The organism is Helicobacter himalayensis, from assembly GCF_001602095.1.
GTDB classification, from domain to species: domain Bacteria; phylum Campylobacterota; class Campylobacteria; order Campylobacterales; family Helicobacteraceae; genus Helicobacter_F; species Helicobacter_F himalayensis.
In genome coordinates, this window is sequence record NZ_CP014991.1 from 1,323,193 (window position 1) to 1,438,535 (window position 115,343).

The window sequence follows — 115,343 nt, forward strand, 5'->3', positions numbered from 1 at the left end:
ATCTTTTAGCACAAGGGCTATTTTTTCTTGCGCACCCAAAACTTGAGTAATAATAGAAAGATTATGTCTAAAAGCACGAGAATCTAAGAGAATTTCTGCCATAAAAGCTAAGCCTTGATTCTAAGATTTAGCTTGCGCTAAAACGCACAAGCTGTGGTATTTCAAAAGTTATTTTGGTAACCCTGAAATGTAAGTTGCAAGCTCATCGATTTCCTCATCTGTAAGCTTTGCGGCATTTGGTTTCATAAGGTTTGCTTTACCATGGCGATTAAGCGTTCCAGCACGATAAGCTTTCAAGTCTTCTACAATTTCTGCTTTACCAAGTCCAGCAATTTCAGCATTACCAAAACTTGTTTTCTTTCCATCAGCTCCATGGCAACTAACGCATTTTTTGAAAGTAGCAGGCGCATCAGCTAGCGCAAAACTTGCAAACCCAACAAACGCTAAAAGTAACAACTTTTTCATACTATACTCCTTATAAGCTGTCTTAAACAGCACCCTTATTTGTTTCCCGCAATTGAGAAACGCAGTATTCTAACACAATTTTTACTCAAAATCGCGCATACTTCAGGAATCCATAGGATTTTGTTATGTTTTGGTATTATAATTACGCGTTGCTAAGGTTTCGCAGATTTTAAGAGCTTATGTTTTTTAGTCAATTTAAGGAGTTTGTTATGAGCTACAAAAGATATGAGAGGGGTTATTTTATGCCTCCAGATTCTCATAAATATTTAGAATGGGCGCAGAAAGAATATGTCACAAAAGCGCCAATTTGGTGCAGTGTGGATTTGCGCGATGGGAATCAAGCACTCATCACACCTATGAGTTTGGAAGAAAAAATCGAGTTTTTCAAGCTTCTTGTAAAAATCGGCTTTAAGGAAATAGAAGTCGGATTCCCAGCAGCAAGCCAAACAGAATACGCCTTTTTACGCACGCTAATTGAGCAAGATTTAATCCCCCAAGATGTCTGTGTGCAGGTGCTTACCCAAGCGCGCGAACACATTATCAAAAAAACTTTTGAAAGCCTGCAAGGATGCAAAAATGCCATCGTGCATGTGTATAACTCCACTTCTTACGCCCAACGCGAGCAGGTATTTAGAAAATCGCGCGAAGAGGTGAAAAAAATCGCCATTGAAGGTGCAAAGCATTTGATGGAATATGCAAGCAAAACAGAAGGAGGCTTTAGGTTTGAATACTCACCTGAAAGCTTTAGCGGGACAGAGATGGAATACGCACTTGAAGTGTGCAATAGCGTGATTGAAGTTTTTCAACCCACAAAAGAAAAAAAACTTATTTTAAATCTCCCTGTCACCGTTGAAATGAGCCTACCACATATTTATGCCACACAAATAGCATATATCTCACAAAATGTAGATAAGCGTGAAAATGTGCTTATCTCATTGCATCCGCATAATGATAGAGGTTGTGCGATAGCAGATGCAGAACTAGGGCTTTTAGCTGGAGCAGATAGGATTGAGGGCACGCTATTTGGCAATGGTGAGCGCACAGGGAATGTCGATATTATCACCCTTGCGATGAATCTGCATACGCACGGTGTTGATTCTAAGCTTGATTTTAGCAATATTCCGCCAATTTGCGAGGTGTATGAACGCGTGACAAAAATGCGCGTGTATGAACGTCAGCCTTATTCTGGCAAGCTTGTGTTTGCGGCGTTTTCTGGCTCGCATCAAGATGCAATCGCAAAAGGTATGGCATATCACGCAGAGCACAAGCTTAACACTTGGAATGTGCCATATTTGCCAATCGACCCAAAAGATGTGGGGCGCGAGTATGAAAGCGATGTGATACGCATAAATTCCCAAAGCGGCAAAGGCGGGATTGCTTATGTGTTGCACACGCAGTTAGGCATCGATTTGCCCGCGCAGTTTAAAGAGGCGTTTTCCTACTATGTTAAGGATATTTCGGACAAGGCGCATAAGGAACTAAGTGTTGGGGAGATTTGCGAGATTTTTCAAAATGATTTTGTGAATCTAAAAACACCGCTAGAGCTTTGTGAATATCGCTTTGAAAAGCAGGAAAACGGCTTTAGCGTGGAGTTGGAATTGCATTTTAAAGGCAAAAGACATAAATACCACGCGCGCGGAAATGGGCGACTTGATAGCATAGCAAATGCTTTGCGGGAGAATCTAGGCTTAGAATTTGAAATCATCGATTACAGCGAGCATTCTTTGAAAGAGGGCTCAAGCTCGCAAGCCATCTCTTATGTGCAGATAAAAAGTGGCGGTGTGAGATACTTTGGCGCGGGGATTGACACAGATATTATCATCGCAAGTGTGCAAGGGCTTGTCAGCGCAATAAATCGCAGTTTGGTGGATTCTGAAAAATAAATAAAAATGATAGAAAGTCAGAAACTATTCCATTAATCGTATCACTTACAAGAGCAAAGCCCCTGACAAGCTCCGCTTCGCGCGCATACTTGACGCGTTTTGGCTGATTGGGTTTGTGGATTTTTTGGAGAATCTTAGATTCTTCGCCTAAAGACTCAGAATGACAAGCTTTGAGGATAAGCAAAACATCTTGGAATCTACGCCTTAAAATCCAACCAAAATACCAAACTTGCAAAAATCCCGCTCTTTACTAACATAACTTCTTAGTACTTATTACCCAAAAAGCCTCTTTTCATACACCCTGCGGATTTCTGGGATATAGGTTTTGATACCAGATTCTAAGCTAAAACGCGGTGTGTAGGAGAGAAACTCGCTTGTAAGACTGATGTCTGCCTGCGTGTGCGTTTGGAAAAAGCTATACGGATTTTTAATATATTCCACTTCAAAATCCCCAAGCTCAGCTTTCAGCGCATTTATAATGTCATTATAGCTTCGCGCCACGCCCGAACCCACATTATACACACCACTTTTTTGTGCCTCCATTGCCTTGACATTTGCCTGCACGACATCTTTGATATATACGAAATCCCTTTGTTGCTCACCAAACTCAAACAACCTCACCTTTTTATGCTCGAGTGCTTGCAAGCCAAGCTGCAAAACCATCGATGCCGTTTTGCCTTTAAAGGTCTCACGTTCACCAAAAACATTAAAATACCTTAGTCCAATAAGCGGTATTTGAGAATCTTTTGCCAACTCTTTGAGTGTGAAAATATCCATATTGAGCTTTGAATATCCATACACATTTTCTGGAATCTCATTTACCCCCACGATATTTGGCGCGGGCGTGTTGCCATAAGTGCCCGCAGATGAGGCATAGATGAGCATTGCATTTTGCTCTTTTGCAATCTCATACAATTCCACAAAGGCTTCGAAATTTGTGCGAATCATTAAGTTTTGATCCATTGCGGTGGTGTCAGAAATAGCCGCCTGATGGAAAATATAATCAAAATCACGCCCTTTAATTTTATACAAATCCTTCGTAATGTCGCCCACAATAATTTCACCCTTAAAATCAAGCAGATTCTTAAAATGCCCCAAGCTCGTAGGATTCCCACTAGGGAAGGTGCTACCATCGCGGAATTTATCAAACACGCAAACATTTGCCTGCGGGTGATGCTTTTGAAAATAAAGCGCGAGATTACTTCCTATAAAGCCCGCACCGCCTGTGATAAGAATATTTTTTTGCACTAAGTCATCATAAATATATTTCATCGCTCGCTCCTTTTATTGAGATTGCCTTGCGTGAGCAAAGGTGGGATTTCTTTAAGCGCGTGAATTATGTGGAGATTGTTTATAGCTTGTAGCTTAGAATCTCCACAATCCTCTTGTGTGATAAAAAATTTCTGCGCAATGTGAGAATCCTGCGCACACTGCACATCTGTGATTTTATCACCAATTAAAAGTGAGGCGGAAAGATTAATATCAAAATCTTTGAGTGCGGATTCTATCATACCGATTTTTGGCTTCCTACACGCACAATTTTGCGCTGGCGTATGCTCACAAAAATAGATTCTATCAAAGCAAAAACCAAGCTTTTTGCGCAATGTTTCTTGCATAAAGTTATGCAACTTCTCCATTTGCGCACGCGTGTAGAATCCGCGTGCGATACCGGATTGATTTGTCACCACAATCAGCAAAAAACCCTTATTTTTCAAGAATTCCAACAGCTCGAAAATACCCTCATTAAAGACAAAATCCTCTTTTTTATACACATAACCACTATCGATGTTTATCACGCCATCTCTATCAAAAAACGCGCAAGGTTGTGAATCTCGCATTTGTGGTTACTCGCTTTGTGGCAAAGGATTTTTTGTAACTTTGAGCTTTTGAATGCGCGTGTTATCCATTTCAATTACTTCAAACTCGCAAGAATGCGCACTGCAAGTATCACCAACTTCTGGCAAACGCCCCAAAAGTCCAAAAATATATCCGCCAATTGTGAGATGATCATTTGTCTCATCAATTTGCACACCTAGCATTTCTTCAAAGCTTTCAATATCAAGTTTTCCGCTTACTTCATAGGTGTTTTCGCTTAGCTGCTTATACTCGCTTACTTTTAAATCGTGCTCATCAGAAATATCACCCATCACTTCCTCGATAATATCCTCCATCGTCAAAAGCCCCGAAGTCCCGCCAAATTCATCAACCACAAGCGCAGTGTGAATTTGCTGACGTTTCATTGTGGTGAGGATTTCAGAGATATGTGCAGATTCTGGGACAATAATCATTTTACGCACAAGAGAAAGCATATCGCGCTCTTTTTTCTCCACAAGACTTTCAAGCAAGTCACGAATATGAATCATTCCTAAAATATTATCTTTAGAATCTGTATAGTAAGGATAGCGTGTGTGGTTGGTCTCTAGCACGATTTTTAGATTCTCCTCATAGCTATCTTTTGCGTTGAGACACACCATATCTTTGCGCGGTGTCATAATCTCTTTTGCCAAAATATCTGAAAAATCTACCGCATTTTTGATAATCTCACCTTCAATAGAATCTATGTATCCACCTTTTAGACTCTCCCCAACGATGATTTTAAGCTCTTCTTCAGAATGCGCGAGCTCGCCTTCTTTTGCCTGCGTGATACCAAGCCTTTTTAAGAAAAAAAGCGCAAGCAAATCAAAAAGATGAATAAAAGGATAAAACGCAATCCAAAAATAATGCAAAGGTTTTGCGATAAAAAGCACCATAGATTCCGTCTTTGCAATGGCGATAGACTTTGGCACAAGCTCGCCTAACACGACATGAAGCAATGTGATAAACACAAAAGAAATGGTAATTGAGATAATATGAATAATGGCATTTTCACCATCAAAAGCAAAAGCAAAAAAGTAAGTAATAAGCTTTCCAATACCATCTTGACTAACCCAGCCAAGCGCTAAGGAAGCAAGTGTAATACCAAGCTGTGTGGCACTTAAATAAGTATCAAGGCTTGAAGTGATTTTAAGTGCCAAAGAGACATTTTTCACGCCATTCTTTGCAAGCTCTTCAAGCTTTGACCTTCTTACTTTGACAATAGCAAACTCGCTGACAACAAAAAAAGCATTCACAAAAACTAAGATAAATGCCAAAAGGACTAAAAAACCCGAGTGATATGGATCCAAAAATACTCCTCACAATTTTAATAAAAGGCTAATTGTAACAAAGCTGTTTTAAAAAATGCTAAATTACAAAATCAATACTCATAGCAATATAGCACGCAACCCCGCCAAGCACCGCTGAAACAGGCACGGTTATAAGCCACGAAGCGACAATTTTATTTATCGCGCTACGTTTGACAAGCTCATGTTTGTAAGCCTTTTTGAGATTCTTTTTTTCCTTTTTGCTGAAGCTAAGCGCGTATTTGCTCTTATTAGTTTTCAAGGATTTGAGAATCTCACCTTTTTGTTTCACGCTTGCTTTATTAAAGTTTGTCAAAAAGCGCTCCACTTCTGCAGAATCTTTCCCTCTGTGTGCGTCTATAATGGTTTGCTGCATTTCATAATAGCGCTTTTTAAGATATTCTCTCAAAAATCCAACGCCAAAAATCGCGCCAATAGTTACATGCGTAGAACTCACCGGCAAGCCTAACTGCGAAGCAACTAGGACGGTTATCGCCGCACTCATCGCCACACAAAACGCGCGAATTTTATCAAGCTCGGTAATCTCATTTCCCACCGTGCGGATAAGACGCGGACCATAAAGCGCAAGCCCGATTGAAATCCCAAGCCCACCGATAAAAAGCACCCAGAGTGGCACGCCAGCCTTACTTCCTGAAAGCTCACCACCTAGAGAATCTAGCGCTTGATTAATCGCGGCAAGCGGTCCAATGGCATTTGAAACATCATTTGCGCCGTGTGCGAAGCTTAACATCGCCGCAGCAAAGATAAGCGGAATAGTAAAAAGCGTGCCAATATCCTCTTTTGTATTTGTCAAAGTTTGCACCTTTTTTGACACCAAAGGACGCGCGATAAAATACACAACAAGTGCAATTACAAACGACACAACAAGTGCTAAACTAAAGCTAATAGGTAGAATCTGCTTTAAGCCCTTCATCAACATATAAAGCACAAAAGCAAATGACATAAGAAAAATCAGTAGTGGCACGACAAGCTCTGCAGCGGCTTGCTTGTTTTCTTTGTAAGTAATAGTATTTTTAATCAACACCAAAAACAGCACTGCAATCACACCCCCCATAACAGGCGAAATAATCCAACTAGAAGCGATGCGTCCAAGCGCCGTCCAATTCACCACACTAAAGCCACCAGCCATAATGCCAGCGCCCAAAATCCCACCCACAAGGGAATGCGTCGTAGAAACAGGCGCGCCAATAAAAGTTGCCAAATGTAACCACAGCGCAGAAGAAAGTAGTGCACCAAGCATCACGCAAATAAAAATCCTAGAATCTTTCACAGATTCGGGGGCAATAATTCCAGATTTTATCGTATCGACCACATCAGCACCCGCCACAATCGCACCAAGTGCTTCAAAAATTGCTGCTATGGCAATCGCGCCAAGTAGTGTAATAGCTTTTGAACCCACAGCCGGACCGACATTGTTTGCCACATCATTTGCGCCGATATTCATCGCCATATACGCGCCAATAACCGCCGAAAACACCAGCACTAACACATTTGCACTCGCTCCAAACACAATAGCTATGAGCGAAACAACAATAAAAAACACCAACACAATGCTAATTTTAATGCTATCACTCAAGTTGTTTTGGTTTGCCTTTTCAATCTGTTTAACAACCTTAATATCCATAAGAAGATCCTAAGCCTTAAAAATGAAAGTAGCGTTTATACTACCTTAAAATCCCTTTGTACATAGCAATTTTTGCAAAATTTCAAATTTTGTGGCAAAAAATCAACAAAGTTTTATTTATTAAAGTTATAGAGCAGATAGAATCTTGCAATTTTGGCATTTGGCGATTAAAAAAGATTAGGATTCGTTTGGGTTAGAAAACATAAAATATGAAAGCAGTGCTAACATAAAGCGAGATTTACTCTCCCTGAAAAACCTTAAATCACAAGGAATAATTGCCTTTTATTCCTGCTTTCCGTCTTTTTTGCGCGTAAGTCCATATTTTTTGCGCTTTTCCCATAGGCTTTTGCGGCTCATTCCAAGCCTTTTTGCGAGCTCAATATCTGGATATCGACTTTCAAATTTTGCGATGATAATGCGCTCATATTCTTTCACGGAAAGAATCTTCCCTCCAAGCTCAAGGCTATTTGAATAACCAGAAATATCCACAACCTGTGGAAATGCCACCTTTTCATTTGAAATGATTGAAATAATGCAGCTAAATTTTAATGCCATATCTAAAAAGTCCTTCACTTCGGACTTTTTAAGCTCTTCTAAATTTGTGATATAAAAAATCTCATTTTTGCTAGGCTGATTTCTAAAAACCTGTTTCCAGCGGTCTTCTTTAAGCGTCAAAAATGAAAAAGTAACATTTTTTTCACGTGCATAACGCATAGCGTAAATATCTGCACTGCGTTGGGAATTTGTCTTAATCACAAAGGGTGGGTTATAGGCGATTGGGTCGGGCGTGGCGAGTTCTTTTTGGATAAATTTAAAATAATCACGATAAAAGCTTACTTCGTGTGTTAAATCTTGATAGGACTTGTAATGTTGGATTTTACGCACAAGCTCATCAATCATAAAAGGCTTCACAATATAATCTGCAATGCCGTTCTGCAGGGGCTTTGTAACCGTATCATCATTGATATAATTTATCATTAAAATAATAATCGCCTTACTAAAACGCTTCAAAAGCTCGAGGTAATTATTGTCAATGCTCTCAAGCGAGGCAAGCACGACATCAAAATGCTCTTTTTTATCCACATCGCTAAGCGACCCGATACTTACGCATTCAAATTGAAAATCATTCAGCCTATTCACAATTCCCTGCGCTAAATAGGTTTCGCTCTCAATAATCAAAATTTTCATTTCACACAACCCCTTTTAAGATAATTTTAAAAAAAATCTGCTAGATTCTACGCCAATCAATTGCGCGTAAAGTCACTAATGCACTCACTGCTACGCCCTCTTTCCGCCCGATAAAGCCCAGCCCTTCTGTCGTGCTTGCCTTAATGCTGACATTTGCAACCTCGATTTCCAAAAGCTTTGCGATACATTCTTTCATTGCTTGCTTGAAAGGCGCGATTTTCGGAGCTTGGGCTAAGATTGTCAAATCACAGCGCACGACTTCAAAGCCCACGCTACGCGCATAATAATACAGCTCCTGCAAAAGTTTTTTAGAATCTGCGCCCCTAAATTCTTCGCTCGTATCTGGAAACCACTGCCCAATATCACCGGCATTCATCGCGCCTAAAATCGCATCACTTAGCGCGTGAAGCGCGACATCGCCATCGCTATGGGCTTTGAAGCCAATAGGAGATTCTATATTCACGCCTCCTAGCACCATTTCTTTGCCCTCTTCAAAGCCATGCACATCAAAGCCACTACCAATGATATTTTCAGCACTTGCCACGCCAAGAGATTGCAATATTTCCAAATCCTCACCAAAAGTAAGCTTGTGTAATTGCCTGCTACCCGCGACAAACTTCACTTCTAAACCAGATTCAAAAAATGCGGAGCTTTCATCGCTAAACTTTGCATAATATTCAGAATCTAAAAGTTTTTTAAGAGTTTGCGTGTGGCTAAGTTGGGGTGTTTGGATAAGTTTTAAAGATTCTCTTTGCAAATAAGATTCTTTATAAAATGCCGTGTCTGCCACGTTTAGATAAGGCACAGCGCATATTTTAGATTCCACAGAATCAATACACGCCAAAAGTCGCTCAACCACACTAAAATCAACATTACATCGCGCCACATCACTCACTAGCACAAAATCGCTTTTCACCACTTCAAGCGCGTTTTTTAGACTTTGTGCGCGAGAATCTCCGCCCAACACAATAGTATGCTCACTTATATTTCGCATATAAAACAAATCTTGCTTTGAAGCCGTGATGACAACCTCGCTAAAGGCATAATGCGCGCAAAAATTCCGCGCTACTTCCTGCCACAACGCCCTTTCACCGATACGAAGCCACTGCTTTTTGATAAAGCGCGCTTTGGGATTGACAAAATTTGAAAGGTTAGATTCTTGATTAGAGTTTGCAAAACGCTCGCTATTTCCAGCCGCCATTAAGACTAAAGCGATTGTGCAAGGCAAAGGTCGAGGCGCGTTCAATAAAGACATATAAAAATTTCCTAATTCCCTAACTATTTTGTTAAATTAAAAAATTAATTTTAGCTTAGTTTAAATCACAAAATGCTTAAATTTTACACACTTTGAGTTTATTTGCGCACCCTTTTTACAAAAGCACCGCTAATTATGATTTGTCTGCTATGCTTGAAAGCCCTAAAATACAAGAAAAATTAAGGATTCTTAAATGACAGCAAGAGCAAAAAATATTCAAGATAAAGGCACATTGCAGGCAAATACGCAGCTTTTTCACGCAAAGCAAGGTGTGATTACAGAGCAAATGCAAAAAGTGGCACAAGATGAGAATCTTTCCCCAGAGCTTGTGCGCCAAGAAGTTGCGCGCGGAAGGCTTATAATCCCAGCAAATATAAACCACACAAACTTAAAACCCATAGGAATTGGCTTGGTTGCGCGCACTAAGATTAACGCAAATATCGGAAGCTCCTCGCTTGCAAGCGACATTAACGAAGAGATTGAAAAAACAAAAATCTCCATAAAATACGGCGCGGATACAATTATGGATTTAAGCACAGGTGGGGATTTGGATTCTATTAGGCAAGCTGTGATTGCAAACTCTAGCGCACCCATTGGCACCGTGCCGATGTATCAGATTCTCTATGATGTAAAAAATGATATTTTAAAGCTTGATATTGACACGATGCTAAAAGTCATTGAAAAGCAAGCAAAGCAAGGCGTGAGCTACTTTACAATCCATTGTGGCTTTTTGCTAGAACACTTACCTTTATTAAGCAAGCGCAAAATGGGGATTGTCTCGCGTGGAGGCAGTCTTATGGCGGCGTGGATGTTGCATTATCACAAGCAAAATCCTTTTTATGAATATTTTGATGAGATTCTCAAAATCTGCCAGCGCTATGATGTGAGTTTGTCGCTTGGAGATTCTCTGCGTCCGGGGTGCTTGGCTGATGCGAGTGATAAGGCGCAGTTTGGTGAGCTAGAGATTTTAGGCAAACTCACAAGGCGCGCGCGAGAGGCTTGTGTGCAGGTGATGGTGGAAGGTCCCGGGCATATCCCGCTCAATCAGATTGAGCGCAATATGGAGTTGCAAAAACGCTATTGTGATGAAGCGCCTTTTTATGTGCTAGGTCCGCTTGTTACAGATATTGCAGCGGGATATGACCATATCGCAAGTGCTATTGGCGCGAGTATGGCAGCGTGGCATGGTGCGAGTATGCTCTGCTATGTAACGCCAAAGGAGCATTTGGGTTTGCCAAATGCAAATGATGTGAGGGAGGGCATTATCGCGTATAAAATCGCCGCACACTCTGCGGACATCGCGCGTGGGCGCGTGAATGCGAGATTAAGAGATGATGCAATGAGTGATGCGCGCTATGGCTTTGATTGGAATAGGCAGTTTGAGCTAGCACTAGATTCTGAACGCGCGCGAGAATACCACGATGAATCCCTGCCTCAAGAGGTTTTCAAAGATGCGGAATTTTGCTCAATGTGCGGACCAAAATTTTGCAGTTATAAGATTTCACAGGAATTGCTAAAAGATAGAGAATAGAGAATCCACAAAGCGTTACAGAATCTACAAACCAAAAGCCCCAAAACGCGCCGAGTATGCGCGCGAAGCGGAGCTGAAGCGGGATTTATTTCCGCGAGGCGATACAATCTAAAGGAATGGAATCTAAATTCTAAAAACTAAGATATTAAGATATTTCATTCTGAGCCTTTAGGCGAAGAATCTATGTTTTTTTCTTAAGAATCTAAATACCCAAACAACATTGCAGAATCCATAAACCCAATCAGCCAAAACGCGTTGAGTATGCGCGCGAAGCGGAGCTGAAGCGGAATTTATTTCCGCGAGGCGATACAATCTAAAGGAATAGAGATTCTCAAACATAAAACTTTTTAAGGCTTTATGTTTGGATTTACCCAAAGCATAGTGATTTTTGTAACATTATTTGCCTTGCCCCATTCTTCTTGGATTTGAAACACAATTTCAAGCAGCACATTAAAAGGCTCTGCGCGCAAGTCAAGTGTGCGCGCCATTGTCGGAAGTATGTCATCATTATTTTTGTCGCTCATATCATTTGTGATAAGCGCGTATTTGAATCTTGGCAGAATACTTATAAATTCTTGTATCTTTGCATTTGGTAAATGTTGTAAAACATCTTTACAAAGGAGCAAATCCGCACTTGGGAGCGTTGTAAAATCGCCATTATATTGTGTGAAAATCACATTTGGCTTTTGGTATTTTGCGTTATTTGCTTTGATGACAAATGACGCGACATCAAAGCCTTGATACTCTATCCCGCTAAAATCAATATTTTTTGAAAACTGCCAATCGCCACAACCCACATCAACAACGCTTTTTATATTATGTTTTTTAAAAAAATCCTGCAAAAATACAACATAATCTTTGCATAAAATCTCATTTGACCCGCTGCCAGAGCCATTGCCCCACATATTTGTTTCATAAACAATATCAAAAAGTGCGCCTAGATTTTTTTCGTTTTGTTTTAGTAGGAGAGTTTTAATGAAGTGGATTTCGCTTGAAATGTGGGATAATCCCCCCCCCTAATAGACGATTTCTAAAATTTACAAGTTTTTGTTTTAGCCCCATATTTTTTCCCTACATATTTTTTGTACTGATGTGTGATTCAAAGCGGGGTTTATTTCACCCCGCAGAAATCTTTGATTGCCTCGATTTTGTCGGTTCTCTCCCAGCTAAATTCTGGTAGCTCGCGTCCAAAATGCCCATAAGCCGCAGTTTTTTGATAAATTGGGCGGAGTAAATCAAGCGATTCTATAATGCCTTTTGGCGTAAGGCGGAAAATGCTTTGCACACAATCAGTGAGTTTAGAATCTTCCACCTTACCCGTTCCGTGAGAATCCACCAAAATCGACACAGGCTCTACCACGCCGATAGCATAGGCGAGTTGCACGGTTGCTTTGTCGCACACGCCGCTTGCCACAAGGTTTTTCGCCACATATCTGGCTGCATAAGCTGCGCTTCTATCCACTTTGCTAGGGTCTTTCCCGCTAAATGCGCCCCCGCCGTGCGGACAACTTCCGCCATAAGTATCAACGATAATTTTGCGCCCTGTTAAGCCCGCATCGCCCTGTGGTCCGCCGATGACAAATTTCCCTGTGGGATTGACAAAATAGCGGATATTATCGTTTAGAAATTCTTTAGGTAGCACTTTTTGCACGACTTCCTCAATCACCGCATCGCGCAGGTGGCTTTGTTGCGTTTCTGGGCTGTGCTGTGTGGAGATAACGATTGTATCAATCGCCACTGGCACGCCATCTTCATAGCGCACGGTTACTTGACTTTTGCCATCAGGGCGCAAAAATGGCAGTTTCCCGCTTTTGCGCGCTTGTGCTAGCCCTTCAGTCAAGCGGTGAGAGAGCCAAATAGGCAATGGCATAAGTGAGGGCGTCTCGCGACACGCAAAGCCAAACATAAGCCCTTGGTCGCCAGCGCCGATTTCGCCATCTTCTCTATCCACGCCTTGATTGATATCCGGGCTTTGCTCACCGATACCATTTAGCACGGCTGCAGAGCGGTAATCAAAGCCATAGAGCGCGTCTGTGTAGCCGATTTCTTGCACGACTTTGCGCGCGATTTCTTGCATTGGTGCATATACGCTTGTTTTTAGCTCGCCAGCAATCACGCAAAAGCCATTACTTACAAGTGTTTCGCACGCCACACGCGCATTTTTATCACGCGAGATGATATAGTCAAGCACTGCGTCGCTGATTTGGTCAGCCATTTTGTCGGGATGCCCTTCGGTTACAGATTCTGAAGTGAAAAGAAATGATTTTTTCATAAACTCACCTTGTGTTTTGGATTTTTTACGGTGTAATAGTAGCACAAAAAATGGCAAATATGTATTGTGTTTTGAATTTTTATTCCATCAATTGTATCGCCTCTATTCCTTTAGATTGTATCACTTACAAGAGCAAAGCCCCTGACAAGCTTCGCTACGCGTGCATACTCGGCGCGTTATGGCTGATGAGATTCTAAGATTCTGCAACGCGGTTTTGAGAATCCTAGATTCTTCGCCTAAAGGCTCAGAATGACAAAGAGAGAGGTCATATGACAAGCCTTGTTTTTGTCATATTGAGCGAAGCGAAGAATCTAGCGCAACAAAGAATCCAACAAAAGCCTACTTTGTCAAACTGAACGCCCCTCTTGTCATTCTGAACTTTCCTCTTGTCAAACTAAACGCAGCGAAGAATCTAACAAAGAATCTCATAAAACCTCACTTTGTCATTCTGAGCGTAAGTGAAATATCTTAAGATCTTAGCTTTTAGAATTTAAGATTCTATTTCTTTAGATTGTATCGCCTGCGCGCATACTCGGCGCGTTTTGGCTGATGGGATTCTAAGATTCTGTAATGTTGTTTTAGAATCCTTAGATTCTTCGCCTAAAGGCTCAGAATGAAATATATTTTGTCATATTGAGCGCAAGCGAAGAATCTTAATATCTTAGCTTTTAGAATTAGAATCTAGCCTTACTTTTTTCTAAATTTTGTCAAAAAATAAAAGCTAATTTTTTGCAAGAGCGAGGGCTTTTTGCGTGAATGTTGGCGCAAAAGTTTAAGTATCTCATTGCGTTGAAAGATAATCGCGCAATTCATCGGACTTAGCGCGCCATCGCTATCCACATCTGCACCATACTCAATAAGCAACTTCGCCATTTCATAATAGCCCTTAAAACACACGCCAGCAAGCGGAGTTTGCCCTCTATCATTGCGCCTATCCACATCTGCCCCGCGTTCAAGGAGTGTGCGCGCGCACGTCAAGCTATTATTATACGCCGCAAGCATAAGGAGCGTATTTCCCTGCTCATTGGCGAGATTGACATTCAATCCAGAATCTAGCAGTATTTTTAGCGACTTTTCATCATCAGCACGGGCAAAGTCAAAACTCTGCGCGCATAGCCTTTCAAGCTTCTCACGCTCTTCTTTGCTTAAAGCAGAATCCTGCACACCTTGAGTACCTTGCGCTTTTTTAGAATCTTTTTGCACATTTTTCCTTTTTGCTGGCTTTTGTGCTTTTTAAGATTCTGCTACGACATTAAGCGTGAGTTGCGCGCTTATGCCATTGCCAATTTTTACACCAACCTTAAAAGTCCCTAGGTGCTTAATGGGCTCATTAAGCACAATCCATTTTTTATCAATACTCACTTTTGAATGCGCCTCTAACGCGTGCGCAATCTCATCTTTTGTAATCGAGCCAAAAAGCGCATTGTTTGCGCCAACCTTTTTACTCAAACTAAGCGTGAGAGAATCTAGTGTGCTTGCGAGCTGTTTTTGCTCAGCTAGCTCGAGTGCTTTTTTCTGTTCAAGCTGTTTTTGCTCGTGTTTATAGCGGTTTATAACCTCATTTGTCGCCAGCTTTGCCTTACCCTTTGCGATAAGAAAATTCTGTCCATAGCCATCTTTAACCTCACATATCTCGCCAGCTTTGCCAAGCCCTTGCACATTTTGTATCAATAACACTTTCATTCGCACGCTCCTTTTTATAAAAGCCTGTATAATGCCAAAAATTTATTACAAAGTCTAGCGATGTTTAAGGTAACCATCATAAAACGTATAAAACGCAGTGCGCGCTTAAGTGTGAAGGATTCTCAAAATGTCATTTTAAGCGTGCCAAAAAACTACACAAAAGCCCATTGCAAGCAAATAATCGAGCAAAACCGCGTATGGATAGAATCCCAAATTGAAAAATTCCAACAACAAGAAGCGCATTTTCATTCCTTGCGTCAAAATGCTCAGATTCTCTATTTTGGGCAATGGCGCAAAAAAGAGGAGTTTGCAAATCCTGCTAAAGAGCTAAAAAGCGCACTTGAAAATTTCTTACATAATGAATGTGAGAATCTTGCAAAGCTTATGGGTGTGGAGTTTGGGAAACTAAAAACAAAAAAAGCAAAAAGTTATTTTGGGCTTTGCACACATAAGAATGATTTGTCCTTTTCGCTTATGCTTTGCTTCGCGCCAAAAGAGTGCGTGCGCTATGTGGTAGTGCATGAGCTTGCGCATATCACGCATAAAAACCACTCAAAAGCTTTTTGGAATCTTGTTGGCACATTTTGCGCAGATTATAAACTTCTGCGCGCGAGTTTGCGCCAAAATGCCTCACTTTACAAGAATCTACTTCAGGAAATTTTTACTTAAAGAAATTTTGTGCGAATCTGCGCCCATCAAAACCAAAATGAAACTTTAAAAAATATTTTTTTGGGATTCAAAAGTTACATATTTACAACACTAGCTTAAATCTTTAAGTAAAATTACACATCAAGCTTGTTTTGTCGATTATCATTTTAAGATAAGTTTCAGACTTTGTCATAGAAAGTTGATAGGAAGTTGTATGAGAGGATTACAAGAAAATGCGAAGAGGCACGCACGAGGACAAAAAGCTACAAACCAAGCTACAAATAGAGACACAAAAGAAATTACAAAAGAATCTAGAGAGCAAGGAGATAAAGCGCACAAAGCAACTATTACCCCCCCCCCCCCGAGACCTAGCCAAGCCTTATCTTTTCATTACATTTCTATAAAATCTAATGATAAAGCAACGACAACTTCGCGATTAAACAATCTCAAACACTACAAACAAAATAAAAAATCACAAAACACAAAGCCTCACCACGCAAAGCACCTAAGCTCTAAACCTTATCTCTTTTTCCCTATATTCCTATTCTCTTCCTATACCCCAGCCTTAAGCCAAAGTAACGACCTCTCAATGTATTGCGATACAGCAACACGCACTCAAAATAGATGCGATATAAACCGAGCTTTCAATGTTAGGCAAACTTTCACCAATCAAATAGGAACAGCAGATACTTACCTCACCATAAATGCCAATATCAATGCCAGTGGCTGGAGCAGGGTTTCTTTTATCACAAACAATGACACTACCTCTGCATTCTATTTAACAGTGCAACAAGGAGCATCTTTAAATAACACAAATGTGAGAGGCACCACAGTGTTTGGTTCAGTGAGAAACACTACCTCAATCATAGAAAACCACGGCAAAATTGGCATGGGCAATTCAACTTCTACTACTTGGGATAGAGATGCTCAGCGCAGTATGGGGGCTAGTGGTAATCTTACTATGACAAATAGTGTTACAGGACAAGTCGCTCGTATAACTGTTTCTTATGGCAGTCACACTATTAGCAACCAAGGAATTTTCAACGAAATAGCTATACAAGCTGGTAGCACAGCAAATATAACTAACGCTGGCACTATCACTGCTCTCATCAGCTCTAGCACTATCGCTAACCTCACAAACCAAAACAATGGGCGCATAGCCACTTTAACAAACACTGGTGCTATCACTACCTTAAATAACCAAAACAACGCCACTATCACAACCCTTACAAACCAACAAGGTGCTGAGATAACAACATTAAACAATCAAGGCACTATAACCACCCTAAATAACAACAATAGCGCTACACTCGCAACATTAAACAATCAAGGCACTATAAATACTTTCAGCATCTCTGGTGGTAATCTTAGACAAGGCACAAACTCTGGAAACATAGGGACTTTTACTGTAGCAGACAATCAAAATCAAGGCATAAACGCCGTAGTAACTAGCTTCACAAACCAACAAGGTGGGAGAATAACAACCCTTACCAACCAACAAGGTGGTGAGATTCAAACCTTAACTAATGAAGGCACTATCACAACCCTTACCAAACAAATGGACGCATAGCCACTTTAACAAATAATGGCACAATCACAAATGGCATAACTAACCAAGGAGAAATGCAAAACCTACACAATAATTTTGACTTAAGCTCTATTACAAATACTGGGAGTATCAATGAGTTAAACAACGCTAGCAACATAACCATAACAACACTCACCAACCAAACAAATGGACGCATCACAACCTTAAATAACTCTGGCACATTCACCACTCTTAATAACCAAAGCACGATAGACACACTAACTAACCTTACCGACGCAACACTTACCACACTTAATAACACAGGCACTATCACCACACTAGATAATGAGGCTCAAGGCTCTATAACTAGCTTAAATAACCAAGCAAATGGAAATATCGCCACGTTGATAAATGCTGGCACAATAGGCACAGCTGGGGCTACCACTACCAATCAAGGCAGCATTACACAATTAGAAAACACTGGGACAATCTACCAACTCACCAATGCCAATGGTGGAAATATCGCCACGATACTCAATAATGGCACGCTCACAGGAGGACTCACAAACCAAGAGGGCGGGAGTATCGGCACTTTCACACATGCATCTACCACAGTTTTAGATTCTCTCACAAACATTGGCTCTATGGATACTATTAATAACCAAAATGCCCAAATCACAGCTATCACAAACCAAACAGGCACAACCACTCACGGAAGCATTAATAACCTAAACAACCAAAATGCCCAAATCACCACTCTTACAAACCAAGCAAATACACAAATTACTAACCTAAATAACTCTAACTCCACACTTACCACACTTAATAATACAGGCACTATCACTACACTTTCAAATGCGGACAACTCCATACTAACCGCACTTAATAACCAAGCAAACGCCTTAATTACTACACTAAATAACACTACAGGCTCTACGCTTACCACACTTACAAACAATGCAAATGCACAAATTACTAACCTAAATAACTCCGCTATATTAACCACACTCAATAACCAAGCAAATGCCACGATAGATACACTTAGCAACTTTGACACACTTACAACTCTGACAAACGCGGGCAATATAGCTACACTTAATAATACAAACAACGCTACACTCACAACCCTTACAAACTCTGGGAATATAAATCAACTCAACAACATAGCAAATGCCACACTTACCACATTAAACAACCAAACAAACGCGCAGATTCAAGAGCTTAATAACAATGCTGGGCTTCTAAATGCACTTACAAATGCTGGAACTATTGATAATCTAAATAATACAAACAACGCTACACTCACAACCCTTACAAACAATAGCGAAATCACAAACCTAAACAATGCCGCTAGAGTTATCACACTAGATAATGAAGCAAACGCGCAGATTCAAAGGCTTAATAACTCTGGCATTCTTACCACGCTTACTAATAAAACAAATGCACAAATTACTACACTCTCAAACTCTGGCACACTAAATACCCTTCACAATCAAACAGCCGCCACACTAGAGACACTTGAGAACACAAACAATATCACCACTCTTGAAAATCAAGCCGGAAGCACACTCACCACACTAAATAACAACACAGGGACTATCTCTACCCTAAACAATGCTGGCACACTCACCACACTTAACAACAACGCTAACATTACAACTCTCACCAACACAGGCACACTCACCACACTTAGCAATGGTGCATTTATCTCTAACCTAACACAGAATACAGCCAATGCACTCACCTACTCAACAAACCAAGATGGCTATGTCCATACTCTTGATTTACAAAGCGGAAGCATAACCATAAATGATGAGCTCTACATAGGTAGAAATAGACATAAACAAGGCACACTTGCCACAGGTGCAAGTATTATCAACGCACTAGGCAGACAAGGAAGCAACCAAGTAAAAGAAGGCGCACTCACCATAGCCACAAACTCCACTATCAACGCACAAGATAAAACAATAAGCGTGTATGGAACTCTCAATAATCAAGGCACGATACAAGTAGGCGAGCTTATCTTAACGCGAGGCATATCTAACCCACAAGCGCTTCTTGCCCAATATAGTGGCAGTCATATCAATGGCACTATCAACAATAGCAATAACAACGGCTCAAATATCACACTTCAAAATTGGGTGCTAGAACTCACACAAGTTGCCTCCGACTATAATGACAAAACCAAAGCCAAAGACGCAGACACCAAGGGACATATTATTATGGATAAGAATGTAACCATAGGTAATCTAAAAACAGGCACAAGGTTTGGTGCTGATGGAAGCAGTGTATTAGATAGAGAGGCAGGTATCTTAATCATCGCAGACACAGACAAATGGGAAGAAAAATACAACTATGAAGCCCTCTTTTTGAAAAACGACAATGGCGCGCTCACCACAGCTTTAAAAGAAATTAGAAACCTTGATGGCGAAATTGTGAATAAAACAGACCAATATGGCAAAGAGACACAAACTAAGGCTGAAAATTTAGGAGGAGAAGCGACTTTGAGTATCCAAGCCCTCCGCAATCTCTACACCCCACAAAGCACTGTGAAAATCATAGATTTGCAAGATGGCTTTGCTGTGGGCTTAGAGCCTAAGGGTTCTCCATCAGAAACACTCTCTACTATTTTGCTTAATGGTGCTATCGCTAACAACTTGCTTATAAGCAACCTCATAGATTCTATGAGTAGGAGAATGTTTCATAAAAGCCTAGAACACAGAAAAGGTCAAACATATAGTGTAATGTCAAAAAGCGTAGATGAACAAGGCAAAAGAGTGAAAGACAAAAACGATATACTCGTCCCCTTGGCATACAATAACATCGATATGCTCCAAGAAGCAGATATGATTTATTCCCCTCACGCTGCAAACTCTTCTTATCAAGCTTTCTTTCTACCCCTTAGTCGCTACACTACTTCTAAGCTAGAGGGAGGCTTTAGCGGTAATGAATTCATCGCTGGAGCTTTAATGGGAGGCTTTTTAAACCTTAAATCTCACGGAAGCTTGGGATTTTACGCAGGGTATGAGAGTGGGCATGGCACAATAGGACGAAGTGATGGTAATGCAAAAATCAAGCATAGCAATGTCCTAGCAGGACTGCACTACTACAAAACCTTTTATACAAAAGATATGCGAGAATACTACTTCAAAGCAATCTTTCACGCTCAAAACCAACGTCCAGACTTTGAAGTGTATCGCAGCATAGCTGGTGATAGTGCTGTTGATAAAATCTCTGCCTTTGGGATAGATGCAGAAATGCGCTTAGGAGCCACCCTCTATAATGTATTCAAAAATAGCGCGCTTAGTCCTGAAGTAGGTCTTGGCTATGGACTACTTCATATTGCTCCCTTTAGCCTTACCTATGAAAGCACAGTCTTGCAAAATGAAACTTTCCCAGCCCATAGCTTTCATATCCCATATGTGCATGCTAAAGTGCGCTACATTAAAGCATTTGCTAACAACAAACGATATAGCATTCTCCTAGGTGGGAGATATAACATCGATTCTGTGCATAGTGCTAGCGTGCAGATAGGAGATTTTAAGGCGAGTTCATCATTTAATGTCCCAGCACTCGTAGGGCTAGCAGGGGCGAGTTTCTCATATTCACTCGGCAAACGTTCTGAAATCGCTGCCCAGCTTGATGGTGCTTTCTCTGTTTGGCAGTTAAGTGGTTCTCTCTCTGTACGTTATAGCGTATGGTGGTAAGGTTTATGAAAGGTTTGAAAACAAGATTTATGCAAGCATTAGAATCTAAACGCACTCACACGCAACAAACCATACAATCCGCAAAAAAAAGCCTAAAAAACACAATGATTTATGCAAAATCCATCTTGCATATTGCTTTATTCTCAAACATTATGCTCTTTGCCTTGCTTTTCACCACAAGCTATACAAACGACTATGACCGCGCAATCGCCCAATCCCTCAAAAGCGGAGGTAAGCTCTATCAAAAGGCTTGTGCTTCTTGTCACGGTAGGAAAGGGAGGACCTTGCCTCCGGGTGCGCACTTTAGCATACCAATAATAGAGCGAAGTCAAGGAGAACTAGTTTCTCTACTTAATTCCTACCGCACAGGAGCAGTAGATACAGGTGGCGCAAAAGGAACTATGAGTGCAAATCTTATGCGTTATAAATTTAGCGATACAGATATAGAAAACATAGCCTACTATGTGGCAAGTCTAAACCCAACTCCCCCCGTGCTTCAAGGCTATTACTATCAAGTAGCAGCTTATCATAATGAAGTTCCAGAAGAGATTTTAGCGCGCATTGCAGAACGTGATTATGTAGTGCATACCACAGAATACAATGGAAAAGAACTCAAACGATATCTCATAGGTCCTTATGTGGATACCCAAAGTATGCAAGCAGACAAAGAATATATAGCAGAACTCACAGAACACACCCATGTGCAAAAAAAGATGAAACCACTTGTGCGCTATATGAGTAGCGATAATGAAATATTTTCCCTTGAAAAAGACTACGAGCTTAAAGATTCTCTAGGAGTGTCCTTGCAAACCCCACAATTATATAGAGCAGAAAACAACCTAACTACAAAAAACAAAGCAGACGATACACACGAGACGCAAAACCCAGAATCCAAAGAGAGTGAAACCAACACAACTAAAGAAGACCTAGAAGTTTCGCAAGATTCCCTAGATGAAGCAAAGGCACAATCCCAAGAGCAAGAAAAAGAGGAATATTCTATAACAGAGTCCCAAGATACGCAGAGCTTAGCATCACAAGATTCTACGCTTAAGGCACTCTTTAAGTTTGAAACAGACGCACTAGGGCTAGATGAAGAGCAAGAGGGAGAGGGAGAAATGTCGATTCCAAATGGGTATTACTACATACTTGCCACTTATGCTAAAACCATACCGCTAGACACATTAGAGAAACTCAAAGACGAGGATTACAAACTATTCACACGAGGGGATTATGTGCATATACTCATAGGTGGCTATGATACCAAAAGCACCCTTTTATCGCATAAAGCAAAGGCAAATGCCCTAACCAAAGCCTTGCATATCCACAAATATCAAGACCAAAAGCCTAGAGTCATATTTATAGAATCTGGCAAGATAAAAGAGTTGTATTTGAAAGAGAATAATAAAAAGTAGTAGAGAGCAGCACCTTTATAATGTATAAAAGTATAGAATCTCAAACATTACCCAAAAACATTTAGTGTTTGAGTAAAACTCCAAACTTATTTTTACTACTCTTGGACTCTTGAAAAATCTCTTAAGGATTCTTTGCTTGTGTTAGATTCTTCGCTTATGCTCAGAATGACAAGAGGAGTCAGAATGACGAGGCTTCTTTTTTGTCATTTTGAGGGAGTGAAATGACTGAAAAATCTCTTAAAGATTCTTTGCTAGATTCTTCGCTTATGCTCAGAATGACAAAAAAAAGGGGAGTATGATAAAAAAGGGGAGTATGATTAAAGGGAGTCAGAATCTTAAAGTGAGTCAATATGACAAAGGACTCGATACGACAAACCCTTACCTTGTCATTCTGAGCCTTCCCTTTTGTCATTACCCCCCTTGTCATTCTGAGCGGTAGCGAAGAATCTATGTTTTTTTCTTAGAAACTAAATACCCCAAACCGCGTTGCAGAATCCACAGAATCTTAACAATCAAAACACGCCGAGTATGCACGCGAAGCGGAGCTTGTCAGGGGGCTTTGTTCTTGTAAGTGATACATTTTAAGGAATAGATGCGGAGCTGAAGCGGGATTCATTTCCGCGAGGCGATACAATTATATGGACAGGCGATACAATCTAAAGGAATAGAATCTAAATTCTAAAAACTAAGATATTAAGATATTTCGCTTGCGCTCAATATGACAAAATATATTTCATTCTGAGCCTTTAGGCGAAGAATCTAAGGATTCTAAAACAACATTACAGAATCTTGGAATCCAATCAGCCAAAACGCGTTGAGTATGCGCGAATACAATCTAAAGGAATAGAATCTAAGATTTCTGTAATGCTGTCGGTGGCTTTAGAATCCATTCCTTTAAGTTATATCGCTTACGTTCGCACTCGGGCGCGGTTATTACTGATTGCAAGATTTTAGCAAAGCGATACGCTCTAAAAAGCAAGGGGCAGATTGCTTACAGGGGGTTTAGTTGCGAGAATATACCAAATGGAGATTTCGCATATTTGCCGTGGCATTGCAAAGCAATAAATCCGCGAGGATAAGTGCTAATTGCGCCTGCGCGACAATGCTCCCGCGCACCGCAATGCAAGGATCGTGTCGCCCTTTGAGCTGCATTTGCACAACTTCTGTGCTTGTGGTTTGTGTGCTTTGGGTAAGAAAAATACTAGGTGTGGGCTTGAAATACACGCGTACGATGATTTCCTCTCCATTGCTAATGCCACCAAGCATACCTCCGCTATGATTAGAACAAAAGCCCTGCGCGTTCATACAATCATTATTTTGACTTCCCTTCAATCTGCTTGCATTCGCGCCTTCGCCAATTTCCACCGCTTTCACACCATTAAGCCCAAGCATAAGCGCGCCGATTTGAGAATCTAACTTCCCAAAAAGTGGCTCTCCTAGTCCAACAGGCACGCCAAAAGCCTTTATAAGTGCCACGCCACCGATACTATCATTATTTGCGCGCGCATTTTTTATCGCCTCTTTTTGCGCTGACTCCTGTGTGCAATCAAGCGCAAAAATTTGAGAATCTCGCGCTTTTTGGCATTCAGATTCACTAAAATCAAAGTGCGCGGATTCTATCCCGCCAACGCCCAAAACACCCCCGCCAATGCGGATATTAAATTCTTTTAGTAAAAGTTTTGCGATTGCACCTGCTGCCACTCTTGCCGCGCTTTCCCTAGCCGAGCTTCTTCCACCACCGCGATAATCACGCACACCATATTTTTTAAAATAAGTAAAATCTGCGTGTCCGGGGCGAAAAACACTTTTAAGATTCTCATAATCCCCGCTTTTTTGCGCGGTATTTTTGATAAAAAGCGCAAGGGGCGCACCGGTGCTTTTCCCCTCAAACACACCACTTAGAATTTCCACAATATCTGGTTCTTTTCTTGACGTGGCAAAGACTGAACCGCCCTGTCTTAGGCGCATTTCCTCACTGATAAAATCCATATCAATACTAAGTCCTGCCGGTAGTCCATCTATCACACACCCCACACCAGCGCCGTGAGATTCCCCAAAAGTGCTTAATTTTAGACGCATACCAAAACTATTCATTTCTTTTTACCCTGCTTTTTCTTGCTAAATTTATTTGACTCTCCCCAAATATTTTGACAATTTTCTATAAAACCTTCCTGTGCAAAATTTTCTTTTACGCAATCTCGCACGCGCGCGCGAGAAAAATCTTGCTCATTTTTTTGTAACGCATTATAAGCGATATGCGCGCATTTTTGCTGCGCGACTTTTTTAGAGTTCCCAATGCAACGCGCATATTCCATTTCTCCAATAATCACTGCCACTTCAAAAATCTTTTGGTGATCAGGTCCGCTTTGTGAAATAAGCTCATATCTTGGAATCTCCCCAAAGCGCGATTGCGTAACCTCCTGCAACAATGTTTTATAATCGCTTGTCAAGCTTAAATCAATTCTTTCATAGCAAGATTCCAAAAGCCTGTATGTGATTTTTGCGGCACTTTGGATTCCAGATTCTAAATAAATCGCGCCGATGATTGCCTCAAACGCATTTGAAAGAATTGAAGGCTTTTTGCGCCCTGCGTTGTACTCCTCGCTTTGCGAGATAAAAAGATATTTTCCTAAATCAAGCTCTAGGGCTAACTTCATAAATCCCTGCTCATTAACAATGCTTGCTCTAAGTTTTGAAAGGTCGCCCTCCGTGGCATTTTCAAACTTTTTAAACAAATATTCCCCCACGAGCAAATCAAGCACTGCATCGCCCAAAAACTCCAAACGCTCATTATTAAGCCGACTTTTGCAACTCCTATGCGTGAGGGCTTGTATGAGTAAGTTTGGGTCTTTAAACTGATATTGTAATTTTTTTTCAAGCATATCTAAATGATTTTTCAAAATAACTCCAACATTTAGGGTTTTTACGAGGAACAGGAAGCGGGTATTGTAGCAGATTTGACTTAAAAATTCACAAAGTGAAATTAGTATAGAATCTGCGCATAAATCTTATAAAAAATTAAGGGATTGTATGCGGGTAGCAGAAGCTGTAAGTGCTCTTAATGGCGTGCTTTTAAATACGCCTAGCATTAGCGCATTTAATGGATTTAGCCTAAGATTAGAAAAAATACGAAATGGCTGGCTTTTTATCGCGCCACAAACGCTAGATTCTGCACAAATCACCCAAGCAATCAAAAATGGCGCATATGGAATCGCACTCACCAAGCAAATGGCGCAAAATTTCAAAGGACTTATAAACGCGCAAAATGAAATTGCGTGGATTGAAGTGCAGGATTTACCCTCTTGCATAGCGCGCTTAATCCGCTATAAAATACTTTTCTTTAGCACCAATGTCATTGCGTTAAATAGCGTGCAGTTCGCAATTGCAAAAGAAATCATCACAGATAAAAAAGCCTTTGTGGGAAATGATAAAGACGCACTTTTGGAATCTTTTAACAATGAAATCACCACTATTTTTACAGATTCTCAAAAAATCCTAGAGCTAAGCTTTGAAAATCTCACGCCCATAAAGCCCCTAAGCACGCCTTTTAACCTCATCTCTTATACGCTTTTTGATGTGAGATTTTTTTATGCTGTGCGCGAGTATTTATTGCATTTGCCTTATTTGTTTGTTGATGATTTGAGCGCTCTTGTGGCAGTGTGCGAGCAAGAGAGAGTGAGTTTTGAGCTTTCATATTTTAAGGAAATCGCGTTTTTAAAGCCAAATTTTGTGGATAGATTCTTAAATCTTTGCGACTACGGACAAAGCCAACAGGTGCTTATTACTTGCAAAGATTCTATACTTTTTACAAAATATATTGATTATTTTTTAGAATACGCGCGGTGGGGGAAGCTTGCCTGCCTTGTGCCAAAGTCATATAAGGCCGAAAACCCATCACAAAGCATTACTTGCTACAACAAAAAAAGCGAGATTATTTCACTGATTAAAAATAAAGAGTTTAACTTTATGCTTATTTTTGGCATTGATGATGGCGAGCTTTTTTCGCTTTTAGAAAAACACAAACCGCGTTTAGAACGTAGTCTTTTTGATGAGTTTTAATAGTGGAGTTTTAGAAAAAATGGAATCTACAAATCTTGCTAGGAAAAATATTGAGCGCGCACTAAGTGCGTTTAAAAAGTCGCATAAAAAGCAAATAGAGCAATTCTCCCGCGCGCTAGATTCTCTTAAATCTCTGCAAACACACTTTGTTTTGCAAGAATCCACAAACATACAAGGCGTGATTTTAAAAGCGCAAAGCCCACTAAGCGCGCAAGAAAAGGCTCTCATTTTAGAATCTGCAAAAATGTTAAAACCTTGGCGCAAAGGACCATTTTTTATCGAGGATTTGAAAATAGATTCTGAATGGCAGAGTTTTATCAAGTTTAATCTCCTCGCACCCTTTTTGGATTTGCAAGACAAAGAAGTGCTTGATATAGGTTGCAATAATGGCTACTATCTTTTTGAAATGCTGAAATTTAAGCCAAAAAATTTGTGTGGCTTTGACCCAAGCGCGCTATTTTTGATGCAGTTTGAGTTTATTAACTTTTTTGTAAAAAGTGCTATTTCTTACTATCCACTAGGGATTGAGTATGTGCGGGATTTCTGCACTGCATTTGGGAAAAAATTTGATTGTGCGTTTTTGCTCGGCGTGCTGTATCATCGAAGCGACCCTATTGCGAGTTTAAAAAATCTTAGCTTTTGTTTAAAAAGTGGTGGGGAAGCATATATTGATAGCCTGATTATAGAAAGCAATGAGGAAATTTGTTTATGCCCTAAACACTCTTATGCTAAAATGAGTAATGTGTATTTTATCCCAAGTATTCCTGCATTGCAAGGCTGGTGCGAGCGTGCGGGATTTAGAGATTTTGAGATTCTAAGTATTAAGCAAACCACCACACAAGAACAGCGCAAAAGTGAGTGGATTGATGGAATGAGTTTAGATTCATTCTTGCGAGCTGATGAAAATGCTACAATAGAGGGCTACGCACCACCTATTCGCGGGTATTTTAGAGTTAAGAAAAAATAAGGAAAAACTATGGATTCACAACAAGAACAAATTGATAGTGATGAATTACTCATTTGCACGAGGCTGCATTCTTGTGGCGATGTGATAGAGAACACAAAGGGAAGGGCGTATGTGCGTTTCGTGCCAGATGAAAAGATGATTGCAGATATTGATGGGAATAATAGGCTCATACATTCAGGCTATCTTTTTAGCGCAGCAAGCTATGCGGCAATGGTGGCGATAAATAAAAAGCATAGCATTATGATTGCCGCAGATGTGAAGTTTCTCTCCCCCATTGAGCTAGGACACGAGGTATTTTTCAAAGCTACCGCCTTGCAAAATGACACAAAAAAATGCGAGGTAAAAGTTGAGGGCTTTTTGCTAGATATTAAAATTTTTGATTCTATCTTTCATATCGCGGTGTTTGATAAAGCGCCTTTTAGCATAGCGCTTGACAAGCTTGAGAAGTAACAAGGCTTTTATCTTATATCAAGCTCGACTTTATCTTTATTAATCCCCACAATCACGCATTTAAGCTCCTGCCCTTGCGTGAAAAAATCCTGCGCCCTTTTTGTCTTATCATCGCTTATTTTGCTAATATGCACCAAGCCATCGCCCCCATTTGGCAGCTCCACAAACGCGCCAAAATCAAGCACGCGTTTAATTTTCCCCACAAATTCCGTGCCTATTTTATACGCGCTAAAATCCACTTCTTTGATGAGATTCAAAATAAACTCTTTTGCCTGCGCTATATTTTGAGTATTCGCGCCATTTATCCTAACTATGCCACTTTCGCGCTCCAAATCAATGCTCACCCCAAAACGTTCGATAATGCTTTTTATCATCTTGCCCCCAGAGCCAATGACTAGCACGATTTTTTGTGGCGCGATGGCAAAAGATTCTGATTTTGGCAAAATGTCGTAATTTGGCTTTATCTCTTTTAACGCCTCTTTCATAATGCCTAAAATATGCGCCCTTGCGCGCTTTGCTTGCAAAAGTGCTTGGTAGAGAATCTCACTTTGTATGCCACCGAGTTTAATATCCATTTGCAATGCACTAATGCCCCATTCATCGCCCGCGACTTTAAAATCCATATCGCCATCGTGGTCTTCTAATCCCGTAATATCGCTTAAAATCGCGTATTTTTCGCCTTCGCTTACTAGCCCCATTGCTACGCCCGCGATGAGATTATACATCTCCACTCCGCTTGCATAAAGTGCCAAAGAACCGCCGCACACGCTTGCCATTGAGCTTGAGCCATTAGATTCTAAGATTTCAGACACAAGCCTAATGGTGTTGTTTGTTGGCGCGATACTTGCACCCAAAGCTTTTCTGGCAAGATTTCCGTGTCCTAGCTCGCGCCTACCGGGTGAGCCTATCATATCAGTTTCGCCAACGCTAAAAGGCGGAAAATTGTAATGGAATAAAAACTTTTCTTTTAAAATATTTTGGGAAAGAGATTCTTTAATCTGCGCGTCATTTTCGCCCCCTAACGTGCAAACTACAAGCGCTTGCGTCTGTCCGCGCGTAAAAAGTGCGCTTCCGTGCGCGCAAGGCAAGAGATTTGTCTCAATACTAATCTCACGCACATTTTCAAGCCCTCTACCATCAGCGCGTCTTTTTTCTTGCAAAATCATCTCACGCACAAGCGCGCGCTTATACACGCCAAGACTGCGCTTAGAATCTTCTAGTTCAAAGCCATGCGCCACCAAAAACGCGATAATCTCATCAAACGCATCAGCGCGCTCACTTTTTGAAGCATTTTTAATCGCCTCTTTGACGCTCTCCTCACAATGTGCGCGCAAAAACTCTAGCGCGGTGCAAATTTCTTGCTTAAGCTCTAATTGCATTGAAGGTTTTTGAAAAGGCATAAAAGCAGATTCTAAACGCGCGCAAGTCTCTTTAATGCTTTGCTTTGCCAACTCTAGCGCTTGCAAGGTAAGCTCTTCGCTCAAAAGATTTGCGCTTTCATTTTGCGCGATAGAGTTCATCTCTATCATCAAAAGCTCATCGCCCTTGCCACTTACAAACAAATCTAATGTGCTTTTTTCGCGCTGGATTCTGTTTGGATTTATGATAAATTCCCCATCAACGCGCCCAATCCTTACAGCACTCACCAATTCTTTTTGCACGCCTTTAATGCCAATGTTTGAAACAAAAAGCGCGCTAGATGCTGCCCTAAGCGCGCAAAGTGCTAAATCACATTCCCCATCATAACTAAGTGTTTGCACCACAATATGCGTATTATAACCATAGCCCTTTGGAAATAATGGGCGCAAAGTCCTATCAATAAGCCTTGAAGTGAGAATCTCAAACTCACTAGGCTTGCCCTCGCGCTTGATAAATCCTGCTGGGAATTTTCCTGCCGCATAGGCTTTTTGGATATATTGCACGCTTAGTGGCACGAAATCACCATCCATTTGCTTAGAATCCACACATATCGTAGCCAAAAATGCGCTTTTCCCGCAGGTGTAAAATACTGCGCCATTGCTTGCGTGTGCGAGACTTTCAAAGTTATAGCCTTCATTTAGGTTTGTTGTTTGTATTTGCAGAATTTTCATTGCTCTAAGAATCCTTTGTGTTGAGTTTGGAGACTTGATTGCAAAATCTCTTCAATAAGCTTGGCGTCAATGGGTGGCAACTCCCTGTAATAATGCCCTACCTGCACGAAATGCTCGATGCTTTCTACATACAGCACATCATCACACACCTGCTTTAGCTCCTCGCAAACGCTTGTAGGCAAAATCGGAGTCGCCACGCGCACACTGCGCGCACCTAGATTAATGCAGGTTTTAATCGCACAAAGCGCGGTAAGCCCTGTGTGGATTCCTTGATCAATCAATAAAACATCTTTATCTTTTAGCGTTGTGAGTGGCTCACCCTTGCGGTATTTGTAGCGCGCTTGCAAAATGTTCTCCTCATACTGACGCTTCGCCTCACCATAGACATAATCAAGGCTAATTTCAAAGCTATTGATGAGATTTTCATTCATCACAATATCTAGCTCCTCGCTGACAATAGCGATTTGACATTCATTATTAAGCGGGGCGCAAATAGTTTGGGTGAAAAGATAATCAAGGCGCAATTTTAACTTTTTAGCCAAACTATCAGCAAAATACAATCCATCAAAACTAGTCGCTACAATCACGCTAGAATCTAGCCAAAGATTCTGCAAAGCTATCACATCTAAGAGCTTATCTAACGCTTCTTGTCTGTTTTCAAATAAAAGATGTGAAACCTCCAAAAATTCCTCCTACCAAAATTGTATAAATTACGACACACGCACTTACTGGCTTTGCAAGCGCTGGGTAAATCCAATCCCCGCAAGCGGGACAAAGCGAAATTCGATTTTTATATACTGATTTGAGATTGTGTTAATGGGATTATCCACATTTGTCGTAAGGATAGGGCGCACATCAGCTGCGATTTTTAGCGCGATACCAAAACAGCGAATATCACGCGAGAGAATCACATACCAATCGCGCAAATATTCATTTTGCACATCATAGCCCATATTCCCGCTAAATTGAAAATACCCAAAATTATAACGCAAACTCGCGCGCAAAAATGATGAGTTATTCGCGTTTGCATTATACACACCACTACGCAAAACATTAGAATCTAGCTTGAAAAAGTAATTCAAATTACCCGAGATTCCAAATTTATTAAAATTAAGCGTTACAGAGGCTTCCTCAAAAGCCTTAACATAATGGGAATAAAAAAGATTTGTTGTAAGCGTTAATCCATTAAAGAGGTTTGCGCCGATTTCCTGACGCAAGGATTGATTGAGCGTTAGGGCGTGATCTTGCGTGAAAATCCTTTGATACGCGCGATAGAATAATAATTCCTTGCCAGAGTTATTATAAAAATAAGTCGAAAATTTCAAATCCATTTTTGATTGTGTCGCGCTTAAATCTGTAATATCATTTGGATTCCAATACATTGCTAAAGCGCTAGAACTCATACTTTTAGCTAATGCGCTATACGCTTCATACGCGTTAGAATCTAGTGCCTTAGAAGCATAGCGATACATTGGCGCGTTATAAATCCCCTCAAAATGGATTGAATGAAAAAAGTTTTTATACGCTTTTGCGACATCAGAATTTAGCGCGATTTCATAGTTTGCATAGGCATAATCCATTTTGTTTTCAATCTGCGCCCTTGAAGTTGGCTCTAAGATTCCTTGTATATTATTAAGCCCGATTTGACTTGCAAATAAATCAAGCTTGCCATTTACACTTGCATAATCTTTCAATAAAGTTGTCGTAACCCCAACAGGCAAGGAAATAGAGTTTTGTAGATAAGTATAGCCTTCTTGTCTTGTAATATTTTTACTCTGCACATCAAGGCTATAATAGAGATTGCGCAAAAAAAACGTATCGATATAATGGTGATATTGCGCATTTGGCAGGGTTTGAAGCGTGCTAAAATTATCCGCTTGTGATAAATCTAAAAAATATTTAAAATACACTCCCACATAATTATTTCCATTTTGCCCAAAGTAATTTATGCGCGAAGTGTTAAGGCGCGTGTTATAAACGCCATTAAGCTTTTTTAAGCGCATATATTCTAAGTCATTCATATATATCACTGAAGCATAAAAATTGTCTTTATAATTTGTAAAAAGAGGCTCTAAAACTCCACTGCGCGAGTAATCAAACTCAAAGCCTGAAATATAGCGATTGTATAGCTTATAATCTTTCACATATTCTTTGTGTTGCTCAAAATACCCAATTTGCAAGCGCGCGATACTATTTTTTTCATCTGCGATTCTAAACTCATAATTCCCGCCATTCCCGCGCTCACTGCGATACTGCGGCGTGAGTGTCAAATCCCATTGCGCGTAAGGCGCGATATAAAGTGGCTGCATATAAATAAAGCCATCGCGACTTGTGCTACCAAGCTCTGGGATTAAAAGCCCACTACGACGCTTTGTAGAAGTAGGAAAGGTAAAATAAGGGAGATAAAAAATCGGTAGCGAGCCAATATAAAGCCTAGAATTCCAAGCGCTTGCAAACTCTTTTTGAGAATTGTAAATGCCAGAAGTGGCATTTAAATGCCAAATGGGAAATTGTATATCACAGCCTGAAATCATAGCTTTTTTGAATCTATACATTTTATCTTCACTTTTGAGTTCATCAGCTGAAACCCAAATTCCATTTTCACTTTGCAAATACGCAGGGCGTAAAATCGTAAGCTTTGTTTGCATATCCATTTCCACACGCGAGGCATCGACAAAGAGGCTTTTGCCACGATAGATTCTGACATTCCCTTCTAAAGTGGCAAATTTTGTTTCCCTATCATAGGTGATTTTATCCGCATACATATACAAATCTTCGCTTAAGATAAAGGCATTGCCTTGCGCGATTGCTAGAGAGCCTTCACTCGTAACATTGTTTGCAGAGAGTTCAAAAACCTTGTTTTTATCCTCTTGCGCGTCTTCAGCGAGAATCTGCGCACATTGCAAGAAGAGCAAAAAAAAGCAGAGAACCCTAAGCATGTGCGATGCTTATAACAATGGTTTTTGCAAGCCTATCGTGCAAAGTGCGCTTGAAAGTATCATCAAAGGCAAAAATATAGGTGATATAAAACAATTTACTTCCAATAAGCTTTAAAATCGCGCGCACAAAGGAGATAAGAAAACTTGGATTATCCACATAATCAACACTCACAACGCGCACCTTAAAAAGGATTTTTCCCAAAGTCGCACCATAAAAATGTATGAAAATCACCTCATAGGAAAGATTACAGAGAATATAAAGTGGGCTAAATTGCAAAAAAAATTGCGTAGATTTTGCAATATCCCCCTGCACACTTGCAACAAAATCCCAAACCAAAAATAAAAATAAAAAACTCACTAAAAAATAATCCAGCACATACGCCAAAAAACGCGCCTTTAGACTTGCCAACTCCAAGCCCTCGCGCTCTAATAGGCTTTGTATTTTGTTCTCCATTTTTTAGCTATCCATAAAATTTGTCTTAAAGCTTTAATGCGCTTTTTGTTTAGAATCTAAATACGCCAATCCGCGCGCTGCAATATCTTTGCGAAATTGCATTCCTTCAAAATGCACACTTTTTAGAATCTCATAGGCATTTTTTTGCGCTTGTTTTAAACTCTCCCCAATGCCAACGCTCACAAGCACACGCCCACCACTTGCAAAAAGTCGCTCGCCTTCTTTTTTCACACCCGCATAGACAATATGCCCAAGGTTTTTATCAAAATCTTTTATTGTGATTGCCTGCGGTGCGCTATTTTTATAAGGATAATCTTTTGAAGCCACCACAACGCCGACGCTATGAAGATTCTCAAACTCCACTTTTTGCAAATTCTCCGCTAGCAAAATATCAAGCAAAGGCGTTTTCAAACAAGGCAAAAGCACCTCACATTCAGGGTCGCCAAAGCGCACATTAAATTCAAGCAGATATGGCTTTAACGCACCATTTTCCTCCACCACCATAATGCCACCAAAAAGCACGCCCACAAAAGGATTCCCATCTTGTGCCATACCAGAGATTGCGGGATTTATAATCTCTGTTTTAATACACTCAAAAAGCGCGCTATCACACATCGGAGTTGGCGTGTAAGCGCCCATTCCACCGGTATTTGGACCTTTATCATTATCTTTTAATCGCTTGTGGTCTTGCGCAGGATTTAAAATAACGCAATCCTTGCCATTGCTTAGCGCAAAGACAGAGAGCTCAAATCCGTCTAAATATTCCTCCACCACCACACGCGCACCAGCTGCGCCAAAAGATTCTCCACTTAGCATATTTTGCGCTTCTTTGATTGCTTCTTGTGCGCTTTGTGCGATGATGACGCCTTTGCCTGCGCACAACCCATCAGCCTTCACTACAATTGGCGGGGTGAGAGAAGCAATAAAAAATTCAATTTCTTGTATATCACTGCTTTGCAAATAGCGCGCGGTTGGGATTTTATGCCGTGAGGCAAATTCCTTCATAAATGCCTTGCTACCCTCCAGACGTGCCGCACTTTTGCTTGGACCAAAACACGCAATACCATTTTCGCGCAAAAAGTCGCTTACGCCTTTTGTCAATGGCTCTTCAGGACCAATCACAACAAGCGTGATTCCTAGATTCTTGCAATGAGCTAAAAGCTCGTTATTGTCGCTATAAGTGATATTTGTGCCAAGCAAGCTACTTGCACCATTTCCGGGCGCAAAATACAGCGCGCTCACGCGAGAATCTTTACTCAAAGCCAAACCAAGCGCGTATTCACGCCCACCACTACCGATAATGAGGATTTTTTGCATGTAAATGTCCTTAAAAGCTAGATTTCATTTATATCATCGGATTTTTAGATTCTTTAAAGTTATAAAAATATCATTGAAAGCACCCAGATAGGCGTTACTCTAAAAGTTAGCAAAGCCTAAAAAAGAAAACAAACTAAGGAGAGGAGGTTTCACTTAGGCGGCAGATTCTCACTTTTATCAAGCTCAGACGAAAATACCGAACACACAGAAACTCTACGCTGTCCCAAAAAACTTTTTTAGTAACAGACTCGCGTTATTTTATGTGAGAAAAGCGCGCTATCTAGGCGGGGGAATTATAAGCACTTTAAGCTAAAATTCACATAAAGCTTTTAACCTCGCACTGCGCCAAGCGCGGTTATTTTATACTTGTAGCTTGTGAGAGAATCTAGCCCCATAGGTCCGCGCGCGTGCAGTTTGCTCGTAGAGATTCCCACTTCCGCGCCAAAGCCAAACTCCCCACCATCGCTAAAGCGCGTTGAAGCATTTGCATACACACACGCACTTTGCACACTTTCTAAAAACTGCTCTTGCGCGCGCACATCATTTGTGATGATACTATCGCTATGCCCCGAGCCAAAAGTATTGATATGCGTAATCGCCTCGTCTATGTTTTCTACGATTTTGATATTGAGCACATTCGCGCCCCACTCTGTCTCAAAACTAGGCGCGCCATCAATGGGAATAATTTCAGCCACTTCATCTTCAGCCAAAAGCTTTGTGCCAGATTCTCGCAAAGTGTGGGCTAATTTTGGCAAAAACTCTTTTTTTATCTCTCTATCGCATAAAAGCGTCTCAATAGCGTTGCACGCGGAAGGATAGCTTGTTTTAGAATCAAGGGCAATAGAAAGCGCAAAATCAAGCGAGTAATTTTTATTGATATACAAATGACACACGCCTTTATCGTGCTTGATAATAGGAATACGCGAATGCTCACTCACAAAACGTATCAGCCCCTCACCTCCACGCGGGATAAGCAAATCGATATAACAATCTTGGGCTAAAAACTCCTTGACTTCATCGTGGGTTGCAAGCATATTAATGCACTCTAAGGGCAGATTATGCGCGCGCAGGGCGTTATGAAGGGAATCTAAAATCGCCTTATTTGATTCTAACGCCTCTTTGCCACCTTTTAGCACGCAAACATTCCCACTTTTAAAGCACAGCGCGCTTACATCGCTTGTAACATTTGGGCGCGATTCATAAATCACGCCAATCACGCCAATAGGCACGCTCACCTTTTGTATGCGTATGCCACTAGGCATTTCCCAGCCTTCCAAGATTCTATGCAACGGATCTTTAAGACTTGCAATTTGCAATAAAGAATCTGCCATCGCGCGCAGTTTAGATTCGCTAAGTTTTAGGCGATTGCGTGCAGATTCGCTTAATTTTTGTGCGTGAGGGGATTGCAAATCCCTCTTGTTTGCTTGCAAGATTTTTGCGCTATCACGCAAGAGATTCTGTGCGCAAAGTTGTAAAAATGCGTTTCTTTGTGCGATGCTAAGCGTGTTTAAAATATCTTTTGCTTTTTGTGCCTTACGCAAAATCTGCTCCATCATTTCTCCCCTAAGAATATTTATGCCATTTTTTCGCGCTCTTTAGCGAGCTCCTGCACCTCTTTGATAAAAATATCTAAAATCTCAGATTCTTTATATTTCCCTATGACTTCGCCAGCTTTAATAATCATTCCTTCTTTGTTCCCAAAAGCAATGGCAATATCTGCGTGCTTTGCCTCTCCTAGCGCATTTACCACACAGCCCATCACGCTTACTTGCAGAGGCGTTTTGATATGCGAGATTTTTTGCTCCACTTCGCGCACCGCTTTTACCAAATCCGCTTCAATGCGCCCACAAGTAGGGCAGGAAATAAGCGTAATACCCTGCTTTTGCCTTCCGCTATATTTTAGAATCATTCTTGCAAGATTGACTTCTTCCTCCAGCTCGCCGGTTATTGAGCAGCGCATCGTATCGCCAATACCCTCCATCAATAAGCCCCCAAGTGCCATAGCAGACTTCACCGCAGAATGCACAAATAGCCCCGCCTCCGTTACGCCTAGATGAAAGGGATATTCTACCTTTTCTCTAAGCCCACGATATGCCTGCATTGTGCGGATAACATCACTTGCCTTGAGTGAAACCTTGATGTTATCAAAACCAAAATCCTCTAAAAGCTTGATGTTATACATCGCGGATTCTATCATACCTTGCGGTGTCGCGCCGTATTTGCGCTCAAAGCGCTTTTCCAAACTCCCACCATTTACGCCAATGCGAATAGGAATCCCGCGCGCATTGCACGCATCAGCCACAGCCTTGATTTTATCCTTGCTACCAATATTTCCGGGATTTATGCGGATACAATCCACAGATTCCGCAGCGATGAGCGCGAAGCGGTAGCGAAAGTGGATATCCGCCACCAAGGGAAGAGGAGAAACTTTTTTTAACTCTTTGAGCGCGTTTGCGTCATTTTCATCACTCACTGCCACACGCACAATATCCGCACCCGCAAGTGCTAATCTATCGATTTGGGCTTTTGTGTCGGGAATATCACAGGTTTTGCTAAAAGTCATACTTTGGATTGAAATAGGCGCATCGCCACCAACGGCGACATTTCCAACAAAAATTTGTTTGGTTTTATAACGTTGCATAACAAAGTCCTTAGGTGTGCTTGAAGAATCCGAAAAATCGCGCGCATTGTAACATAAAAAGAATGATGAAATAGCGGAATTGTTTTTGCTACAATCACCCAAAGTAAGCTTAAAGGAAGCGCAATGCAAAGCAAACAAGAACTTGACTCTCATATTTTTAAAGAATTTTTACAATATGATTTAGCAAGCGGGAGTTTGTGGGAGATTGTGGAGATTTTTGAACGTCATAGAGCAAATTTTAGAGAGCAAGTCGCGCAGTATGAAGAGGATATTTCAAAGGCAAAAGAAGAGCTTAAAAGCCTAAGAGAGCAGATTTCACAAAGTCAAAAGGAGCTATCTCAAAAGCTCTCCAACACGCAGAGTTCAACTAATGAAACAAAAAGCCAGATTCTTAAAAATGAAGCTTTAGAAAATAACATCTTGCAATCTCCTGTAGAGAATCCAGCCTCCGCAGAGAATCCACTTTCGCCAAATGCAATGCAACAAAAAATCCTTGAGTTAGAGTTAGAAAACAAGCGCCTAAGTATCGAGCTACGCGATTTGAAGCAAGAAATACAACTAGAAAAGCGTGAAAGTGAGCTTTCTAGCGCGCACCTAGATTCTCCAAACACCACCGCCAATCTCGCACAAAAAGCCAAAAAATCTAAAAAGGTGCTTTAAATGCGACTTTTCATAAGCGCGCTAGAGCCGAGTGCAAATATCCATTTACGCCCGCTTGCATTAGAGCTAGACAAGCTTGCAGGAGCTAGAATGACGCGCATTGAGATTGTTGGGATTTTTGAAAAAAGAGCTTTTGTCGCTTGTGAGAATCTAAGCGCAAATTCTTGCTATGAAATGAGCGATTTTGCCGCGATGGGCTTTGTAGATGTGCTAAAAAAGATATTTTTTTATAAGCGCGTCAATAAGGAAATGATAGAGCTTGCTAGCACTTGTGATAAGGTGCTTTTGCTTGATAGCTCAAGTTTTCATATCCCGCTAGCAAAGGGCTTAAAAAAGCTTAGAGTGCACGGGCAGGCTATTCCGCAAATTATTTATTACATTCTTCCGCAGGTGTGGGCGTGGAAAAGCTGGCGTGCAAGAGAGCTTGAAAAAATCTTTGATAGGCTTTGCGCGATTTTGCCTTTTGAAATTGCATTTTACCCAAATGCGTTTAAAGAAGGCAGGGCGCACTATGTGGGGAATCCGCTTTTAGATGAATTGCCTTTGGAACAAATTGCGCGCGAAAATGGACGTGTGCTTTTTATGCCCGGCAGTCGCAAGGGCGAGATAAAGCGCGTTTTTCCGCTATTTGTGGAGCTTGGGAAACACTTGAATGGGAAGCAAAAGATTCTCGCATTACCAAAACATTTTGAGAATCTCACACAAGAAGAGTTGCAAAATATCTATGGAGAGGGTATTTGGGATTTTGCTTTGAGTTTTGATTCTATAAATGAGCTTAGGATTTGCGAGTTTGCCTTTATTTGCTCAGGCACAGCGACTTTGCAGGCAAGCATTCTTGGTGCGCCTTTTGTGCTAGCCTATCGTATGCGCGCGCTAGAATTTCACCTCTTGCGCTTTTTTGTGCGCTTAAAAGTGATAGGGTTAGCAAATATCCTTTTTCAAGCATTGCAAGGTGAGCGCGCTGGCAATGGAAATACGCGTCTGCACAAAGAGCTTATTCAAAAAGATTTGAATGTAAAAAGTCTCTTAGAAACTTACAAAAATTTTGATTTCAAAGACTTCGCCACACATTGCACAAAACTTAGAGAATACCTAAAATGCGGTAGTTCAAGCTGTGTGGCAGAGATTTTGCTAAGCTGATTTTTGCTACAATGCACTTAGATTCTGTAAATAAACAAAAAAAGGAGCAAAAATGAGTGAATATTTTGAAGCAAGAGGCATAAGTGAAGAAACCTATGAAAATGCAGTCCTCGCACCATATTTTGAGGAGATTCTAAAGTCTTTGAAACCACAAGCTAGAATCTTAGATTTTGGCTGTGGGTTTGGGCAAACACTCCAAGCAATAAAAAATAAAAGCCTTACAGAAAATAGCAATTGGGGGGGGGGGATACTTTAAATCCTAAAGAAAACTACTCTCTTTTTGGGATTGATATCAACAAAAGGGCGATTGATTATGTGCGCTCACTTGGGATAGAATGCGCGCTTGTTGATGATATTTTTGATTTTAAACCGCAAGAAAAATTTGACCTTATCATCACCACACATGTTTTAGAGCATTTGCCAAAAGAGCTTGTAATCCCTACTCTAAAGCATTTTAGAGAGAATCTCCTCACCAAAGACGGCAAACTTTTTGTTGCAGTGCCAAACGCGCAGTCGCATACAGGTTGCTATTGGGCGTATGAGGACTGGACTCACAACACGCTTTTTACTTCTGGAAGCTTAATATATGTGCTAAAAATGGCAGGGTTTAAGAATGTAGAGATTATAGATAAAGACGCGCTTGCTGGAAGCAAGGGGTATAAACGCTTTATACGCAAAATATTTCTTAAAATATATGCTTTGCGCATGAAATTTTGGAATAAAATCACAAACTCTAGCTTTCATGCGCCAAGCCCGCAAGTTTTTAGCTACGAGCTTAAAGCCTTAGCCGCAGGCTAAAGCACACGAATTTTGCTAAAATGCCACACCACCACATATCTAAGAAAATATAAGAAAAAGTTATAAAACTAAACTATTTTAGTTTTTTAATCTCTACTAAATGCGACTTTTTAGATTCTATTCCTTTAGATTGTATTCGCGCATACTCAACGCGTTTTGGCTGATTGGATTCCAAGATTCTGTAATGTTGTTTTAGAATCCTTAGATTCTTCGCCTAAAGGCTCAGAATGAAATATATTTTGTCATATTGAGCGCAAGCGAAATATCTTAATATCTTAGTTTTTAGAATTTAGATTCTATTCCTTTAGATTGTATCGCCTGTCCATATAATTGTATCGCCTCGCGGAAATGAATCCCGCTTCAGCTCCGCATCTATTCCTTAAAATGTATCACTTACAAGAACAAAGCCCCCTGACAAGCTCCGCTTCGCGTGCATACTCGGCGTGTTTTGATTGTTAAGATTCTGTGGATTCTGCAACGCGGTTTGGGGTATTTAGTTTCTAAGAAAAAAACATAGATTCTTCGCTACCGCTCAGAATGACAAGGGGGGTAATGACAAAAGGGAAGGCTCAGAATGACAAGGTAAGGGTTTGTCGTATCGAGTCCTTTGTCATATTGACTCACTTTAAGATTCTGACTCCCTTTAATCATACTCCCCTTTTTTATCATACTCCCCTTTTTTTTGTCATTCTGAGCATAAGCGAAGAATCTAGCAAAGAATCTTTAAGAGATTTTTCAGTCATTTCACTCCCTCAAAATGACAAAAAAGAAGCCTCGTCATTCTGACTCCTCTTGTCATTCTGAGCATAAGCGAAGAATCTAACACAAGCAAAGAATCCTTAAGAGATTTTTCAAGAGTCCAAGAGTAGTAAAAATAAGTTTGGAGTTTTACTCAAACACTAAATGTTTTTGGGTAATGTTTGAGATTCTATACTTTTATACATTATAAAGGTGCTGCTCTCTACTACTTTTTATTATTCTCTTTCAAATACAACTCTTTTATCTTGCCAGATTCTATAAATATGACTCTAGGCTTTTGGTCTTGATATTTGTGGATATGCAAGGCTTTGGTTAGGGCATTTGCCTTTGCTTTATGCGATAAAAGGGTGCTTTTGGTATCATAGCCACCTATGAGTATATGCACATAATCCCCTCGTGTGAATAGTTTGTAATCCTCGTCTTTGAGTTTCTCTAATGTGTCTAGCGGTATGGTTTTAGCATAAGTGGCAAGTATGTAGTAATACCCATTTGGAATCGACATTTCTCCCTCTCCCTCTTGCTCTTCATCTAGCCCTAGTGCGTCTGTTTCAAACTTAAAGAGTGCCTTAAGCGTAGAATCTTGTGATGCTAAGCTCTGCGTATCTTGGGACTCTGTTATAGAATATTCCTCTTTTTCTTGCTCTTGGGATTGTGCCTTTGCTTCATCTAGGGAATCTTGCGAAACTTCTAGGTCTTCTTTAGTTGTGTTGGTTTCACTCTCTTTGGATTCTGGGTTTTGCGTCTCGTGTGTATCGTCTGCTTTGTTTTTTGTAGTTAGGTTGTTTTCTGCTCTATATAATTGTGGGGTTTGCAAGGACACTCCTAGAGAATCTTTAAGCTCGTAGTCTTTTTCAAGGGAAAATATTTCATTATCGCTACTCATATAGCGCACAAGTGGTTTCATCTTTTTTTGCACATGGGTGTGTTCTGTGAGTTCTGCTATATATTCTTTGTCTGCTTGCATACTTTGGGTATCCACATAAGGACCTATGAGATATCGTTTGAGTTCTTTTCCATTGTATTCTGTGGTATGCACTACATAATCACGTTCTGCAATGCGCGCTAAAATCTCTTCTGGAACTTCATTATGATAAGCTGCTACTTGATAGTAATAGCCTTGAAGCACGGGGGGAGTTGGGTTTAGACTTGCCACATAGTAGGCTATGTTTTCTATATCTGTATCGCTAAATTTATAACGCATAAGATTTGCACTCATAGTTCCTTTTGCGCCACCTGTATCTACTGCTCCTGTGCGGTAGGAATTAAGTAGAGAAACTAGTTCTCCTTGACTTCGCTCTATTATTGGTATGCTAAAGTGCGCACCCGGAGGCAAGGTCCTCCCTTTCCTACCGTGACAAGAAGCACAAGCCTTTTGATAGAGCTTACCTCCGCTTTTGAGGGATTGGGCGATTGCGCGGTCATAGTCGTTTGTATAGCTTGTGGTGAAAAGCAAGGCAAAGAGCATAATGTTTGAGAATAAAGCAATATGCAAGATGGATTTTGCATAAATCATTGTGTTTTTTAGGCTTTTTTTTGCGGATTGTATGGTTTGTTGCGTGTGAGTGCGTTTAGATTCTAATGCTTGCATAAATCTTGTTTTCAAACCTTTCATAAACCTTACCACCATACGCTATAACGTACAGAGAGAGAACCACTTAACTGCCAAACAGAGAAAGCACCATCAAGCTGGGCAGCGATTTCAGAACGTTTGCCGAGTGAATATGAGAAACTCGCCCCTGCTAGCCCTACGAGTGCTGGGACATTAAATGATGAACTCGCCTTAAAATCTCCTATCTGCACGCTAGCACTATGCACAGAATCGATGTTATATCTCCCACCTAGGAGAATGCTATATCGTTTGTTGTTAGCAAATGCTTTAATGTAGCGCACTTTAGCATGCACATATGGGATATGAAAGCTATGGGCTGGGAAAGTTTCATTTTGCAAGACTGTGCTTTCATAGGTAAGGCTAAAGGGAGCAATATGAAGTAGTCCATAGCCAAGACCTACTTCAGGACTAAGCGCGCTATTTTTGAATACATTATAGAGGGTGGCTCCTAAGCGCATTTCTGCATCTATCCCAAAGGCAGAGATTTTATCAACAGCACTATCACCAGCTATGCTGCGATACACTTCAAAGTCTGGACGTTGGTTTTGAGCGTGAAAGATTGCTTTGAAGTAGTATTCTCGCATATCTTTTGTATAAAAGGTTTTGTAGTAGTGCAGTCCTGCTAGGACATTGCTATGCTTGATTTTTGCATTACCATCACTTCGTCCTATTGTGCCATGCCCACTCTCATACCCTGCGTAAAATCCCAAGCTTCCGTGAGATTTAAGGTTTAAAAAGCCTCCCATTAAAGCTCCAGCGATGAATTCATTACCGCTAAAGCCTCCCTCTAGCTTAGAAGTAGTGTAGCGACTAAGGGGTAGAAAGAAAGCTTGATAAGAAGAGTTTGCAGCGTGAGGGGAATAAATCATATCTGCTTCTTGGAGCATATCGATGTTATTGTATGCCAAGGGGACGAGTATATCGTTTTTGTCTTTCACTCTTTTGCCTTGTTCATCTACGCTTTTTGACATTACACTATATGTTTGACCTTTTCTGTGTTCTAGGCTTTTATGAAACATTCTCCTACTCATAGAATCTATGAGGTTGCTTATAAGCAAGTTGTTAGCGATAGCACCATTAAGCAAAATAGTAGAGAGTGTTTCTGATGGAGAACCCTTAGGCTCTAAGCCCACAGCAAAGCCATCTTGCAAATCTATGATTTTCACAGTGCTTTGTGGGGTGTAGAGATTGCGGAGGGCTTGGATACTCAAAGTCGCTTCTCCTCCTAAATTTTCAGCCTTAGTTTGTGTCTCTTTGCCATATTGGTCTGTTTTATTCACAATTTCGCCATCAAGGTTTCTAATTTCTTTTAAAGCTGTGGTGAGCGCGCCATTGTCGTTTTTCAAAAAGAGGGCTTCATAGTTGTATTTTTCTTCCCATTTGTCTGTGTCTGCGATGATTAAGATACCTGCCTCTCTATCTAATACACTGCTTCCATCAGCACCAAACCTTGTGCCTGTTTTTAGATTACCTATGGTTACATTCTTATCCATAATAATATGTCCCTTGGTGTCTGCGTCTTTGGCTTTGGTTTTGTCATTATAGTCGGAGGCAACTTGTGTGAGTTCTAGCACCCAATTTTGAAGTGTGATATTTGAGCCGTTGTTATTGCTATTGTTGATAGTGCCATTGATATGACTGCCACTATATTGGGCAAGAAGCGCTTGTGGGTTAGATATGCCTCGCGTTAAGATAAGCTCGCCTACTTGTATCGTGCCTTGATTATTGAGAGTTCCATACACGCTTATTGTTTTATCTTGTGCGTTGATAGTGGAGTTTGTGGCTATGGTGAGTGCGCCTTCTTTTACTTGGTTGCTTCCTTGTCTGCCTAGTGCGTTGATAATACTTGCACCTGTGGCAAGTGTGCCTTGTTTATGTCTATTTCTACCTATGTAGAGCTCATCATTTATGGTTATGCTTCCGCTTTGTAAATCAAGAGTATGGACATAGCCATCTTGGTTTGTTGAGTAGGTGAGTGCATTGGCTGTATTCTGTGTTAGGTTAGAGATAAATGCACCATTGCTAAGTGTGGTGAGTGTGCCTGTGTTGGTGAGAGTTGTAATGTTAGCGTTGTTGTTAAGTGTGGTGAGTGTGCCAGCATTGTTTAGGGTAGAGATAGTCCCTGTGTTGTTATTTAGTGTGGTGAGTGTGCTTCCGGCTTGATTTTCAAGAGTGGTGATATTGTTTGTGTTCTCAAGTGTCTCTAGTGTGGCGGCTGTTTGATTGTGAAGGGTATTTAGTGTGCCAGAGTTTGAGAGTGTAGTAATTTGTGCATTTGTTTTATTAGTAAGCGTGGTAAGAATGCCAGAGTTATTAAGCCTTTGAATCTGCGCGTTTGCTTCATTATCTAGTGTGATAACTCTAGCGGCATTGTTTAGGTTTGTGATTTCGCTATTGTTTGTAAGGGTTGTGAGTGTAGCGTTGTTTGTATTATTTAGATTATCAATAGTTCCAGCATTTGTAAGTGCATTTAGAAGCCCAGCATTGTTATTAAGCTCTTGAATCTGCGCGTTTGTTTGGTTGTTTAATGTGGTAAGTGTGGCATTTGCTATGTTGTTGAGTTGATTTATATTCCCAGAGTTTGTAAGGGTTGTGAGTGTAGCGTTGTTTGTATTATTAAGTGTAGCTATATTGCCCGCGTTTGTCAGAGTTGTAAGTGTGTCAAAGTTGCTAAGTGTATCTATCGTGGCATTTGCTTGGTTATTGAGTGTGGTTAATATAGCGGAGTTATTTAGGTTAGTAATTTGTGCATTTGCATTGTTTGTAAGTGTGGTAAGCGTAGAGCCTGTAGTGTTATTTAGTGTAGTAATTAAGGCGTTTGCTTGGTTATTAAGTGCGGTTAGTATGGAGTTGTCCGCATTTGAAAGTGTAGTGATAGTGCCTGTATTATTAAGTGTGGTAAGTGTGGAGTTAGAGTTATTTAGGTTAGTAATTTGTGTATTTGCTTGGTTTGTAAGAGTGGTGATTTGGGCATTTTGGTTGTTTAGGTTATTAATGCTTCCGTGAGTGGTTGTGCCTGTTTGGTTTGTGATAGCTGTGATTTGGGCATTTTGGTTATTAATAGTATCCATAGAGCCAATGTTTGTGAGAGAATCTAAAACTGTGGTAGATGCATGTGTGAAAGTGCCGATACTCCCGCCCTCTTGGTTTGTGAGTCCTCCTGTGAGCGTGCCATTATTGAGTATCGTGGCGATATTTCCACCCATTGGCATTGGTGAGTTGGTAGATTGTCCCAGTGTTTTCTAATTGTGTAATGCTGCCTTGATTGGTAGTGGTAGCCCCAGCTGTGCCTATTGTGCCAGCATTTATCAACGTGGCGATATTTCCATTTGCTTGGTTATTTAAGCTAGTTATAGAGCCTTGAGCCTCATTATCTAGTGTGGTGATAGTGCCTGTGTTATTAAGTGTGGTAAGTGTTGCGTCGGTAAGGTTAGTTAGTGTGTCTATCGTGCTTTGGTTATTAAGAGTGGTGAATGTGCCAGAGTTATTTAAGGTTGTGATGCGTCCATTTGTTTGGTTGGTGAGTGTTGTTATGGTTATGTTGCTAGCGTTGTTTAACTCATTGATACTCCCAGTATTTGTAATAGAGCTTAAGTCAAAATTATTGTGTAGGTTTTGCATTTCTCCTTGGTTAGTTATGCCATTTGTGATTGTGCCATTATTTGTTAAAGTGGCTATGCGTCCATTTGTTTGGTTGGTTAAGCTTTGAATCTGTGCGTTAGCTTCATTGATTAAAGTGGTGATTGTGCCAGCGTTATTAAGAGATTGTGTTATGTTGCCGTGATTGTTAAGGGTGGTTAGTGTGGCGTTGTTTTGATTGGTTAAGGTTGTGATGTTACCTCCAGCCTTATTTTCTAGTGTGGTGATAGTGCCTCCAGTGTTGTTGAAATTGGTGATAGTGCCTTGAGAATTGTTGATTAAGCTTTGAATCTGTGCGTTGGCTTCATTGGTTAAGGTGGTGATAGTAGAGTTTGCTTGTGTGGTTAAAGTAGTGATAGTGCCACCTTGTTGGTTGGTTAAGCTTTGAATCTGTGCGTTAGCTTCATTGATTAAAGTGGTGATTGTGCCAGCGTTATTAAGAGATTGTGTTATGTTGCCGTGATTGTTAAGGGTGGTTAGTGTGCCGTTGTTTTGATTGGTTAAGGTTGTGATGTTACCTCCAGCCTTATTTTCTAGTGTGGTGATAGTGCCTCCAGCTTGATTTTCAAGAGTGGTGATATCGCCCACATTATCTAGCAAGGCTAATGTTCCTGTGTTGTTGAAATTAGCAATACTCCCAGCTCTGTCGTTAAAAAGTTCAGGGAGATTCCCAAAGTTATTAAGAGTGTTTATTTGTGCGTTGGTGTTATTGGCGATTCTAGTGATAGTAGAGCCTGCGGTGTTGTTTAGTGTAGTAATTAAGGCGTTGGCATTGTTTGTAAGGGTGGTTAGTGTGCCGTTGTTTTGATTGGTTAAGGTTGTGATAGTGCCAGAGTTGGTTACAGAACTTAGGTTTGCGTTGTTGTTTAAGGTGGTAATGGTGGCGGTGGCATTGGTTGGTTATGACCATTTGTGATTGTGCCATTATTTGTTAAAGTGGCTATTTGTCCATTTGTTTGGTTGGTAAGGGTTGTTATAGTGCCTTCCATTAGTTAAGGTTTGAATCTCACCACCTTGTTGGTTGGTAAGGGTTGTTATTCTCCCACCTTGTTGGTTTGTGAAGCTAGTTACTACGGCGTTTATGCCTTGATTTTGATTGTCTGCTACAGTAAAAGTCCCTATGTTTCCAGAGTTTGTGCCTTGTCTAAGATTACCACCAGAGATGCTGAAAGTATTTATAGTGCCTTGATTGTTTAATGTTGCGAGTGTAGCGCTATTGTTGTTATTTAGGGTGGTTATAGTGCCTTGATTGTTTAATGTTGTTATCTCAGCACCTTGTTGGTTTGTAAGGGTTGTGATAGTGGCGTTGTTTTGGTTATTTAAGGTAGTGATAGCACCAGTGTTTGTTAAAGTGGCTATGCGCCCATTGTTTTGGTTTGTGAGGTTAGCGATAGTGCTAGAGCTGATGAGAGCAGTGATAGTGCCAGCGTTAGTTATATTTGCTGTGCTACCAGCTTGTATAGCTATTTCGTTGAAAATTCCTTGGTTGCTAATAGTGTGACTGCCATAAGAAACAGTTATACGAGCGACTTGTCCTGTAACACTATTTGTCATAGTAAGATTACCACTAGCCCCCATACTGCGCTGAGCATCTCTATCCCAAGTAGTAGAAGTTGAATTGCCCATGCCAATTTTGCCGTGGTTTTCTATGATTGAGGTAGTGTTTCTCGCTGAACCAAACACTGTGGTGCCTCTCACATTTGTGTTATTTAAAGATGCTCCTTGTTGCACTGTTAAATAGAATGCAGAGGTAGTGTCATTGTTTGTGATAAAAGAACCCCTGCTCCAGCCACTGGCATTGATATTGGCATTTATGGTGAGGTAAGTATCTGCTGTTCCTATTTGATTGGTGAAAGTTTGCCTAACATTGAAAGCTCGGTTTATATCGCATCTATTTTGAGTGCGTGTTGCTGTATCGCAATACATTGAGAGGTCGTTACTTTGGCTTAAGGCTGGGGTATAGGAAGAGAATAGGAATATAGGGAAAAAGAGATAAGGTTTAGAGCTTAGGTGCTTTGCGTGGTGAGGCTTTGTGTTTTGTGATTTTTTATTTTGTTTGTAGTGTTTGAGATTGTTTAATCGCGAAGTTGTCGTTGCTTTATCATTAGATTTTATAGAAATGTAATGAAAAGATAAGGCTTGGCTAGGTCTCGGGGGGGGGGGGGGTAATAGTTGCTTTGTGCGCTTTATCTCCTTGCTCTCTAGATTCTTTTGTAATTTCTTTTGTGTCTCTATTTGTAGCTTTTTGTCCTCGTGCGTGTCTATTTGCATTTCCATTGCCCCCATTTATATAACTTCCTATCAAAGCTTGAAATATGGATATTATCTTAAAACGATTTACTAGAATGTATAATTTCACTTAAAAATTCACGCTAGTGGCGTAAATGTAGCTTTCATATCAAATTTTCTTGTTGGGTTAAAATAAAAAAATGATTTTTTTTGCTAAAATTTTACTAAAGTTTTACGATTTGGTTTTTTGATATCTTATTTTAAGATAAATGTATGAAAGGAGAGGGGAATGCGATGGGTAGCGCAACAAAAAACACAAGCACAACAAATAAAGGGTCTTACCCCCCCCCCGCACACGATAGCCAAACCTTGCCTTTGCCTAATTTGTCATACCGACCCCTCTTGTCAAACTGACTCCTCTTGTCATTCTGAGCAAAGCGAAGAATCCAACAAAGAATCCAACACAAGCAAAGAATCTCTAAGAGATTTTTCAGTTATTTCACTCCCTCAAAATGACAAAAAGAAACTTGCATTCTTTTTCCCTTTTATCCCTATCTTTCTTTTCACTCCTAACCTAGCACTAGCACAACATAATTTGAACAATTACTGCGCTATACCCATAGGTCCTTTTAATTGCAGGGTAATAAACAATGTGAATAATGCTACGACAGTATTCAACAACACCACAGGTAACCAAGACACTTACCTTACCATAGTTGCTAGTGTCACTTTCAACCTCTTCAATAGAGGCGGAAATGGTGCGCCAATCATCATAAACTCCGACACGCAAAGCAAATTCTATCTAACCTTAGAAGCAGGAGCTTCTACGATCAACACTAACCCCCTAAAAGGTACCTCTACGCTAAACACATCAAGTGGAGCACACACTATCATAGATAACGCAGGAAGAATAGGCACACCTGATGCAAACGGAAACTACAATGCAGGGCGAGACCGAGATATAACAGGTAGTGGTAGGCTCGAAGTAAGAAACCAAACTACCGGTGTTATCGGTAGGATAGGAGCCGGCGGGTTGCTAGATATAAACAATGCTGGCGTTATCAAGGAAATAGGAGTATCAGGTGGACAAAACACCCAAAGTATCACAAACTCTGGCACTATACGTAGAATCAATAACGATTTTTGGGGTCAAAACTTTGCTAATCTCACAAATCAACAAGTTGGCACCATAGATGCCCTTGATATTAATGGTGGTAATTTTGTTCAAGGCACAAATGCTGGCACTATACAAGGATTTTGGACTAATTCCCAAAGCAGACAAGGACAAAGATATAACCCTTCGATAGGAGACTTCACAAACCAAGCTGGAGGTAGAATCACTACCTTAACTCACCGAGCTGGCACATTCACCACTCTCACCAACCAACAAAATGCCACTATCACCACCCTTACAAACCAACAAGGTGCTGAGATAACAACATTAAACAATCAAGGCACTATAACCACCCTAAATAACAACAATAGCGCTACACTCGCAACATTAAACAATCAAGGCACTATAAATACTTTCAGCATCTCTGGTGGTAATCTTAGACAAGGCACAAACTCTGGAAACATAGGGACTTTTACTGTAGCAGACAATCAAAATCGAGGCATAAACGCCGTAGTAACTAGCTTCACAAACCAACAAGGTGGGAGAATAACAACCCTTACCAACCAACAAGGTGGTGAGATTCAAACCTTAACTAATGAAGGCACTATAACAACCCTTACCAACCAAACAAATGGACAAATAGCCACTTTAACAAATAATGGCACAATCACAAATGGTATAACCAACAATGCCACCGCCACCATTACCACCTTAAACAACAACGCAAACCTAAGTTCTGTAACCAACTCTGGCACTATCACAACCTTAACCAATCAAAACAACGGCACACTAACCACCCTTACAAACAATGCCAACGCCTTAATTACTACACTAAACAACACCGCAGGCTCTACTATCACTAGAATCGCCAATAACACCAACGCACAAATAAACACTCTTAATAACTTTGGGAATCTCCCTGAACTTTTTAACGACAGAGCTGGGAGTATTGCTAATTTCAACAACACAGGAACATTAGCCTTGCTAGATAATGTGGGCGATATCACCACTCTTGAAAATCAAGCTGGAGGCACTATCACCACACTAGAAAATAAGGCTGGAGGTAACATCACAACCTTAACCAATCAAAACAACGGCACACTAACCACCCTTAACAATCACGGCAACATAACACAATCTCTTAATAACGCTGGCACAATCACCACTTTAATCAATGAAGCTAACGCACAGATTCAAAGCTTAACCAACCAACAAGGTGGCACTATCACTACTTTAACCACACAAGCAAACTCTACTATCACCACCTTAACCAATGAAGCCAACGCACAGATTCAAAGCTTAATCAACAATTCTCAAGGCACTATCACCAATTTCAACAACACTGGAGGCACTATCACCACACTAGAAAATAAGGCTGGAGGTAACATCACAACCTTAACCAATCAAAACAACGCCACACTAACCACCCTTAACAATCACGGCAACATAACACAATCTCTTAATAACGCTGGCACAATCACCACTTTAATCAATGAAGCTAACGCACAGATTCAAAGCTTAACCAACCAAACAAATGGACGCATAGCCACTTTAACAAATAATGGCACAATCACAAATGGCATAACTAACCAAGGAGAAATGCAAAACCTACACAATAATTTTGACTTAAGCTCTATTACAAATACTGGGAGTATCAATGAGTTAAACAACGCTAGCAACATAACCATAACAACACTCACCAACCAAACAAATGGACGCATCACAACCTTAAATAACTCTGGCACATTCACCACTCTTAATAACCAAAGCACGATAGACACACTAACTAACCTTACCGACGCAACACTTACCACACTTAATAACACAGGCACTATCACCACACTAGATAATGAGGCTCAAGGCTCTATAACTAGCTTAAATAACCAAGCAAATGGAAATATCGCCACGTTGATAAATGCTGGCACAATAGGCACAGCTGGGGCTACCACTACCAATCAAGGCAGCATTACACAATTAGAAAACACTGGGACAATCTACCAACTCACCAATGCCAATGGTGGAAATATCGCCACGATACTCAATAATGGCACGCTCACAGGAGGACTCACAAACCAAGAGGGCGGGAGTATCGGCACTTTCACACATGCATCTACCACAGTTTTAGATTCTCTCACAAACATTGGCTCTATGGATACTATTAATAACCAAAATGCCCAAATCACAGCTATCACAAACCAAACAGGCACAACCACTCACGGAAGCATTAATAACCTAAACAACCAAAATGCCCAAATCACCACTCTTACAAACCAAGCAAATACACAAATTACTAACCTAAATAACTCTAACTCCACACTTACCACACTTAATAATACAGGCACTATCACTACACTTTCAAATGCGGACAACTCCATACTAACCGCACTTAATAACCAAGCAAACGCCTTAATTACTACACTAAATAACACTACAGGCTCTACGCTTACCACACTTACAAACAATGCAAATGCACAAATTACTAACCTAAATAACTCCGCTATATTAACCACACTCAATAACCAAGCAAATGCCACGATAGATACACTTAGCAACTTTGACACACTTACAACTCTGACAAACGCGGGCAATATAGCTACACTTAATAATACAAACAACGCTACACTCACAACCCTTACAAACTCTGGGAATATAAATCAACTCAACAACATAGCAAATGCCACACTTACCACATTAAACAACCAAACAAACGCGCAGATTCAAGAGCTTAATAACAATGCTGGGCTTCTAAATGCACTTACAAATGCTGGAACTATTGATAATCTAAATAATACAAACAACGCTACACTCACAACCCTTACAAACAATAGCGAAATCACAAACCTAAACAATGCCGCTAGAGTTATCACACTAGATAATGAAGCAAACGCGCAGATTCAAAGGCTTAATAACTCTGGCATTCTTACCACGCTTACTAATAAAACAAATGCACAAATTACTACACTCTCAAACTCTGGCACACTAAATACCCTTCACAATCAAACAGCCGCCACACTAGAGACACTTGAGAACACAAACAATATCACCACTCTTGAAAATCAAGCCGGAAGCACACTCACCACACTAAATAACAACACAGGGACTATCTCTACCCTAAACAATGCTGGCACACTCACCACACTTAACAACAACGCTAACATTACAACTCTCACCAACACAGGCACACTCACCACACTTAGCAATGGTGCATTTATCTCTAACCTAACACAGAATACAGCCAATGCACTCACCTACTCAACAAACCAAGATGGCTATGTCCATACTCTTGATTTACAAAGCGGAAGCATAACCATAAATGATGAGCTCTACATAGGTAGAAATAGACATAAACAAGGCACACTTGCCACAGGTGCAAGTATTATCAACGCACTAGGCAGACAAGGAAGCAACCAAGTAAAAGAAGGCGCACTCACCATAGCCACAAACTCCACTATCAACGCACAAGATAAAACAATAAGCGTGTATGGAACTCTCAATAATCAAGGCACGATACAAGTAGGCGAGCTTATCTTAACGCGAGGCATATCTAACCCACAAGCGCTTCTTGCCCAATATAGTGGCAGTCATATCAATGGCACTATCAACAATAGCAATAACAACGGCTCAAATATCACACTTCAAAATTGGGTGCTAGAACTCACACAAGTTGCCTCCGACTATAATGACAAAACCAAAGCCAAAGACGCAGACACCAAGGGACATATTATTATGGATAAGAATGTAACCATAGGTAATCTAAAAACAGGCACAAGGTTTGGTGCTGATGGAAGCAGTGTATTAGATAGAGAGGCAGGTATCTTAATCATCGCAGACACAGACAAATGGGAAGAAAAATACAACTATGAAGCCCTCTTTTTGAAAAACGACAATGGCGCGCTCACCACAGCTTTAAAAGAAATTAGAAACCTTGATGGCGAAATTGTGAATAAAACAGACCAATATGGCAAAGAGACACAAACTAAGGCTGAAAATTTAGGAGGAGAAGCGACTTTGAGTATCCAAGCCCTCCGCAATCTCTACACCCCACAAAGCACTGTGAAAATCATAGATTTGCAAGATGGCTTTGCTGTGGGCTTAGAGCCTAAGGGTTCTCCATCAGAAACACTCTCTACTATTTTGCTTAATGGTGCTATCGCTAACAACTTGCTTATAAGCAACCTCATAGATTCTATGAGTAGGAGAATGTTTCATAAAAGCCTAGAACACAGAAAAGGTCAAACATATAGTGTAATGTCAAAAAGCGTAGATGAACAAGGCAAAAGAGTGAAAGACAAAAACGATATACTCGTCCCCTTGGCATACAATAACATCGATATGCTCCAAGAAGCAGATATGATTTATTCCCCTCACGCTGCAAACTCTTCTTATCAAGCTTTCTTTCTACCCCTTAGTCGCTACACTACTTCTAAGCTAGAGGGAGGCTTTAGCGGTAATGAATTCATCGCTGGAGCTTTAATGGGAGGCTTTTTAAACCTTAAATCTCACGGAAGCTTGGGATTTTACGCAGGGTATGAGAGTGGGCATGGCACAATAGGACGAAGTGATGGTAATGCAAAAATCAAGCATAGCAATGTCCTAGCAGGACTGCACTACTACAAAACCTTTTATACAAAAGATATGCGAGAATACTACTTCAAAGCAATCTTTCACGCTCAAAACCAACGTCCAGACTTTGAAGTGTATCGCAGCATAGCTGGTGATAGTGCTGTTGATAAAATCTCTGCCTTTGGGATAGATGCAGAAATGCGCTTAGGAGCCACCCTCTATAATGTATTCAAAAATAGCGCGCTTAGTCCTGAAGTAGGTCTTGGCTATGGACTACTTCATATTGCTCCCTTTAGCCTTACCTATGAAAGCACAGTCTTGCAAAATGAAACTTTCCCAGCCCATAGCTTTCATATCCCATATGTGCATGCTAAAGTGCGCTACATTAAAGCATTTGCTAACAACAAACGATATAGCATTCTCCTAGGTGGGAGATATAACATCGATTCTGTGCATAGTGCTAGCGTGCAGATAGGAGATTTTAAGGCGAGTTCATCATTTAATGTCCCAGCACTCGTAGGGCTAGCAGGGGCGAGTTTCTCATATTCACTCGGCAAACGTTCTGAAATCGCTGCCCAGCTTGATGGTGCTTTCTCTGTTTGGCAGTTAAGTGGTTCTCTCTCTGTACGTTATAGCGTATGGTGGTAAGGTTTATGAAAGGTTTGAAAACAAGATTTATGCAAGCATTAGAATCTAAACGCACTCACACGCAACAAACCATACAATCCGCAAAAAAAAGCCTAAAAAACACAATGATTTATGCAAAATCCATCTTGCATATTGCTTTATTCTCAAACATTATGCTCTTTGCCTTGCTTTTCACCACAAGCTATACAAACGACTATGACCGCGCAATCGCCCAATCCCTCAAAAGCGGAGGTAAGCTCTATCAAAAGGCTTGTGCTTCTTGTCACGGTAGGAAAGGGAGGACCTTGCCTCCGGGTGCGCACTTTAGCATACCAATAATAGAGCGAAGTCAAGGAGAACTAGTTTCTCTACTTAATTCCTACCGCACAGGAGCAGTAGATACAGGTGGCGCAAAAGGAACTATGAGTGCAAATCTTATGCGTTATAAATTTAGCGATACAGATATAGAAAACATAGCCTACTATGTGGCAAGTCTAAACCCAACTCCCCCCGTGCTTCAAGGCTATTACTATCAAGTAGCAGCTTATCATAATGAAGTTCCAGAAGAGATTTTAGCGCGCATTGCAGAACGTGATTATGTAGTGCATACCACAGAATACAATGGAAAAGAACTCAAACGATATCTCATAGGTCCTTATGTGGATACCCAAAGTATGCAAGCAGACAAAGAATATATAGCAGAACTCACAGAACACACCCATGTGCAAAAAAAGATGAAACCACTTGTGCGCTATATGAGTAGCGATAATGAAATATTTTCCCTTGAAAAAGACTACGAGCTTAAAGATTCTCTAGGAGTGTCCTTGCAAACCCCACAATTATATAGAGCAGAAAACAACCTAACTACAAAAAACAAAGCAGACGATACACACGAGACGCAAAACCCAGAATCCAAAGAGAGTGAAACCAACACAACTAAAGAAGACCTAGAAGTTTCGCAAGATTCCCTAGATGAAGCAAAGGCACAATCCCAAGAGCAAGAAAAAGAGGAATATTCTATAACAGAGTCCCAAGATACGCAGAGCTTAGCATCACAAGATTCTACGCTTAAGGCACTCTTTAAGTTTGAAACAGACGCACTAGGGCTAGATGAAGAGCAAGAGGGAGAGGGAGAAATGTCGATTCCAAATGGGTATTACTACATACTTGCCACTTATGCTAAAACCATACCGCTAGACACATTAGAGAAACTCAAAGACGAGGATTACAAACTATTCACACGAGGGGATTATGTGCATATACTCATAGGTGGCTATGATACCAAAAGCACCCTTTTATCGCATAAAGCAAAGGCAAATGCCCTAACCAAAGCCTTGCATATCCACAAATATCAAGACCAAAAGCCTAGAGTCATATTTATAGAATCTGGCAAGATAAAAGAGTTGTATTTGAAAGAGAATAATAAAAAGTAGTAGAGAGCAGCACCTTTATAATGTATAAAAGTATAGAATCTCAAACATTACCCAAAAACATTTAGTGTTTGAGTAAAACTCCAAACTTATTTTTACTACTCTTGGACTCTTGAAAAATCTCTTAAGGATTCTTTGCTTGTGTTAGATTCTTCGCTTATGCTCAGAATGACAAGAGGAGTCAGAATGACGAGGCTTCTTTTTTGTCATTTTGAGGGAGTGAAATGACTGAAAAATCTCTTAAAGATTCTTTGCTAGTGCAAAGCGGAGAAAATACGCCCCTCGCTAATCTGTCTTTACTGCGATTCGCGCCTTTTAGTAATGCACCCCTTTTTCTACAATGCACAAGGGTGCAGAATCTTAAAATAACGAGATTCATAAATAGACTATTTATCATCTATTTTTTCAATAAGCCTAAGTAATCCCTTTGCATCGCAAAATTCATTAGGTTTAAGAGAAGCAGGATTTTCTCCCCATTTAGCGTGCAAATAAGGGATATTAGCATTTTTCGCAGCTCCTTCATCTTTTGCACCATTGCCTACAAAGATACTTTTTACAAAGGGGGCGGATTGCAAAATCATATCTATCATCATAGAGCTTGGTTTAGATTCTCTATTTGGGGCTGAACCTATGATTGTGTCAAAAAAGTGGGCGATTTTATGGCGACGTAAAATAGGCAATAACTCATCGTGCGGAGCATTAGAGGCAATGGCTAAGAAATAATTTCTTTTTTTGCATTCATCTAAAAGCCATAGCACACCATCAAAAACCTTGACATCTTGCTCATAGGCTTTATGGAAATATTTTTCAAACCCAACCTTATAGCTAGGGTAAGCAAAGTTGTCTAGTCCATAAAAAATCTTAGGACAATTAAGTGTAGGTGTGTGCAAAACTTGTTTAATATAATCATTCTCTAATCTTGGGATATTTCTATCTTTACGTATTGCATTAATTGCTACACAAATGGCATTTTCGCTATCAATTAGCGTCCCGTCCATATCAAAAATTATATTTAGCATAATAATCTCCAAAATATGTATTCTATAAGCGTGAATACTAGCATAAACACATTCTTCAAAGCTATAAAATAGGCTGAAATAATTACTCACATTATTCTTTTACAATGTATCTCAAAAAGCAGTGAAATTTTAATTGCTTTTTTTTGAAAGTAGATTCTCTTTAAATTTGAGAATCCACACTACGCAATCACGCGCACAAGGACATAGCCACCAATAATAAGCGCGATAAAAAGTATCAACGACAATCCAAAGGCTTGCACGCCAAAATTTGCGAATTTTTTAAAATCAATTTGCAAGCCTAACGCACTCATCGCCATACTCAAGCAGAGCACACAAAACGTGTTAAAAAACTCTACAACCTGCGCGGGCAAAGAAATAGCGGAGTTTAGCACCACCATTGCTAAAAATCCAAAGGCAAAATATGGGATATGCAATTTGCGCGATTTACCCGCATCTGTGCTTGAAAAAAACAGCGGGATAAGCAACAACACAGGGATAAGCAGTAGCACGCGTATCATTTTGATAATCACCGCAATAGCACTTCCCTCATCACTTAGCACACTCCCAGCACCCACAACATTTGCTACTTCGTGCAAACTCGCACCGATATATACGCCCCACTGATTTTCACTCAAACCCAAATCATTCAAAGAATGCACCAGCGGATAGGCAAACATTCCCACAAGTCCAAAAAGCACCACGCACGCAAGCGCGATAATGCTTTTGTGTGGGGCGGATTTGATAGCAGATTCCACAGCCAAAATTGCCGCAGCACCACAAATCGCACTTCCTGAACTTATCAAAAGCGCCAATTCCTTATCCATTTTCAGAATCTTAACGCCCACAAACACGCCAAGAGCCAAGATTCCAACAACGACAAGCACGCTTATTAGCACGCCATTTAGCCCCACACTCATAAGCCCTTCAACGCTCACACGCAACCCATAAAGCACAATGCCAAGACGCAACAATCTCTTCGCGCTAAAATTTATCCCAAACTCACACTGCGCACGCGCTCTTGCATACAATGGCGAAAAGACAATGCCAAGCAAAATACCAATAATGAGCGTTGAAATATGATATTGCGCCACTTGCGGGATTGTAGCAATATAGAGGCTCGCTAAGCTTAAAATAAGTGTCATTGTAACGCCCCAAAATGCACTTTTTACACCCTCTTTCATTGCGTGAAAAAATTTACAGAATCTACACATTTTCCTTACTTTCTCTGAAATTTCTTAAAGCTAGCATTGTAGCTAATCGCGCGCAAAATCTGCTATAATCTGCACATAAATCACTGCATTTTCACCCTCAAAATTTAAACCAAAAGGTATTAGCTATGCTACAAATAAGCGCTTGTATTTTAGTCAAAAATGCCCAAGAGACGTTAAGGGAATGTTTAGAGTCTCTGCGCGCGTTTGATGAAATTATTTTGCTTGATAATAAAAGTACGGATAGCACACTTGAGATTGCGCGCGCATTTGATGAAAGCTATGGGAATCTGCGCGTGTTTGAGAGTGAGTTTATCGGCTTTGGAGGGCTTAAAAATCTCTGTGCGAGTTTTGCGCGCAATGAGTGGATTTGCATTATAGATTCTGATGAAGTGATGGAATCTGGCGCATTGGCGGAGTTGGAGCGTATTTTTGGAGTGCAAAATACACCAAAAGAAACAATTTTAGCCTTTAGTCGCAAAAATCTCTACAATGGCGAGTGGATAAAGGCATGCGGGTGGTATCCGGACTTCGTGTGGCGCGTGTATAACAAAACCTACACACATTTTAATGAAAATCTCGTGCATGAAAGCCTTATAATCCCAAAAGACGCACACAAAATCAAGCTCCCACCGCAGGCGAGTTTAAAACATTATGCTTATAAGGATATTGCGCATTTACTTGACAAAATGCAGCACTATACAAGCCTTTATGTCAAACAAAATCCGCACAAAAAAAGCTCGATTTTCAAAGCATTGACGCATAGCATATGGAGCTTTGTAAAAAATTATTTTTTCAAAAAAGGCTTTTTGTTTGGATACAAAGGATTTGTGATTAGCACTTGCAACGCATTAGGCGCATTTTTCAAATATATGAAACTTTATGAATCTCACAACGCGCGCGCGCAAAGCTGTTCGCTCATCATCACAACTTATAACCAAAAAGAGCGCCTTTCGCTCGTGCTAGATTCTGTCCTAGCACTACAAACCTTGCCAAATGAAGTTCTCATCGCTGATGATGGTAGCAAGGAGGATACAAAGGAATTAATAGAATCTTATAAGCGCATTTTTCCTTGCGAGTTGCGTCATATTTGGCAGGAGGATAAGGGCTTTCGCCTTAGTAAAATCCGCAATCACGCCTTGTGCGAGGCGCGGGGGGAATACATCATTATCATTGATGGTGATATGGTGCTAGAATCTCATTTTATTGATGATCATTTGCATTTCGCGCGCAAGGGCGTGTTTGTGCAAGGCTCAAGGGTGATTTTAGATTCTGCAATCACGCAAGAGATTATGCAAACAAGCAAACAAGATTCTAAAAATTTTGCTGGGCTTGGTGTAGATTCTTATAAAAAAGCCTTTGGCGCGCGCTCTTTTAAAAGCCGTAGAATCGCCTTTTTAGCAAGATTTCTTTTTACATTTTCAAGCAAAAATGCCCGTTATTTTAAGCGCAAGGATTTTATCAAGGGGATTCGCGGTTGCAATATGGGATTTTTCAAAAGTGATTGCGTGGCGATAAATGGCTTTAATGAAGATTTTGTGGGCTGGGGACGTGAAGATTCTGAATTTGTGGCGAGATTTTTGTTTAATGGCGGAGAATTGCGCCCATTAAAATTTAACGCGATTGCCTATCATCTCTACCATAAGGAAAACGCGCGAGAAATGCTAGAAACCAACCATAACATTTATCTTGATACTATTACAAAAGCTCGCAGATTCTGTAAAAATGGCTTGTATAAAAAATCTTAAAACCTTATTTTTCCACAATCTCAAATGGTGCTTCGCGCAGGATTTTACCAAAGGAGAACACCATTCCAAGCATTACATTGCTCCCGCTTCTATCAAAATATTTTCCCCGCAAGGCATAGACCTTCACAAAAGGCGCGATATTGAGATTCTTATACAAGCTCAAATCATAACGCAACTCAAATTCTAGCGAGTATTTAGGGTCATACGCGCTTGAAGTGGCATTCAAAATATAATCGCGCGCATTAAGCATATAATACAGCTTTCCGCTATTTTTAAACTTCTTTTCATACTTCATTCCAAGCTCCATTCCTAAGCTTTGGGCTTGTATGTTGGGGTTAAAATCCTTTTCACCAAAAAGCGTGAGCGCGAAGTCCTTTAGCACAAATCCGCTAAAAAGCTTCACGCCGACATTTGCACGCACAATCTGCCTACGCCCAAGTGTGCTTGAAGCCACAAACTCCGTCTGATACGCAAGCTTACTATAAGGTCCTAGCTCAAAATACCAGTTTGAAATTCCCAAAAACGAGTCAAACTCCCAAAGACGTTGCGTATAATCCGAGCTTATCAAGATTCTATCAAGCGTCTTGTTATCCACGCTAGGCGCGTTTTTGGGGAGAATGATTGTGCGTCCATACTCTGCAAGAAGCGAGTTAAAAATCACAAAGTTTGGCGTGTAATAATCCATATTAAGATTCAAATATCCTTGCGCAACAATTTGAGAATCCCCCTGCAAGCGCGTATCCGCCGCGACACTATAAATATCTTGATTACGCAAAGTGGTGGAGGAAAAGTTAATTGAAATGCGCTTTAAATCAATCTGCCAGCCAATTTTTTGCTCTTTGAAAATCGCGTCATCATCTGCTAACGCGCAAGTTTTTGGGAGTAAAAAAATAAGCACAAAAAGAGTGTGAAAATATTTTACTAAGAATCCGCCGCGCGCGCTCATTCCTGCCCTTTTTTGCTCTTAATTTTTGCCAGCCATTCATTGAGTGTTTTTTCAAAGCCTTTTGTAGTGGATTCTACAAATTCCAAATCCTCTTGCAAATAGCGCTGCTCTACAAACCCCCCAAAATCGTGTGGATAGAGATATTCCTTTGAGTGTGTCAAAATATTTGGCATAACGGGGAGAACCTTGCCTTCTTTCACGCAGGAAATCGCCTTATTTATGGCTTTATAGGCAGTGTTGCTTTTTGGCGAGGAAGCAAGGTAAATCACACATTGTGAAAGAATAATGCGCGCTTCAGGATAGCCGATTTTTTCCACACTTAAAAGCGTGGAAGTGGCGAGATTGAGCGCATTTGGGTTGGCATTGCCAATATCTTCGCTTGCTAAAATTACCAGACGGCGCGCGATAAATTCTGGATTCTCTCCACCTTCAATCAAGCGCGCAAGATAATAAATCGCGGCATTTACATCGCTTCCGCGGATAGATTTAATAAGCGCGCTTGCGAGATTATAATGCGTGTCATCTTCACTCGCGCCATCGTGCAGGCTAAAAGGGCGCAGGGCTTTGAGGCTTTCAACATTGACAGATTCTAAATCTAGCGCGCAATCAAGCAAATTTAACATAGCCCTTGCATCGCCCCCGCTAGATTCTATCAAATATGCCTTCGCGTGAGAATCTATGGCTTTTGGATACATCGCGAGTGCTTTTTGCAATAAACGCTCTAAGTGTGCGCGACCAAGAGGCTTAAACTCAAACAAAAAGCACCGCGAGCGGATGGCATTTGTGAGCGTATAGAAAGGATTATTTGTGCTTGCGCCAAAAACAAGAGTCTCGCCCTCCTCCATAATAGGAAGTAAAAACTCCTGCTGTGGCTTTGAAAGGCGGTGGATTTCATCAATAAACACCGCACTTTTTAGCAAGCTCCCACTAAAGCGCGCAAGAAAAGTTTTCAACTCCTCAAGCTTAAACGCCGTAGCGTTAAAATAGCCAATCTCGCGCCCCAACTGCTTGCAAATGATTTGAGCTAAAGTCGTTTTTCCACAGCCGGGCGGTCCATAAAAAATGCAATGTGGCGGAGAAGCGAGATTTTTACGCAAGGGGGCATTCTCCCCGATAATATGCTCCTGCCCGATAAATTCATCAAGATTTTTTGGGCGCAAGAGCTTAGCGAGATTGCGCATAGCTATTTCTTAAACAAAATAATCTCATACGAGCTTTGCTTGACTTTGACGGAATTTTCCGCCTTGCCCTTAAACTCATCAAGCATAGAATCTAGCTCATCTAAACGCTCTTTAAGACGCAAAATAATATCCACGCCTGCGAGATTGACGCCCAAATCCCTTGTGAGGCGCAAAATCGTTTTAATCTTATCAATATCGCGTTGAGAATACAGACGCATTTTCCCATCAGTGCGCCCGGGCGCGATAAGCCCCTCTTTTTCGTATTGACGCAGGGTTTGGGGATGGATTTCTAAGATTCTCGCTACTACGCTAATGAGATAAACCGGCTCATCGTAGCTATTCATTTTCGCCTCCTAAGTTATTTCTTTTTAACACATCACCTCGCGGGAGTAAATCCCGCCTCTATTCCTTTAATTGTATCGCCTGCACGGGAGTAAATCCCGCTTCGGCTCCGCTTCGCGTGCATACTCAACGTGTTTTGAGGGCTTAGATTCTAAGATTCTGCAACGCTGTTTGGTGGTTTTAGAATCTATTCCTTAAAATTGTATCACCTCGCGCAGTCAAATCGCACTGCGCGCATATATGCTACTTTTCTTAAGTTGATAAGGTTGCAAGATACTATCCTACTCCTTAAGCCCCTCCTGCAACGCCGTTTTGAGACTTTCACTTAACTCCTCTAATTTTGGTAAAATCACATTCACGCGCAGATACAAATCACCAATTTTCTTGCTCTTGCGATTTTTGAGCCCAAGCTCTTTTATACGGAGCTTTTGCCCATTTTTGGTATTTTGCGGAATAGTGAGGGTGAATTCCTTTTGCAATGTTTGGACTTTGATTTTCCCACCAAAAAGCGCAATTTTTAGCGGAATATCAAGCGTTTTTGTCAAATCATCGCCATCTATTTCATACGAATCATTTGGCGCGACACGCACTTTAAGCAGCAAATCACCCACGCCAAATTGCGAGCTTTTGCCCTTGCCTTTTAGGCGGATAGTGTCATTATCGCGCGTGCCCTGCGGGATTTTGATATTAAAATCCCCACCTTTACCCCTGTAATGATAGCTACTACCCTCAATCAAGGTACTTTCAAAAGGAATGGTAATGCTATCGTGCAAGTCATTATCCACCATCTCTTCACCAAAGCCACCAAATCCGCCAAAACCCCCGCGCGAGGTAAAGTTAAAGTTCTGATTTCTGCCCGCACCAAAGCCCCCTTGCCCAAAAATCGAGGCTAAAATATCATCGATATTCATATTCCCCTGCGCGCGGGTGAAATCGTGGAAATTCTGCCCACCAAACATAGAATCCCCAAACTGGTCATACTGCGCCTTTTTCTGTGGATCGCTTAGCACCTCATACGCAGCGTTAATCTCCTTAAACTTCTCCTCCGCGCCCGGGTCCTTATTCACATCAGGGTGGTATTTGCGCGCAAGTTTGCGATAAGCTTTTTTAATCTCATCGCTACTTGCAGATTCTGAAATTTCGAGCGTTTGATACAAACTTTTTGCCATAATAACTCCTTTGGAAAATATGCAGAATTAAAAAAATATATGGAAATTAAGTGGCATTATATCATAAAACTTTAGCTTAGGTTAATCAAGTTTAACGTTTTTCTCTCTAAGTTTCACAACAAAATAAAGTCCTGTGTTATAATGGCGTCGCTTAAGAAAATCCACAACTTAGGAAATCCCGCAATGATACTTAGCATAGAATCTAGCTGCGATGACAGCTCGCTTGCACTTACTTCTTTAGAGACTTGTGAGCTTCTTTTTGCGCGCAAAATCTCACAGGACTTAGCCCACACGCGCTTTGGCGGTGTCGTGCCAGAGATTGCCTCACGTCTTCACGCACAGAATCTCCCGCTTTTATTAGAACAGCTCAAAAATTTTCTTATAGATTTTAGCGCGCAAAGGACATCAAATAATAAGGAAAATCCATTCGCGCCCATTAAAGCCATCGCAGTTACCAACCGCCCCGGTCTTAGTGTAACACTAAGTGAGGGCGTATGTATGGCAAACGCATTGGCGCTAAGTCTCAATATTCCGCTTTTGTATCTCAATCATCTCAAGGGACATATTTACTCGCTTTTCATCGGGCAAATGCAGGCAAAAATCGGCAAAGGACTTGGAATCTTACTTGTGAGTGGCGGGCATACGCAGCTACTTTTAATGCGCGATTTTTCACATATTGCGCTTATTTCTCAAAGCCTTGATGATAGCTTTGGCGAGAGTTTTGACAAAGTGGCAAAAATGCTTTCACTTGGCTATCCGGGCGGGGGAATTGTAGAATCTTTTGCGCGCAAATATGATGGCGCACTTCTCCCTTTGCCACTTCCACTCAAACACGATAAGGGACTAAATTTTAGCTTTTCAGGATTAAAAAATGCCGTGCGCTTAGAAATCCAAAAATACGCAAAAAGCGCAGATTCTACAAAATCCAAAAATGCGCAAAATGCTAAGTATGTGTGTAAAGCGGGATTTGACTGCGCGCAGACGATACCAACTAATGGAATAGAATCTTACCAACCAAACAACATTACAGAATCTTATAATCCAATCAACCAAAAAGCGCCGAGTATGTGCGCGAGCGTAAGCGAGACGAAGCGGGATTCACTCCCGCAAGGCGATACATTAAATGGGATAGAATCTCAAAACCCCCAAACGGCATTGCAGAATCCGCAAAATCTTAGCAATCAAAAAAATATCGAGTATGAATGCGAAGCGGAGACGAGCGGAATTCACTTCCGTGAAGGCGATACATTAAAATGGAATGAAAGCTTTATCGCTCAAATTTGTGCAAGCTTTCAAAGCGCTGCTTGCGCGCATTTGCTTGATAAAACAAGGAAATTTTTTGCGCGCTTTGGTGAAAAATTTGAATATTTTGGCGTAGTTGGCGGAGCGAGCGCAAATCTCACTTTACGCGCACATATAGAATCTCTTTGCAAAGAATTTGGCAAAACACCCCTTTACGCCCCGCTAGAGTTTTGCTCGGATAATGCCGCGATGATGGGACGCCTTGGGATAGAAGCCTATAAGCACGCACTCAAAAATGCACCAAAAAGCCCAGCAGAGCGCACAGCAGGCTTTTCACCACTTAGCGATGCGATTTATCCAAAAAGTTTGCCAGAGGATTTTATTAAAGGGGATTTTATTTCTTAAAAAGATTTAATTACCAAGAATCCTTAAAAATCAACTTTACAACAAAAAATTATAGCGCGTATAAAGATAAGTTTAAGTCAAAGATTATTATAATCCGCCCGCATTTTTTTCTACAAATAAGAGCCTAAAAGAGCCAAGGTTTGGCTAAATACAAGTTTAAATTAGGAGTTCTCTATGGATTCTTTCTCTCATATTTTTTCTCTTCGTAAATATCTTGTGAATTTTTGGAATATCGGCGTGGCGATGATTATACTAGGTGTGCTTTCAGCCGTATATTTCGGAATCTTCGGTGGCGTGTGGGCTGTAACAGGCGAAATGACGCGTTGGGGTGGCGAGTTTTTGGAGCTTTTTGGGGCGGATTTAAGCGGATTTTCTTATTACCAAAAGCAAAATCTTAATGGCACACCACTTACGCGCACTGATGGCATTATGCTTATTGGTATGTTTGTAGGCTGTCTTGTGGCGTCTTTGTGGGCAAATAAAGTAAAGTTCCGCCTGCCAGCTAGCAGAATCCGCGTTTTTCAAGCCATTGTTGGAGGCTTTTTAGCAGGTTTTGGCGCGCGTCTTGCGTTTGGTTGCAACTTGGCAAACTTCTTTACAGGACTTCCTTATTTTTCCTTACATACTTGGGTTTTCACGCTCTTTATGGTTATTGGGATTTATCTTGGTGTAAAAGTGTGTAATATGCCTTTTTTCAAGCCTCGCGCAAAGCTTGTTAGGACAAATGGCAGTGGTTGCGCTATCCCGGTAGATAAAACGCGTGCGAAGCGACATTTTAGCTATGGCATTGTTGTGTTTGCGCTTTTTATCGCGTGGGTGGCGTATCTCATCATTACAAATCCCGCTATTAACCCAAAAGACAAGCAAAGTCTGCTTGCTCTCGCACTTATCTTTGGCTTTACCTTTGGCTTTGTCATCGCAAAAGGGCAGGTATGCTTCACTTCGTGCTTTAGAGATTTGTTTTTATTTGGTAGAGATATTGCGACAAAAGGTGCGATTATTGGGATGATTGCCGCGAGTATCATCGCTTTTGGCTTTGTGCTTCAAGGTGGTGGGGCAAAGGTTATTGAGATAAGCCTTGCGATTGCAGCTGGTGGTTTCTTATTTGGCTTTGGGATTGTGTTTGCCGGAGGTTGCGAGTGCGGGTGGATGTATCGCGCGTGCGAAGGGCAGATGCACTTTGTCATCGCTGGGATTGCAAACATAGTCGGCACTATGGCACTGGCACTAGGTTATGATTATCTACCTAGCGCATTTGTTTCAGGTGTGAAAATCAACCTCCTAGAAGTGTTTGGCAAGCTAGGCGGACTTGGTGTAAATCTCTCTTTGCTCATTGGCACGCTATGCTTGGTGCTAATTTATCGTTACTTTTTCTTTAAAAGGGGTGCTTAAAATGGAGACGCAAATCACTTATTCTATCAATCTACAAGGTGAGGCTTGCCCATATCCTGCCATCGCAACACTTGATGTGTTGCCGGAGCTAAAAAGTGGCGAGGTGCTAGAAGTGCTATGCGACTGCCCGCAGAGCATAAATTCTATCCCACACGATGCCAAAGCGCGTGGATTTGAAGTGCTTCTAATCGAGCAAGATGGTCCAACACTGCGATTTGTCATCAAAAAACCTTAGATTCCATGAAAAAAGCCTTGCAATGACGCGTAGCTTTATTTGTCATTGCACGCGCCACAAAATAATCTCATAAAAATTTAGCTAGCGACAATTATTTGTGCCTTAAATGGTTTTGTGCTACAATCGCGCACATTTTAGATTCTACAAAATGACTAAAGGATATTTGTGAAACCTAACAAACCGCTCAAAATCCTCCAGCTTGGCAAATTCTATCCACCTGATATGGGCGGGATTGAACGCACGATGAGCGATATAGTCGAGGGTATGAATGAGCGCGGGGAGATTTGTGATGTGCTTTGCTCAAACTCTAAGGCTAAATTCTCCCTTGATATAACACCCTCGCATTCTAGAATCTACCGCACAAAAAGCTACGGCTTGCTTGCGCGCACTTCCATAACGCCGCAGATGATTTACTTTTTGCGCGCGTTTTTGAGCGGCTATGACATTATCCATGTGCATTTGCCAGACCCTATGGCAAATCTCGCCCTGCGCCTAAGCAATTTGAAAGATAAAATCATCATTTTGCATTGGCATTCTGACATTATCAAGCAAAAACATCTTTTAAAACTCTACAAACCCCTGCTATCTTGGCTTTTGGAGCGCGCAGATTCTATCATTGCGACAAGTCCAAACTACGTTAGAGAATCTGAATTTCTCAAACTCTACCCAAATAAATGCGCCATTATCCCATCTGGTATTAGCCCACATAGCGCGCTAAAAACGCCAACGCAAAAAGATACAAAACTGCTCTTTGCACTCGGGCGATTTGTAGAATACAAGGGCTTTGAATACGCCATTGGGGCATTAAAGTTTTTGCCCAAAGAATACTGCTTGCTTTTGGGCGGAAGTGGTCCTATGGAAAATGAATTAAAGAAACTTGTGAAAGAATTAGAGCTTGAAAAACGGGTGGAATTTTTGGGCTTCATTGCTGATGAGGAATTGCCTAGATTCTATGAAAAAGTAGGAGTTTTTGTATTATCTTCAATTACAAAAAACGAGGCTTTTGGTCTCGTCCAAATCGAAGCAATGGCGCATAGCGTGCCTGTCGTCTCTTGTGAGATTAAAGGCTCTGGCGTGTCTTTTGTGAATGAAAATGGAGTGAGCGGATTTGTAGTCCCGCCAAAAAATCCGCAAGCCATAGCCCAAGCCGTGCTTACAATCTCGCAAAACTACGATTTTTATGCGACAAACGCCCGCGCGCGTTTTGTGAAGCATTTCACAAAAGACAAAATGCTAGATTCTCTACAAGGGCTTTACTATGAGCTTGTAAAAGCTAAAATAGCCAAAGAGGGGGGGGGGCAGTATGAAGTAATCAAGCATTTCTCCACACACACTACCCTAACCACCACGCAAGGGCTTGCATATGCAGCATAGCCCATTTTTCTCTATCATTATCCCCACTTACAATGTCGAGTGCTACATTGCAAGATGTTTAGAATCTTGCATAAATCAAACCTTTAGTGATATTGAGATTCTCGTTGTTGATGATTGCGGGAGTGATGATTCTATAAAAATCGCGCAGAGTTTTGCAGACAAAGATTCCAGAATCCGCATAATCCATAATCCTCGCAATCTCGGACTCTTTGGCGCACGACTAAGCGGAGAGAAAGAAGCAAGGGGGGAATATATCCTTCCGCTAGATTCTGATGATTATATCGAGCTATGTACCTGCAAAGTCCTCTACCGCGCGATTACACACACCAAAAAAGCACTCAATAATGTAAATTTTATCCCTAATCCTAACCTTGAAAATGTAATTGGGGGGGGGGGCAATATGAGTAAAATCTCTATTGTTATCCCCACTTACAATGTCGAGCACTACATTGCAAGGTGTTTAGAATCTTGCATAAATCAAACCTTTAGTGATATTGAGATTCTCATTGTTGATGACTGCGGGAGTGATGATTCTATAAAAATCGCGCAGAGTTTTGCAGACAAAGATTCCAGAATCCGCATAATCCACAACGCGCAAAATCTAGGAACATTCAACGCTAGATTGGAGGGCATAAAGCACGCTTTAGGGGAATATCTACTATTTTTAGATGCTGATGATTATTTAGAGTTAAACGCGTGCGAGATGGCGTGGGGGAAAGTGGCTGGTCTTGCGAAAAAGGAATTGAGGCAAAATACAGAATCTAGCCAAAGTATGATGGCTGATATTATCCATTTTAAGGCGCATTATTTAGGAGACAAAAACGCGGGTTTTGTGGAAAACTGCAAACATAAGCTTCGCTATCTTTTGCCCACATGCTTTTCGCGCGCTCCACTTCAAAATGAACAAATCGCGTATAATTTTTTCCTTAAAAGCAAGCAGTTTCCCAAATTCACCCTTTGGGATAAATGCTACAAGACAAGCTTGCTTAGGCAAAGTGCGATGTATATTGAGCATATCACAAATCCGCTGACGATGGCAGAAGATATGCTGAAGTTTTTTGTCATCGCAAACCTTGCAAAAAGCTATGTGAGCGTTAATAAGCGACTTTATTTCTACGCACTAAATTCCACTTCTGCTACGCAAAATACGCGTAATACGCACAAAAAAATCGATGATATGTGTTTCATAGCGCAATATTTGCGGGATTTAAGCAAAGGTAGGCTAGCAATTACACTTAGCACAACATCAAATTTTTTAGAACCTATCGCAACGCGTATGAGTTACAATCTTTGCGCGCTTATCGTGCTAGAGCTTAGAATCTGCCAAAAAGATGAAATCGCAAATGTTTTAGACGCGCTAGATTTTAACGCGTTTCAAACCTCCACTCAAACTCTTGCGTCCCCACAAGGCAGTGAAATGCCAATAAGGGGGGGGGGCAATGCAATGTTTAGAGAAGCAATACGCCAAACATATTGCGCTATTGCGTCTCAATGCGCACGCACTCCTTTATCGCAATCCGCGCACCCACGCCTCACGCGCACATTCTCACACTGCGCACGCTGGGCTTACCAACGCCTACAATCCGCGCGCAAAAATCTTTCTCAAGCTCGCGCGCTTCTTTGGCAAATCGCCTTATGTCGCATCGTGCATACTTTCGCTTATGTATTGGAATCGCGCTTTAACCTATATGCGCTTGCTTGGATTTATCCTCACATTTGGCAAGGTGAAATTCTAAAATCTCGATTTTGCACCTCGATACCAGAGGTGCGCTGTGCGTAAAATCTCTATTATCACAGCGACTTTTAACTCTGCAAAAACTCTATGCGCAACGTTAGATTCTGTGTTGAAGCAGGATTATACAAATATAGAGCATATTATCATTGATGGCAAAAGTAGCGATAATACGCTTGCTATCGCACAAAGTTATAAAAAGCTTTATGCAAACAAGGGTTTTGAGTTTAAGATTTTTAGTGAGCGCGATAATGGCATTTATGATGCGATGAATAAGGGCTTAGCCCGCGCCACCGGTGAGATAATAGGATTTTTAAATTCTGATGATTTTTTCGCAAGTAAATATATTGCAAGCCTCATTGCGTGGGGTTTTGCAAAGCCAACAAATGATATAGAAATAATTTACGCCAACATAAATTATGTAAATAATTCCTTGCAAACACAGAGAATCTTGCGCGGAAAACCTTTTAGCCCGCTTTCTTTCAAGCTAGGATTCCACCCACCACACCCTAGCTTTTATGCTAAAAAAGAATTGTTTGTGCGCTATGGGGGATTTAAGCTTCAGTATAAAATCGCAAGTGACTATGAACTAATGCTGCGATTTTTGCAAAAATATCGCGCAAAAAGTCTCTATATCGATGAATGCTTTGTCAAAATGCGCTTAGGTGGCGCATCAAATGCAAGCGTGGCTAATATCTTGCGCGCGAATATGGAATGCTTTAAAAGTTGGCAAGAAAATGCTTTAAGCAAATTTCCATTGTTTGTGGTTTTGAAACCATTGCATAAATGCTTTGATGTGTTTAAGAATCTGATAGATTCCAACAAGGGGGGGGGGCAATATGAAGTAATCCTTTGGCTTTCCCAAACACTGCCTTTTTCAATCAATCACAAAATAAATTTTTTACACTCCACATCACAGATGCAAGAGGTGCGCTGTGCGTAAGGTGTATTTTTGGCTACTCGGAGAATGTGATTGTGAGAATCCAAGCGCGATAAAGGAAGAGCAAATCGCGCAGTGGGAGCGTGAGGGCATTGTAAAATATCTAGGCTTTAGCTCTGATGTGCGAGAAATAATCGCGCAAAGCTCGTGTGTCGTATTGCCTAGCTTTTATAAAGAAGGTGTCCCGCGCATTTTGCTAGAAGCTATGAGCATGGGAAAACCCATCATCACAACAAATGTGAGTGGTTGCAAGGAATGTGCCAAGCCGCCCTTTGAAAATCTAAAAAATTTCACCCTTAGCGCAAACGCAATCCTTATCCCAACAAAAGACTCTCACGCGCTCTATCAAGCCTGCGCCTATCTCGCACAAAACCCACTCAAAGCCTTGCATTTAGGGCAAAATGCGCGTGAGTATGTCATCGCTCGTTTTGAAATCTCACATATCATTAAGCACTACAAAAACGCCCTATTATCGCTGATGGCACAAAACACGCAAGAATTTGCAGAATCTCGCCATAGAATCCTAGATTCCCATCAATCAAAAAGCGTTGATTGTGCGCTTAAAGAAATAGAATCTACAAAGCCAAAACTCGCCTTTATCTCAAACACTACGCAAGGTATGCTAAATTTTCGCCTTGAAGTGCTTGTAACATTGCAAAATATAGGCTATGAAATCCACATTCTCGCACCATTATTTGAAAACTCTAAAAACACAGAAAGCACGCAAGATACAAGAAACACAACCTCATCGCAGTTCAATAACGCAAGCAAGCATCTTTTGAAATATGACTTTAACTTGCACAATATCACCATAGATTCTAAAGGGCTCAATCCCTTGCGCGACACTAAGTCGATGATTGAAATTTATCGCTTGCTTAAGAGTTTGCGCCCACAAATGATTTTTAACTACACAATTAAGCCTGTGATTTATGGCTCTCTTGCGAGTAATATACTAAAAACCCCAAATATCGCGGTAATCACAGGGCTTGGGTATGTGTTTATAGGTGATGGGCTCAAAAAGCGTCTGTTGCGCGCGCTTGTGTGCAAAATGTATAAAATAGCGCTCAGAAAAACGACTCAAGTATGGTTTCTCAATCTCGATGACAAGGCAGAATTTTTAGCGCGCAAAATAATTGCACCAAATCGCGCATTTTTGCTTGATAGCGAGGGTGTGGATACAGAATTTTTCCATCCGAATTTTAAGACAGAATCCAAAGGGTTTAAAACAGAATCTAGCGCAAATTCTAAAGATTCTAAAAGATATTTCGCTAACGCTCAATATGACAAAACTAAGGCTTGTCATATTGAGCCCCCTTGTCATTCTGAGCCACTTTGTCATTCTGAGCGAAGCGAAGAATCCAAAGACCCTAAAGAGCCTTTTATCTTTTTGCTTGCTGCAAGAATGCTTTGGGATAAGGGCGTGGGTGAATTTGTAGAAGCCGCGCGTATGCTAAAAAATGAGCTAGAAAATGCAATAAGGGGGGGGGGATATACAATAAGATTTTATCTTCTGGGCGCACAAAGCGCACAGAATCCAAGCGCGATAAAGGAAGAGCAAATCGCGCAGTGGGAGCGTGAGGGCATTGTAAAATATCTAGGCTTTAGCTCTGATGTGCGAGAAATAATCGCGCAAAGCTCGTGTGTCGTATTGCCTAGCTATCGTGAGGGCGTGCCAATGAGCCTGCTAGAGGCAATGAGTATGGGTAAGCCCATCATCGCAAGCAACGCGCCGGGTTGCAAAGAGGTAGTAATACAAGGACACAACGGCTTTTTGTGCGATACAAAAAGTGCGCAAAGCCTATATCTTGCTATGCGCCTTATGCTTGCCTTAAGCAACGAACAAAGAACAATTTTAGGGGCGAACTCTCGCAAATTAGCCACTGCGCGCTATAACAAGCAAAAAATTATCGCGCATTATACAAATACGTTGGAAAATGCAATAAGGGGGGGGGGATATGAAGTAAAACCCCTTTTCCTCACATACCACTACCCTCTTTTATCTACTCTCACTCCTTGCAATAATCCTACACCTTTGGCTAGCTAATGAAACCCAAATTGTTACTGCTCGCCTCAAGGTTTCCTTATCCACTTATTGGTGGAGACAGGATAAAGCTCTTTGCTACATTAGAGATTCTCTCTTGTAAATATGAAGTGTATTTTGTGCTTATCTCTCACACCGCCTTAAGCAAAGAGGACATAGCGCGTATTGAGCCATTATGCAAGGAATTAAAGATTTTTTACAAATCCAAATTCTCTTCTTACCTCAAGGCGTTTCGTGCGATTTTTAGTGGGGAAAGCCTGCAGGTGGGGTATTATTACTTTAGTGATGTGGCACATTTTATAAATACACTTTTGCAAAAAGAACAAATTAATATTGCTATAAGTGTGCTTATCCGCACTGCCAAATATATGCTTGATAAAAACCTAGCAGTTAATATTGTTGATATTACAGATTCTATTGCCATTAACTATAAGCGATCTATGAAAAACACACAATCACTATTTTGGAAATCCATCTATTTTATAGAATCTAGACGTCTGGCGCACTTTGAAACCAAATGCGTAGAAAGCTTTGATGCAAGCTTATTTGTAAATAAATTTGAAGCTCTAGCCTATAAAGATAAAGGCAATGCTATCCTTATACCTCACGGGAGCAATGAAGCACTTCTCAACTACACACCAAATACAAAAAAGCAAGCGCAATATAAAAATGCAATTTGCTTTTTTGGCAAGATGGATTATCAACCAAATATCGATGCGTGTCTTTATTTCGCGCATAAAGTAATGCCGCTCTTAGCACAAAGCAAGCACAAATTCCGCTTTCTCATTATAGGAGCAAATCCTAGTGAAAAGATTCTCTCTTTACAAAGCACACAAACCCAAATACTTGGATTTGTGCAAGATCCTTATGAGATTCTAAGCAATGCACTTTGTATTGTAGCACCTATGCAAAGTGGTGGAGGAATCCAAAACAAAATCTTAGAATCCTTAGCTCTTGGGCAAATCGTAGTTACTAATAATCTTGGAGCAAATCCAATCTACCAAGCTAAAGACAAGGAACATTTATTGCTGGCAAATACGCCACAAGAGTTTGCAGATGTAATCTTGCAAATAGTAATCGCTTTGGTGGGTTGGTGCTTAATGCCACGATTTCACTTTTTGTGCATTGCACTATCATAGAGCGTGATGACAAAAAGATATATTTTGAAAGCACAGATTCTAAACAATCCACCCTCCTCCCACTCTCAAACACACTCCCTTTAGAGGGTGATATGTTACTATATAAGGGCATTTATAATAGGCTTATGAATATTGCCCCCCCCCCACTAGAGGTTTCTCGCTTTATACATACTCTGATGTGCCTAGTGGTAGCGGGCTTGGTGGTAGCTCTACACTTGTTGTGGCTATTATCAAGGCATTTAGTGAATGGCTCAACCTCCCACTTGGCGAGTATGATATAGCCAAACTTGCCTATGAAATAGAACGCGAGGATATAGGTATAGTAGGTGGGGCGCAAGATCAATATGCGGCTACTTTTGGTGGCTTTAACTTTATGGAATTCTACGAACAAAAACGCGTAATAGTCAATCCCTTACGCGTGAAAAACTATATCATAAACGAACTTGAAGAATCTATGGTGCTGTATTTCACCAATATCACACGCAAAGCCTCTCTTATAGAAGAAGAGAAAAAATCCTGTCTCCAAAAAGAACAATCCATGCTTGCTATGCATTCTCTTAAGCAAGATTGCCTAGAAATGAAAGAGGCATTGCTTAAAGGCGAAATCAAAAGGCTTGGATATATCCTTGGAAAGTCGTGGGAGCACAAAAAGCAAGTAACTAAAAATATTAGCAATAGCCATATTGAGCTAATCTATGATACTGCTATGCAAAATGGAGCATATAGCGGTAAAATTAGTGGGGCTGGTGGTGGTGGCTTTATGTTTTTCTTCACCCAACCACAAAACAAAAAGAATCTTATAGATGCGCTTGATATGCTAGATGGTAAGGTAGTGCCATTTAGCTTTGTTAAAGCAGGTATGCTTGGGTGGAGAATCTATGAATAAAAACTCCAAACAAATAGAGTGTATAATCCTAGCTGGTGGGCTTGGCACACGATTACGAAGTATGATAGGGGACGAGATTCCAAAACCTATGGCTAAGATTAATGGCTTGCCATTTTTAGAGATTTTATTACATCAGTGCGCACAGAGTGGGTTGAAACATATCATATTAAGCACAGGATACAAGGCTGAGCGTATCAAGGAATATTTTGGAGCAAATTTTTTAGGTCTTACTCTTAGCTATTGTAGAGAATCTAGCCCACTTGGCACAGGTGGGGCAATCAAAAATGCCCTTTTATCTTGCGCTAGCAAATATGTCCTTGTGCTTAATGGCGATAGTTTTTTAGATATTAACTTAGGTGAATTTTTTATTCATACTAGCGCACAAATGCAGAAAGATAAAAGCCTGCTTTCTATGGCACTTAAAGCCCTAGAAAATACGCGTTATGGAGGAGTCAAGCTAGATTCTAAAGGTATTATTACACATTTTTCTCCCTGTGATTCAAACCTCATAAATGCTGGAATCTACTGCATAGATTCACATATTTTCAAAAATTTTGACTTAAATGAGTGCTTTAGCTTTGAGAAATTTATCCAAGAGCATTGCCCAGACATTAAGCCTTTGGGGTTTATCAAAGATTCAGAATTTATTGATATTGGAGTGCCACAAGATTACACAAAAGCACAAAGATTTTTTGCAAATCTTAAAAACACAAAGTCTTTGTCTTGTTCTCATACTTTACTTAAAAATTAAAGAGGAGAGTTAGGCGAACTCGCGGAATTAGCCACTGCGCCAAACAAGCAAAAAATTATCACGCATTTATTAAATATGCTAAAAACCACCCTATAAAATCCCTTAATTTTTCAGCACTGCGCTTACACGCGCTAAAGAATCCCTTTGTGCCAACGATAAGCGCACTATGGAATCTTCTATCCCACCCAAAGAATGTGGCACACTCGCCTTAAGGCACACCATATCAAGCGCACCCATCTCCACACGCTCCCCGCCCACTTCAAACCAAATATTCCCGCAAAGCACCTGCACGCTAATATCAAAAGGTGCTTTATGCTCTTTCATCACACCATTTTTCGCAAGCAAAATCTGTATCTCTTTTGCGTTAGAATTCTGCACTAGCACCTGCACTTTCACGCCATCTTTTTCAAACGCACCTTCACTCCATCGCACAATCTCCATAATCCACTCCTTAAATGTTTTTACAAATACAACAACGCGCGCTAACTTTAGAAAAAACAATAAAATATAGTAATTGGTAATTTTTACGACTTGTAGTTTGTAGAAAATTGCAAATGGTGGCTTGAGGCGGAATCGAACCACCGACACGAAGATTTTCAGTCTTCTGCTCTACCGACTGAGCTATCAAGCCAAAAAGAAGCGCGATTATAGAATCTAATGCTTAAAATTACGCTTAAATTAATAAAAATTCGTGCATTTTTGCTCTCTTAAGCTATCAAGCACTTTCAATCCCCCACCACGCATAACATAAAAATACCCCCAGCCATTATAGTTGCTCTTACTCAATACTTTTGCTGCCATTTTATGGATACTTAGAATCTCATTATCCCTAATATCCTGCACTTTGTTAGATTCTAAAAGTCTGCAAATAGGCTGTCCTTTTCTATCATAAAATACCTCGCCTAGCTCTAAAAATTTAGCATGAATGAGCTCTTGCAGACTGACTTTGGGGGGGGGGCTTAGATTCTAGCTTGCCACTGCTTATAGCATTTGGCAGAAAGGTTACAGAACCTATGCGCTTTTTTGCTAACTCTATATAGCTTTTTTCACGCTCGATTCCTAAAAAATTGCGTCCAAATCTTTTAGCCACAGCGCCTGTTGTCCCACTCCCAAAAAATGGGTCAAGCACCAAATCGCCCTCTTTTGAGCTAGAAAGTATAACGCGCTCCAATAAACCTTCAGGCTTTTGCGTGGAATGCGCCTTTTTCCCATCCTCATTCTTTAGTCGCTCACTACCGGTGCAGATTCCTATTTCCCAAATCGAACGCATTTGTTTGTTATTATTGTAAGCTTTCATACTTTTATAATTAAAAGTATATTTTGCATTTTTGTCTTTAGCGCACCAAAGCAGGCTCTCGTGAGCGTTGCAGAAGCGATTCCCACGAAAATTTGGCACAGGATTGCTTTTTGCCCATACAATATCATTGAGTACCCAAAATCCCAAATTTTGCATAATGTAGCCCAAACGATAAATATTATGAAAACTCCCAATCACCCATATTGAGCCACTTTTCTTAAGCACACGGCGACATTCTTTAAGCCAAGCTTCACTAAATCTATCATAATCTTTCAAGTCTTCAAATTTATCCCAAGCATCATCACAACCACTAAACGCATTCCCCTCCACGCGCAAAAGTGCGCCATTTGTTTGCATAAAGTATGGCGGGTCTGCAAAGATCAAATCTACACTTTCACTCTCTAAGCTTTTTAGAATCTCAATGCAGTCGCCTTGCAAAATGGTATTGACAGACGTGGTATTTAGCGTTTCCAAAGGCATTTAAATGCTAAAGCCTCTCCACAATCGCCTTAGTATCACGCGCAATGACAAGCTCCTCATTTGTAGGCACAACGCACACTTTCACCTTAGAATCTGATGTAGAGATGATAGCCTCCTTGCCACACACTTTATTTGCCTCATTATCAAGCTTCACACCCAAAAAGTCCAAATGCTCCACAATCATACCGCGTATAAACTGCGCGTTTTCACCCACACCAGCGCAAAAGCTAATCGCATCAACGCCAATAAGCACCGCGCAAAATGAACCAATATATTTCACCACACGATACGCAAAAGCCGCACGCGCAAGCTTCGCGCGCTCATTTCCCTTCAAATCCGCATCAAGCAAATCCCTAAAATCACTCGAAATCCCAGAAATCCCCAAAACTCCAGATTTTTTATTCAAAATATTCACAATCGCCTTAGTATTAAGCCCTTCCCTATCAGCAATGTAATCCAAAATCGCCGGGTCCAAATCCCCGCTCCTCGTCCCCATAATAAGCCCCTCAAGCGGTGTAAGTCCCATACTCGTATCAATACACTTGCCATTTTTAATCGCAGAAATCGATGAACCATTTCCAAGATGACAAACAATAATCTTAGAATTTTGCAAATCAAGCCCCAAAAATTCCGCTGTGCGCTGTGAGACATATTTATGACTTGTCCCGTGGAAGCCATATTTGCGCACCTTGTGCTTTTCATACCATTCATAAGGCACGCCATACATAAAGGCTTTTGGCGGGATACTCTGATGAAATGCCGTGTCAAAAACCGCCACCATAGGTGTTTTTGGCATAATTTCGTGACAAGCTCTAATCCCCATTAAATGCGCAGGATTATGCAAAGGTGCGAGCGCAGAGCAATCATTAATATTTTTTATCACCTCATCATCAATAAGCACAGATTCTTTAAAGTATTCACCCCCATGCACAATCCTATGCCCCACCGCTGCAATCTCATCAAGCGTGCTAATCGTGCCAGAATCCGTGAGAGTTTTTAGCACAAGAGAAATCGCTTCTGAATGATTAAGAATGCGCGTTTCTTGCGTCTTTTTCACTCCATCTTTGCCCTTATACTGCAACACACTTCCTTCAATCCCTATCCTATCACAAATCCCAGATGCAAGGAGTTTCTCGGTATTTGCATCAATGAGCTGAAATTTTAATGACGAACTGCCACAATTTATAACTAGAATATTCATCTTTACTCCTTTAATATATCCTCTTTGTGCGAGCAAATCGCCTTTCGCCCTCGCTAAGGCTTCGCTTTCGCGCACATACTTAAAAACCTTTTTTGATACTTACAAAATGCCTACTGCTTGCAAAACTGATGATTTTACCGCACCGCTTGCAATGCTGTGATTGCCACCACGCCGACAATATCCTCTGCACTGCAACCTCGCGATAAATCATTCACCGGCGCGCTCAAGCCCTGCGTGATAGGACCATATGCCTGCGCCTTTGCTAAACGTTGCACAAGCTTGTAACCGATATTTCCAGAATCTAAATCCGGAAACACAAGCACATTTGCCCTCCCAGCAACACTTGAACCTTTTGCCTTAGATTCTCCCACGCTTGGCACGATAGCCGCATCAAGTTGCAATTCCCCATCAAGCGCAAGCTCGGGGCTTAGTTTTTTTGCAAGTTGCGTGGCTTGCACCACCTTATCAACATCTGTATGCGAGGCACTGCCATAAGTTGAGTGGCTTAACATTCCCACATAAGGCGTTTGTCCTAAAAGTGTTTGAAAGCTTTTTGCAGAATCTAGCGCGATATAGGCAAGCTCCTCACTGCTAGGATTCTGACAAAGTCCGCAATCTGCAAAAACAAAGCCCCCGTTATAGCCATATTCACAATCAGGCACAATCATAATAAAAAAACTTGAAACAATCTTAGAATCCTGCGCCTTGCCAATAATCTGCAAACTCGCGCGCAGCACATCAGAAGTCGCGTTGATAGCGCCTGCTACCATACCATCAGCCCTTTTACTTTTCACAAGCGCCACGCCAAAATACAGCGGATTCTTGAGTAATTCCGCAGCTTTTTGAGAATCCATCCCCTTATACTTGCGCAATTCCACAAAAAGCGCGATAAACTCCTCCAACAAGTTAGAATCTTCGCTATCCACAAACTCCGCCCGCGATAAATCCAGCCCCAAACTCTCCGCACGCTTTAACAACGTCTCTTTTTTCCCGATAAGAATAATCTTTGCAAAATCTTCTTGCAGGACTAAATGCGCGGCTTTAAGCGTACGCTCATCGCTACTTTCAGGCAAAACGATTGTTTTTTTCGCCCCCTTAGCTCGTGCCTTGAATGCTTCTAAAATCTCCATTTTTCCCTCCTTAATCAAAACCTTTCTACATACTAAGCTAGCTAAATTAACGCTAATTAGGTTTATTTGTCTTAAAAGCTAAGTTTGGCAGTTTTTACACAATACGCCAAAAACTCGCTAGAATCTGCAAATATAAAAATTTCTGAAATAACCTTGCTAAAGGACTTTACAATGCACGAACTCGCCATAATTCAAGATTTGCTTTTAGTATGTGAAAAAAATGCGCAGGAAAATAACGCAACAAAGATTCTCAAAATCGAGCTAAAAGTGGGACGTCTCAGTGGCGTTGAAGCACATTATTTACAGAGGGCGTTTGAAGGTTTTAAGAGTGAAGCACTTTTTAGTCAAGCTGAACTTATTATTGAAATCGAAGATGTGCAAATACAATGCAATCAATGCGGTTTTGAAGGTGTGCTTTTGCAAAATCATTTTCTCTGTCCGCAATGCCACTCGCAAAATCTCCATACAACCGCCGGTGAAGAGCTCTATCTTATGCGCCTTGAGATGTGCTAAAAGCGCACTTAACACTCAAAACTAAAATCTCCGCTTTTGCCACCGCGTTTTTGTTCTAAATGAATATCGCTAATAAGCATTTTTTTATCAATTGCTTTTAGCATATCATAAATGGTTAAAAGTCCTATGCTCACGCTATGAAGCGCTTCCATTTCAACGCCGGTTTTGCCCTCGCATTTTACCAATGCTTCTACTCTAAGCGCGCATTCAGATTCAAGCGGGTGAATGGTCACTTCGATTTTGCTTAAAAATAGCGGGTGGCACATAGGGATTGCTTGAGCGGTATTTTTAGCCGCCATAATTGCCGCGATTATAGCGGTTTGTATCACAGGACCTTTTTTGGCAGTGTTTTGCATCACGGCTTCATAAGCTTCTTTGCTTAGGGTGATTTTCCCGCTTGCAAGCGCCTCACGTGTGGTTATGGACTTTTGGCTGACATCTACCATATTTGGATTATTGCGCTCATTAATGTGCGTAAGTGGCATATTTCCTCCCTCTCCCACTTTTTTGGGGTTACTAAATTTGCTAAATTTTCCGCATTGTAGCATTTCTTAAATTAAGAATCTAAAACCACCAAACAGCGTTACAGAATCTTAGAATCTAAGCCTCTAAAACGCGCCGAGTATGCACGCGTAGCGGAGCTTACAAGGGGCTCTTGTAAGTGATACAATCTAAAGGAATAGATTCTAATTCTAAAGCTAAGATATTAAGATTCTTCGCTTGTGCTCAGAATGACAAAAAATAAGGCTTGTTATATTAACCTCTCTCTTTGTCATTCTGAGCCTTTAGGCGAAGATTCTAAGATTCTCCAAACAGCGTTGCAGAATCTTAGAATCTCATCAACCAAAACGCGTTGAGTGTGTGCGCGAAGCGGAGCTGAAGCGGGATTCACTCCCGCGTAAGCGATACAATTTAATGGAATAGAATCTGAAACGCGCAAAACTCTCTAGCAGCCAAAAAATGCCTTCTCTTGCGCACTAATTTCAATCTGTCCGCTTAGGTAAAAATATTTTCTTAGCACCAAAAGCGCTAGCGCGTGTTCGATTTTGGGGTTGAAAAACTGCGCGCAAAACTCATTGGCGTTTTGGATAATCTCTTTTGCACGTGCAGGGTTAGCTTTGTAATATTCTACAATCTCTTCCACATCTTCATACTCATCACTAATGCGCACATAATGCACTCCTGATTCAAGCTTGCCCTCCATAAACCAAGTTTCAAACTTCATTTTTGGGCTTAAACACAGCGAGTTTGAGCTTAAAATCCATTTTAAATTGCTCGCAACATCATTGCCCTCTAAACTTAACAAAAATTTATAAGGCAAATGCGCTTCTTTGCTTACTTTGGACTTATAAAATTGTGGCAAAGCCTCTTTTTTGCCCGTGTGGGCGACATCACAAAATGGTGCGTGAAAAAATTTTTCTAAAAATTTGATTCTATGTTGCTGATAGGCTGCCCCGCGGAAAAAGAGAATATCACGCTTAGATTCAAAAGGAATGGAATCTTTTACAAACGCAAAATGCCTGTCTTTATCAAGCTTCAAAAGCACCGAGTTTTTGGAAATATCGCCAAAGTCCGCTATGGGACGCGATTTTGTAATGGCTGGCTTTTGCAAATAATAATTCACATCACCAAACGCGCAACCTATCAAAAGCCCACGCGTAAAATAGCGGCTAAACTCATAGCCATCATAATAATACGCGCTGAAGTAATGCCCCCTATACGCGTCTTTGAGCAAAGAGATTTTGGGAGATTCTATCCTAAAAGGCGAGTTTGCTAGTGATGGGGTGGGGCAGTTAGCATTTTGCAAGCTAAAAGGCGCGCTTAATTTGCAATAATAGCGCACGCGCGCTTGCATAGATTCTAAAGTCGCAGAATCAAACTCCCAAATACTCGCAATTTCGCGCTCTAAATTGAGCAAAAAACTTGGCGTTAGCATTCTGCCAATGCCCTTGAGATTGTAAAGAAATTTCGATTCCACAGCAATCCTTAAATATTCTTGCAAAATTTTTGCACGGTATTTTACCTTTTAACTATGCAAAAACTCATTGCTTTGCAATTTATTTTCTTTCAATGCGGATTGCGTCTGGGTTAAAATGTGCAAATGTCTCTCTTTGAGGCTTAAAACAATCTCTTTGATCTTTGCAAAATCCTGCATCTCTAACTGCAATAATGCTTGTGTGTTTATTTTAAGGTTTGTGAAATTGTTTAGATTCTGAAGTTCGTCATCGCTCATGTATTCTCCCAATCAGTGTGATTCAAAGCCTGCGATTATAATTGCATTTTTATAAATTTAAACTTAATTTATATTCTTATGAGTATTTTTTATAATATTAATATACTCTTAAGAGTATATTTTAAGTTTAACAATGGAATGCTTTTTGCTAAAAAGTTGCGTATGGAAAAAAGAGAATTTAAAGTTTTGCTTGCGCGTGCTAAATTATCCCAAAAAGATTTCGCACAAATGGTTGGAATAAACCCACAGAGCGTGAATAATTGGGGGTGCAGCAAGGAGTTTCCCTACTGGGTGAAAAGCTATTTGGAGAATTACATTGAGCTTTTGGGTTATCGCGATTTAAAAGCGCGCCTCAAAGAAGCAGGTATTTGCTCGTAAAAATGCTAAAATACGCACGCAAAAAGTAAGACTATCGGGGAGTTTCTATGATTTATATGTTAGAATACGACACTTCGATTTTAGAGCTTGTGTTGTATGCGCTTAACTCTCAAGGTTTGAAAGCAAAAGGATGTTCAAAAGTTAAAGATTTTAAAGACACCCTCAAACAAAGCCTGCCTCAAATTGTGATTCTAAATGTCTGGGGTTGCAGCGCGCAATCACGCACACTTGACATACATATAAAGACCCTGCGTCAAAAGCTAGGAATCTGGGGGCAAAAAATCAAAACAATCCACGACGTTGGCTACAAACTAGAATCCAAAACAAGCGCACAATGAATACAAAGATTTTTTTAGCGATTTTTCTTACAAGTGCGCTGTTTTTAGGGCTTGCAAATGCCTTTATGCTTTTTATTTTAGAATCCTCTCTTAAAAAACAAACTTTTCAAGAGCTTGAAAATCAAGCGCGCAATATCGAGCCATTTTTAGAATCTGTGCTTGAAAAGAAACTCACAATCCCGCCTTACCGACTAAGCGTGATTAGTCAAGATGGCGCGGTTATTTATGACACGGAGTTTGCGCTATTTCCTTCAAAACTTGAAAATCACAAATCTAGGGAGGAAGTAGCACAAGCCTTAGAATCCAAAGAAGGGCGCAGTATGCGCTACTCTCATAGCAATAAGAGTGATATGCTCTATTTTGCAAAGCGCGTGAGTTTAAAAGATACGAATTATATTTTGCGTCTAGCTTTGGCAAAAAGTAATATTTATGCGCTGATTGCGGAGTTTGCGCCTTATTTTGGAATTGAGATTCTAAGCGCGCTTGTGTTGTGCTTTTTTATCGCAAGGATTCTTACGCGTGCAATTATTAAGCCCTTAAAAAATTTCAATGCAACAAACACTAAGCAAAAAGCGCCATACAGGGAATTAAACCCATTTGTCGAGATGATTAAATCCCAACACAAGCTTTTAAAAAACCAACTCAAAGGCTTAAAACAAAAACAAATACAAATGCTCACTCTCACGCAAAATATGAACGAAGGGCTTATGCTATTAAACAAAAATGGCAAAGTTTTGCTTACAAATAGTGCGCTGCAAGGGTATTTGGGCGAGATTACTAGTGATATTGACAAAATGCAAGAAAGCCCAGCAATGCAGCAAATTTTGCACGATATGGCGGAGTTTAAAAAAATTAAAAAACCCACCCAGCGCACACATACGCTCACACTACAAAATAAAGAATGTGAGATTCTCATCGTGCCAATTTATGCAAAAAATAAATTTAAAGGACTTATTGCTTTTGTGCGTGATATGGGTTTGCAAGCTCAAGCACAAGCCTTACGCAGGGAATTTAGCGCAAATGTTACGCACGAGCTCAAAACACCTTTAAGCGTGATTTTAGCAAGCAGTGAAATGATGCAAAATAACCTCATCGCGCAGGCTGATTTCCCGCAATTTGTGGAAAAAATCCAAAAAGAAGCCACAAAACTTTTGGCAATGATAAATGAGATTCTCAAACTTTCTTTTCTTGATGAAGGGCAAGCAGAAGTGCAAAAAACGCGCATTAATCTTAAGATACTTGCCGAAAATGTCCTCAAGCGCCTTGAGCTTCCAGCGCAAAAGCAACACATAAACTTGCGCGCAAAACTCAAGGAATGCTTTGTAATGGGAAATAACGTGCTTTTAGAAGATATGATTTATAATCTCTGCGAAAATGCCATTAAATACAACCATAAAAAAGGCTTCGTGCAACTGCGTATCGAGCAAAAAGATTCTTTTGTGTATGTGAGTGTCAAGGATAATGGCAGTGGGATTCCAAAGGAATCTTTAGAGCGCGTTTTTGAGCGCTTTTACTGCGTAGATAAAAGTCGGAGCAAACAGCTTGGTGGCAGTGGGCTTGGGCTTTCCATTGTGAAATCTATCGCAAAATTCCATAATGCAACAATTAGGCTTTCTAGCACGTTTGGCAAGGGAAGCGAGTTTGTGGTGACTTTTCACGCAGTATAAATTTTGTCATCAATGGATTTTTCATTTCTTTTAATTCCTCACAAACTTTTTGGAATAAAACTTGCTTTTTAGCTAGATATCAAATTCGCTTCGAAAGGATAACTATGCTAAAGTCGTTGTGGTCTGGTGTGAGCGGTATGCAAGCTCACCAAATCGCCCTAGATGTTGAGAGCAACAACATTGCCAATGTCAATACCGTGGGCTTTAAATATTCACGCGCGTCATTTGTGGATATGCTCTCCCAAGTGAAGCTTATCGCGACTTCACCATACAAAAACGGCTTGGGTGGGCAAAATGACTTCTCCATTGGGCTTGGTGTGGGCGTAGATGCTACGACAAAGGTATTTTCGCAAGGTAACACGCAAAATACAGATGTAAAAACAGATATTGCAATTGAGGGTGATGGGTTTTTTATCATCAGTCCAGATCGTGGCACCACGCATAATTACACGAGGAATGGCGAGTTTCTCTTTGACGCAAATGGGAATCTTGTCACCACAGGTGGCTATGTCGTGCAAGGGTGGGTGCGCGATACACTAGATAGCGCCAATACCGCACAAATGACTGAATTTGACTTTTTTAGAGTGGATAATACGGGTCCAGTGCGCAATATCCAAATCGACCCCGGAATGGTAATGCCAGCGCGCTCAACGACAAGTGTAACCCTGCGTGCAAATCTCAATGCCGGCAGGCATACTGAAAGTGTGGCGGATATTGCTACGCTTGATTCTACGACGATTACAGCATCTGATGGCACAGCGCCTGTGTATGATTCTAGAGGGCGTTTGGCACAGGTGGCGGAGGATTTTGGCGTGCTATTTAATGGTGATGGCGATGCGTTTAATCTAAACGAGAATCAAGGTATTTGGGTGAGCTACAAAACTTCAGTGATTAGAAATCAAGTCGAAAACACGCAAGAAGTTAGCACTATCGGCGTAAATGGCGAAAATATCAGCTTTAGCAATAACTCTACGATGACAGGCATTAGCTCACTTGTCGCAGCGCAAAACGCTATCAACTCTTACCGCGATAAAACAGGTGTTGAAGCCTATGTCGATGCAGGAATGTTGCGCTTAGAGAATAAAAACCAGCTTGATGGGGGCGAAAAACTCAAAAATGTCAGAATCACCGCCGGTGGCACAGGCGTATTTGCAAACTTTGTAGAGGGCGAAGAGGATATTACAGCCTTTAGATACCGCTACACAAAATCAAGTGACGCAGATTCTACCACAGGGCAATTTAGGACGACTGAGGATTTACGCGCGCTTATGCAATATGATGCAAATATGATTAAAAATCCAGAAAAGCAATACCACGAAAGCACTGCCAGCGTGTCAGTAGTAGTCAATAAGTATGGTATGCTTGAAATGCAAAACAAAGATGATGAAGATGATGAAGTGCGTAACCTTAATATTTATGTAAGCGCGCACGCTTCAGGACTTATCACAAGTAATGTGTTGTTTAAAGACACGATGAAAGCGCTTAATACCTCATCATTTATCGAAGGTGGTGCGGCAATCGCTTCAGGCAAAATTAACAAAACAACGCATAGCACGAGCGTTGATGTTGTTGATAGTTTGGGAAGTAAGCATAACTTGCGCTTTGAATTTTGGAAAACAGGCGATGCGGAATGGAGCTTTAGAGCCATAGTCCCGGAGCCGGCGCAGTTTGTAGGTGGCTCGGCAACAAGACCCAATGTTTTTGAAGGCGGAAGGGCAACATTTAATAGCGACGGAAGTTTGGCAGGTATGAATCCGCCAATTGTCCAAATTGATCCAAAAAATGGCTCAAATCCGCAGAGAATCGAGCTAAAATTTGGGACAAATCAAAGTTTTGGCGGACTTACTAGCGTAGATAAAATTTCAGAAACCTACGCAATCAACCAAAATGGCTACCAAGCGGGTGATTTAATGGATATACGCTTTGATTCTAATGGCTCACTTTTGGGCGCATTTAGCAATGGTAAGTCAATCGCACTCGCACAAGTCGCACTTGCAAACTTCGCTAACAATAGTGGTTTGCAAGCAGAAGGCGGAAATGTATTCTCACGCACAGGAAACTCCGGCGAGCCAATGGTAGGTGCTGCAAATACCGGTAGACGTGGTGGTGTAAGCGGTAGTAAGCTAGAGATGAGCAATGTGGATTTAAGTCGCAGTTTGACGCAGCTCATTGTCGTGCAGAGAGGATTCCAAGCTAATTCAAAGGCGGTAACAACCTCAGACCAGATTCTTAACACTTTGCTAAACTTGAAGCAATAATTTGGTTCATTAATCACGCGGGGTATTCCCGCACTCTTCCTACTCTACTCCAAAAATTACTAACTTGTAACAAAAAAGCGAAATCTTAAGCGAAAACTTCTAAATCTTTACGCTTTAAAATCGTAGTTGTGGTAGTCTAAAGACTATGCGCTTAGTGCTATGGGTCAAAACACTCAAAATACAAGCAAAAATTTCACAATTAAACAATTAAAGGGAGAGGTGGGAAATGAATTTTTTTAGCAAAATGGGTATTGGCTCAAAGATTATGGCGACACTTTCGCTTGTATTAATCATTTGTATGGGCGCGTTGACTCTTATTGTTATGCAAAATACACGCTCTATTCAAACACAAGAGGCAAACAAACTTCTTATCAATGGTGCAGCACGCGAGGCAAACCTTGTTGAAAATATTTTAAATGAAATCTATGTGGTTGTGGATATTTCACATATTTACCTAAACGATTTCCTTTTGCGCGCCCGCAGTGAAGACCAAGAATCAATGGAATCTAATATTGTAAATATGCTCGATAGCAACAAATGGGGGCAAATCGGCTATGTATATATAAAAGATCCTGCCTTTAGCAATGCGAATATCCTAAATCCAAAGCACCGCTTGAAAAATGGTGAATTTATGATACTAGCTGTTGATAATGACATACAAACAAAAGGTGGGGTAGAAATTTTACAAGCAGATGATGTAGTAACAAATTTTGGTAGCACCAAAGAGACGCTAGCTTCAGGAAAGCCAACCATAGGACGCCCAACACACCAAAAAATAGGAGGAAAAGAATATTTTGGCGTGGGGATAAATCAGCCACTTCTTGACAAGGACGGCAAAGTAGCGGGTGTGGTGGGAATCTTTATTGATTTATCAAGCATCACAACACTATTGCAAGATCCTAGCAAATCGATTTTTAAGGGCGACTTTAAGGCTATGTATTCCACAGATTCTACAATTGCAGTACATGGACGCAAGGAATTTTTAGGCAAATATTTACGCGAAGTCAATCAAAACCCTACAATGAATGAACTCAAACATGCTATTGAAAATCAAATTGAAGGAATTTTTGATTACACCAACTCGCTTAATGAAGTTAGTCGCGCAAGCGTGGCAAATGTCGATATTGGCAATGGTTTGGCGACATGGACGCTTATTGTCTCAGCACCTCTAGATTCTGTGTTGGCACCTGTTATGAGCTTGCGCACACTAATGATAATCTCAAATATGATAATGGTAGCAGTCGTGTGCTTAGCAATGTTTTTCTTTATCAAATCACAAATCGTAGCGCGCATAAACAATATGAGCCATTTGCTTTTTGGCTTTTTTGACTATCTCAATCATAAGCGCGACACGCCACCGCACCTTGTAACTCCAAAGGCAGAAGATGAGCTAGGACGCGCGATTTTAGAGATAAATCACAATATCCAAATCGTGCAACAAAGCCTTGAACAAGATAAGGTTGCAATCGAGCAAAGCACACAAACTGCAAAAGAGGTTGAGAGTGGCAATTTCACCGCGCGCATTACGCAAAATCCAAGCAACCCACAACTAAGGGCACTTAAAGATGTGCTTAACAATATGCTAGATGTCCTGCAACAACGCATAGGCGCGGATATGAATGCGATACTTAATGTGTTTGAATCCTACAAAACGCTAGATTTTACCAAGCAAGTGCCAGATGCAAAAGGAAATGTGGAAAGCATGACAAATACACTAGGCAAGGAAATTTGCCAGATTCTAAGTGCGTCAGAATCTTATGCTAAAGCACTCACAACGCAGACGCAAAATCTTAAAGATTCCATGAGCAAGCTTTTTGACGGGAGTTCATCACAAGCTAGCTCGCTTGAAGAGAGTGCAAGTGCGATAGAGCAAATCTCAAGCTCTATGCAAAATGTCAGCAACCACACAGATGGAGTAACCCACCAAGCTGAAGATATAAAAAATATCGTGGGTGTGATAAAAGATATTGCAGACCAAACAAACTTGCTAGCGCTTAATGCCGCTATCGAAGCAGCACGTGCAGGCGAGCATGGCAGGGGCTTTGCGGTGGTAGCTGATGAAGTGAGAAAGCTTGCCGAACGCACAGGGAAAAGCCTAAGTGAAATCGAAGCAAATGTAAATGTTCTCGTGCAAGGGATTAACGAAATGAGTGAATCTATCCGCGAGCAAACTAGTGGGATAACTCAAATCAGCGAAGCTATCACCCAGCTAGAATCCCTCACACAAGAAAATGTCAATGTCGCTAACGACACAAACACTATCACGCAAGAAGTCGCCAAAATCGCTAATGAAATATTGAGCGATGCGAATAAGAAGAAGTTTTAAGGAGACAAAGGGGCGAATGAATAAGCCCCTTTTTACAAAAACCTCAAACTTTAGCACATAGAAAAACTTTTCAGCACCTTTTTTGCCTTGAGATAAAAGCGAATCCAACGCAAAAAAGGCTTTTTGTTTGCATAGAAAAAGGCATTGCCTATTTGTGTTTTAAACGCGTCAATTGGTTTTCTTGCACCACACACACCCACGCCTCTACGAAACGTCTGCTCATAAGGTTGCGAAAAAATGTGATGAAAAAATTTCTCTAAATGTTTTTGGTAAAACTCTATCGCATTAAAATCATCTAAAAACATCGGCTCTTTTAGCATCGCCAAATACGCCTTTTCATCATTATCAATGCGTTTAATCTCATCAATCAACGCCTCCCAAGTGGGAAAATTATGCGCGTTAATGTAGGCTTTTGGATTGATTTTATACTCAAGCAAATTTGGTGGGATTTGCGGCAAAACTTGATTGATAACATTAGGATTCTGAATGCTTTGCTTTGGGTGACTTGAGAGGTGAGAATCTATTAAATTTGCATTTAGGGGGGGGGCAATAATCTAGTTTGCGAAGCAGAATCTAATCCGCATCTCAAACTCGTATCACCCCAATAAATCGGAATGCACCCAGAACCAAAGGCTTGAATGAGCTTTTCTGTTAAATATCCGGGGTAGCTTGAGTTTTCAAAGCAGAGATTAAATTTATAGCCTTTTAGCCACTCTCTTTTGCTTGTTGCAAAATCTTCACCATAACGATTACCAATAGGACCACCGATGTTATTGCGCCAATTCCCACCGGAATCCACCTTCTTATACGCACTTAATTTTTCAAAAAAAACACCTCTTGGTGAAGTCTCAGTCGCGGGATTGCTCGCTATAAAGGCGCAAAACTTCTCCCTTTTTGTAGATTCTTTGCTAACCCAAATATGCTTTTTTTCTGCAGATTCTACATCTTTTGTGAATTCCCAAAATGGCAATGGCAAGCGCAAATGTCTATCTAAATATTTTATAAAAGTCATATCGATTACATAATCCGCATCTGCAAAATTTGGTCTTGTATTTTCCCCACTATAAAAAATCCGCACGCAATCGTATTTCACATGTTCATCTCCATAAACCGAATACAAAATATATTCTGGCTCATCGCTATACACCACCTCATAGCCTATCTTGCGCAAAAATTTAACAAATAAATTTTTCTCAAAATTTTCCTCCATATCTGGTAACCACCAATCAACGACTCTAAGCTTAATCTGCCTCATACGCTTCCTTTAAGATTCAAAAATTACAAGCGTGATTATAGAAAAAAATTGAAAAAAAGTTTATTAAAAACAAAAAGTGAGCTTTGGGGCTATGCAGTGGCGGGGAGGAGTGGAATATGAACTTTTTTCAACAAAATATCCCGCCACCGCATAATCCCAAAGTAAGTTTATTGCAGATTTTGTTTAAGAGAATCTAAGTTTAGATTCTCTTGATAAATTCTAGAGTTTCTTTTTGCAAAAAAGGAAAAAATGTAAGGAGAGCTTAAATTACACACTCTCGCTTAAAAATTGTGCCTTTGGCTCTCTTTTTTATAATCCCCCAAATCCCCAACAACGCTTGACAACGCTTTTTAAGGGCGCGTGCCATACACCACATTTATTTTGTTTGCTACAATACAAGCTCTTCTACACGTTTGCCATATGCTGGGTCTGCCTTTTTGAAATGCTCAAGCTGACGCTTTTTGATTTCTACCGGCACACCCTCCATAGCTTCTTTAATATTTTGACAGAGTGCTTCCTTTTGCTCTGCGCTCATCAAACGATACAAATCTCCCGCTTGGCTATAATAGTCGCTGTCATCATCGCGGTGATTAAATCTCTCCATACTCTCACCTCCTTGAATGCGCAACGTCGGCTCAAGGACATTTGAATCTTGGGCATAGTCATTAAACATACTTGGATTATAGTTTCTCTCCCCGCCAAAATCACCCCTCTGCATAAAGCCATCTCTGTGTGTATTTGCCACAGGTGCTATGGGCGCATTTACGGGCAATTGTACGTGGTTAATCCCTAAGCGATAGCGCTGTGTATCTCCATAGCTAAACAACCGCCCTTGAAGCATTTTATCTGGGCTATAACCAACGCCGGGCACAATGTTTGCGGGATTAAAGGCTGCTTGTTCTACTTCCGCGAAATAATTTTGCGGATTCTTATTAAGCTCTAAAATTCCTACTTCAATAAGCGGATAATCCTTATGACTCCATACTTTAGTCAAATCAAAAGGATTGAACTTGTAGCTAAGCGCGTCCTTTTCTGGCATCACCTGAATACAGAATCTCCATTTAGGGAAATTACCTTTTTCTATATTCTCAAACAAATCTTTTTGATGAGATTCTCTCTCTTTTGCGATGATTGCCTCTGCCTCTTTGTTGGTGAGATTGTGGATACCCTGCATAGATTTGAAGTGAAATTTCACCCAAAATCTCTCATTTTTGGCATTGATAAAACTATATGTATGACTACCAAAGCCGTGCATTTCACGATAACTGCGCGGTATCCCTCTATCACTCATTAAAATCGTTACTTGATGTAAAGATTCAGGGTGCAAACTCCAAAAATCCCAAGCGGCAGTAGCAGAACGCATATTTGTCTTAGGGTCTCGCTTTTGCGTATGGATAAAGTCTGGAAACTTAATGGCATCTTTTATGAAAAATACCGGTGTGTTGTTCCCTACAATATCCCAATTACCCTCATTTGTGTAGAATTTAAGCGCAAAGCCGCGCACATCTCTCTCTGCATCTGCCGCGCCTCTCTCTCCTGCCACAGTGGAAAATCTCAAAAATGCTTTTGTCTTCTTGCCAACTTTGCTAAAAATATCCGCCTTTGAATACGCGCTAATGTCATTTGTGATTGTAAGCTCTCCATACGCCGCGCTTCCTTTAGCATGCACTACACGTTCTGGAATCCTCTCTCTGTCAAAATGTGCGAGCTTTTCTAAAAGCCAAGTATCTTGTAAAAGTGTAGGTCCCCTACTCCCTGCTGTCATAGAATTTTGATTATCACCTAGTGGCGTGCCTGTGGCTGTTGTAAGCTTCTTTTCCATTTTTACTCCTTTTGTGATTTTTGACACTCTTTGTTTCAAATTTCTTAAGAGCGTCTTTTACATTTAAGCACAAGGAGATTCTAATCAATAATTAATAATCAATAATTTTTATTAATTAAATATTTTTATCTAACTTTATAAAAGTAGTTACAATTTGTTACTTTTTGATTGATTTACCTCCTAGATTCCATTAATTTTCCTTGATAATCCGTATTTTTCCCTTTGGACACCTGATGTGCTTATTTATCAAGTGCCCATCTGGTAGATGAGCGAGCCGTGGTTTGCATAACAAGAAATATATGTTTAGTCTTATATGGAATGTGCGAATCGAGGCTTTCACGCAAAAAGATAGTTTCTGCTCTATTGATAACTAGGAATGCTATATATACCCTTTTCGCGGATTATATCCCCAAGCGTGAGACTTTCTCCATATTTTACTCCTTTTGTGTTAGATACCCACTTGTGATGTTGAGATGCCTAACTCACGAAATTTTTCAAAAATTGCTCTATTTACTTGAGATTCTATAAAGGTTTTAATAGTCTTGCTTGCCCTTATGAGCAAAAATGGCTTATAAAGGTGTTCCGCTATACACTTTAAAGATTCTAAATCTTCATTGAGAATATAGGCGAATATTTCCCCACATCTTGCCACGCGCATATCTGATTCATACAGCTTCCAATCAAAATTCTTAGAATGGAAAAGCACTTGAAAACTCGCAAGAGGAAGCTTGATACGATAATATTCGCCATCTTCACTATACTGAATATCAATGCGAGATGTCTCTCCGTAATCACTCAGTTTTTCCTGTGGCAGAAGCTTAATGATATATTCAGGGTTAAATGGATGCTCCCCCTCTACTATCTTAATTTCTTCACGATGAGTTTCAACTTGACATTCAAAAGTGGTAGTTATGGCAATGATACCTGAAACACCGCAAGAGCGACAATCAACAATGCCACAACCATTACACTCACTACACTGCACTCTCCCTCTCCCACAACATCTTTCGCAATGCTCGAAAACATAGTATGTTTTCTCAACTCGTCCATCCCTGCAACTTCGACATTTAACAAAGCCATTAACGCATTTTTGACACTTTTAATTCCCTTGCCCCTTACAACTACTATAAATGGATTGATATGAAAATCGCTGTGGCAACTTACAGAGCAATGCTTCTGCTTCATCATATTTCGCATTTTGCACACGATTATAAAGCAAGGCTTTGAGTCGTGGGTTTTGAAGTTCAACTTCTATGGTTTTTGACACCATATCGTTATAGTCTCTTTTTGACAAAACTTCACCTTCTCTTATCGAAGTGTTGCCTTTATAACAAGTCTATGTTCGATATTCTCAGACAACTCTCACAATCAAATGCATAAAAATGCTTCAATTCTGTGTCGTTTGCTTCGAAAGTGTGGTGTGTAGAACTAGAAAGATACGAAATTACAAAACCTTTGACTTGGGATTCTTGAATCACTTGCATTCCTTTGTTCATATTTAACAAAAAAGAAATGAAGTTATACCCCCCCCCGCTTAAAAATAAATTTGTCTTAGCTTTAGCAAGGCAAAAGCTAAGACAAATGAAGCTTCAATATCCCCATTTGGGGATAACTATTTATTTAAAAAATAATAGGCAAATCTGGGAAGTTTGGCAAATTTGGATAATCTAACCCAGCAATAAGCCCAGAGCCTGACTTTGGCACAGCATCTTTTGGAATCAAATCATTTCGCAGATAAGAAACCTCCACCACACTGCACCAAAAATACAATTTAGATTCTGCGCTAAGGGCTTTTGGCACGCAAAATGCCTGCCCACAATGATTAAAATGTGTATGTATAGGTGTGTAAAATTCCAAAATCTTTTCTAGCGCCTTTAATCGCCTAGAAGTTAGCGCCTCATTCCTTGGGTCGCAGTAGTGAAATTCAAAAAGCACTTGCGCAAAATACGGGCTAATCGCGCCTAAATCAATGTTTTCTAAAATATCCCATTCTGCGTCCTCTATATCAATTTGTGCGATATTATGAGCGTCTTTGTTTAGATTATTGCTTTTAACCACAAAATCAAAGCTTATCGTATCGTGGCTTTCTTGCGCACCTACGAATTTTTTGATAAAGGTGATATTTGGGTGATTATGCGATGCTTTCTCTATACTCGCATCATATTGCATAACTTTGTATCCGCGATTTGCCATCGCTAAATCCCAAGGAGAGTAAGGTGAGACACCAAGAGAAAGTGCTTGAGGCTTTATTGTATTTGCTTCAATAGGGGGGGGGGGGGCAAACATAACATACCCGCCATCGTTATTATCACCCACGCGCTCAAGTTTCAAAGATGGCGACACCACAGGGCGCACAAGCGAAAGATAATGTTTCACATTTTGGCAAGACTGCGCATCGTTAAGTGTTGCAATGCCTTCGCCACTCACATTTGGATAAAACTGCAATGCAAATTCTTGCTTGAGCTCTTCGGGTAAATCAAGAGAATTCAAAATCTGAAGTGTTTGGATTGCTTGCAGACTTTTATTTGTTAAGTCTATTTTCTCACCAATACGTTTCACGCCTAACAAGCGGTGGATTTTCCTGTATTTTTGCTTAAACATAAAAACTCCTTATAAAAAAATTTAGGGGTGACATTCTAACATTTTTTACTTGATGCCAATCTCGGTAGTTTTATCACAAAAACTTAAGCTTGATTAAAGCTTAAATCCAAAATCTCTTTTGCCAGAACCTCAAGTGGTTTTGCTGCATTAAGCGTGAAATGTGCTTGCTCTTTGTAGCGCGCAAGACGCGAGGCGTAGAGTTCTCGCGCCTTATTTTCATCGCTAAAAAGCGGACGAGTAAATTGAGTATCCGCGCCCAAACGCGCTAAAATCTGCTCAAAAGCAATTTCTAAATAAAACACCACGCCTAAATCTCTCACATTATGAAATATCGGCATACCCCCACCTGTGGAAATCACCGCACTCTTTACATTAACGCTAAGCCATCGCAACAGCACGCCTTCTTGCCTGCGGAACTCCTTCTCGCCAAAATGTGTGAAAATCTTGCTCACGCTTTTATCAAAATTAGATTCAATTAAAGAATCTGTATCTAAAAAATAGCGCTCACTTTGCTTTGCAATCTCGCGCCCAAGGCTACTTTTGCCACTTCCCATAAAGCCTATAAGCACGATATTTTGCAATTTTTACCCCATTAATTTTTCTTCGCAAACAATGCCACAAGCACACAAAAAACTAAGCCCAAAATTACCGCGATAGGCGCGTTTTCTGTGATTCCATTAGGTGAGCTAGCTAAGGCAAAATTATGCGCTAATGCCGCACCAAAAAGCAATCCAAAAATAAAAATCGCACTATCACTATTGCCCTCACCCGCTAGCACAAGTTGCCTTCCCGGGCAGCCTCCACCGATACTAAAGCAAAGTCCGCAAAGTGCCATAGAAAGAAAGTTCCAAAGTGTGTCATTATGTGCGATTGGCTGATTTTCAAAGCCGAGATGAAAAAAGCCTAGCGCCACATTTAGCACAAGTGCGGTGATGAAAAACGCCAAAACGCCTTGCAAGATTCCATAATCGCGCGTAAAAACGACATTGCGCACAGCAGCCACGGTGCAAAAGCGACTTTTTTGCAAAACAGCCCCTAACACAAGCCCAGCCACAAGCGAGTAAAATAACGGCGCGTGGAGAGAGCCCGGACCTTTTTGAGAGAAAGCGACAATGCTAGATTCTCCAAAGACACCCAAAAGCAATAGCACAAAAAGTAACACCATAAACAACGGGAATATCAGCCCCACAAAATGCGATTTGGGTGTGCCAGCCGAAAGGCTAAAGCCGCGTTTAATGAAAAATAACCCACATAAAATCCCAATAACAAGCCCACCTAAACCTGCTAGTGCGCTTAAATCTCCACCGCTAAGGCGCAGAATCATTCTCCAAGGACAGCCCAAAAACACAAGCGCACCAATCATTCCAAACACACCAAAGCCAAAGCGCAAAATCGGCGCAGAACCACCGCGTGCCTTAAATTCGCCAAAAATTAGACTTGCTACAAGCGCACCCAACACGATTCCAATGATTTCTGGGCGAATATATTGCAATGTAGCAATATGATGCAAGCCAATGCTCCCTGCAATATCGCGCGTGAAACACGCCGCACACATTCCCATATTCCCCGGATTCCCCATACTTACCAACACAGGCGCAAGCACACCCAATACGACACCCGCCATTATAGGCAAAATAGCTACTCTCACAAATATTCCTCATTGTTAAAAATACGACAGCTTACATTTTCTTTGTTTGTAGATTTTTAGAATCTCTTAGATTCTTAAAAGTTGCAAAGAAATACTTTTTGGAAGTGCTGTGTGCGCTTAAACCTTAAGCCTAATCCTTAATCCCAATAAGGGCTAGATACTAACAAAAAAAAGCTTAAAGTGATTTGACTTTTTTGCCTTATCTCTCAAAGCGCTCTAAAACCTGCCTTTTAATCTCATCATAATTAAAATTTTCCCTAAAGCCATCTAGCTTTCCGCCAGCGGCATTTTTATGCCCGCCGCCATTGAAAAACTCTTTGCTTAGCGCGCTCACATCACATTTCCCATTTGCACGCAGGCTAACATTGCCTTTATTATTAATATCCATATAAAAGTCATATTCTGGATTTTGCGTTAAAAATAAATTCGCCAGCACACTAATACCACCTAAGCCATAGCTTAAAAAACCTAGTTTATCGCTAAGCTCAAGGCTACATTGTGCCTTTTTAGTGCTTAGAAGCTTGCTTTGCGCGTGTGAGGTGATATAATCCATCGTCTGTTCATAGGGCTTGCCACCAAGGATATGCTTTTTTATCACATACAGCGCGTTGTCAAACTCCACCGCGTCATTTTCCTTGCCCAAAAACTGCTCCATAGATTCTATAATGCCAAATTTATATTCCCTATGTTCGTTATCAAACATAAAGCGATTTAGCTCGTTGCTTAGCGCGATGGCATTAAGCGCGACTTTGCCAAATTCAAACTTATAGCCATCTTCTAGCCAAATATCTACTGAATTTGTCATATTGCTAAGATTCTCAAGCCAAGATTCTTTAGAAGTATCTTTAAGTATATAGCGTTGGTGTAAAGTCTGCCAAGTGATACGACTAGCACAACGCGTGGAATCCAAAAAATACCACTCAAATTTATTCGCACATTCCTGCCCGCTAATATGATGATCAAGCAGACAAATCTCAATATCAAAGCCTTCATTTTTTAAGTTTTCAACCCTTTGGGAAAGCATTTGAGCTTCTTGAAGTGTGAGATTTAAATCTGTGATAAGGATAAGATAGTGATTTTGCGTGTTTAACTTTGTGCTAAATTTCGCATTTAGCTTTTGGGCGGGATCTTGCGTGATTTTTTCTAAAATAGATTCTAAGCGCACGCCAACTTCGCGCCCATAATTAGCATTAAAAAATGTAATGGAATGGAAAAATTCCCGCGCTAAATACTGGCACACATAGCCATCTAAGTCAGTATGAGAAAGATGAAAAACCCTTAAGTTTTTTTGCATTGCATATCCTTAAAATTTCTTATATTTGAATTTCTATATTTGCGAGAATCTCGTATTTTGCACGAGGATCAATTTCAGCATTGCCTAAAACAACAACCTTAAGATTATGAATCTCCACAAATTTTGCCATAGCATTGCGGATTCTATAATCTACTAATAAAATCGGTGGCACGATGCCTCTTTCTGTGAGCTGCTTTGCATGAGCGCTTATGGCATCAAAAAGCGCTTGGGTTTCTTGGATATTAAGCAAAAATTTTTTATCTTGTTCCTTAAACTTGCTAAGCAAGAAACTCTCGCTCGCAGGGGAAAGCACCATAGTTTTAAGTGTTTTATCATTTGGATCAATATAAATATCTGTAATCGTGCGAGCAAGGCTAGCACGCACCTGCTCGACAAGAGAATTTATATCATTTTGTAAAATTGGATACACATCAATGAGCGTTTCTAAAATGCTAAGCATATCTTTAATCGGGATTTTTTCATGCAAGAGATTTTGCAATACTTTTTTTGTGACACTAAGCGGGATTTTTTCAGCCTCTGTGACAATAGCGGGATACATATTAGCGATTTTGCCTATGAGCGTTTTTACCTCATCGATTGTGATAAATTCTTCGGCATATTCTTTGATACACTCAGATAAATGCGTGGTGATAATAGCACTTGGCTCGACAATCACATAACCTCTTGCGGTGGCAATGTCTTTATATCGTGGCTCAATCCACAGTGCAGACAACCCAAACACAGGTTCTTTTGTCTCTTCACCGGGAATCTTATCAGTTTCAGAATCTGTATAAGCCATACCCGTATTCATCGCTAGAATCTTATTTGGATAGATTTTTCCCTCGCCAATCACCACACCTTTAAGCAAAATATTATAATCATCAGATTGTAGATTAAGATTATCTTTTATACGCACCTTCGGGACGAGAAATCCATAATCGCTCGCGATTTGCTTACGCACACCGCGGATTCTCTCAATCAAATTTCCGTGCTGTGCAGCATCAGCAAGGCGGATTAGCTCATAGCCGACTTGGATTTCTAGCGTCTCGATTTTAAGCGCCTCATTGAGCATGGCTTCCTCCTCCTCTTTGAGTTGCTCCTCGCTTTTTTTCTCGCGCACAGCTTTATGTCTCTCTATATCATCAGCTTGTGGTTGCGCGCCAGATTTTGGAGTTTGTGGTGCGATATTAAAACGCTTGCTAAGCCAAGATTCAAAAAGTGTAATCAAACTTTTAGAATCTTCCCTGCTGCTAAGCCACGCGATGATAAAAAAGAATACCCCAACAACCCCAAGCGAAGCTGGCAAGCCCGGCACAAGCGCAAATAAACACAAAATAAAACCAACAATAAGCAAAATCTTGCCATTACTTGTAATCTGACTTACAATATCTGTTGCGAAGTTGCTCCCGCTACTTTTTGCCGCGCGTGTCGTCATAATACCCGTAGCAGTAGCAATGATAAGCGCTGGGATTTGCCCCACCAAGCCATCACCAATAGTTAAAATTGTGAAAGTCTCCGCACTTTGCTGCGCACCAAGTTTGTATTGAAAAAAACCAATCAAAAACCCACCAATAATATTTACAAGCGTAATAACAATAGAAGCAATAGCATCGCCTTTGACAAACTTACTTGCTCCATCCATCGTGCCGTAAAAATCTGCTTCTTGCTGCAATGCCTCCCTGCGCGCCTTTGCCTCTTCTTGTTTGATAAGCCCAGCATTTAAATCCGCATCAATAGCCATTTGCTTACCCGGCATCGCATCAAGCGTAAATCTCGCCCGCACTTCAGTTACACGCGTAGAACCATTTGTAATAACGATAAGATTCACAAGCACCAAAATTGTAAAAACAATGACACCTATGACATAATTTCCCCCAACAACGAAATTCCCAAATGCATTAATAATGCTACTCACCGCATCAGGACCATTATACCCTTCAGAGAGAATCATTCTTGTCGTGGCGACATTAAGCGCTAGGCGGTAGAGCGTAACAATAAGCAAAATCGTAGGAAATGACGAAAACTCGGTGGGCTTGTCAATATAGAGTGCCATCAAAATAATAAGGACGGAGAGAGCGATTGAAATACTTAGCAAAATATCAAGCACGCTACTAGGCAGTGGTACGATGATGATAGCTAAGATAAGCCCGATAAAAACAACTACCGTCAAATCTTTTGAGCCAAGCAACACACGCAAAAATGGCATAAGTTTTTGTGAGAAAATCTTTTGTGCCTGATTTGCCAAGAAACGCCTTTGTATATAAAGTTTCGAGTAATTTCTAAGAGCTAGATTCTAGCTAAGTTTGGATTTAAGATTCTTTAACCTTGAATTTTTTAGCGCAAAACGCGTTTATGCCTTTTTTGGCAAACCTTGTAAAAATTCCTCTAAATTAAATTTATTGCGGTGGTTTTGCGTAAAAATATGCACCATCACAAAGCCCAAATCTGCGATAAGCCAATCTTCACTTTCTTCATCAGTGGCGTAAAATTCCACACCTTTTGGCTTTAACTCGGTTTTCAAAAAATCAAGCAACGCAAAAGAATGCTTGCCTGCCATTGCTGTGGCAATCACCACAAAATCCACTAAATATTCCTTTTCCCTCACATCAATAACTTGAATATCTTCGCCTTTTTTATCCTCCAAAAGTCGCTTTATGTCATCTAAAATTTGCTGTGTATCTGCCAAAAATGCTCCTTATTGTTTTTTAAGCGCATTATAGCCTATTTTGCAAATTCTTTCCTTAGCAAAATCTCTTTCATAAAGCTATGCAAACAACTCGGAATCTGCTGAAACAGAGAATCTAGCTGCTTAGATTCTGAATTTTTTTGCAACTCTGCGCGCAATTGCGTAGAGCTTAGATGAGAAGCGAATTCCAAAAAATGCGCGCGCACTTGGGCATTTTTTTGGCTACTAAAATTTTGTAGATTCTCCAACGTCATTTGGAAACTTTGAGAATCTGCCCTATCACACACGATAAACTCCACCTCTTCACAAAGCCTTTCAAACTGATACCACCGATGAAGTGTAGCAAAACTATCAAGCCCTAGGATAAAAAAGATTTTTGACACATTTGTTGATAAGATTTTAAGATTTTTCACATATTCCACAAGCTCGATACTATACACCACCCTTTTTTGCACCACTTCAAAATCACAAGCTACAATCTCACAATTTTTGCCATCTAGCTCTTTTGCCACCAGCGCGCACATTTGCAATCGTTCATCTGGGCTAAAAAAATTCCCCTCTTTAAAAGGCGAGCAAAAAGTGGGGGTCAAAAAAAGCTGTGAAAAGCAAAATTGCGCAAGCACCTTTTGCAATAGCGCAAAATGTCCATTGTGAAAAGGGTCAAAACTGCCACCAAAAATAGCGATATTGTGCGCGCTCATAGATAAAGTAGCTTTGCTAAAACAAGCGCGAGGCAGACTATCACGCACACGCTTAAAAGATACGCTATATTTTTTACTACACAAAACACACTCATTCCTTTTTGTAAAATCCTCTATTCGCGCGCAATTTTAGCATTTTTATTTGACAAGGCTTGCAGGGTATTTTTACCATTAAAAAGCTATAATCTACGCTTTTTATGTTTGCAGGCTAGGAGGCGTGATGCTAGAGATTGAAAATCTAAGCCGAGAAAAGATAGATTCTAAAAGTTTGGAACAAATCTTTAAAACAATACTAGCGCAGTTTTGTGCGCAGGCAAGCGGGGAGTTGCGCTTGGAGCTTTTGCTTGTGGATTCTAAAGCGAGCAAAGAGCTAAACCGCACACACAGAGGTAAAGATACGCCCACAGATGTGCTAAGTTTCCCACTTGAAATAAATCTACACTCGCAAGCCCCGCAGACTTTGGGTAGTGTGGTGATTAATATGGATCTTGCAAAAGAAGTGGCACGCAAACTCGGGCATAGCACAGAATCTGAAGTCAAACTACTTTTTATACATGGTTTGTTGCATATTTTTGGCTTTGACCACGAGGTGGATAATGGCGAGCAGCGCGCACAAGAAGAGGAGCTCATCAAAGAATTTGATTTGCCAAAAAGCCTTATTGTCCGCGCGCAAGAGGAATAAAAATCTTAAGGGAGTACTAATGAATATGGAAGTAACAAAATACTGCGCAAACGGAAATGACTTTTTACTCTACAATGCTTTCACGCACACTAGGGATTTTGTAAGCATTACAAGCAAAAATTTTAACACAAAAAGTGGGGAGTTAAACTTCTCACAAATTGCAAAAATACTTTGCGCGCGCCATAGCGGACTTGGCGCAGATGGATTTGTGGCAGTATTGCCTATAAATTCTGGTGATTTGAAAGATTTTGCCTCTGAAGCGCTTTTAGATTCCAAAAAGCCCGCATATAAATGGGATTTTTACAATGCTGATGGTTCAAAGGCTGCTATGTGTGGAAACGCAAGCAGATGTGTGGGAAATTTTGCCTACGCACAAGGCATTGCCGAGCTTACACATAACTTTTTATCGCAAGCTGGGATTATTGGCGTTAGCATAGATTCCGCAAATCCGCTCCTTGTGGAATCTGCTCTTGGGAAATGCAAGTTTTTACGCGAAGTGCAAGAAGAGAGCATTTGGGGGGAGCGATGGTTTTTGCTTGATAGCGGTGTGCCGCATTTGGTGTGCTTTTGTGAGAATCCAGCGCTCTTGCCTTTGCCTGCGGGAGAAAATCTTACGCGCCTAAAACAACTGCGCGAGAAATATGATGCAAATATCAATGTCGCCTGTGTGCAAGAGAAGGGGAAAATCGCGTATGCGACTTTTGAACGCGGTGTGGAAGATGTAACGCTAGCTTGCGGGAGTGGCGCAGTAGCGATTTTAGCACAATCCCACAAGCTTGGTTTGAGTGACAATTCCGCCTTGCTTATCCCGCCAAGCAAGGAGAGTTTGGAAGTGCGGGTGGATTTTGAGCTGTGTGGATATTTGAAAGGAAAGGTTTCGCACATTAGCGAGTGCAAGGTAGATTCCGCACTTTTTATCTAAGTGGATTCTTACTGCCAAAAGCACAGACACTCGCGATTTTAGCAATCTGTTTTTAGTATTTTTTTTAAAATCTCTCTGTCATCAAAAGGGATTTTTTGCTCCCCAATGATTTGGTAGTTTTCATCACCCTTGCCAAGCACAAGTAAAACTTCATCTTTTTCAAGCTCATTCACAGCGCGCGTAATTGCACGCAACCTATCAGATTCAATAATGAGTTTTCCCTGCTCTTGCAAACGTTTAGAATCTAAGCCCTGCGCAATTTGATTGATAATTTCAAATGGATTTTCGGTGCGCGGATTATCGCTTGTGAGGTAGATTCTCTGTGCGTAGGTTTGGGCTACTGCGCCCATTTTAGGACGCTTCGTAGAATCCCTATCGCCCCCTGCACCAAAAAGCACAACGATTTTGCGCCCCTTAAAACTTTCAAAAATATTCTCCATTCCATCGTGTGTATGGGCAAAATCCACAATCACAAGCGGATTCTCACTCACAATCTCCATACGCCCACTCACTCCGCCAAAATTCTGCGCCTTTATACATAAATCCTGCAAACTAAGCATACTAAAGTCTTTAAACAGCTTTTTTTTAAGCACTTTTTTTAGTGCAGAATCTTGCGTGGATTGCGTATTGACAAATTGAAATGCAAGAAGGCGAACCGATAAAAGCGCACAAAGGAGATTATAAAGATTGTGCTTGCCAAAAAGCGGACTTTGCAAAAACGCCTCTTCATACACACTCTGTGCTTGTGGATTCTGTATTTGCAAACACAAATGTGCGGAAATTCCGTTTTTTAAGCTGTAAGCATTTACGCTTAAATTGCTTGGAGACTCCACGCCATAATTAAAGCAATTCATAGAATTTGCGTGCGCATTTGGCTCATCGGCATTGATGACTTTTAACCCCTCATCGCTAAAAAAGCTATTTTTCACACGGATATATTCTTCTAAACTCTTATGAAAATCCAAATGATCACTTGTGATATTTGTAAGCGCTTTTAACGCGAAAGGCACACCCGCGATGCGATTTTGCGCTATGGCGTGCGAGCTTACCTCCATAATGAAAAAATCGCATTCCCCTGCAAGCTCGAAATTTTCATATAACTCTAGCACGCTGGGCGTAGTAAGTCCTTTGGGCTTGAGCTGTTTTTGATTAATAAAAAATCCGCGTGTGCCAAGCAACGCCACACTAAAACCACAATCAAGCAAAATCGAATACATACACGCCGCGCTGCTTGTCTTGCCATTTGTCCCGCTAATACCAATAATGAAAGGCGGCAGGGTGAAAATCTCACTCAAAGTGCGCGCGTGAATACAAGGTATCATATGCTTTAAATTGATAGAATCCGCGCTACAAGTGCTTTTTGTATCGCTAGAACTACCACAAGGCACTTCATCTAAAAATTCTAGCGTCAAATCCTGCGTGTATTTAGCATTTAGCACGCTTTTGACAAAAAGTGTGCGGGAATCTAGCACCTTTGTATCATCGCTAATCGCGTCAAATTCTCTGCCTTTGTAGCAAAGTTTCTTTTTTACTAGCATTTTTTAAACACTTTTTTTAGAAGTTTATCAAGCTCCGCGTCATAATACACATCGTGCAGATTCTCGATATATTCAAGCCCGATATCGATGAAATCATTTTCCAAAAGCTGGCGCAAAAAGCTGTAAAACTCCCGCTTGTTGGTAAAAATAATGCGCGTGCTAAACATCAAATCTTCAAAGGCTTCTTTAAAGCTCTCGCGCTTTTGCAAGGCACGCAAAAAATCCTCATACAAAATACCTTCCATCTCTTCAGCCTTGTTTTGCTCGGCGTCTTTAAACATCGAAGAGAGAAAAAAAGTTGCTTTGTCTAAAGATTCTAAAATTTCTAAAACCTGCGCGATTGCCTTTTGCTTGGTGGTTTTTGCAAGCAAGATTTGATAATAGTCAAAAATATGTGTCGCGTGCTCTGGCAACTCAAGCGCGCTATCGCTTAGCAACAAGCCAATTTTTGCTTCTTTGTTTTGAGGATTAAGCGCTAGGATTTTTTCAAACTCACTAAATGCGCGCTGGTAGTCCTTTTGTGCGAAAAGTAAAAAAGCATTTTTTATGGCTTTGTTGATTGCATATCGTGAGTTTATAGCGCTAAGTTTTTGCATAAAAGTCCTTGTTTTAGAGCTTTTCAAAAGGATTTGGCTCGTTGTGGGGAATATTAACAAGCACAATATCTGGGTGAATCTCTTCTTTCAAGCGATTTTCAATGGCGTATTTTAGTGTCCTTGAGCTACTCGGGCAACCGTGGCACGCACCCTCCAAACGCACATACACCCGCGCATTTTTAATGCCCAAAATGCTAATGTCCCCACCATCTAAATGCAAAGTCGGGCGCACTTTTTGTATCACCAACTCCACAGGGGTTTGCAACTCTTCATCGCTGAAAGGAAAATTTTGCATAACTCTTCCTTAATATTAGTATTATCTCAAGGGAGCGAAATCCTGTTTTGGCTCCACTTCACTGCGTTAAGATTCTCTAACGCCATTTATTTAATAAATTGAAAATCAGCAAACTCCGCGCATTGTATCCAAAAACACCAATGCAAGTGTCAATCTTTTTTGAAAAAATGGCGGTTTCTGTAAATGAGAAAAACAAGATACAACACCAAAATGCTTGCTATGATGATTTTTTCTTCCATTGCAAATCCTTATCAATGCAAAACTTACTTTTTATCCAACACTTCAAACGCCGGCAACACTTCACCTTCCAAAAGCTCCAAGCTCGCACCACCACCGGTTGAAATAAAGCTCATATTATCCCTCTCCCCTGCTTTATCAATCGCATCTGCTGTATCACCCCCACCAATGAGACTAAAGGCATAAGTATCACTCACTGCGTGCGCAAGGCTAAATGTCCCACGTGAAAATGCACCAATTTCATAGATTCCAAGCGGACCATTCCAAATGATGGTTTGAGAATCCCGCACTACCTCGCTAAAAAGCTTGCTTGTCGCAGGTCCCATATCCACAGCCATATAACCATCTGGAATATCTTGTGCGGGCGTGATTTTGATATGCTCGTGCTTTTTAATGTCATCAGTGCTTACGACATCAACGGGTAGATAGATTTTGACACCCTTTTGCTTTGCGGTATCCAAAATCTTACGCGCCTCGCTTACCAAGTCATCTTCCACAAGGGATTTTTGCATATCAAAACCGCGCGCTTTTAGGAAAGTATTGCTCATCGCCCCACCGATAATAATCTTATCAATAGAATCTAAAATGTTATAAAGGAGCGTGAGCTTTGAGCTTACCTTGCTTCCACCAACGATAAGTAGCACAGGCTTGAGCGGATTTGCCAAAGCTTTTGCAAAAGAATCTATCTCTTTTTTTAGCAGCAATCCTGCAACTTTTTCTTTGACAAATTTCGCCACGCCATAAGTGCTAGCGTGCGCCCTGTGGCTCGTCCCAAAAGCGTCATTTACATACACATCGCACAGCTCGCCAAGTTTAGCACTTAACTCATCGCTATTTTTTTCCTCGCCATCATAGTAGCGGATATTTTCTAGCAAAATTACAGAATTTGAGCCAGTGAGCGTGCTTTGGAGTGTTTTGACAGATTCTATGCTATCAGCAAAGGCAACATCACGTCCCAAAAGGCGCTCCACGCGCTTTAGAATATGCTTGAGTGAAAACTCCGAGCTTCTGCCCTTTGGACGCCCTAGGTGGCTTACAAGTGTGATATTTTTTGCTCCATTATCAATGCAGTAGTTAATAGTGGGCAGCGCCTCGCGGATTCTCGTATCATCTGAAATATTAAAATCCTCATCTAATGGTACATTAAAATCCACGCGCACAAGCACGCGCTTATTTGCCACATCAATATCACGCACGCTTTTAACGCCCTGCATTGTTTCAATTCCCGCGATTTTGTTCATTGTGTCTCCTTTGTTTTGATGTATGGCTTAAAATTTAGGTTCTATTCCTTTGAGTGTATCACCTTCGCGGAAGTGAATTCCGCTTCATCTCCGCTTCGCGTTCATACTTAACGCTTTTTGGTTGATAAGAATCTTGGATTCTCTTGCCACTCTTTGGAGTTTTTAGATTCTCATTAACGCAATAGCGGACAAAATCCAATACTAGCAAAAGGCGCAACTTTAAAAAGCAAAAAGAGAATCTGCCGCTTTTAAAAGTTTTCTTAGTTTTAGAATCCCCCTAGTTTTTCCCCACCGAGTATATGAAAATGCAAATGTGGTACTTCCTGCCCGCCATCTGCGCCGATATTACTAATCACTCTATACCCGCTTTTTTCAATCCCAAGCTTTTTTGCCACTTCTTTAATAAACTCGCTTAATCCAGTCAAAGTTTCAGAATCTGCACTCTGAAAGTCTTTCACACTTTTTTTTGGGATTGCAAGCACATGCACGCGCGCCTTTGGATTAATGTCTTCAAATGCCAAAAAATGCTCATTTTCCAGCACCTTTTTGCACGGCAACTCACCTGCAATGATTTTTTCAAATACATTCATTGAATCTCTCCCTGCGTTGTATTTCTCTGCATTGCGTTATTTCCTTCTCAAAAAAACGAAATAAGCGCGCGCATTATAGCATATTGCTTTAAAATTCTTTTTTAAGATTAAAAAGCCCCTTGATAATGAGACTAAAGAAAATCCCTTCAAAAAGCGCGCCAAAAATACATGAAATATAAAGCGCATCACCAAGCACACCAAATTTTTGCCCCATACTTGCGACAATGACTAAAAAAGTCAGCGGCATACAATCGCTAAGTGCAAAAAGTAGCGTGTGCTTGAAATTCTTAAAATAGCGCAAAAACACCACACTTGCCGCGCAGATTCTGATACTTAGCATACCTAACACAAGATAGAGTGCGTGCAGTAAAATATGCGGATTTTCCACCACGATAGGAATATCAATAGTCGTGCCAACATAAATAAAGAAAAATGGCACAAAAAACCCAAAGCCCAAATCATTGAGTTTTTCAGGTAGCGTGTGCTTGTATTTAAAATAAGTCGCAAGGATAACGCCTGCAATAAATGCACCCAACACTTTTTCTAGGGAAAGCGCGGTGGTTAGCACAATAAAAAGCACAAAAAGCAAAATCACAAAACGAATATCTTGAGAATTTGTGTCATCGTGCGGGAGAAGTAAGAGTTTTAGATTCGGAAACCACCAAAACAAAATATTTGCAAGCTTAAAGACGCCAACCACACAGATTAAAAAAACAGAAAGCATTAGCAAACTTTCACCCAACTGCCAATTAAAGCCGTATTTATACGCGCCTTCCATTGTGATAAGCACAGCAATACTGACTACTTCACCTAGGATTCCAATTTTTAGCGCGAGATTGAGCCACGGCTTATCCTTGCCATAATCGCGTATAAGCGCCATAATCATGCCTAAGCTCATCACAGGTAAAAGTGCTAAGAAAATAATAGGCAATGCCAAAGCCACCACGCAAAGCGCAGAAAGCCCATACAGCATTACAAAATATGCCCCAGCGCGGTAGAGAAACTGCCTATCCATAGCAAGGAAGTTTTTTAAATCTACCTCCATACCGCACAAAAACATCAAAAATAAAAGCCCCGTATTTGCAACAATCATTATGTAAGTATCTTGCGGATTCACAAGATCAAAATAACCCGCAAAAATACCAAGCAAAATCTCTGCAACAACGATGGGAATCTTTGTAAGATTGCTTAAAGGCGTGGCAAGGACGATGAGAATTGCAACAATTGCAAATGGCAAAAGAAGTTCCATAAATATCAAACCTTAAAAAATATAATAAATCGCGCCATTATACCCTGCCAAAGCAAAAGGGAATATAAGGGGAATCTAAATGCGATAAATCAAGTGCGCGGGCTTGCCAACTTTTGAGATTAAGCTCATAATAAGAAAGCGCATAGGAGGCGCTAAAACACATTTGCAAGCTAAAACACTGCGCTTAGTTCATCAAATTGACCTTACACACGGAAAGGATTCTAAAATTCACCCCGCCTTCGATACCAATGAGATGATAGCCAATTAATAAATATTTTTTGTTTTAATTAAGCGTATAGAATCCTTGCAACAGCACGCTTACAACGCTATCACAAAGATTTAAAGAAGTTAAATTTAAGAGTAAAATTATTTCATCTGCATTGCGACTTCTGCAGCAAAATCCTCAACTTTTTTCTCAATGCCTTCACCCAGCTCAAAGCGCACATATTTTGTGATTTCAAGCTCATCGCTAAGTTCTTTGCCGACATTTTCTAGCACTTGCGCAATTGTCTTTTTATCGTCCATCACAAAAAACTGCCCTAGCAATGTTAGGCGCTGGTCGATAAGTGTATTATCCGCGATAAAGCGCTCAATTTGCCCGGGGATAATTTTTTCCCAAATTTTTTCAGGCTTGCCTTGTTTTTGCAATTCCGCTTCAAAGTCCTTTTTAGCTTGCTCCAACACTGCAGGTGTGAGCTCACTGCGACTAATATAGGTAGGGATTTTATGTAATGGCTTGCCAAGTCTTTGCAATTCCTCATTTTCTTTTGTGAGTTCTGCGATAAGCGCAACTTTTTCTTGCTTGATAAATTCAGAATCTAGCTCCGTGTAGCTAAGCACTTGAGGCTTCATCGCAGCCGCGTGCATACAGAAATTGCGCGCTAACTCGGCAGCTTTTGCTTTTGAGCTTTCTTTCTTATACGCGATTGCGATAAGCACGCCAACGCGCCCATTTGAATGCACATAGCCATTTACCACAGCATTGCCTTGCACCTTGATTGTGTCAATTCTGCGAATAACGATATTTTCACCAATTTTTGCGATATTTTGTTGCAAAAATTCTTCAAATTTTGTGCCATCAACCACACTTGTATTAAGGCTCGAAACTTCGCTTAGCTCGTTTTCAAACACGATTTTTGCACTTTTTTGCACGAGCTCTTTGAAAGTATCATTTTTTGCCACAAAATCCGTTTCGGAGTTGATTTCAAGCAAACTTGCCTTACTAAAATCACTTGCCACTTCAACACTCACAACACCTTCACTTGCGATTCTATCGGCTTTTTTAGCAGCTTTGCTTAAGCCCTTTTCACGCAAATATTCCACTGCCTTTTCAATCTCGCCTTTTGTTTCCACAAGCGCTTTTTTGCAGTCCATCATTCCCGCGTCAGTGAGTTCGCGGAGTTTTTTTACTAACTGTGCTGAAATCTCCATTATTTTTCTCCCTCTTGTAGTTCTGCTAGTACTTCTTGCTTTTCTTCTTCAGTAGCTGCTTTTTGCTCTTGCTTAGCTTCTTCAAGCTCACCATCTTTGTTTTGCGCGCGCCCTTCTTGGATAGCCTCTACCATTTCTTTGCAGAAAAGTTGGATTGAGCGGATTGCATCATCATTTCCGGGAATTGGATAATCCACTTTATCTGGATCGCAATTTGTATCAAGTGGCGCAACAACAGGGATTCCAAGCCTTCTAGCTTCTGCGACTGCAATCCTTTCTTTCACCACATCAATGACAAAAATCATATCAGGAACTTTTTTCATATGGCGCACACCACCGAGGTATTTTGTGAGTTTTTCTTTCTTGCGTATAAGCATAAGTTTTTCTTTCTTTGTGAGCAGGTCAATTTGCCCACTCTCTTCCATTTGCTCAATAATTTCAAGCTTGCGCACAGATTTTTTAATCGTGCTAAAATTTGTCAGCATACCACCTAGCCAGCGATAATTCACATAAGGAATATTGATAGTTTCCGCATACTGCTTAATTGTCTCGCTTGCTTGTTTTTTGGTGCCAACAAACATAATCGTTTTGCCCTCACTCGCTGCTTCGCGCACGATATTATAAGTATATTTGAAATAGCGTAAAGTCTTCTGCAAGTCAATAATGTGAATATTTTTGCGCACACCAAAAATGAAGCGTCCCATTTTTGGATTCCATCGTCTTGTCTGATGCCCGAAATGCACACCGCACTCAAGCAAATCTTTCATCGTGATCATTGTGTCTCCTTTTACTTTATTTTGGTTTTGCCTCCATACCCATTAACGCAAACTCCATCTTGCAGAGAATCCGCAACCGCACAAGGATTGGTATGTGTGAGCTGTTTATAACTTTCTCCTAAAAATTTCAGAAAAAAACGCGCAATTGTATCGCGCAAATACTTAAGCAATGGTTAAAACCTAAAAGTAACATTTTCCTAAAGATTAATTTTTCGGAATCAAATTTGCTTAATTTGCATTAACAAGCAGATTTATAGGAGTCGTGAAAATGGATTTTGTCAGCATTATAATGGGAAGCAAGAGCGATTTTAATGTGATGAATGAGTGCGCGGAAGTGCTAAGGAAGTTTCAAGTGCCTTTTGAGCTCATCATCTCATCTGCCCACCGCTCGCCCACACGCACGCAAGAATATGTCATTGACGCGCAAGAGCGTGGCGCGCAGGTATTTATCGCAGCAGCTGGTATGGCAGCACACTTGGCAGGAAATATCGCTGCACACACTTGCAAGCCTGTGATTGGTGTGCCATTAGCTGGAGGTGCGCTAGATGGGCTAGATTCTCTACTTTCAACGGTGCAAATGCCTTCTAGTATTCCTGTAGCCACCCTTGCACTTGGCAAAGCAGGTGCGATAAATGCAGCGTATTTGGCAATGCAGATTCTAAGTCTCAAAAACAACGAGTTAGCGGGCAAACTCATACAAGATCGCGTGATGAAAGCCAAAAAAGTAGAGCTTGATTCTTCAGAAGTGGAAGTAAGGATTTAAGATTATGCAAAATACAGAATCTAGCGTGCAAGAAACCCAAACACAAAATAGCACGCCAACAAATCCACAAGGCACACAAAATGCACAAAATAGCACTGCTCCCGCGCCACTTGAGACAAAAAGCAATGCGACTTGGATGAGCTTAGAAGAATTTTTAAAACTCTCAGGTTTGCCACAAGAAAAAGTTCTCGCGCTTATAGAATCTGGGAATATCCTTAGCAAAAAAGAGGGGGATAAGATTTTCATAGATGCCACTAGCGGCACTTCAGCGCTTGTAAAACGTGTAGAATACAGTTTGTTTAATTCAGATACAAGTGGCAATGCGCTTGATCCGCTCTTTGTGGAAAAGACGATTTCGACAATTTTGAGCCTGCATGAAAAGGTAGTCGCAGGGAAAGATGAAACCATCAGCGCATATAAAAATGAAAACTCCTTTCTTAAAGAGGCACTTGTGTCGATGCAAGAAGTCTATGATGATGATAAAAAGACGATGGAGACCTTACGTTCTGAGCTAGAGCGCGCCAGAGAAGAAAATGAATTTATGAAGCGCAAATACCGCCTTATGTGGGGAAGAGTGTCAGATATGAGCGGGAAATAAAGTATTGAAAAATCAAAAGTGGTAAAAAAGTAGAGGGGCTAAGCCTTTTTCTTTTGTGTGAAAAATAGAGAATCTATTCTTTCCGATGTATCGCCCGCGCGGAAGTAAATTCCGCTTGTCTCCACTCCAGTCTTGCTACACTTCGCTTGCGCGCGCGGGACTTGACATTTTTTTGGTTGATTAGGTTTGTTAATTTTAAAGATTCTATTTCTTAAAGTTTCTTGTTTGCAAGGGGACAAAAAAAGAATAGGCTTGAATTGCCAAAATTTGAATTGAAAAATTTGCAAGGATTCTGTAATTTTATAAGATATAGGGATAAAGTAGATTTTCCCTAACGGGAACGAGGGGTGCAAGCTAACAATAAGCTTTAAAATACCCTTTTAAGGAGATTTTCAACCCTTAGGATTGTAATAAGCCTATCCTCGCGCTTACCAATGCCCTGCATAAGCTCTTCGCTCTCACTTATCGTATCTGGCACTGGATCAATGTCGCTGTAATTGATACGCACAGCCTCATTGAGCTTGTCAATCACAAATCCCACAACTTCATCTTTATGATACACAACCAAATATCTTGTGTCTTGGTCCTGCTTAATGGCTGAAAGCCCAAAACGCAAGCGTAAATTAATAAGCGGAAATATGCTTCCACGCAAGCTAAACACGCCCATCACATAATCTGGTGTTCCCGGCACACGCGTATAATCGATAGGCTTTACAATCTCTTTTACATTAAGAATTGGCACAGCAAACTCTTCGCTTCCCACATCAAAACTAATCACCTGCAAAGTCTCTTCATCAAAGCCCACACCCTCGCCTGCAGACTTTTTGTTTTGTTGCTTATCAAAAACTTCTTTTAGTTGCTCATTCATTATCCTACTCCCCTTCTTTTAGGTTGATATTGCGTCTCACCACATTGGCGAGATATTCAGGTGTGTAAGGCTTTGTGATATATTCTGTCATACCAGATTCTACCCCGCGCATTCTATCAGTTTTGCTGTTACGACTTGTGACCGCGATAAGTGGCAGATTCTTAAATTTATTATATTTGCGCACTTCAGAGGCGAAAGTATAGCCGTCCATTTTTGGCATTTCAATATCCACAAGCACCGCATCAACCTGTTTGTCACCATTTTTTACAATATCTAAACCTTCTAATCCATTGCTAGCTTCTAGCACGGTGACGCCGAGGCTTTTCAAGCATTTTTTCATAATCGCTCTATCAGTGTTGCTATCATCAATTGCAAGCACAACATAATCACTTGGTGAACTTTTTATCTTTTGTGTTTCTGCTTCATCGATGAGTTTATTAATGCTAACTTTAACACATTTTGCCATTTCCATCATACCCGCAACATCAACGATGAGTGTGATTCTACCATCACCCCTTACGGTCGCACCAGCGATGCCCTCTGTACCTTTGAGATAATAGCCAAGCGATTTAATCACCACTTCTTCTTGTCCGATGAGATAATCCACAATTACGCCGATTTTCTGATCCGCCAAGCCGATAATAACGACATACACTTCATTCATCGCTTCTAGCACAGAATCTACCTTGAAAATATCCGCTAAGCGCACGAGTGAAAGCACCTCATCACGCAATCTTAGCACACTCTTGCCATCGACTGCATAAATCTCATCTTGGCTGATACGCACTGTTTCAATAACAGATGAAAGCGGAATAGCGTAGTATTCCTCTTGTGCTGCGACAAGCAAGGCTTGAATAATCGCAAGAGTGAGCGGGATTTTGAGCTTTTGTGTTGTGCCTACGCCCTTTTCAGATTCTATTTCAATGATACCATTGAGTTTTTCAATGTTTGATTTTACAACATCCATTCCCACACCACGCCCAGAGACATTGGTAATTGTCTTAGCGGTTGAAAATCCGGGCTTAAAGATGATATTAAACGCCTCTTTATCGCTCATAGCATCAGCTTCGCGTTCGCTAATAAGCCCCTTCTCCACAGCCTTTTGCCTTAGCATTTGCGCATCTAAGCCCTTGCCATCATCTGTGATTTCTACCACGATATGATTGCCCTCGTTATAGGCTTTGAGCTGGACAGTGCCCGTAGCTGGCTTACCTGCGAGCTTTCTATCCTCTGGAGATTCTATACCATGATCGCAAGAGTTTCTAATAATGTGAATTAGCGGGTCGCCGATTTCCTCTACAATGGATTTATCAAGCTCTGTTTCTTCTCCTGTAATGATAAGGTCAATGCTCTTATTAAGCTCGCGAGAAAGGTCGCGCACCATACGCGGGAATTTATTAAACACCTTACCGATAGGTTGCATACGCGTTTTCATCACCGCAAGTTGCAAGTCAGTTGTAATTGATGAAATGCTAGAAACCACTTGATTGAGCTCTTCTAAGAATTTTTCCCCATCATAGCGCTCTTCCACATCGCCATAAATTTTAATAAGTCGGTTTTTACCCAGCACAAGCTCCCCGATAAGATTCATTAAGTGATCTAGACGGCGCACATCTACACGCACGGTTTGTTCCACATTTGTTGCCGGTGTGTTGCCATCATCTTTTTTCGCACCCGCTGGTTTTGCACTTGCACCAGCAGGAGCTTTTGGTGAGGCTGGTTTTGGTGCTTCTGTTTTTACGGGTTCCTCGCTTGGCGCGTGTGGGGCTTGAATATCTTGCGTGATACCTTGCTTTTTAAGCTCTTCTCTACGCACTTTATCTGCTTCTTGACGTTTTTTTAGCAAACGCTCGATTTCAGCCTCTACTTGCTCCCCGCTCATTGAAGAATAATCTAAATCCGGCTCATCAGCAAGCGGATTCGTAGCATCTGTCGCAGGTGCTGAAGATTCTGTTGTTGAGGCTGCTGGTGTAGATTGCGCTGATTGTGTTTCTTGTGCGTTTTCTGGGCTTGGTGCAGCACCACCCGAAGAAATAGCCTGCAATCTTTTTACCGTATCAGCAATGTCAATGCCACTCTTTGCGTCTGTGCCATTGTCTCTAATCGCATTTAGCAA

96 protein-coding genes, 1 tRNA gene and 6 pseudogenes (2 of these 103 only partly in view) are annotated in these 115,343 nt (G+C 40.8%); 39 read left to right on the forward strand and 64 right to left on the reverse strand.

Going from position 1 to position 115,343, the window contains the following annotated elements; genetic code table 11:
* Both A3217_RS06410 and A3217_RS06415 read right to left on the reverse strand, forming a co-directional pair.
* On the reverse strand, positions 1 to 102 hold the 5' end (the start) of the coding sequence (locus A3217_RS06410) for an alanine racemase (RefSeq protein ID WP_066389011.1). The gene continues 963 nt to the left of window position 1, outside the view; the window shows 102 of its 1,065 coding nt (coding positions 1–102); the start codon lies at positions 100 to 102; the stop codon falls past the left edge of the window.
* A 66-nt stretch (positions 103 to 168) separates the two neighbouring features.
* Positions 169 to 465 carry a c-type cytochrome gene (locus A3217_RS06415; protein WP_066389012.1) on the reverse strand — a complete coding sequence of 99 codons (297 nt, stop codon included), beginning with the start codon at positions 463 to 465 and terminating at the stop codon, positions 169 to 171.
* A gap of 209 nt (positions 466 to 674) precedes the next feature.
* On the opposite strand from A3217_RS06415, the gene A3217_RS06420 reads away from it, so the two are divergent.
* Entirely contained in the window at positions 675 to 2,348 is a 1,674-nt protein-coding gene (locus tag A3217_RS06420) for a 2-isopropylmalate synthase (protein WP_066389013.1), read from the forward strand.
* On the opposite strand, the gene A3217_RS06425 is transcribed toward A3217_RS06420, so the two are convergent.
* The 7 genes from A3217_RS06425 to A3217_RS06455 form a co-directional block, all read right to left on the reverse strand.
* Positions 2,308 to 2,583 (reverse strand): hypothetical protein, encoded by a 276-nt coding sequence (locus tag A3217_RS06425; protein WP_066389015.1) that lies wholly within the window; start codon positions 2,581 to 2,583, stop codon positions 2,308 to 2,310. The two genes, A3217_RS06420 and A3217_RS06425, sit on opposite strands and share 41 nt — an antisense overlap.
* Before the next feature lie 38 nt (positions 2,584 to 2,621).
* Positions 2,622 to 3,620 carry an ADP-glyceromanno-heptose 6-epimerase gene (gene rfaD / locus A3217_RS06430; RefSeq protein WP_066389016.1) on the reverse strand — a complete coding sequence of 333 codons (999 nt, stop codon included), beginning with the start codon at positions 3,618 to 3,620 and terminating at the stop codon, positions 2,622 to 2,624.
* On the reverse strand, positions 3,617 to 4,186 hold the full coding sequence (locus tag A3217_RS06435; RefSeq protein ID WP_066389017.1) for a D-glycero-alpha-D-manno-heptose-1,7-bisphosphate 7-phosphatase: 570 nt from the start codon (positions 4,184 to 4,186) through the stop codon (positions 3,617 to 3,619). Before A3217_RS06435 ends, rfaD begins: the two co-directional genes overlap by 4 nt.
* A 6-nt stretch (positions 4,187 to 4,192) precedes the next feature.
* A complete protein-coding gene (locus A3217_RS06440; RefSeq protein WP_066389018.1) occupies positions 4,193 to 5,512 on the reverse strand; it encodes a hemolysin family protein in 1,320 nt (439 codons plus the stop codon).
* 58 nt (positions 5,513 to 5,570) lie between these two features.
* The gene (locus A3217_RS06445; RefSeq protein WP_066389019.1) at positions 5,571 to 7,154 is read right to left on the reverse strand and encodes an inorganic phosphate transporter; all 1,584 of its coding nucleotides are present in this window, start codon (positions 7,152 to 7,154) and stop codon (positions 5,571 to 5,573) included.
* A 282-nt stretch (positions 7,155 to 7,436) separates the two neighbouring features.
* Complete coding sequence (locus A3217_RS06450; RefSeq protein WP_066389020.1) at positions 7,437 to 8,342, reverse strand: DNA-binding transcriptional response regulator; 906 nt, start codon at positions 8,340 to 8,342, stop codon at positions 7,437 to 7,439.
* A gap of 40 nt (positions 8,343 to 8,382) precedes the next feature.
* Positions 8,383 to 9,597, reverse strand: a complete 1,215-nt coding sequence (locus tag A3217_RS06455; RefSeq protein ID WP_066389022.1) for a bifunctional 2-C-methyl-D-erythritol 4-phosphate cytidylyltransferase/2-C-methyl-D-erythritol 2,4-cyclodiphosphate synthase — start codon at positions 9,595 to 9,597, stop codon at positions 8,383 to 8,385.
* Positions 9,598 to 9,790: 193 nt separating this feature from the next.
* On the opposite strand from A3217_RS06455, the gene thiC reads away from it, so the two are divergent.
* Positions 9,791 to 11,128, forward strand: coding sequence for a phosphomethylpyrimidine synthase ThiC (gene thiC / locus A3217_RS06460; RefSeq protein ID WP_066389023.1), 1,338 nt, complete (start codon positions 9,791 to 9,793; stop codon positions 11,126 to 11,128).
* A gap of 347 nt (positions 11,129 to 11,475) precedes the next feature.
* On the opposite strand, the gene A3217_RS06465 is transcribed toward thiC, so the two are convergent.
* From A3217_RS06465 to rplI, 5 genes are all read right to left on the reverse strand, one after another.
* Complete coding sequence (locus tag A3217_RS06465) at positions 11,476 to 12,033, reverse strand: methyltransferase (protein WP_066389024.1); 558 nt, start codon at positions 12,031 to 12,033, stop codon at positions 11,476 to 11,478.
* 206 nt (positions 12,034 to 12,239) lie between these two features.
* Positions 12,240 to 13,400 carry a methionine adenosyltransferase gene (gene metK, locus A3217_RS06470; protein WP_066389025.1) on the reverse strand — a complete coding sequence of 387 codons (1,161 nt, stop codon included), beginning with the start codon at positions 13,398 to 13,400 and terminating at the stop codon, positions 12,240 to 12,242.
* 120 nt (positions 13,401 to 13,520) lie between these two features.
* Positions 13,521 to 13,676 (reverse strand): hypothetical protein, encoded by a 156-nt coding sequence (locus A3217_RS09060; RefSeq protein ID WP_156471873.1) that lies wholly within the window; start codon positions 13,674 to 13,676, stop codon positions 13,521 to 13,523.
* A gap of 411 nt (positions 13,677 to 14,087) precedes the next feature.
* Positions 14,088 to 14,603, reverse strand: a complete 516-nt coding sequence (locus A3217_RS06475) for an ankyrin repeat domain-containing protein (protein WP_269465456.1) — start codon at positions 14,601 to 14,603, stop codon at positions 14,088 to 14,090.
* Positions 14,604 to 14,633: 30 nt separating this feature from the next.
* On the reverse strand, positions 14,634 to 15,083 hold the full coding sequence (rplI, locus tag A3217_RS06480) for a 50S ribosomal protein L9 (protein ID WP_066389026.1): 450 nt from the start codon (positions 15,081 to 15,083) through the stop codon (positions 14,634 to 14,636).
* A gap of 60 nt (positions 15,084 to 15,143) precedes the next feature.
* Here rplI and A3217_RS06485 point away from each other — a divergent pair, with 60 nt between their 5' ends.
* The 5 genes from A3217_RS06485 (at position 15,144) to A3217_RS09065 (ending at position 22,817) form a co-directional block, all read left to right on the forward strand.
* Entirely contained in the window at positions 15,144 to 15,752 is a 609-nt protein-coding gene (locus A3217_RS06485) for a M48 family metallopeptidase (RefSeq protein WP_066389028.1), read from the forward strand.
* Between the two features lie 193 nt (positions 15,753 to 15,945).
* Positions 15,946 to 17,301: an autotransporter outer membrane beta-barrel domain-containing protein gene (locus tag A3217_RS06490; RefSeq protein ID WP_066389030.1), complete on the forward strand. Its 1,356-nt coding sequence runs from the start codon at positions 15,946 to 15,948 to the stop codon at positions 17,299 to 17,301.
* A gap of 53 nt (positions 17,302 to 17,354) precedes the next feature.
* Positions 17,355 to 20,966, forward strand: a complete 3,612-nt coding sequence (locus A3217_RS06495) for a beta strand repeat-containing protein (protein ID WP_066389031.1) — start codon at positions 17,355 to 17,357, stop codon at positions 20,964 to 20,966.
* 5 nt (positions 20,967 to 20,971) lie between these two features.
* Positions 20,972 to 22,378 (forward strand): c-type cytochrome, encoded by a 1,407-nt coding sequence (locus A3217_RS06500; RefSeq protein WP_066389033.1) that lies wholly within the window; start codon positions 20,972 to 20,974, stop codon positions 22,376 to 22,378.
* A gap of 295 nt (positions 22,379 to 22,673) precedes the next feature.
* A complete protein-coding gene (locus A3217_RS09065; protein WP_156471875.1) occupies positions 22,674 to 22,817 on the forward strand; it encodes a hypothetical protein in 144 nt (47 codons plus the stop codon).
* A 563-nt stretch (positions 22,818 to 23,380) separates the two neighbouring features.
* Here the strand turns inward: A3217_RS09065 and aroC are convergent.
* Positions 23,381 to 24,472 (reverse strand): chorismate synthase, encoded by a 1,092-nt coding sequence (aroC, locus tag A3217_RS06510; protein WP_066389035.1) that lies wholly within the window; start codon positions 24,470 to 24,472, stop codon positions 23,381 to 23,383.
* Between the two features lie 134 nt (positions 24,473 to 24,606).
* Positions 24,607 to 25,260: pseudogene (gene rnc, locus A3217_RS06515) on the reverse strand (ribonuclease III); the annotation flags it as partial.
* A 148-nt stretch (positions 25,261 to 25,408) separates the two neighbouring features.
* Here rnc and A3217_RS06520 point away from each other — a divergent pair.
* Genes A3217_RS06520 through A3217_RS06530 form a run of 3 tightly spaced genes read left to right on the forward strand, consistent with a single transcriptional unit; the run spans position 25,409 to position 27,854 of the window.
* Positions 25,409 to 26,437 (forward strand): hypothetical protein, encoded by a 1,029-nt coding sequence (locus A3217_RS06520; protein ID WP_066389037.1) that lies wholly within the window; start codon positions 25,409 to 25,411, stop codon positions 26,435 to 26,437.
* Positions 26,427 to 27,404: a tRNA 5-methoxyuridine(34)/uridine 5-oxyacetic acid(34) synthase CmoB gene (cmoB, locus tag A3217_RS06525; RefSeq protein WP_156471876.1), complete on the forward strand. Its 978-nt coding sequence runs from the start codon at positions 26,427 to 26,429 to the stop codon at positions 27,402 to 27,404. Before A3217_RS06520 ends, cmoB begins: the two co-directional genes overlap by 11 nt.
* 9 nt (positions 27,405 to 27,413) lie before the next feature.
* Positions 27,414 to 27,854: a PaaI family thioesterase gene (locus A3217_RS06530; protein WP_066389038.1), complete on the forward strand. Its 441-nt coding sequence runs from the start codon at positions 27,414 to 27,416 to the stop codon at positions 27,852 to 27,854.
* Between the two features lie 8 nt (positions 27,855 to 27,862).
* On the opposite strand, the gene A3217_RS06535 is transcribed toward A3217_RS06530, so the two are convergent.
* From A3217_RS06535 to ispG, 7 genes and pseudogenes are all read right to left on the reverse strand, one after another.
* A complete protein-coding gene (locus A3217_RS06535) occupies positions 27,863 to 29,944 on the reverse strand; it encodes a polyribonucleotide nucleotidyltransferase (RefSeq protein WP_066389039.1) in 2,082 nt (693 codons plus the stop codon).
* The gene (locus A3217_RS06540) at positions 29,941 to 30,627 is read right to left on the reverse strand and encodes a phosphoribosyltransferase (RefSeq protein WP_066389040.1); all 687 of its coding nucleotides are present in this window, start codon (positions 30,625 to 30,627) and stop codon (positions 29,941 to 29,943) included. Before A3217_RS06540 ends, A3217_RS06535 begins: the two co-directional genes overlap by 4 nt.
* A 42-nt stretch (positions 30,628 to 30,669) precedes the next feature.
* Positions 30,670 to 32,883: an LPS-assembly protein LptD gene (locus A3217_RS06545; RefSeq protein WP_066389041.1), complete on the reverse strand. Its 2,214-nt coding sequence runs from the start codon at positions 32,881 to 32,883 to the stop codon at positions 30,670 to 30,672.
* The gene (locus A3217_RS06550; RefSeq protein WP_066389043.1) at positions 32,876 to 33,337 is read right to left on the reverse strand and encodes an RDD family protein; all 462 of its coding nucleotides are present in this window, start codon (positions 33,335 to 33,337) and stop codon (positions 32,876 to 32,878) included. Before A3217_RS06550 ends, A3217_RS06545 begins: the two co-directional genes overlap by 8 nt.
* A gap of 33 nt (positions 33,338 to 33,370) precedes the next feature.
* A complete protein-coding gene (gene purD, locus A3217_RS06555; RefSeq protein ID WP_066389044.1) occupies positions 33,371 to 34,654 on the reverse strand; it encodes a phosphoribosylamine--glycine ligase in 1,284 nt (427 codons plus the stop codon).
* Between the two features lie 329 nt (positions 34,655 to 34,983).
* Entirely contained in the window at positions 34,984 to 36,207 is a 1,224-nt protein-coding gene (locus A3217_RS06560) for a glutamate-5-semialdehyde dehydrogenase (protein WP_066389771.1), read from the reverse strand.
* A 20-nt stretch (positions 36,208 to 36,227) separates the two neighbouring features.
* Positions 36,228 to 37,298: pseudogene (ispG, locus tag A3217_RS06565) on the reverse strand (flavodoxin-dependent (E)-4-hydroxy-3-methylbut-2-enyl-diphosphate synthase); the annotation flags it as partial.
* Between the two features lie 120 nt (positions 37,299 to 37,418).
* On the opposite strand from ispG, the gene A3217_RS06570 reads away from it, so the two are divergent.
* The 4 genes from A3217_RS06570 to A3217_RS06585 are packed head-to-tail and all read left to right on the forward strand — an operon-like array spanning position 37,419 to position 39,893.
* Entirely contained in the window at positions 37,419 to 37,955 is a 537-nt protein-coding gene (locus A3217_RS06570) for a hypothetical protein (protein WP_066389046.1), read from the forward strand.
* Positions 37,956 to 39,095 (forward strand): lipid-A-disaccharide synthase, encoded by a 1,140-nt coding sequence (gene lpxB, locus A3217_RS06575; protein WP_066389048.1) that lies wholly within the window; start codon positions 37,956 to 37,958, stop codon positions 39,093 to 39,095.
* A gap of 52 nt (positions 39,096 to 39,147) precedes the next feature.
* Complete coding sequence (locus A3217_RS06580; protein ID WP_066389049.1) at positions 39,148 to 39,351, forward strand: hypothetical protein; 204 nt, start codon at positions 39,148 to 39,150, stop codon at positions 39,349 to 39,351.
* Positions 39,330 to 39,893, forward strand: coding sequence for a class I SAM-dependent methyltransferase (locus tag A3217_RS06585; RefSeq protein ID WP_066389050.1), 564 nt, complete (start codon positions 39,330 to 39,332; stop codon positions 39,891 to 39,893). The genes A3217_RS06580 and A3217_RS06585 overlap by 22 nt, the downstream gene beginning before the upstream one ends.
* Positions 39,894 to 40,418: 525 nt before the next feature.
* Here the strand turns inward: A3217_RS06585 and A3217_RS09070 are convergent.
* The 5 genes from A3217_RS09070 to A3217_RS06610 all read right to left on the reverse strand — a co-directional run bounded on the left by A3217_RS09070 (position 40,419) and on the right by A3217_RS06610 (position 48,171).
* Entirely contained in the window at positions 40,419 to 40,562 is a 144-nt protein-coding gene (locus tag A3217_RS09070; protein ID WP_156471875.1) for a hypothetical protein, read from the reverse strand.
* A 295-nt stretch (positions 40,563 to 40,857) separates the two neighbouring features.
* Positions 40,858 to 42,264 (reverse strand): c-type cytochrome, encoded by a 1,407-nt coding sequence (locus A3217_RS06595; RefSeq protein ID WP_066389033.1) that lies wholly within the window; start codon positions 42,262 to 42,264, stop codon positions 40,858 to 40,860.
* A 5-nt stretch (positions 42,265 to 42,269) separates the two neighbouring features.
* Positions 42,270 to 45,467 (reverse strand): hypothetical protein, encoded by a 3,198-nt coding sequence (locus tag A3217_RS06600; RefSeq protein WP_066389051.1) that lies wholly within the window; start codon positions 45,465 to 45,467, stop codon positions 42,270 to 42,272.
* The gene (locus A3217_RS06605; RefSeq protein WP_066389052.1) at positions 45,436 to 46,500 is read right to left on the reverse strand and encodes a beta strand repeat-containing protein; all 1,065 of its coding nucleotides are present in this window, start codon (positions 46,498 to 46,500) and stop codon (positions 45,436 to 45,438) included. Before A3217_RS06605 ends, A3217_RS06600 begins: the two co-directional genes overlap by 32 nt.
* Before the next feature lie 324 nt (positions 46,501 to 46,824).
* Positions 46,825 to 48,171, reverse strand: coding sequence for an autotransporter outer membrane beta-barrel domain-containing protein (locus tag A3217_RS06610; RefSeq protein ID WP_197456881.1), 1,347 nt, complete (start codon positions 48,169 to 48,171; stop codon positions 46,825 to 46,827).
* A 247-nt stretch (positions 48,172 to 48,418) separates the two neighbouring features.
* On the opposite strand from A3217_RS06610, the gene A3217_RS06615 reads away from it, so the two are divergent.
* Both A3217_RS06615 and A3217_RS06620 read left to right on the forward strand, forming a co-directional pair.
* On the forward strand, positions 48,419 to 54,454 hold the full coding sequence (locus A3217_RS06615; protein ID WP_066389054.1) for a beta strand repeat-containing protein: 6,036 nt from the start codon (positions 48,419 to 48,421) through the stop codon (positions 54,452 to 54,454).
* Between the two features lie 5 nt (positions 54,455 to 54,459).
* Positions 54,460 to 55,866 (forward strand): c-type cytochrome, encoded by a 1,407-nt coding sequence (locus A3217_RS06620; RefSeq protein ID WP_066389033.1) that lies wholly within the window; start codon positions 54,460 to 54,462, stop codon positions 55,864 to 55,866.
* A gap of 383 nt (positions 55,867 to 56,249) precedes the next feature.
* On the opposite strand, the gene A3217_RS06625 is transcribed toward A3217_RS06620, so the two are convergent.
* Together A3217_RS06625 and A3217_RS06630 are read right to left on the reverse strand one after the other, a co-directional pair.
* Positions 56,250 to 56,882, reverse strand: a complete 633-nt coding sequence (locus tag A3217_RS06625) for an HAD family hydrolase (protein WP_066389055.1) — start codon at positions 56,880 to 56,882, stop codon at positions 56,250 to 56,252.
* Between the two features lie 179 nt (positions 56,883 to 57,061).
* The gene (locus A3217_RS06630) at positions 57,062 to 58,093 is read right to left on the reverse strand and encodes a YeiH family protein (RefSeq protein WP_231860217.1); all 1,032 of its coding nucleotides are present in this window, start codon (positions 58,091 to 58,093) and stop codon (positions 57,062 to 57,064) included.
* 125 nt (positions 58,094 to 58,218) lie between these two features.
* Here A3217_RS06630 and A3217_RS06635 point away from each other — a divergent pair, with 125 nt between their 5' ends.
* Positions 58,219 to 59,838, forward strand: a complete 1,620-nt coding sequence (locus A3217_RS06635) for a glycosyltransferase family 2 protein (protein WP_066389058.1) — start codon at positions 58,219 to 58,221, stop codon at positions 59,836 to 59,838.
* A 4-nt stretch (positions 59,839 to 59,842) separates the two neighbouring features.
* On the opposite strand, the gene A3217_RS06640 is transcribed toward A3217_RS06635, so the two are convergent.
* From A3217_RS06640 to A3217_RS06655, 4 genes are all read right to left on the reverse strand, one after another.
* Entirely contained in the window at positions 59,843 to 60,784 is a 942-nt protein-coding gene (locus A3217_RS06640) for a hypothetical protein (RefSeq protein WP_066389059.1), read from the reverse strand.
* Positions 60,781 to 61,965 carry a replication-associated recombination protein A gene (locus A3217_RS06645; protein ID WP_066389060.1) on the reverse strand — a complete coding sequence of 395 codons (1,185 nt, stop codon included), beginning with the start codon at positions 61,963 to 61,965 and terminating at the stop codon, positions 60,781 to 60,783. Before A3217_RS06645 ends, A3217_RS06640 begins: the two co-directional genes overlap by 4 nt.
* A 2-nt stretch (positions 61,966 to 61,967) precedes the next feature.
* A complete protein-coding gene (locus A3217_RS06650) occupies positions 61,968 to 62,309 on the reverse strand; it encodes a heat shock protein transcriptional repressor HspR (protein ID WP_066389062.1) in 342 nt (113 codons plus the stop codon).
* Positions 62,310 to 62,588: 279 nt separating this feature from the next.
* A complete protein-coding gene (locus A3217_RS06655; protein ID WP_066389063.1) occupies positions 62,589 to 63,476 on the reverse strand; it encodes a DnaJ C-terminal domain-containing protein in 888 nt (295 codons plus the stop codon).
* A gap of 183 nt (positions 63,477 to 63,659) precedes the next feature.
* Between A3217_RS06655 and tsaD the strand changes: the two genes are divergently transcribed.
* From tsaD to A3217_RS06705, 11 genes and pseudogenes are all read left to right on the forward strand, one after another.
* Entirely contained in the window at positions 63,660 to 65,123 is a 1,464-nt protein-coding gene (gene tsaD / locus A3217_RS09630) for a tRNA (adenosine(37)-N6)-threonylcarbamoyltransferase complex transferase subunit TsaD (protein WP_066389064.1), read from the forward strand.
* A gap of 174 nt (positions 65,124 to 65,297) precedes the next feature.
* Positions 65,298 to 66,515 (forward strand): selenium metabolism membrane protein YedE/FdhT, encoded by a 1,218-nt coding sequence (gene yedE, locus A3217_RS06665; protein ID WP_066389065.1) that lies wholly within the window; start codon positions 65,298 to 65,300, stop codon positions 66,513 to 66,515.
* A 1-nt stretch (position 66,516) separates the two neighbouring features.
* Positions 66,517 to 66,750 (forward strand): sulfurtransferase-like selenium metabolism protein YedF, encoded by a 234-nt coding sequence (yedF, locus tag A3217_RS06670; RefSeq protein WP_066389066.1) that lies wholly within the window; start codon positions 66,517 to 66,519, stop codon positions 66,748 to 66,750.
* A gap of 165 nt (positions 66,751 to 66,915) precedes the next feature.
* Positions 66,916 to 68,124 (forward strand): glycosyltransferase, encoded by a 1,209-nt coding sequence (locus tag A3217_RS06675; protein WP_066389067.1) that lies wholly within the window; start codon positions 66,916 to 66,918, stop codon positions 68,122 to 68,124.
* A pseudogene (locus tag A3217_RS08830) lies at positions 68,114 to 68,455 on the forward strand (glycosyltransferase family 2 protein); the annotation flags it as partial. The gene A3217_RS06675 and the pseudogene A3217_RS08830, both read left to right, overlap by 11 nt.
* 69 nt (positions 68,456 to 68,524) lie before the next feature.
* A pseudogene (locus A3217_RS09695) lies at positions 68,525 to 68,827 on the forward strand (glycosyltransferase family 2 protein); the annotation flags it as partial.
* A 1,069-nt stretch (positions 68,828 to 69,896) separates the two neighbouring features.
* Positions 69,897 to 70,799: a glycosyltransferase family 2 protein gene (locus A3217_RS06685; protein WP_066389070.1), complete on the forward strand. Its 903-nt coding sequence runs from the start codon at positions 69,897 to 69,899 to the stop codon at positions 70,797 to 70,799.
* On the forward strand, positions 70,792 to 72,840 hold the full coding sequence (locus A3217_RS06690; protein ID WP_066389071.1) for a glycosyltransferase: 2,049 nt from the start codon (positions 70,792 to 70,794) through the stop codon (positions 72,838 to 72,840). Before A3217_RS06685 ends, A3217_RS06690 begins: the two co-directional genes overlap by 8 nt.
* Before the next feature lie 437 nt (positions 72,841 to 73,277).
* Positions 73,278 to 73,976, forward strand: a complete 699-nt coding sequence (locus A3217_RS09550; protein ID WP_257722287.1) for a glycosyltransferase family 4 protein — start codon at positions 73,278 to 73,280, stop codon at positions 73,974 to 73,976.
* Positions 73,913 to 74,862 (forward strand): annotated as a pseudogene (locus tag A3217_RS06700) (GHMP family kinase ATP-binding protein); the annotation flags it as partial. The gene A3217_RS09550 and the pseudogene A3217_RS06700, both read left to right, overlap by 64 nt.
* On the forward strand, positions 74,855 to 75,613 hold the full coding sequence (locus tag A3217_RS06705) for a nucleotidyltransferase family protein (RefSeq protein WP_066389075.1): 759 nt from the start codon (positions 74,855 to 74,857) through the stop codon (positions 75,611 to 75,613). The pseudogene A3217_RS06700 and the gene A3217_RS06705, both read left to right, overlap by 8 nt.
* Positions 75,614 to 75,715: 102 nt before the next feature.
* Here A3217_RS06705 and A3217_RS06710 read toward each other — a convergent pair whose 3' ends face one another.
* The 5 genes and pseudogenes from A3217_RS06710 to pta form a co-directional block, all read right to left on the reverse strand.
* On the reverse strand, positions 75,716 to 76,054 hold the full coding sequence (locus tag A3217_RS06710; RefSeq protein ID WP_066389077.1) for a cupin domain-containing protein: 339 nt from the start codon (positions 76,052 to 76,054) through the stop codon (positions 75,716 to 75,718).
* A gap of 114 nt (positions 76,055 to 76,168) precedes the next feature.
* A tRNA-Phe gene (locus A3217_RS06715) sits at positions 76,169 to 76,244 on the reverse strand.
* A gap of 47 nt (positions 76,245 to 76,291) precedes the next feature.
* Positions 76,292 to 77,390: pseudogene (locus A3217_RS06720) on the reverse strand (DNA-methyltransferase).
* Positions 77,391 to 77,397: 7 nt separating this feature from the next.
* Positions 77,398 to 78,591, reverse strand: coding sequence for an acetate/propionate family kinase (locus tag A3217_RS06725; RefSeq protein WP_066389772.1), 1,194 nt, complete (start codon positions 78,589 to 78,591; stop codon positions 77,398 to 77,400).
* A 134-nt stretch (positions 78,592 to 78,725) separates the two neighbouring features.
* Positions 78,726 to 79,721, reverse strand: coding sequence for a phosphate acetyltransferase (gene pta, locus A3217_RS06730; RefSeq protein ID WP_066389078.1), 996 nt, complete (start codon positions 79,719 to 79,721; stop codon positions 78,726 to 78,728).
* Positions 79,722 to 79,805: 84 nt separating this feature from the next.
* Here pta and A3217_RS06735 point away from each other — a divergent pair, with 84 nt between their 5' ends.
* The gene (locus A3217_RS06735) at positions 79,806 to 80,234 is read left to right on the forward strand and encodes a hydrogenase maturation nickel metallochaperone HypA/HybF (RefSeq protein ID WP_231860220.1); all 429 of its coding nucleotides are present in this window, start codon (positions 79,806 to 79,808) and stop codon (positions 80,232 to 80,234) included.
* A gap of 8 nt (positions 80,235 to 80,242) precedes the next feature.
* Here A3217_RS06735 and moaC read toward each other — a convergent pair whose 3' ends face one another.
* Positions 80,243 to 80,719: a cyclic pyranopterin monophosphate synthase MoaC gene (gene moaC, locus A3217_RS06740; protein WP_066389079.1), complete on the reverse strand. Its 477-nt coding sequence runs from the start codon at positions 80,717 to 80,719 to the stop codon at positions 80,243 to 80,245.
* 246 nt (positions 80,720 to 80,965) lie between these two features.
* On the opposite strand from moaC, the gene A3217_RS09555 reads away from it, so the two are divergent.
* Positions 80,966 to 81,091, forward strand: a complete 126-nt coding sequence (locus tag A3217_RS09555) for a hypothetical protein (RefSeq protein WP_257722267.1) — start codon at positions 80,966 to 80,968, stop codon at positions 81,089 to 81,091.
* 89 nt (positions 81,092 to 81,180) lie between these two features.
* Here the strand turns inward: A3217_RS09555 and A3217_RS06745 are convergent, their stop codons facing one another.
* Both A3217_RS06745 and A3217_RS06750 read right to left on the reverse strand, forming a co-directional pair.
* Positions 81,181 to 82,212 (reverse strand): glycosyl transferase family 90, encoded by a 1,032-nt coding sequence (locus A3217_RS06745; protein ID WP_066389080.1) that lies wholly within the window; start codon positions 82,210 to 82,212, stop codon positions 81,181 to 81,183.
* A 48-nt stretch (positions 82,213 to 82,260) separates the two neighbouring features.
* Positions 82,261 to 82,467 carry a hypothetical protein gene (locus A3217_RS06750; RefSeq protein WP_066389081.1) on the reverse strand — a complete coding sequence of 69 codons (207 nt, stop codon included), beginning with the start codon at positions 82,465 to 82,467 and terminating at the stop codon, positions 82,261 to 82,263.
* Positions 82,468 to 82,629: 162 nt separating this feature from the next.
* Here A3217_RS06750 and A3217_RS06755 point away from each other — a divergent pair, with 162 nt between their 5' ends.
* The 5 genes from A3217_RS06755 to A3217_RS09700 all read left to right on the forward strand — a co-directional run bounded on the left by A3217_RS06755 (position 82,630) and on the right by A3217_RS09700 (position 89,434).
* Positions 82,630 to 82,845: a helix-turn-helix domain-containing protein gene (locus tag A3217_RS06755; protein ID WP_066389777.1), complete on the forward strand. Its 216-nt coding sequence runs from the start codon at positions 82,630 to 82,632 to the stop codon at positions 82,843 to 82,845.
* 47 nt (positions 82,846 to 82,892) lie between these two features.
* Entirely contained in the window at positions 82,893 to 83,183 is a 291-nt protein-coding gene (locus A3217_RS06760) for a helix-turn-helix domain-containing protein (protein ID WP_066389083.1), read from the forward strand.
* Entirely contained in the window at positions 83,180 to 84,850 is a 1,671-nt protein-coding gene (locus tag A3217_RS06765) for a sensor histidine kinase (RefSeq protein WP_066389085.1), read from the forward strand. Before A3217_RS06760 ends, A3217_RS06765 begins: the two co-directional genes overlap by 4 nt.
* A gap of 104 nt (positions 84,851 to 84,954) precedes the next feature.
* Positions 84,955 to 87,108 carry a flagellar hook protein FlgE gene (gene flgE, locus A3217_RS06770; protein WP_066389086.1) on the forward strand — a complete coding sequence of 718 codons (2,154 nt, stop codon included), beginning with the start codon at positions 84,955 to 84,957 and terminating at the stop codon, positions 87,106 to 87,108.
* Positions 87,109 to 88,993: 1,885 nt separating this feature from the next.
* Complete coding sequence (locus A3217_RS09700; RefSeq protein ID WP_417935360.1) at positions 88,994 to 89,434, forward strand: methyl-accepting chemotaxis protein; 441 nt, start codon at positions 88,994 to 88,996, stop codon at positions 89,432 to 89,434.
* 50 nt (positions 89,435 to 89,484) lie between these two features.
* Here A3217_RS09700 and A3217_RS06780 read toward each other — a convergent pair whose 3' ends face one another.
* From A3217_RS06780 to A3217_RS06835, 12 genes are all read right to left on the reverse strand, one after another.
* Positions 89,485 to 89,892 carry a hypothetical protein gene (locus A3217_RS06780; RefSeq protein WP_066389088.1) on the reverse strand — a complete coding sequence of 136 codons (408 nt, stop codon included), beginning with the start codon at positions 89,890 to 89,892 and terminating at the stop codon, positions 89,485 to 89,487.
* Positions 89,893 to 89,969: 77 nt separating this feature from the next.
* The gene (locus A3217_RS06785; protein WP_066389090.1) at positions 89,970 to 90,689 is read right to left on the reverse strand and encodes a glycosyltransferase family 10 domain-containing protein; all 720 of its coding nucleotides are present in this window, start codon (positions 90,687 to 90,689) and stop codon (positions 89,970 to 89,972) included.
* 388 nt (positions 90,690 to 91,077) lie between these two features.
* A complete protein-coding gene (locus A3217_RS06790) occupies positions 91,078 to 92,511 on the reverse strand; it encodes a catalase (protein WP_066389091.1) in 1,434 nt (477 codons plus the stop codon).
* A gap of 448 nt (positions 92,512 to 92,959) precedes the next feature.
* Positions 92,960 to 93,496, reverse strand: a complete 537-nt coding sequence (locus tag A3217_RS06795; RefSeq protein ID WP_066389093.1) for a hypothetical protein — start codon at positions 93,494 to 93,496, stop codon at positions 92,960 to 92,962.
* Between the two features lie 114 nt (positions 93,497 to 93,610).
* Positions 93,611 to 93,805 (reverse strand): hypothetical protein, encoded by a 195-nt coding sequence (locus tag A3217_RS06800; RefSeq protein WP_066389094.1) that lies wholly within the window; start codon positions 93,803 to 93,805, stop codon positions 93,611 to 93,613.
* A 326-nt stretch (positions 93,806 to 94,131) separates the two neighbouring features.
* Positions 94,132 to 95,112, reverse strand: a complete 981-nt coding sequence (locus tag A3217_RS09455) for a hypothetical protein (protein ID WP_231860221.1) — start codon at positions 95,110 to 95,112, stop codon at positions 94,132 to 94,134.
* Between the two features lie 83 nt (positions 95,113 to 95,195).
* Positions 95,196 to 95,693, reverse strand: coding sequence for a shikimate kinase (locus A3217_RS06810; RefSeq protein WP_066389095.1), 498 nt, complete (start codon positions 95,691 to 95,693; stop codon positions 95,196 to 95,198).
* 11 nt (positions 95,694 to 95,704) lie between these two features.
* Entirely contained in the window at positions 95,705 to 96,766 is a 1,062-nt protein-coding gene (yedE, locus tag A3217_RS06815) for a YedE family putative selenium transporter (RefSeq protein WP_156471881.1), read from the reverse strand.
* A gap of 193 nt (positions 96,767 to 96,959) precedes the next feature.
* On the reverse strand, positions 96,960 to 98,054 hold the full coding sequence (locus tag A3217_RS06820) for a DHH family phosphoesterase (protein WP_066389096.1): 1,095 nt from the start codon (positions 98,052 to 98,054) through the stop codon (positions 96,960 to 96,962).
* A gap of 19 nt (positions 98,055 to 98,073) precedes the next feature.
* Positions 98,074 to 100,299: a flagellar biosynthesis protein FlhA gene (gene flhA, locus A3217_RS06825; protein ID WP_066389098.1), complete on the reverse strand. Its 2,226-nt coding sequence runs from the start codon at positions 100,297 to 100,299 to the stop codon at positions 98,074 to 98,076.
* A gap of 105 nt (positions 100,300 to 100,404) precedes the next feature.
* Positions 100,405 to 100,740 (reverse strand): ribosome silencing factor, encoded by a 336-nt coding sequence (rsfS, locus tag A3217_RS06830; RefSeq protein WP_066389100.1) that lies wholly within the window; start codon positions 100,738 to 100,740, stop codon positions 100,405 to 100,407.
* A gap of 35 nt (positions 100,741 to 100,775) precedes the next feature.
* A complete protein-coding gene (locus A3217_RS06835) occupies positions 100,776 to 101,525 on the reverse strand; it encodes a nicotinate-nicotinamide nucleotide adenylyltransferase (RefSeq protein ID WP_066389101.1) in 750 nt (249 codons plus the stop codon).
* 136 nt (positions 101,526 to 101,661) lie between these two features.
* Here A3217_RS06835 and ybeY point away from each other — a divergent pair, with 136 nt between their 5' ends.
* Together ybeY and dapF are read left to right on the forward strand one after the other, a co-directional pair.
* Positions 101,662 to 102,123, forward strand: a complete 462-nt coding sequence (gene ybeY, locus A3217_RS06840; protein ID WP_066389102.1) for an rRNA maturation RNase YbeY — start codon at positions 101,662 to 101,664, stop codon at positions 102,121 to 102,123.
* 19 nt (positions 102,124 to 102,142) lie between these two features.
* Positions 102,143 to 103,045, forward strand: a complete 903-nt coding sequence (dapF, locus tag A3217_RS06845) for a diaminopimelate epimerase (RefSeq protein WP_066389103.1) — start codon at positions 102,143 to 102,145, stop codon at positions 103,043 to 103,045.
* 38 nt (positions 103,046 to 103,083) lie between these two features.
* On the opposite strand, the gene A3217_RS06850 is transcribed toward dapF, so the two are convergent.
* The 8 genes from A3217_RS06850 to rpsB form a co-directional block, all read right to left on the reverse strand.
* Complete coding sequence (locus A3217_RS06850) at positions 103,084 to 104,583, reverse strand: UDP-N-acetylmuramoyl-L-alanyl-D-glutamate--2,6-diaminopimelate ligase (RefSeq protein WP_066389105.1); 1,500 nt, start codon at positions 104,581 to 104,583, stop codon at positions 103,084 to 103,086.
* Positions 104,577 to 105,179, reverse strand: coding sequence for a hypothetical protein (locus A3217_RS06855; protein WP_066389110.1), 603 nt, complete (start codon positions 105,177 to 105,179; stop codon positions 104,577 to 104,579). The genes A3217_RS06850 and A3217_RS06855 overlap by 7 nt, the downstream gene beginning before the upstream one ends.
* A gap of 13 nt (positions 105,180 to 105,192) precedes the next feature.
* Entirely contained in the window at positions 105,193 to 105,474 is a 282-nt protein-coding gene (locus tag A3217_RS06860; protein WP_066389112.1) for a NifU family protein, read from the reverse strand.
* A gap of 263 nt (positions 105,475 to 105,737) precedes the next feature.
* A complete protein-coding gene (locus tag A3217_RS06865) occupies positions 105,738 to 106,952 on the reverse strand; it encodes a phosphoglycerate kinase (protein WP_066389114.1) in 1,215 nt (404 codons plus the stop codon).
* Between the two features lie 266 nt (positions 106,953 to 107,218).
* Positions 107,219 to 107,542 carry a histidine triad nucleotide-binding protein gene (locus tag A3217_RS06870; RefSeq protein ID WP_066389115.1) on the reverse strand — a complete coding sequence of 108 codons (324 nt, stop codon included), beginning with the start codon at positions 107,540 to 107,542 and terminating at the stop codon, positions 107,219 to 107,221.
* Between the two features lie 88 nt (positions 107,543 to 107,630).
* Positions 107,631 to 108,791: a cation:proton antiporter gene (locus tag A3217_RS06875; RefSeq protein ID WP_066389117.1), complete on the reverse strand. Its 1,161-nt coding sequence runs from the start codon at positions 108,789 to 108,791 to the stop codon at positions 107,631 to 107,633.
* A gap of 366 nt (positions 108,792 to 109,157) precedes the next feature.
* Entirely contained in the window at positions 109,158 to 110,225 is a 1,068-nt protein-coding gene (gene tsf, locus A3217_RS06880; protein WP_066389119.1) for a translation elongation factor Ts, read from the reverse strand.
* Complete coding sequence (gene rpsB / locus A3217_RS06885; RefSeq protein ID WP_066389121.1) at positions 110,222 to 110,998, reverse strand: 30S ribosomal protein S2; 777 nt, start codon at positions 110,996 to 110,998, stop codon at positions 110,222 to 110,224. Before rpsB ends, tsf begins: the two co-directional genes overlap by 4 nt.
* 268 nt (positions 110,999 to 111,266) lie before the next feature.
* Between rpsB and purE the strand changes: the two genes are divergently transcribed.
* Complete coding sequence (gene purE / locus A3217_RS06890) at positions 111,267 to 111,761, forward strand: 5-(carboxyamino)imidazole ribonucleotide mutase (RefSeq protein WP_066389122.1); 495 nt, start codon at positions 111,267 to 111,269, stop codon at positions 111,759 to 111,761.
* 136 nt (positions 111,762 to 111,897) lie between these two features.
* Positions 111,898 to 112,359 (forward strand): DUF3972 domain-containing protein, encoded by a 462-nt coding sequence (locus tag A3217_RS06895; RefSeq protein WP_066389785.1) that lies wholly within the window; start codon positions 111,898 to 111,900, stop codon positions 112,357 to 112,359.
* 367 nt (positions 112,360 to 112,726) lie between these two features.
* On the opposite strand, the gene A3217_RS06905 is transcribed toward A3217_RS06895, so the two are convergent.
* Complete coding sequence (locus A3217_RS06905) at positions 112,727 to 113,227, reverse strand: chemotaxis protein CheW (RefSeq protein WP_066389124.1); 501 nt, start codon at positions 113,225 to 113,227, stop codon at positions 112,727 to 112,729.
* Between the two features lie 4 nt (positions 113,228 to 113,231).
* Positions 113,232 to 115,343, reverse strand: partial view of a hybrid sensor histidine kinase/response regulator gene (locus A3217_RS06910; protein WP_066389125.1) — the 3' portion only. 297 nt of this gene lie beyond the right edge of the window; 2,112 of the gene's 2,409 nt are visible here — the last part of the coding sequence; its start codon lies beyond the right edge, outside the window; its stop codon occupies positions 113,232 to 113,234.

Coding starts and splice junctions, on each gene's coding strand:
- A3217_RS06415 (WP_066389012.1), bottom strand. CDS start 465: ATGAAAAAGTTGTTACTTTTAGCGTTTGTTGGGTTTGCAAGTTTTGCG.
- A3217_RS06420 (WP_066389013.1), top strand. CDS start 675: ATGAGCTACAAAAGATATGAGAGGGGTTATTTTATGCCTCCAGATTCT.
- rfaD (WP_066389016.1), bottom strand. CDS start 3,620: ATGAAATATATTTATGATGACTTAGTGCAAAAAAATATTCTTATCACA.
- A3217_RS06435 (WP_066389017.1), bottom strand. CDS start 4,186: ATGCGAGATTCACAACCTTGCGCGTTTTTTGATAGAGATGGCGTGATA.
- A3217_RS06445 (WP_066389019.1), bottom strand. CDS start 7,154: ATGGATATTAAGGTTGTTAAACAGATTGAAAAGGCAAACCAAAACAAC.
- A3217_RS06450 (WP_066389020.1), bottom strand. CDS start 8,342: ATGAAAATTTTGATTATTGAGAGCGAAACCTATTTAGCGCAGGGAATT.
- A3217_RS06455 (WP_066389022.1), bottom strand. CDS start 9,597: ATGTCTTTATTGAACGCGCCTCGACCTTTGCCTTGCACAATCGCTTTA.
- thiC (WP_066389023.1), top strand. CDS start 9,791: ATGACAGCAAGAGCAAAAAATATTCAAGATAAAGGCACATTGCAGGCA.
- A3217_RS06465 (WP_066389024.1), bottom strand. CDS start 12,033: ATGTGGGGCAATGGCTCTGGCAGCGGGTCAAATGAGATTTTATGCAAA.
- metK (WP_066389025.1), bottom strand. CDS start 13,400: ATGAAAAAATCATTTCTTTTCACTTCAGAATCTGTAACCGAAGGGCAT.
- rplI (WP_066389026.1), bottom strand. CDS start 15,083: ATGAAAGTGTTATTGATACAAAATGTGCAAGGGCTTGGCAAAGCTGGC.
- A3217_RS06485 (WP_066389028.1), top strand. CDS start 15,144: ATGTTTAAGGTAACCATCATAAAACGTATAAAACGCAGTGCGCGCTTA.
- A3217_RS06490 (WP_066389030.1), top strand. CDS start 15,946: ATGAGAGGATTACAAGAAAATGCGAAGAGGCACGCACGAGGACAAAAA.
- A3217_RS06495 (WP_066389031.1), top strand. CDS start 17,355: ATGCAAAACCTACACAATAATTTTGACTTAAGCTCTATTACAAATACT.
- A3217_RS06500 (WP_066389033.1), top strand. CDS start 20,972: ATGAAAGGTTTGAAAACAAGATTTATGCAAGCATTAGAATCTAAACGC.
- A3217_RS09065 (WP_156471875.1), top strand. CDS start 22,674: ATGATAAAAAAGGGGAGTATGATTAAAGGGAGTCAGAATCTTAAAGTG.
- aroC (WP_066389035.1), bottom strand. CDS start 24,472: ATGAATAGTTTTGGTATGCGTCTAAAATTAAGCACTTTTGGGGAATCT.
- A3217_RS06520 (WP_066389037.1), top strand. CDS start 25,409: ATGCGGGTAGCAGAAGCTGTAAGTGCTCTTAATGGCGTGCTTTTAAAT.
- cmoB (WP_156471876.1), top strand. CDS start 26,427: ATGAGTTTTAATAGTGGAGTTTTAGAAAAAATGGAATCTACAAATCTT.
- A3217_RS06530 (WP_066389038.1), top strand. CDS start 27,414: ATGGATTCACAACAAGAACAAATTGATAGTGATGAATTACTCATTTGC.
- A3217_RS06535 (WP_066389039.1), bottom strand. CDS start 29,944: ATGAAAATTCTGCAAATACAAACAACAAACCTAAATGAAGGCTATAAC.
- A3217_RS06545 (WP_066389041.1), bottom strand. CDS start 32,883: ATGCTTAGGGTTCTCTGCTTTTTTTTGCTCTTCTTGCAATGTGCGCAG.
- A3217_RS06550 (WP_066389043.1), bottom strand. CDS start 33,337: ATGGAGAACAAAATACAAAGCCTATTAGAGCGCGAGGGCTTGGAGTTG.
- purD (WP_066389044.1), bottom strand. CDS start 34,654: ATGCAAAAAATCCTCATTATCGGTAGTGGTGGGCGTGAATACGCGCTT.
- A3217_RS06560 (WP_066389771.1), bottom strand. CDS start 36,207: ATGGAGCAGATTTTGCGTAAGGCACAAAAAGCAAAAGATATTTTAAAC.
- A3217_RS06570 (WP_066389046.1), top strand. CDS start 37,419: ATGCAAAGCAAACAAGAACTTGACTCTCATATTTTTAAAGAATTTTTA.
- lpxB (WP_066389048.1), top strand. CDS start 37,956: ATGCGACTTTTCATAAGCGCGCTAGAGCCGAGTGCAAATATCCATTTA.
- A3217_RS06580 (WP_066389049.1), top strand. CDS start 39,148: ATGAGTGAATATTTTGAAGCAAGAGGCATAAGTGAAGAAACCTATGAA.
- A3217_RS09070 (WP_156471875.1), bottom strand. CDS start 40,562: ATGATAAAAAAGGGGAGTATGATTAAAGGGAGTCAGAATCTTAAAGTG.
- A3217_RS06595 (WP_066389033.1), bottom strand. CDS start 42,264: ATGAAAGGTTTGAAAACAAGATTTATGCAAGCATTAGAATCTAAACGC.
- A3217_RS06600 (WP_066389051.1), bottom strand. CDS start 45,467: ATGGGTGGAAATATCGCCACGATACTCAATAATGGCACGCTCACAGGA.
- A3217_RS06610 (WP_197456881.1), bottom strand. CDS start 48,171: ATGCAAATAGACACGCACGAGGACAAAAAGCTACAAATAGAGACACAA.
- A3217_RS06615 (WP_066389054.1), top strand. CDS start 48,419: ATGCGATGGGTAGCGCAACAAAAAACACAAGCACAACAAATAAAGGGT.
- A3217_RS06620 (WP_066389033.1), top strand. CDS start 54,460: ATGAAAGGTTTGAAAACAAGATTTATGCAAGCATTAGAATCTAAACGC.
- A3217_RS06625 (WP_066389055.1), bottom strand. CDS start 56,882: ATGCTAAATATAATTTTTGATATGGACGGGACGCTAATTGATAGCGAA.
- A3217_RS06630 (WP_231860217.1), bottom strand. CDS start 58,093: ATGTGTAGATTCTGTAAATTTTTTCACGCAATGAAAGAGGGTGTAAAA.
- A3217_RS06635 (WP_066389058.1), top strand. CDS start 58,219: ATGCTACAAATAAGCGCTTGTATTTTAGTCAAAAATGCCCAAGAGACG.
- A3217_RS06640 (WP_066389059.1), bottom strand. CDS start 60,784: ATGAGCGCGCGCGGCGGATTCTTAGTAAAATATTTTCACACTCTTTTT.
- A3217_RS06645 (WP_066389060.1), bottom strand. CDS start 61,965: ATGCGCAATCTCGCTAAGCTCTTGCGCCCAAAAAATCTTGATGAATTT.
- A3217_RS06650 (WP_066389062.1), bottom strand. CDS start 62,309: ATGAATAGCTACGATGAGCCGGTTTATCTCATTAGCGTAGTAGCGAGA.
- A3217_RS06655 (WP_066389063.1), bottom strand. CDS start 63,476: ATGGCAAAAAGTTTGTATCAAACGCTCGAAATTTCAGAATCTGCAAGT.
- tsaD (WP_066389064.1), top strand. CDS start 63,660: ATGATACTTAGCATAGAATCTAGCTGCGATGACAGCTCGCTTGCACTT.
- yedE (WP_066389065.1), top strand. CDS start 65,298: ATGGATTCTTTCTCTCATATTTTTTCTCTTCGTAAATATCTTGTGAAT.
- yedF (WP_066389066.1), top strand. CDS start 66,517: ATGGAGACGCAAATCACTTATTCTATCAATCTACAAGGTGAGGCTTGC.
- A3217_RS09550 (WP_257722287.1), top strand. CDS start 73,278: ATGAAAAACACACAATCACTATTTTGGAAATCCATCTATTTTATAGAA.
- A3217_RS06705 (WP_066389075.1), top strand. CDS start 74,855: ATGAATAAAAACTCCAAACAAATAGAGTGTATAATCCTAGCTGGTGGG.
- A3217_RS06710 (WP_066389077.1), bottom strand. CDS start 76,054: ATGGAGATTGTGCGATGGAGTGAAGGTGCGTTTGAAAAAGATGGCGTG.
- A3217_RS06725 (WP_066389772.1), bottom strand. CDS start 78,591: ATGAATATTCTAGTTATAAATTGTGGCAGTTCGTCATTAAAATTTCAG.
- pta (WP_066389078.1), bottom strand. CDS start 79,721: ATGGAGATTTTAGAAGCATTCAAGGCACGAGCTAAGGGGGCGAAAAAA.
- moaC (WP_066389079.1), bottom strand. CDS start 80,719: ATGCCACTTACGCACATTAATGAGCGCAATAATCCAAATATGGTAGAT.
- A3217_RS09555 (WP_257722267.1), top strand. CDS start 80,966: ATGACAAAAAATAAGGCTTGTTATATTAACCTCTCTCTTTGTCATTCT.
- A3217_RS06750 (WP_066389081.1), bottom strand. CDS start 82,467: ATGAGCGATGACGAACTTCAGAATCTAAACAATTTCACAAACCTTAAA.
- A3217_RS06755 (WP_066389777.1), top strand. CDS start 82,630: ATGGAAAAAAGAGAATTTAAAGTTTTGCTTGCGCGTGCTAAATTATCC.
- A3217_RS06760 (WP_066389083.1), top strand. CDS start 82,893: ATGATTTATATGTTAGAATACGACACTTCGATTTTAGAGCTTGTGTTG.
- A3217_RS06765 (WP_066389085.1), top strand. CDS start 83,180: ATGAATACAAAGATTTTTTTAGCGATTTTTCTTACAAGTGCGCTGTTT.
- flgE (WP_066389086.1), top strand. CDS start 84,955: ATGCTAAAGTCGTTGTGGTCTGGTGTGAGCGGTATGCAAGCTCACCAA.
- A3217_RS09700 (WP_417935360.1), top strand. CDS start 88,994: ATGCAAAATGTCAGCAACCACACAGATGGAGTAACCCACCAAGCTGAA.
- A3217_RS06785 (WP_066389090.1), bottom strand. CDS start 90,689: ATGAGGCAGATTAAGCTTAGAGTCGTTGATTGGTGGTTACCAGATATG.
- A3217_RS06790 (WP_066389091.1), bottom strand. CDS start 92,511: ATGGAAAAGAAGCTTACAACAGCCACAGGCACGCCACTAGGTGATAAT.
- A3217_RS09455 (WP_231860221.1), bottom strand. CDS start 95,112: ATGTTTAAGCAAAAATACAGGAAAATCCACCGCTTGTTAGGCGTGAAA.
- A3217_RS06820 (WP_066389096.1), bottom strand. CDS start 98,054: ATGCAAAAAAACTTAAGGGTTTTTCATCTTTCTCATACTGACTTAGAT.
- ybeY (WP_066389102.1), top strand. CDS start 101,662: ATGCTAGAGATTGAAAATCTAAGCCGAGAAAAGATAGATTCTAAAAGT.
- dapF (WP_066389103.1), top strand. CDS start 102,143: ATGAATATGGAAGTAACAAAATACTGCGCAAACGGAAATGACTTTTTA.
- A3217_RS06850 (WP_066389105.1), bottom strand. CDS start 104,583: ATGCTAGTAAAAAAGAAACTTTGCTACAAAGGCAGAGAATTTGACGCG.
- A3217_RS06855 (WP_066389110.1), bottom strand. CDS start 105,179: ATGCAAAAACTTAGCGCTATAAACTCACGATATGCAATCAACAAAGCC.
- A3217_RS06860 (WP_066389112.1), bottom strand. CDS start 105,474: ATGCAAAATTTTCCTTTCAGCGATGAAGAGTTGCAAACCCCTGTGGAG.
- A3217_RS06865 (WP_066389114.1), bottom strand. CDS start 106,952: ATGAACAAAATCGCGGGAATTGAAACAATGCAGGGCGTTAAAAGCGTG.
- A3217_RS06870 (WP_066389115.1), bottom strand. CDS start 107,542: ATGAATGTATTTGAAAAAATCATTGCAGGTGAGTTGCCGTGCAAAAAG.
- A3217_RS06875 (WP_066389117.1), bottom strand. CDS start 108,791: ATGGAACTTCTTTTGCCATTTGCAATTGTTGCAATTCTCATCGTCCTT.
- rpsB (WP_066389121.1), bottom strand. CDS start 110,998: ATGATCACGATGAAAGATTTGCTTGAGTGCGGTGTGCATTTCGGGCAT.
- purE (WP_066389122.1), top strand. CDS start 111,267: ATGGATTTTGTCAGCATTATAATGGGAAGCAAGAGCGATTTTAATGTG.
- A3217_RS06895 (WP_066389785.1), top strand. CDS start 111,898: ATGAGCTTAGAAGAATTTTTAAAACTCTCAGGTTTGCCACAAGAAAAA.
- A3217_RS06905 (WP_066389124.1), bottom strand. CDS start 113,227: ATGAATGAGCAACTAAAAGAAGTTTTTGATAAGCAACAAAACAAAAAG.